The following is a 113,600-nucleotide window of genomic DNA, read 5'->3' as shown; positions in this document are numbered from 1 at the left end:
CAGGCCATACGGAGATGGAACGCGTACTGATGCGAGTGCGTACATGGGGGGACTCCGGGGCTCAGGGGCGCCCAAGGACGCCGACGAGAGGAGAGCGCTCTCGGCGAAGTTAGCCACGCGGCAGGAACACGTCAATGACCCGTGCAAGCGGTCGGACCAATGAGGGGGTGGGGCTTCGCGGCGGGATTCGCGACGGAGTGGGGGCGCCGGGGGCGCGGGCGGGGATGGTGCGGCCTGGGGAGTGTCGGCGCAGAGTGCGGCAACGTCAGTGGTTGGTGCGGCGCTTGGGAGTGTTGGGGCGGGTTGTTCGGGGCCAGGGGCACGTCATCCGATGTCTGCGGCGGGGGGCGCGGGCGGCGGGGAGGTTCTCGCGGACGTCACGGGCGACATCGGCGATCGGGACGCCGTACTCGACGATCACATCCAGGTCCACCGCTGCCTGCCGCTCGCCGACCTCGACCTTCACTCCCCGCCCCACATTGGGACGGGAGCCGGGCACACGGTCGCGGACAGCACCAATCGTGCGGGACAGGCCACCACCCATGTCGTAGACGCCGGGGATCTCGCGTGCAGCCATGCCCGCGATCTTGACGACCACGACATCGGCGATGGCCGTCTTTCCCCTGTTCGCAGCCGGCTCGCTCGCGCCGGCGCTGCCACCGCTGACCGTCGTGGAGCCCTGACCGGGCTTCACGCCACTCTCCACCATCGTGCGTACGGGCGACTCAACCTGCTGTGCAACCATCGCTGCCTCCTTGATCGTGCGTTGTCGTGACGTGCGGTTAATGAGTTGGACCCGGCCGGCGGCGATTCGTCACGCATCCGCGGCGAAGATTTTTTCCGAACTGATCAGCCCGCACGGCGTGACATCCGGAGATCTCGCGTGTCGAAAACAATGAGCGAACGAAAGGAGCCGCCGCGTGTCGGGGTACCGCAAAATCACCAGGCCGGGCAGCGCAAACACCGGCAGCACAGCGCCGCCCGGCGCCTCGGAAGCCGTCGCCGCGCCCGCGGCCACGGTAGAACTGCCGCCGGCGGAAGCACCGGCTGATCTGCCTTTGTCCGAGCCACCGTTGTCCGACCCGCCGGTCGACGAATTGCTGACCGACGAATTGCTGGCCGTACGCGCCGGAGAAGGGGACGAGGACGCCTTCGCCACACTCGTACAGCGTCATGCCGGACCGCTGCTGCAACTCGCCGAGCGGCTGCTGGGCAACCGCGTGGAGGCCGAGGACGCCGTTCAGGACGGCTTCGTCAGCGCCTGGCGCAGACTGCCGGAGTTCCGCGGCGAGGCACGGTTTAAGACCTGGATATACCGTATCGTCACCAACCGCTGTCTGAACGTCCTGCGCTCGCGCCGCCCGCTCGTCCCGCTCGACGGCACCCCCGAGCTCCCGGCGCCGGACCACCAGACCTCACCCGAGCGCGTGACCGAATCCCGAGCGGCCACGCGCGCCCTGGCCGAGGCGATGTCTCTGCTCTCGCCGCAGCAGCGAGCCTGCTGGGTGCTCAGAGAGTTGAACGGACAGACGTACGAGGAGATCGCCGAACTGGTCGGAATCAGCCCTCAGGCGGTTCGCGGCCGCATCTTCCGTGCACGACGCGGCCTGACGGAGGCGATGGGCGCATGGCGATGACCAGCAACCCGGGCGGAGCCGGCCGCCTGCCCGGCCAGACACCGGAGCCACTCCCCGACGACGAGCAACTGCTCTGCGGCCGCATGCTCTCCGAGGTGTGGGAGTCCACCGACAGCGGTGAGAGCGACTCGCACACCCTCCACTGCCCTTATTGCTCGGCCGCGTTGGCCGACCTCGATCTGCTCGGCGGCGCGATCAGGGAGTTGCGCTCCCGCACGCCTCCACCGATGGACACCGCCTCCCTCGCCGAACGCGTCATGGACGTGGTCCGCTCGGAGCTGCGGCCCGGTCGCACACTGCCTCTCGGCGAACCGGAGGAGGACGCGTGGATCACCGAGGCCACGGCGGCCAGGGTTCTCCGCGCAGCAGCCGAGTCGCTGCCGGGAGTACGGGCCGGGTCATGCCGTATCGCGCCCGTGGCGATGGACGAACTGAACGATCCTCTCCTACCGGCTCGCCCCGGGCTGCCCGGCCGGGAGCCGGTCCGGGTGCGCTTGGAGGTGACGTTCCCGTTCGCCCCCGACCTCAATGAACTCGCCGACCAGGTACGCCAGGAGGTCTTCGCAGCCGCCGACCGCCAACTGGGCATGCGCGTGGCGGCGGTCGACGTACGCCTCACCGATCTCCTTGATGAGGCGGCCAGCGAAGGACGGACCCGATGACCCAACCCGCCGCCCGCGAGGTGCTCACCGCCCAGGTCGCCACCGCCGTCCGCGAAGTGCCCGGCATCGCATTCCTCAAGCCCAGTCTCAGCGGACTGCTGAGAGCGTCCATACGCTCCACGACGCAGGGAGCATCGCGCCAATCCACCGAGGGTGTCCGCCTCACCTCCGGTGAGGGCCGGCCGTCGTGGACGGTGAGCGTCCACGTCGTCGCCCGGCGCGGCCATCGCGCGCTCGACGTCGCCCGCGCGATACGGGAAGCGGCCACGGCCGCGCTCGCCGTCACCTCGGTGAATGGCCAGTCACCGCCGCCGGTCACGGTCAGCGGCACCATCAGCGGGATCGTCTGACCCGGTCCCACTCCCGCTCCCGGTCCCGGCCACGCCCGGCCATGCCCGCCCGCACCCGCACCCGCACCCGCACCCGCACCCGGACAGGCCAGCACGGAGCCAGGACAGGACGGCCCAGGTCCAGCAGAGGCGCGGCCAAGAGAGGGTCCGGCGACGGGCTCAGCCCAGCAGCAGCGATGTGGGCTGAGCCGAGAGCGCCTGGTCCAGTACCAGGGACGCCGCTCCCACGGCGGCCACGTTCTCGCCGAGGGTGGTGGTGACGACCGCCGTCGGGTGGGTCGCCTTGACGAAGGGCGAGCGCGCAACCATCGGTTCTATGACAGGAAGGAGATGATCGGCGAGCACCTGCCAGGTCGTACCACCGAAGACGATGGTGTCGACGTCCAGCAGGGTCGCGGCAGCGCAGACACCACGGCCGATACGGACAGCCAGTTGATCGATGATGGCCTTCGCCGCCTCGTCGCCCTCGGCGGTGAGTGAGGCCAGCCGTTCCACACCGCGCGGGGCGTCGGCCGGGTCCAGCACGGTGAACTCCGCACCGAGCACGCCGAGCGAGATGGCCTCGTCGACGAGGGTCCGGATCGAGCAGCCCGCGCCGAGGCCGCCGACCTCGCCCGCGTTGCCGGAGACACCGCGCAGCACGGTGTCCTGCACCACCAGTCCCATGCCCGAGCCAGTACCGAAGTAGAAGAAGAGGAGGTTGCGACTCGCGGTGGCCGCACCGGCCCAGCGTTCGGCGACGACCGCGGCGGTGACGTCCTTGTCGAGGAGTACCGGGTAGCCGGTGGCCTCACTGAGCCGGTCGCGGAGGGGGAAACTGCCCCACCCGTGCAGTTCAGGAGGGTCGAGTACCTGGCCGGCCACGGTGTCGACGGGACCGGGTGCGGCAACGCCGAGGCCCAGTATCCGTTCGGCGTCGACGCCGGACTCGTCGACCAGGGCGGCCACCGAGGCCGCCATACCCGAGACGATCTGGTCGGAGCCGCCACCTCTCGGCGTCCGCTCGCTGTACTGCGCCACCACCGCGCCCAGCAGATCGACCAGGACATAGGTGATGACCGCCGGGTCGAGGTGCACCCCCACAGCGTGCCGGGCCGTGGGGACGACCTCCAGGAGGGTGCGCGGCTTGCCGGGACCCGTGCTCCGCTTCCCGGACTCCCGCGCCACGCCCTGGTCGAGCAGTCGGCGGGTGATGTTCGAGACGGTTTGGGCGGACAGGCCGGTGGCCTGGGCGAGTTCGACCCGGCTCAGCCCGGACGGGTGTCGGCGGATGGCATCGAGGACGACGGACTCGTTGTAGTCGCCCATCCGCGGCAGGTTGGTGCCGCGGCGGATCGGCGGTCTGTCGTTGCCGGCGCTGTCGATGGTCGTCAACCGTGCCTCTCCCAGCCTCGGATGGCGGACGCGGCACCAGGCCACCGCCCCTTCGACGGCGTTGATGGGTGGCATGGTACGCCACCGGATTCTCCGTCCGGACCGGTCCGCCGAGCCGCCGGTCGGGGGTCGCTTCCCGTGCCGGCGGCCGACATCGTTCGCTCCGTTCGCTGGGTGTGGTCGCGGTCAGGCGCGGGGCAGGCGCAGGGTCACCATCTGGAAGGGCCGCAGGGTGAGGACCGCCCCGCCGTCCGCCGTTTCGAGGCCCGCGGTGTCGGTGAGGGGCCGCTCCAACAGGTCGGTCAGCACGGCACGGTCGGCGGCGAAGCCGTCGGCGCGGAGCGTGGCGCGGGCACGGCCGCCGTTCGCCTCGTAGAGGCGGACGACGAGGTCGCCGCTGCGGTCGTCGGCGAGCTTCACCGCGCTCACCACGATCGCGTCGTCGTCCACGGTCACGAGGGGGGCCACGGCGTTCGCGCCGGAGGTGCGGCGCTCGGGAAGGTTGGCCCGGTAGCCCTCACGGACGGCGTCGGCGATGGTGGCGCCCGGCACCAGCGCGTGCCGGAAGCGGTGGATGCCCTGGTCGGTCTCCGGGTCGGGGAAGCGCGGGGCCCGCAGCAGCGAGGCGCGCACCGTGGTCGTCGTACCGGCGTCGGCTCCGGCGCGCACCGCACGGGTGACGTCGTGGCCGTATGTCGCGTCGTTGACGAGCGCGACGCCCCAGCCCGGCTCGTCGAGGTGCACGAACCGGTGGTTGCACGCCTCGAACTTGGCCCACTCCCAGCTCGTGTTCTGGTGGGTGGGCCGGTAGACATGGCCGAACTGGGTCTCGGACGCGTACCGGTCGGCGCGTACGTCCAGCGGGAAGGCGAGCTTGAGGAACCGCTCGGTCTCGTGCCAGTCCACCTCGGTGTCGATGTCGATTCGCTTGGCGTCCGCCGGAAGCGACAGCAGCTGGACGACCCGGGAGTCGCCGAAGGCACGTTCGACGCGGACCGAGGCACCGTCGACACGGAGGTCCGCGACATCCGTGAGGTCGGCGCCGACATTCCGGTAGAAGGCGTCGACGTCCCACGCGTCCCACTGGTTGGGCAGGTCGGGGTGGAGCTGGAGCAGGTTGCCCGCCTGCCCGGGGGCGATGGACTCGCGTCCGGCCGCAATGTCGTAGGCCGACACCACCAGTCCGCGCGCGTCGATCTCGACCCGCAGCAGTCCGTTGTCCAGGATGTAGCCGCCGCCCTCGCGCACGGCCGGGGTCACCGTCTCCGGCGAGCCGGCGACACCCGCGCCACCGGCCGGAACGCCTCCGCGCCCGTGCGGAGCCGAGTTGAAGACCACGTCGCCGACGCCGGCCCGCTCCCCCGAGCTCCCCGCGCCATCTTCGGTCCCGGCGAGCGCGCGCTGCGCCTCGCCGATGATCCCTTCGAGCTCCTCGGCCACGCGCGCATAGGTCCGCCGCGCCTCACTGTGCACCCAGGCGATCGACGAGCCGGGCAGGATGTCGTGGAACTGGTGCAGCAGCACCGTCTTCCAGATCCGGTCCAGCGCCTCGTAGGGGTACGGAGCCCCGGTGCGTACGGCCGCGGTGGTGGCCCACAACTCGGCCTCGTACAGCAGGTGCTCGCTGCGCCGGTTGCCGCGCTTGGTCTGCGCCTGGCTGGTCAGCGTGGCGCGGTGCAGTTCCAGGTAGAGCTCGCCGACCCACACCGGCGGGTCGGGGTACTCCGCCTCGGCCTTGGCGAAGAAGTCCGCGGGCGCCTCCCACTCGACGGTCGCCGACCCTTCGAGGCTGCGCAGCCGAGCGGCCTTGGCGACCATCTCCCGCGTGGTGCCGCCGCCTCCGTCGCCGTATCCGGTCGGGGCGAGGGAGCGGCTGGCGACGCCCTTCTCCTTGAAGTTGCGTGCCGCATGAGCGATCTGACGGCCGGCCATCTCGCAGTTGTAGCTGTCGACGGGCGGGAAGTGGGTGAAGACCCGGGTGCCGTCGATGCCCTCCCACGCGAAGGTGTGGTGCGGGAAGGTGTTGGTGCGGCTCCACGAGATCTTCTGGGTGAGCAGCCACTTGGAGCCGGCGGCCTTGATGATCTGCGGCAGGCCGGCGGCGAAGCCGAAGGTGTCGGGGAGCCACACCTCCTCGTTGTCCACGCCGAACTCTTCGATGAAGAAGCGCTTGCCGTGCACGAACTGGCGGGCCATGGCCTCGGACCCGGGCATGTTGGTGTCGGACTCCACCCACATCCCGCCGGTGGGCACGAACCTGCCGTCCGTGACCGCCTGCTTGACCCGGGCGAACACCTCGGGCCGGTGCTCCTTGATCCACGCGAACTGCTGGGCCTGCGACATCGTGAAGATGAAGTCGGGATCGTCGTCCAGCAGGGCCGTCATGTTGGACGCGGTGCGCGCGACCTTGCGGACCGTCTCCCGCAGCGGCCACAGCCAGGCCGAGTCGATGTGGGCGTGGCCGACCGCGCTGATCCGGTGCGCGGCCGGAACCGCGGGCGCGGCGAGCACTCCCGCCAACTCGTCCCGCGCGGCCTGCGCGGTGGCGTTCACGTGCTGCAGGTCCACGGCGTCCAGCGCGCGGCTGACCGCGCGGAGGATCTCCCAGCGGCGTGCCCCCTCCAGGGGCAGCTCCGCCATCAGCTCGCCGAGCACCTCCAGGTCCAGGACCAGATTCCAGACCGTCTCGTCGAAGACCGCCAGCACCATCTGCCCGAGTACGTACTGCGGCGCGTCGCCGGCGGTCGCGCGGTCGCCGAGCACGGTGGGCTGGAACGGCACCTCGCCGTCGATGTCGGGGTTGGACGCGGCCTCGATGTGCCAGCGGACCGTCTCGCCGCCCGCGACCGGCGAGCCGACGCGTACGGCGGAGTTGCGCGGGTGGAGCCCCTTCACCGGGGTGCCGTCGGGCCGGTAGACGAGGCCCTCGCACTGGAATCCGGGGGTGCGCGGGGTGAATCCGAGGTCGAGCACGGCCTCGACGGTCCGGCCGGCCCACTCGGCGGGCACGGTGCCGCTGACCTTGAACCAGCTCGTCCCCCAGGGCGAACCCCACGGCGTGCCGGCGGAGATGGGCCGCGTCGTCGCCGACAGCCCCTCCGCTACGGGCACGGGCTCGCCGGAGGTGGACCAGATCTCCACGGTCAGCGGCGTCGTCTCCGGGTGGATCGCCGGACGGATGCGCTCCCGCAGGACGCGCTCCAAGCGTGCCTCGACCAGTTTGCGGTCGTCATGCATGAGGACGGTCTCCTGATAGCTGGGCTCGACAGGGCGGGGTGCCGGTCAGAGACCGGTTGCGGCGCCCGGGTCCGGGCGCTCACAGATGGGGTTCGACCTTTGACGTCTACGGGGGAACGGGCAGCGTACGTCCGGCACGTGGTCCACCCTCGGCGACCGGGACATTTTCGTCGTTCCGCATATGACGAACATTCCGGACGGTCGATTCGTGCCCCTTGGGCGACGGGACGAACCCGCCGCGGCTCACCAGGGGATGACGACCGGCCCAGCCGCTGCGGACGACGAGCGCCCGCCGGGTGTCGGTGGTCAACGTGGTTGCACGCTCCCATCGGCGCTGCGCGGCAGGGCGCAGCGGTCGGGTTCTTACGGCGTCGACCACCAGCCGTCCTGGCGCCAGGTCATGGCGATCAGGTCCTCCGCACGGCAGGTGTCGGTGTAGTGCCGTTCGAACCTACGAACCGCCCGCCGAGTTTGTCAATACGTTTTACGAACCCCTCCGTCATTGAACGGGATTCAATGCGGAGCGCCTCGCTCCGGACCCGGGCGAGGTACGGCCAGGCGGCCTCCCGGGCATGCTCTGGTAGACGCCGAAGCCCGGCGCGGGCATCCGGACACCGATGTTCATGGCGCTCGTCGGGCCCTTGCCGGACATGGCGGCCCTCGTCCGCGGAAGTCGGTGAACGTCGCGGAAGTCCCCGGACCGGCGATACGGCCAGCGGTGCCGGCGGTCCGATACGGCCGGCCGGACCGCCGGCGGTACGGCCGAGCGTGGCGCGCTGCGCCGTGGGCGCCCTGCGCGTCGTCGGCGGCGCGCCTCAAAGACTGCGGCGCCGTCAGCGCTACCGGGCGATGTCGAACGTCCGGGCGGCGGAGTCGTAGGAGGAGGTCTTCGCGCCGGGCATCTTCCCACCGGCCGCGAGGCTGATGTCGACCCGCGTCACGTCCTTGCCGAGTCCGGCCGCCGCGGCGACCCGGACGCGGACCCGCGCGCTGGCACCCGCCTTGAGCGACGTGCTCAGCACATGGCCGACCGCGTTGGCGGACCGCGTCACCGCGACCCACCGGTGGCCGTCGTCCTGCTGCATGGTGAAGTCATCGGCCGCATCGGCGCCGGTCGGGTCGCAGCTGACGACGTCGTCCGCGCTGCACGGGGAGATGCTGAGCCCCGCGTCCACCTGCGCGATGTCCCGGGTGGACACGTTGTGGACGGCATACGTCGCCTCGGTCCAGCGCCCGTCGCGGTGCAGCGTGGTGCCTTTCACGTCGAGCGCGGCGACGGTGAGGGCCGCGAGCGGCGCCTTCACGCTGTCGCTCGCCAGGGTGCGGCCGGCCGAGCTGAGCGTCGCGTGCACGGCCACGGCGTCGTCCGCGCCGGACGGCCCGTACTGCGGGTTGAGGTAGAGGCGCCAGATGTCCTCGTCCTTGATGGGTACGGTGTAGCTGCCGGTCAGAGTGTCGAGCCCGGCCTCGGGTCCCGCGGATCTGGCGAGCTTCAGGGTGGGCCAGCCGTCCCAGCCGGTGGACCCCACCGGCTCGTACCGGGTCTTCAGCGACTTGCCGGCCGGAACGTCGAACCGCAGCGCGACCTTCACCTTCGGGGGGTGCGCTCCGTTGGTGTGCATCGAAAGGGCCAGCAGACCGTCGGTGCCCCGCGCGTAGGTGTCGAGCGCTTGCAGCTTGAGGGACACCGGCGGATCGGGGGTCGGCGTCGGATCGTCCTTGCTCCCCCCGCCCCCGCCCCCGCACGCCGCGACCACCGCGGCCACCAGCACGGCGGTGACCGCCACCCGCCAACGCGACAGCCCGACCCGCATCCCGAACCCCCATGGCCTCGCCGATCAAGAAAGAGAGCCCCCTGAGAGGCTTCAACAGCATAGGCAGACTCGGTACTTCGGTACTTCGGTACTTCGGGCCGGAACTTCCGGTGCTCGCAGGCACGAGGCCGGTCGTCGTAGGCGGCGGCAACAGTTGGCGGTCAACGGTCAGCGGTCAGCGCCCAGCAAGGGCGCCGCGGCGGGCAGGCCGGACCGTGGACGTCGCAGCCGGCCCGGCGCGGCCGCGACGTCAGTCCATGTCCACGCCGGCCAGGGCGTCGCCGATCAGGCGGGTGGCGAACTCGGGGTCTTCGGTGAGCTGGTTGATGTGCTCCGCGAGGAGGAAGGCGGTGGCTTCCAGCGGGGTCATCTCGTTCTCGGTCCAGTAGCCGTACTGCTTGCGCCACAGGCCGGGGCCCAGGCCGGTGGCCGCGGCGATCACCAGGCCGGCCATGGTGGGGATCGTCTCCGGGCGGACGCTCTTGGGCATCTTGCGCATCGTGCCCACGAGGTCGGGCACCACGTGTTCGATGACGTCCTTGCCGTGGTCGTCGTAGGCCGCCTGCAGCCACCGCATGAACATGTAGACGAGCGTGCAGGCGCCGTCCAGCACGGCATCGGCTTCCTTGGGGCTCATCGACGCGGTGAACTGGTCGATCAGGAGCTGCTGTTCAGGGTCGACCCCGATCCTGTTGCCATGAACGGCCTTGAGTCGGGAGTCGATCATCATGAGGGCCGTACCCACATCGCCCACGGGGGCGAACTCGGGGCTGCAAGGCGATGACACCAGTTTTCTCCTCAACTCATGTGGAACAGAGGGGTGTTCCCCGACGGCAGCTCCCTCGCAAACCGGCCGGCGGGCGGTTACGGGAAAACGGTAGGTCGACAACTCCCCCCCGAACGGCCCAGATCCGTTGCCGCGTCATACAGGCAGATACAGGGACGCCCAGTGCGAGGACCGAACAAAGCGCTCATTCGACGGGCCCGGCCTTTTCCCAGCCCGACCGGCCCCACCCTCGACCCCGACAGCAGCCCGACCGATCACATTGCCCCTACCGCCCGGCCCGGGCCGGACACCCACCGGCACCGCAGGCACCACCGCACCGCCGTCCCACCGCAGCGGGCAGCGGGCAGCGGGCAGCGGGCAGCGGGCAGCCCATGCTGCGCTCACTCGGTCCCGGTCTCGGTCTCGACGGTCCGCATACGATCCCCACGCGGTCGACCCGTCCAGCGAAGCGGCCCGCGGCCCGCGGCCGCCTCGTCACCGCCGGCCATCGGCACCCCTCGCGGCGGCGGCCCGCCGCCGGGAAAGCCGCAAAAGGGACAAATCTGGAGCCCCCTGTCGGGTTCGAACCGACGACCTACGCTTTACAAGAGCGTCGCTCTGGCCAACTGAGCTAAGGAGGCGCGGGGGCCAGTGTACCGGGCCAGGGGTGTGGGGGTGTGGCGAAAATCTTGCCCCTGGGGCTGGTGACAAGACGGAAATCGGCAGGTAGCGTCACGGTGAGCCCGCTGGTGAGGCGGGCTGTTCGATTTCGCGGAACACCTCCGGAGCTACTCCGGAAGCTTCCTTTACTCGGATCGTCCGGCACGTTCCTGCCGGTGAAGGGACTGTGAACAGTCATGGCAACTGTCACGTTCGACAAGGCGACCCGGATCTACCCGGGCGGCGACAAGCCCGCGGTGGACGGGCTCGAGATCGAGGTCGGGGACGGCGAGTTCCTGGTGCTGGTCGGCCCGTCCGGCTGCGGCAAGTCGACCTCGCTCCGCATGCTCGCGGGGCTGGAGGACGTCAACGCCGGCGCCATCCGCATCGGTGAGCGCGACGTCACGCACCTGCCGCCGAAGGACCGGGACATCGCGATGGTGTTCCAGAACTACGCGCTGTACCCGCACATGACCGTCGCGGACAACATGGGCTTCGCCCTGAAGATCGCGGGCATCAACAAGGCCGACATCCGCAAGCGGGTGGAAGAGGCCGCGAAGATCCTCGACCTCACCGAGTACCTCGCGCGCAAGCCGAAGGCGCTCTCCGGTGGTCAGCGGCAGCGTGTCGCGATGGGCCGCGCGATCGTGCGTGAGCCGCAGGTCTTCCTCATGGACGAGCCGCTGTCGAACCTCGACGCGAAGCTGCGTGTGCAGACCCGTACCCAGATCGCCAGCCTCCAGCGCCGGCTGGGCGTCACCACCGTCTACGTCACCCACGACCAGGTCGAGGCCATGACGATGGGCGACCGCGTGGCGGTGCTCAAGGACGGTCTGCTGCAGCAGGTCGACAGCCCCCGCAACATGTACGACCGCCCGGCCAACCTCTTCGTCGCGGGCTTCATCGGCTCCCCGGCGATGAACCTGGTCGAGGTGCCGATCACCGACGGTGGCGTGAAGTTCGGCAACACCGTGGTGAACGTGGCGCGCGACGCGGTGAAGGCCGCGGCCGACAAGGGTGACAAGACGGTCACCGTCGGCGTCCGCCCCGAGCACTTCGACATCACCTCCGGCGCCGGCGGCCTGTCGAAGGAGGGCCCGGAGGGCCTGGCCGTGACCGTCAACGTCGTCGAGGAACTCGGCGCCGACGGTTACGTGTACGGCTCCGCCGAGGTCGGCGGCGAGCACAAGGACCTGGTGCTCCGCGTCGGCGGCCGCGAGATCCCGGAGAAGGGCGCCGTGCTGCACGTCGTGCCGCGCCCGGGTGAGAGCCACGTGTTCGCCACCTCCACCGGCGAGCGCCTCAGCGACTGAACGACCGAGCGCCTCAGCGACTGACACCAGCGCTGACACGAGCGACACGGCGGCGGGCCGGTACGTCCAGGACGGACGTACCGGCCCGCCGCCGTATGCGCGTGCCCGCTCCACTCGGCACCGTTCACCCGGCCCGCCCCACCACCCGACATAAATCCGCAAATCCGGCCTTTCGGGTGGGTTCGTCAACACGGTGACTGCGCCTGCCCTGTTTCACCTCCCTCGTCAGAGTGACTAAATGTCGCCAAATCATCACCAGTCGCTACGATCCGATGCGTGAACCAGGTAGCTCGCCGTCTCGGCAAGACATTCGCGCTCGTTCTTCCGGTCGTCCTCGTGCTGTCGGGGACGCTCGCCGTCACCCGCGTGCCGTGGGCCGGTTCGTCCTCGGACGGGCAGGTGCTGACCGCGGCGTCGTCGAAGAAGCAAGCGGCCCTCGCGCCCCAGGAGGCGCTGCGCCAGAAGCTGCTGGCCGAACTCCAGGAGAAGGACCCGGGCGCTGCCCTGACCGACCTCCAGGTGGCCATGGCCAAGCAGCCCAGCCTGGCCCGCTACTGCGTCGACATCGCCCGCTCGCTGGGCCGCGCGGCCGTCGCCAAGTACGACGGTGCCGCCCACCGCGCCCAGGCGTGGTCGCGGCCGGTCTGCGACACCTCGTTCGCGACGGGCGTGGCGTCCGTCGGCTGAACGGTCCCCCGCCCTGACGGCACGCGGACAGGCGTACGGCCCGCACCACACGGGCCGTACGCCCCTCGTCGCATAGGGTGCGCTCCATGAAGCGCGCCGACCAACGACCCCGTACCACCGCCTCATCCACCGCCGCCCGGGACACCGGTGGCGGAGCTTCCACCCCGGTCACCCAGGCGGTACTGCTCGCCGGCGGCCAGGGGTCACGGCTGCGGCCGTACACCGACGACCGGCCCAAGCCGATGGTGGAGATCCCCGGCACCGGGACGCCGATCATCGGCCATCAACTGGCCTGGCTGGCCGCGGAAGGCGTCACGGACGCCGTGATCTCCTGCGGCCACCTCGCCGAGGTGCTGCAGGAGTGGCTGGACGGGACCCCACTCCCGCTCAACGTCACCACCGTCATCGAACGCGAGCCGCTGGGCCGCGGCGGCGGGTTGAAGTACGCGGCCGCCTCGCTGCCCCGCCCCGACGAGCCCTGGTACGCCACCAACGGCGACATCTGGACCCGCTTCCCGCTGCACGAGATGGCCGAGTTCCACGAGGAGCGCGGCGCCGTCGCGACACTCGCGCTGGCCCGCCCCCGTATCCCCTGGGGCGCCGTGGAGACCAACGAGTTCGGGCAGGTGCTGGACTTCATCGAGGCACCCCCGTCGCCTTACCTGATCAACGCCGGCGTGTACGTCTTCGCGCCCGAGTTCACCGCGATGCTGCCCGACCTCGGGGACCACGAGCGGACGACCTTCCCCCGGCTCGCCCGCGAACGCCGGCTCGCCGGGTTCCCGATCCCCCACGGCGCGTACTGGCGGGCCATCGACACCGCCAAGGACCTCAACGAGGCCGCCAAGGAGCTGGGTTCGCACCAGGGGTGATGTCCTGGCGCCGTGCCACGGGATCGCCCCAGGGGCCCTTCCCAGAGCCGCGTCAGGACCGCGTCAGGGCCCTCCCACGGCCATCCCGGAGCCCCGCGCCCCGGGAGCCGCCCTCAGGGCCCGTTCCGCGGCCCCGGCCCAGGCCGTCTCTCCCCCCTCGCGGCAGGCAGAACGAACGCGCAGGGGCGCCCCCTTCCAAAGGGGGCGCCCCTGCGCGGTGTCCAGACGGTCAGGCCATGTTCTGCGGAGCTTCCGAGTGGCCCACGGGCCCCGCCGAGAGACCCAGCAGCGGCCCGCTGCCGAGCAGCCCGCCGATCGCGCCCTGCGAGGGCTTCGCCGGCGGTGCGGGCGGCGGCGGAGCCTGCGTCTCGGCGGGCGGCGGCGCGTGCGTCACCGGGGAACTGCCGGAGGAGCCCCCGGACGAGCCGCCGGACCCGGACCCGGTGCCGGTGCCGGACCCCGTGGAGCCGCCTCCCGTACCGATGGTGGTGTGGGTGCTCTGCGGCGTGGTGCTGCCGGCCGACGAGTGCGTGTGGCTCGGCTCCGCGCCGGGCTGCGCCCCCTCGCCGCCGCCCTTCCCGTGCTTGCCGGCGCCGGACGACCGCGTCGGGTCGGCCGAGGCACCGGTCGAACCCCCGTCGCTGTCACCGCCGGAGACCTCGGGCAGCGGCGAACCGGGCAGATTGTTCACGGGAGTCGACGCGGGGCCGGAGTGGCCGTGCTCCGTGCTGCTGGCGCGGACGGCCGCGCCCAGCACCGAACCGACCAGCAGCGTCAGGCCGATGGTGACCGAGGCGAGCACGGTGCCCCTGCGCAGCACGCGGCGGCGCAGGTCCCACAGGGTGACGCGGGGGCCGAGCCGGCGCCAGGCGTCGCTCGCGAGGTGGCCGTCGATCGAGTAGACCGGGGCGCCGGCGATCACCAGCGGGCTCCAGGCGGCCAGGTAGATGAAGTCGGGCGCGTCGTAGACCGGGACGGTCCGCCAACTCACCGTGACCAGCAGGGCGATCGACACGGCGGCACCGAACGCCGCGGCGATCCGCTGCCAGAGGCCGAAGACGGTGAGCACGCCCACCACGACCTGCAGGAAGGCGATGGACAGGCCCGCGCCCACCGGGTGGTTGAGCGCGGCGTCGCGCAGCGGCTCGGCGGCGCCCCAAGGGTGCAGCGAGGAGAGCCACTTGACCATCGAGCCGCGGTGGCCGCCGTCGAAGTAGACCCGGTCGCACAGCTTGCCCATGCCCGCGTAGATCGACACGAAGCCGAGGAAGACCCGCAGCGGCAGCAGCACGATGCCGAGGTTCATCCGCCGGTGCGGGTAGTACGCGTGCCTGACCGCGTCGCTGCGGCGCCCGCGCGCGCGGCCGCGGTCGTCGCCGTCGGGCCCGTCGCGGTCGTCGTAGCCGTCGTCGTCGTAGCCGCGACCGCTCGTGCCGATCAACGGCTCGTCGAAGGGGGCGCGTTGGCCGATCACCGTGGGAACCGCGGCAGGCAGTACGGACGTGTCGTCGATCCGCGGCAGCACCTGCGTCGCGGCTCCGGCGCTCCTCGGACCGGCCGCGGCGCCGGCCTGCCGGCGCACCGCCTGCGTCAACTCGGGCGAGGTGTGGCCGGACCACACAACGGGCTTGCCGCGACGCGCGGACGGCATCCGTACCGTGTCCGTGACGCCGAGGGCGCGGGTCGAGGCGGCGCCGAGCTGCACCCGGAAACTCGCGTGGTTGACGATGACCTGGGCGGGATCGCTCGGCACCCGTGCCATGGTCATCACGCGCTCATCAAACCCGGGCGCCCCTCCCCCCGTGGAGGTGCGGGGTGTTCTGGTGTCCACACTCATCTAACCGAGTGACGGTCGTTTAGGACACTGCCTGACGGTCCCCCGTCAGACCACCCGCGCCGCGGACCCGTCGGGCCGTCAGACCCTGAGGGAGGAACCGGCCGATCCGTTCCACCCGTCAGCGGATCTCACCGAAATCTCATCTCCCTCCCATGGTGTCACCAAGGCGGCACCAAGAAACCGCCAGCAGGATGCGGTGGACAGCCCAAGTCCCGGTCCAGGAGCGGTGCGATGATCCTGCACGACCCCCGAGTGCGCCGGCTCGCCCGGCGGGTCCGCCTCAAGGCCCGGCGGGTGATCACCGCGCCTCCCCCGGTGCTCGGGCCCGAGGCGACCCGCCTGGTGCCCGACCCGGTGTTCGTCATCTCCTCGATCCGCTCAGGCTCCACGCTGCTGCGGGTGCTGCTCAACAGCCATCCCGACGTCCGCGCCCCGCACGAGATGCACCTGCGCACCCTCACCCTGACCTACTCCGAGCCCTACACCGAGAAGGCGATGGGCCTGCTCGACCTGGACCAGCGGGAGTTGGAGCACCTGCTGTGGGACCGGGTGCTCCACCGCGAGCTGGTGCGCAGCGAGAAGAAGGTCATCGTCGACAAGACGCCGGGCAACGCCGACCAGTGGCAGCGGCTGCACGAGGCCTGGCCCCGGGCCCGGTTCATCTTCCTGCTGCGCCACCCCGCCTCGGTGGTCGCCTCCCAGATGGACTCCCGGCCGGACAAGGGCATCGACTGGACGGTCCGGCACATCCGGCGCTACGTCGAGCAGGTCGACGCCGCCCGCGGCGCGCTCGACGGCCTCACCGTCCGCTACGAGGACCTGACCGCCGACCCCGAGGCGGAGTGCCGCCGGCTGTGTACGTTCCTGGGCGTCGACTGGACGCCGAAGATGGTGCGTTACGGGCGCCAGGACCACGGCCCGTTCCAGGTCGCGATGGGCGACTGGAGCGACAAGATCAAGTCGGGGCGGGTCCAGGCACCGCGCCCGCTGCCGAGCCCGGAGGACGTTCCGGAGCCACTGCGCGCGATCACCCGCAAGTGGGAGTACCCCTGCTAGGAACCGGGTGGGCCGCTCCCGGGCTCGCCCGGCCGGTAAGGGCGCCGCACCTGGGCGGCAGCCCTTACACCCCTGACACCCCGCAGCACCCCGCACCTCGCTGGCACCCCGTACACCCCGTACTCCCCTCGCGGCGTCAGCGTGACGCGCGGCGGCGGGACGCCTCGTACAGCACCACGCCGGCCGCGACACCCGCGTTGAGCGACTCGGCGCCGCCCGGCATCGGAATCCGCACCCGCACGTCGCACGTCTCGCCGACCAGCCGGGACAGCCCCTTGCCCTCGCTGCCGGCGACCACGACCACCGGGCCGTCCAGCAGCTCCAGGTCCTGGAGCTCCAACTCCCCGTCGGCGGCCAGCCCGACCACGGTCAGCCCGGCCTTCTGGTACGCCTCAAGGGTGCGGGTGAGGTTGGTGGCACGGGCCACCGGCACCCGGGCGGCGGTGCCCGCGGAGGTCTTCCAGGCGCCCGCGGTCATACCCGCCGCGCGCCGCTCGGGCACCACCACGCCGTGCCCGCCGAACGCGGCGACCGAGCGCACCACGGCGCCGAGGTTGCGCGGGTCGGTGACGCCGTCGAGCGCCACGATCAGCGGGTCCTCGCCGCGGCCGGCGGCGGCCGCCACCAGGTCCTCGGGGTGGGCGTACTCGTAGGGCGGGATCTGGAGCACCAGCCCCTGGTGGTTCAGCCCCGCGGTGATCCGGTCGAGCTCCGGCCGCGGCGCCTCCAGCAGCGGCACCCCGCGGTCAGTGGCGAGCGTCACGGCCTCGCGCACCCGGTCGTCGTTCTCGATGTACTGCTGGACGTAGACGGCCGTCGCGGGGATGTCGGCGCGCAGCGCCTCGACCACCGGGTTGCGCCCGACCACCATCTCCGAGGTCGACTTGGCACCGCGGCCCGACGGCCGGCGGGACTGCGACGACACGGTCCTGCGGGCCTGCGCGTTGGCGACCCGGTTCTTCTTGTGCCCCTTGCGCACCTCGGCCGGCGGCGTGGGGCCCTTGCCCTCGAGGGCCTTGCGGCGCTGCCCGCCACTGCCGACCGTGGCGCCCTTCTTGTTGGACGTACGGCGGTTCCTGCGCTGGCTGTTCCCGGCCATGGGACACTCTCACTTCTTCGGTCGAACGCTGCAAAGCTCCACGGGTCCCGCGAGCCGGTGAACACCGGAGGCCGACCCCGGAGGCCAACCCCTGGAAGACCGGCCCCTGCGGGCCGGTCGCCGAGGTCAGCCCCTGAGCGTCCAGCGCGAGCCGGTCGGGGTGTCCTCGATCTCCAGACCCGCCTGGACGAGCTGGTCGCGGATGGCGTCGGCGGTGCCGTAGTCCTTGCGGGACCGCGCGGACTGCCGCTGCTCCAGGACCAGCTGCACCAGGGAGTCGACGACGCCGTGCAGGTCGTCGCCGCCCTCGGAGCCGCTCCAGTGCGGGTCGAGAGGGTCGAGACCCAGTACTCCGAGCATCGCACGGACCTCGGCCAGACGCGCGACCGCCGTCTCCTTGTCGTCGGCGGTGAGCGCGCTGTTGCCCTGCCGGACCGTGGTGTGCACCACGGCCAGCGCCTGCGGGACGCCCATGTCGTCGTCCATCGCCTCGGCGAAGGCCGGCGGGACCTCGGCGGCCGGCTCGACCACACCCGCCTTCTCCACCACGCGCTGCGCGAAGCCCTCGATCCGGGCGAACGCCGACTCGGCCTCGCGCAGGGCCTCCTCGCTGTACTCGATCATCGAGCGGTAGTGCGGGGTGCCCAGGTAGTAGCGCAGCACGATCGGCCGCCAGCGCCGCACCATCTCGGAGACCAGCACCGAGTTGCCGAGCGACTTGCTCATCTTCTCGCCGCTCATGGTGACCCACGCGTTGTGCACCCAGTACTGGGCGAACTCGTCGCCGTACGCCTTCGCCTGGGCGATCTCGTTCTCGTGGTGCGGGAAGATCAGGTCGATGCCGCCGCCGTGGATGTCGAAGACGCGGCCCAGGTACTTGTGGACCATCGCCGAGCACTCCAGGTGCCAGCCGGGCCGGCCGCGGCCCCACGGGGTCTCCCACGACGGCTCGCCGGGCTTGGCGGCCTTCCACATCGCGAAGTCCCGCTGGTCGCGCTTGCCGGTCTCGCCGTCGCCCTCCGGCTGCCGCAGGTTGTCCAGCTCCTGGTTGGACAGCTCCAGGTAGTCGGGGAACGAGCGCACGTCGAAGTAGACGTTCCCGTCGGCCTCGTAGGCGTGGCCGCGCTCGATCAGGCCGCGCATCATCTCGATCATCTCCGGCACATGGCCGGTGGCCCGCGGCTCGTACGTCGGCGGGAGGCAGCCCAGCGCGTCGTAACCGCTGGTGAAGGCGCGCTCGTTCTCGTACCCGATCGCCCACCAGGGACGGTCCTGCTCGGCCGCCTTCCTGATGATCTTGTCGTCGATGTCCGTCACGTTGCGCACGAAGGTCACTTCGTAGCCGCGGTAGCCGAACCACCGGCGCATGATGTCGAAGTTCAGACCGGACCGGATATGGCCGATGTGCGGGGCCGCCTGCACGGTGGCGCCACACAGGTAGATCGAGACGCGGCCCGGCGTGAGCGGGGCGAAATCACGAACCTGGCGCGCGTTGGTGTCGTACAGGCGAATAGTCACGGAGACAAGGGTAGTGGCTCCACGTGAGCGGCCCGCCCCCTCTACCCGATCCTGACATCTCCTCGACACACCACGCCGGCCGGCCCCGCACAGACGGTCCGGGAGCCGTCAGGACGCGGTCGTGCGCGCGGTCCGTACCACCAGCGCCGTGGCGATCGCGGCGAGCCCTTCACCGCGGCCGGTGAAGCCCAGCCCGTCCGTGGTGGCGGCGCTGACGAAGACCGGCGCCCCCACGGCGGTGGCCAGTACCTGCTGCGCCTCGTCGCGCCGCTTCCCGATCTTGGGCCGCTGCCCGACCACCTGGACGGCCACGTTCCCGATCACGAACCCCGCGTCGCGGACGATCCGGGCGGCCTCGGCGAGGAGCGTCAGCCCCGACGCCCCCGCCCACTCGGGCCGCCCGGTGCCGAAGTGCGCGCCGAGGTCGCCGAGCCCGGCCGCGGAGAACAGCGCGTTGCACGCGGCGTGCGCGACCACGTCGGCGTCGGAGTGCCCGGCGAGGCCGGTCCCCTCGCCCTCCCATTTCAGGCCCGCGCACCACAGTTCGCGGCCCTCCTCGAAGGCGTGGATGTCGGTGCCGATGCCGACCTGCGGCAGCCCCGGCAGCCCGCCGTCGTACGGTCCTGCGCTGTGCTCCTCAGTGACCATGGGCCCTCCTGCGGGCGAGTACGGCCTCGGCGAGCACGAGGTCCAGCGGACGGGTCACCTTGAACGCCTCTTCGTGTCCGGGCACCACCCGGACCGGCACGCCGAGTTGCTCGACCATGCTCGCGTCGTCCGTGACGTCCTGGGTGACGGTGGCGTGCGCCTTGGCGAGTACGGCCCGGTCGAAGCCCTGCGGGGTCTGTACGGCGCGCAGCAGGGCGCGCTGCGGGGTGCCGGTGACCGCGCCGGTCTCCGGCTCGACGCTCTTGACGGTGTCGGCGAGCGGGAGGCCGGGGACGACGGCCGGCGCGCCGGCGCGCACCGCCTCGACCACGCCTTCGACGGTCTCCACCGGCACCAGCGGGCGGGCCGCGTCGTGGACCAGCACCACGTCGACGTCGTCGGGCAGCGCGGCCAGGCCGAGCCGTACCGAGTCCTGCCGGGACTCGCCGCCGGGGACGACGGTGACGGCGGTCGCCTCGGGCAGTTCGTGGGCGTCGAGCAGCGCCCTGACCTCGGCCGCGCCGTCGGGCGGAGCGACCACGACGATGACCTGGACGGCCCGGGCCGCGGCCATCGCGCGGACCGCGTGGACGAGGATCGGCACCCCGCCAAGGGTGCGCAGCGCCTTGGGCGCGCCGGGGCCGAGCCGGACGCCACGTCCGGCGGCGGGAATGACAGCGGCGGTACGCAGGTTTGTGTCCTTGTGTCAGATGGGTATCGCACTCAGAGTGCCTGGCGCGGTGTTCCTCCGGACCCCTTCCGTGACCTCCGGAGGACCTTCGCTCGCCCGGCACGAGGGGCATGCCGTGGCATCAGCATGCCGCGGCACCCGGTCATCCTGCTCAACCGGGTGCCGCGGCAGGTCCCCCGAGGGTGGCCGGGGGTGCGTCTGCGTAAGTCGGTACGTCACATGGGGCGGCGTGTGGTCTCACACCGGCAAGGACGCGACACGAGAACGTCCGAAAAGGGACGGTCTTACGACGCGAGGACCTCGTCGAGCAGCGTCTCGGCCTTGTCCTCGTTGGTGTTCTCGGCCAGTGCGAGTTCGCTGACCAGGATCTGTCGCGCCTTGGCGAGCATGCGCTTCTCACCCGCCGACAGGCCGCGCTCGCGCTCACGCCGCCACAAGTCGCGCACGACCTCCGCGACCTTGATGACGTCGCCGGACGCGAGCTTCTCCAGATTTGCCTTGTAGCGGCGGGACCAGTTGGTGGGTTCCTCGGTGTACGGCGCGCGCAGCACCTCGAAGACCCGGTCCAAACCGTCCTGACCGACCACGTCGCGTACGCCGACGAACTCCGCATTGTCCGCGGGCACGCGTACCGTCAAGTCGCCCTGGGCGACCTTGAGCACCAAGTAGGTCTTGTCCACGCCTTTGATCTGGCGAATTTCGATCGCTTCGATCAGCGCGGCCCCGTGATGGGGATAGACCACGGTGTCGCCAACCTTGAACGTCATGTGACAGGTACCCCTTCCGTGGCTATCCAGGGTAACACGGGAACGGCGTCTTCTGAATGGCGTTTCCGCAGGTCAGGGCATATCTCGGGGCTTGACAACCGCCCCCGGAACGTGCTGGAGGGGGCGCCCGCGACGGGGTATTCGCAGGTCGGAGCCGGTATACGCCGGGCCCGAAACGTACCCGTTACAGCCCCGAACGGCCCCGAACGACGGGCGATACGTCCCGATTCGTCGCTTCCACCGGAGTGCGCCCTCGCTACGCCGTTCGGGCCGGTGGCCGGTTACCGGCCGTCCGAAGATCGAATTTTGCCCGATCATGGAAAAGGCCCCGTGACCGATCTTGGGGCGCGCCGGTAATCAACGCGCCCTAAAGGCGGGGCCGGTGCACGGCTGAGGGCGTGGCGTCGGTAATGTAAGGCCGCTGGAAGATCTTCCGTACCCTGCCCAAGGAGATGCCGCCGCCGTGGTCCGCAGCATCCGTCGCGGCGCTCTCGCCGCCGTACTCGCGCTCTCGCTCGCGCCTCTCGCCGCCGCCTGTTCGGCCGGCAACGACGCGGCGACGCTGGAGGTTCACCCGGACAGCGACTCGGGGTCGACGGGGAACGTGAAGGTGCAGAACGCCTTCGTGCTCACCGACCCGAGCGGACCGGCGACCCTCACCGCCCGCCTGTTCAACAACGGCTCCTCCGCCCAGAGCCTGCAGTCCGTGCAGATCGGCGGGACCACGATGGCCACGCTCAAGGGCGCGCACGGCGGGTCGACGATCAGCGTGCCGGCGCACGGCAGCGTGCTGATCGGCGGCAAGGGCAACCCCGCGGCGGTCCTGCCCGGGCGGAACGAGGCGCTGCGTGACGGCGACGTCCAGAACGCGGTCTTCTCCTTCAGCTCGTCCGGCGCGGTGAAGATGGAAGTCAACGTGACGCCGGCGAGCAGTTACTTCGCGCCGTACGGGCCGGGTTCGCTGCCCACGACGGCGCCGACGACGCCGTCGACGGGTTCCACGCCGACCGGCTCGCCCGGGTCGTCCGACAAGACCTCCGGCAAGTCCTCGGACAAGACGTCCGGCAAGTCGTCCGGCAAGTCCTCGGACAAGACGTCCGGCACCTCGTCGAGCACGCCGACCGGCACGGAGACGCCCAAGGCGTAGCACGCAGACGACGTAAGGGGCTCGACACCAGGTGTCGAGCCCCTTACCGTTCGCGGCGCGCCGGGCCGGTCTACGGCTCGAACTTGTAACCGAGGCCGCGGACCGTCACCAGGTAGCGCGGCGCGCCCGGGTCCGGCTCGATCTTCGCCCGCAGTCGCTTGACGTGGACGTCGAGGGTCTTGGTGTCGCCGACGTAGTCCGCGCCCCAGACCCGGTCGATGAGCTGCATCCGGGTGAGCACGCGCCCGGCGTTGCGCAGCAGCATCTCCAGCAGGTCGAACTCCTTCAGCGGGAGGTCCACCTTGCCGCCGCCGACGGTGACCACGTGCCGGTCCACGTCCATCCGGACCGGACCGGCCTCCAGAGCGGCCGGCGAGATCTCCTCCGGCTCGCCCCGGCGGCGCAGCACCGCACGGATACGGGCGACCAGTTCCCGGGAGGAGAAGGGCTTGGTCACATAGTCGTCGGCACCTATTTCCAGGCCGACCACCTTGTCGATCTCGCTGTCCTTGGCGGTCACCATGATCACCGGGACATTGGACTTGAGCCGAAGCTGGCGGCAGACCTCGGTGCCGGGCAGGCCCGGCAGCATCAGGTCGAGCAGTACCAGGTCGGCGCCGTTGCGCTCGAACTCGTCCAGCGCGTCGGGCCCGGTCGCGGAGATCGCGACCTCGAAGCCCTCCTTGCGGAGCATGTACGACAGCGCGTCGCTGAAGGATTCTTCGTCCTCTACGACGAGTACGCGGGTCACGGGAGGACCTCCGGGGCGGGGATGTGTTCGGGGAGGGTCTGGAAGAGCTTGTCGTCCGTCGGCTCGTCGACGGCGTCGTCGTACTGCTCGTCCGGGTCGGAACGGGCGGATGGGTGGGACCGTTCCGGCTGGTGGGGTAGGTCGGAGCGGTCGGATCGGTCCGATCCGGAGCCTGGTTCCGGGGGACGGCCGCGGGCTGCCTCGGGCAGGCGCAGCGTGAAGGTGGAGCCCTGTCCCTCGGCGCTCCACACCGTGACCTCCCCGCCGTGCGAGGCGGCCACGTGTTTGACGATGGACAGTCCGAGACCGGTGCCGCCGGTGGCCCGCGAGCGCGCCGGGTCGACCCGGTAGAAGCGCTCGAAGACCCGTTCGCGGTCCCGCTCGGAGATGCCGATGCCCTGGTCCGTCACGGAGATCTCGATCAGTCCCCCAGAGCCTGCGGCCTGGGTGGTGCCCCCAACGCCGGCCGCACTGATCCGGCGGGCGGCGATGCCGACCCGGGTACGGGCCGGACTGTAGTTGACGGCGTTCTCGACGAGATTGCCGAGGGCGGCGGCGAGCTGGCCCCGGTTGCCCCAGATGAAGAGATCGGGGGTGGTGCCGGTGGCCATGGTGATCTGCTTGGAGTTGGCGGGCTGCCGGCAGCGGTCGACGGCCTCGGCGACGAGGTCGTCCACGGCGACCGGCTCGGCGTCGACAAGGGCGTCGTCGTCCTGGACCCGGGACAGGTCGATGATCTCCTGCACCAGGCTGGTCAGCCGGGTGGCCTCGATCTGCATGCGGCCGGCGAAGCGGTTGACCGCCTCGGGGTCGTCGGACGCGTCCATCACCGCTTCGGAGAGCAGCGAGAGGGCGCCGACCGGGGTCTTCAGCTCGTGGCTGACATTCGCCACGAAGTCGCGGCGCACCGCCTCGATCCGGCGGGCCTCGGTCAGGTCCTCCACCAGCAGCAGCACCAGCCGGGAGCCCAGCGGGGCGACCCGGGCGGAGACCGCCAGCCCTTCGCCCCGCCCGGCACCGCGGCGTGGCAGGTCCAGCTCGACCTGGCGTATCTCGCCGTCCCTGCGGGTCTCGCGGGCCATCTGGAGCATCTGGTCGACGGCCAGCCGGCCGCCGCGGACCAGCCCGAGGGCGTACGCCGCCGAGCTGGCCTTGACCACGGTGTCGCCTTCGTCGAGGACGACGGCGGAGGAACGGAGCACGGACAGGACGGTGTCCACGCCCGGCGGTAGTACAGCGGTCATGTTGTCGGTCCGTTGCGCTTTGCGGGTGGGCCGGGCCTGTTCCCGCTCGCTCCACCGGAACGCGAGTACGGCGCTGGCGCCGGTCAGGAGACCGGCTATCGCGCTGGCGGCGGCTACTGCCGCGTTCACGTCCACACCTACAGGTTAGGTGGCCTGCTCAATTGCTTTACAACCCCGGGAGCGAGCTCTCGGATGTACGTTGCCAAGAGTTCACCTTGAGGAAGGTCCTGATTCATCTGCGAGGCGCGATCGGTACGCGTACACCCATCAGCGTGTGAGCGTGGAGGAGAAGCCTCTCTTTTGAGCACAGTTTCTGAGCACACGTTTCGGCCACGGCATGTGTGCCCTCGGCCTGTACGGAAGGAAAGCGATGCGGGACGCATACCACGAGGAGCTTGACTCGATCGGTGACGGGCTGGTCGAGATGGCCCGGCTGGTCGGGTCCGCGATCGGCCGTGCCACCACCGCGATGCTGGACGCGGACCTCAAGGTCGCGGAGAGCGTGATCGCCGCGGACGAGAAGGTCGACGACCTCCAGCGCGAGCTGGAGAACCGCGCGATCACGCTGCTCGCCCGGCAGCAGCCGGTCGCCACCGATCTGCGGATCGTCGTGACGAGCCTGCGGATGAGCGCCGACCTGGAGCGCTCCGGCGACCTGGCGCGGCACGTGGCCAAACTCGCCCGGCTGCGCTTCCCGGAGTCGGCCGTGCCGCGCGACCTGCACAGCACCATCCTGGAGATGGGGCAGCTCGCGCAGCGGCTGATGGCGAAGGCCGCCGAGGTGATCATCACCAAGGACGTCGACGACGCGCTCCAGCTCGAAGCGGACGACGACCGCATGGACGAGCTGCACCGCACCCTCTTCCAGCACCTCCTCGACGACCGCTGGAAGCACGGCATCGAGACCGCGGTCGACGTCACACTGGTCGGCCGGTACTACGAGCGCTTCGCCGACCACGCGGTCTCGGTCGCCAAGCGGGTGGTCTACCTGGTGACGGGCGAGCACGCGGACGAGCTGAGCCCGACCCCGACGTCGGTCGAGGGCGCGTAACGGCGGGGGCGCGCGTTCTTACGGTGAGGCGCGTCCTACGGCGGGCCGGTCAGCGGCTCAGGGCCGGCGGCGGCGCACGGCAGGGCCGCCGGTTCCGGTTCCGGGTCCGCGTCACCGGTCGACGGTCGCGGCCCGGGGCCGGCGGCGGGGCGCGCGCCCCGGCCAGGCGGAGGGGGGCGCGCGGGGCGGCGGCGCCTGCCCGGGATGCCCTCGTGCGCCCTTGAACACCGGAACACGCCGGGGTTCACTGGTGGTCAGGCAAGCCTGAGGAGGGTGTCACCGATGCCGCAGTCCCCCACCCCACCGCCCGTCCGCGACCGCGACCGCCCCGCGCCAGAGAACGCGTCCCCCCTGCGCACCCCGCTCCCCCTGGTCGCCGCCTGCGGCTGCGGCTCGGGCTGCGGCTGCGGCTGCCAGTCCGGCGGCCCCTGCCAGTGCAGCGGCTGCTCCCACTAGTTCCTCCCACCAGCACGCGTATCCAGGCTCCGCCCGGTCGACCGGGCGGAGCCCGCGCATGCCGGGGCCGGCCGGCAGCTCAGCCGGCAGCCGCGCCGGCGTATGTCCGCGCGGGGCGTCAGCCAGCCGTCGCGTTGGCGGTGAGCTGTCGCCCGCGAGGGCATGCGGTGGTTCTGGGACCAGTGCACGACCAGCAAGGCGGAGCGCGCCGAGATCACCGTCTCGCCGCTGCGGACACCACCGACCAACAGGCCGGCCTGCCCCCGGCCCTGGTGATCACCGGCGAGACGGACGTGCTGCGCGACGAGGGCGAGGCGTACGCGAACAAGCGGCGCGCCGCGGGCGTACCGGTCACCGCTGTCCGCTACCAGCGGCATCATCCACGACTTCGTGATGGTCGACGCCCTCCGCGAAACCCACGCCGCCCAGGCCGCGATCACCCTCGCCGCCGCCACCCTCCGACGCGCTCCACGCCTGACTCCGCCCGCGCCCAGCTCCGACAGGAGAACTCACAACGGCGGTGGCGGCGCCCAACGCTTCCGCTGCCGCCGTCGCCTGAACTCCCCGACGGGAACCGGAAGTGCCACGAGCAGGGGAATGAAGGCCACTTGCCGCCACGACTCGTCAAAGACCCACCGGTCCACGGCGACACAGAAAGCAGCCCAGGCGCACAACGCAATGATCAGCAGACGCCAACGCCTTTGCTCGCTCATCCCATCCCCCCGCTTCCGACCCCCGCGAGGTCTCTCCCCGAACACAGACCGGCGCAGGCACCTGCCTACTGGCTCCCCTGCCTACGCCACAACCAAGCCTCAGGAAAGGGAGGTTCCCCGAGTCCGCGAGAAGCGCACCGCCACCTGCGCCGCCCCGCGCACTTCGGCCCGGTCCGCAACCGCCCGCAGGGTTCGTTCCAGGCCGCCCGCATCCCGCTGGAAGGGGGCATGGGTGCCGTGAAGAAGTACTTCTGCCCCGATTGTTGGCGGGGATCGCGGCGACCTGGGGTTTCGCTGGTGAGGGCGCCTGCCGTGCATGCCGGAGGGGTCGTCATCGGTCGTCCTTGGGCACCGTCGAGCAGCGCCGGACGGCCCGGGAGACGATCCCCTACGGGCGCGCCCGCTCATCCAGCCTGAGCTTCACCTGATGATTGTGGTCGGCATGCCAGATCACCCGGCCCGTGACCACGGCGCCCATGGGCGGTAGATCCATCTCGCGAGGCATAGCCGTGATCTCGGCCAGGCCCACAGCATTAGGCACACCGTCAATCCGGATGAACACGCCGAATGGTTGGCGACCGATGACGAGGCCGCTGACCGATGCTCCCATCGGCAGGGAGGACACGGTCGCCGGCCAACTTCGGCGGACGTCTTCTTGCGCCGAGGTTCCGAGCCCTGGCGGCCACACGTACTCGGACACGAGGCAGATCGTACCGGCAAGGTGCGGCACCGTTCAGCCCCAACTTGGAAGACCAGTGCAGCGCCCCCGCCGTGACCTTCTACGGGACCTGTCGCTGGGGTGGGTCGGCTGTGGTCTGGGTGGTTGCTGTACTTCGCTGCGGCCCTGGGGGCAACGTTCGGGACACGGCTCCGGAGAGCCCCCGTCCGTGCGAATCACCGCGAGTCCCCGCGACTTCCCCTCCGACGTGGCACGCGCGTGGCACGTCGGCCCGGCTCACTGGCCAGACCCAGGAACCTTCTGCTTCGGTGACGTGGGGCGGCGTACATAGAGAATGATCACCGTCGTGAGCACTATGCCTCCTAGCAAGGCAAGCGCCCCTCCGAGACGGAACGTCTGATGAGATCCGAACAACACCCAGACACCGTCGTACAGCAGGCCCGCAGTCAATAGGCATGGCTCGAACAGCAGACCCGTTTTCGGGATGAAGTGCCTCCAAGTAATCGACTGACGGGGCCTCCGTGGCCAGGTTCGAAGCCAGTTGCCAAACCGCTTACCCGCTGGCATGGGCGGCAGGGGTTCGGCGCGGTGTCTCCCGGACTCGACCATGTCTAGATCATGAACCTCAGTTCGAGAGCAGACAACGACAATCGGCCGGACCACCTCCCTCCACCTGCACCATTCGCCTCAACCGACCCCCTCCTAGCTCCCATCCCGTCTGCCGTCGGCCCGCACTGATGTGGAGCGGGCGTGGTTCGGGGCGTCAAGGTGGAGCGCGCCACTGTACGAACGACCTTGACGCCCTGGGCCGCGACTGCTCGGTTTGCCCGGGTCGATGGCAGACGGGATGGGAACTCCCGCACCCCTCGCACGACGAACCCGCGGCCGCCAACGGGTTGGGGCCATCCCGGAGCCGGAGCGCCCCCGCCGGAGGCATGGCCTTGACCCTGGCTGTGCGGTCTCGCCACCCGCCTGGGCGGACCGCGCCGCGTACTGGCCCGGCGCCGCCGCTACCTCCTCGACGGGCGCCCGGTCGAATTCGCCGCGTCCTACCTCCCGTTGGACCTCGCCCGCGGCACCGCCATCGCCAAGCCCAACCCGGGCCCCGGCGGCATCTACGCCCGCCTCGAAGAACTCGGCCACCGCTTGGACCACTTCGAGGAGGAGATCCGCGCCCGCATGCCCGCCCCGCAAGAGGTCAAGACGCTCCACCTGGCATCCGGAGTGCCCGTCATCCACCTCATCCGCACCGCGTACGACACCGAGGGACGCGCCGTCGAAGTCTGCGACACCGTGATGGCAGCCGACGCGTACGTCCTCGCCTACCAGCTTCCGGCCACGTGAGCACGGCCTATGCAGCCGCAGCGTCGACGATCCGGGCAGGCTCCCCGAACTCGTACACACCAACATCTCAACTCATATAGACGAGTAGCCAGGCCGCGTGATGAGCCGGTGCTCGTTCCGACTCCTCCGGGGACACCGAACGATCAAGATTTTTCAGCCCACAGCCGCTCTGGGGTTGAACCGTCGAGCACGACACGGCCCGCAGACGGCCCCGGACCCGCGCATGCCCCCTTCCCGCGGATGAACCCGCAGGTCGGGGGCATGGTGAGGCTGGAAGGGCTACTTCTTGCCCTGGTTCTTGACCGCTTCGATCGCGGCGGCCGCGGCGTCGGGGTCGAGGTAGGTGCCGCCGGGGATGACCGGGCGGAAGTCGGTGTCGAGGTCGTAGGCGAGGGGGATGCCGGTGGGGATGTTCAGGCCGGCGATGTCGGCGTCGGAGATGCCGTCGAGGTGCTTGACGAGGGCCCGCAGCGAGTTGCCGTGGGCGACGACGAGCACGGTGCGGCCGGTGAGCAGGTCGGGCACGATGCTGTCGTACCAGTACGGGAGCATCCGCTCGACGACGTCCTTGAGGCACTCGGTGCGGGGACGCAGCTCCGGCGGGATGGTGGCGTAGCGCGGGTCGTCGGACTGGGAGTACTCGGCGCCGTCGGCGAGCACCGGCGGCGGGGTGTCGTAAGAACGGCGCCAGAGCATGAACTGCTCCTCGCCGAACTCCGCGAGGGTCTGCGCCTTGTCCTTGCCCTGGAGGGCACCGTAGTGCCGCTCGTTCAGCCGCCAGGAGCGCCGCACCGGGACCCAGAGCCGGTCCGCCGCCTCCAGGGCGAGCTGGGAGGTGCGGATCGCGCGCTTGAGCACGGAGGTGTGCAGCACGTCGGGGAGCAGGCCGGCGTCCTTGAGCAGCTCGCCGCCCCGGACCGCCTCCTTCTCACCCTTGTCGTTGAGGTTGACGTCCACCCAGCCGGTGAAGAGGTTCTTCGCGTTCCACTCACTCTCGCCGTGGCGGAGCAGGATCAGCTTGTACGCAGCAGCAGCCATGCCTCTGAGCGTAATGGAAATCGAGTGGCGCCCCGCGACCGGCCTATGTAATCTGCGCATCGTGAGAGTGACTATTACATCGACGGTGCGGGAGACCATGTCGGGGCTGCCCCGGCAGTTCTGGTGGTTGTGGACAAGCACCCTGGTCAACCGGCTGGGCGGCTTCGTCGCGACCTTCCTCGCGCTGTACCTGACGGCGCAGCGCGGCTACTCCCCTTCGTACGCCGGGCTGGTGGCCGCGCTCTACGGCCTGGGCGGGGCCGGCGGCGCGGTGCTCGGCGGGGTGCTGGCCGACCGGATCGGGCGCCGGATCACCCTGCTCACCGCGCAGGTCGGCGCCGCCGCGGCCACCGCCGTGCTCGGCCTGGTCACCGCGCCGCTCGCCGTCGCCGCGGTCGCCGCGCTCCTCGGCCTCGTCGGCAACGCCTCCCGCCCCGCGCTCTCCGCGATGATCGCCGACCTGGTGCCGCCGGAGGACCGGGTGCGCGCGTTCTCCCTCAACTACTGGGCGATCAACATGGGGTTCGGCGTCTCGGCGGCCGTCGCGGGCTTCGTCGCCGCCGAGGGCTACCTCTGGCTGTTCCTCGGCGACGCGGTCACCACGCTGCTGTGTGCGCTGGTGGTCTTCGCCAAGGTCCGGGAGACGCTGCCGAGCGCCGTGCCGAATGCCGCGCCGAGCACCGTGCCACGTGCCGCGGCGCACGCCACGTCGGGTGCCGCGCCCGGCCGCAGGGCCGCACGCACCGCCGCAGCCGGGAAGGGCGATCCGCGCACCGCCCCCGCCGGCCCCACCCGCCCGATCACCCTCGCCGACGTCGCCCGCGACCGCCGCTTCATGGCCGTGGTCGGCCTGACCTTCCTGGTCGGCGCGGTGATGCAGCAGGGCTCCTCCACCCTCGCGGTCGACATGGGCGCCGACGGCTACTCGGCGCGGCAGTACGGGCTGGTGATCGCGCTGAACGGCCTGGTGATCGTGCTGCTCCAGATCCCGCTCACCCGGGCACTGCGTTCGCGCAGCGCGGCCGGCCTGCTGGCCACGGGGTCGCTGCTGATGGCCTGGGGGTTCGGGGCCACCGCCTTCGCCGGGTCCGTGGCGGTCTACGCGCTGACCGTCGTGATCTGGACGGTCGGCGAGATCGTGCACGCCCCCGCGTCCATGTCGGTGGTCGCCGACCTCGCCCCCGCCTCCGCGCGCGGCCGCTACCAGGGCATGTTCTCGCTGTCCTGGTCCGCCGCCGCCTTCGCCGGGCCGCTCGCGGGCGGCGTCACCCTGGACCACCTCGGGCGGGGCGCCGTCTGGTGGGGATGCGCGGCCGTCGGCACCGTGGCGGGCGCGGGCTACTACGGCCTGCTCCGTACGCGTACGTCGCCGCTTCTCGCGGAGGTGCCCGCTCCGGCGGCGCCGCCCGCCGCACAGACCTCACCCGCCGCACAGACGCCGGCCGCACAAACGCCAACACCCGTCGCTCCGACCGGGAACGACCTCGACCCGGTCTGACCGCACCGCCTCCGCCCGCCCCGCCACGCACCCCCGCCACGCACCCCCGTCACCGCAGCAGTTCACGCTGCGCCCGGTACAGATCCGCGGGGACGTCCGCGGCCGGACCGGGGGCACCGTAGGACTGGAGCCTGGTGTCGAGCGGGCCGGCGAAGTCGGGGGTATCGGTCTGGGCGAACTCGGTGACCTCGGAGACCGCGACCGTCGCGCTGCGCGGGGCGACCTCGTCGATGCGGACGCAGCCCGCCCGGCCGTTGGTGACGGTGATGTTCCAGTGGGTGAACCGCGCGCCGTAGAGCGGCCCGGCGGTCAGGTCGCCACCGTGCCGACCGTCGTTCTCGCAGCTGATGTCGGTACGCACGCAGGCGAACGGCAGCCCGCGGTGGGTGTCGAAGGTCCCCATCTCCATCCGCCCGCCCGCCCAGACGTTGTAGGACGACAGCCCCTCCACGTTGATGCCGTGCAGTTGGGCGTCCGGCGGGGCCGGGGTGGTGCGGCGCTCGACGGCGAAGTCGGTGACGAGGTTGTCGTGCGAGCCCTCGCGGCAGGCGTACGCGTGGTGGCAGCCGCGGCCGGCCACGCGGGTACGCCGGAAGGTGGTGGCCTTCGCCGCGACCATCAGAAAGCCGTTGTCGACGTCGACCGCGTGCACGTCGTCCACCCAGCAGTCCCAAGTGCATTGCGCGGCAAGGCCGTTCCAGCCCCGGTCCCGCAGGTGCGGGCCCTGCTCGCCGGCCGCCGTCGCGATCGTCAGGCCCTCCACCCCGGAGCCGGTCAGCGGCCGCACGCAGGTGGTGAACGTCGGTTGCCACTCCGAGCGGGTGTCCAGCGGCAGCGGCCGGTCGAGGCCGATCTCGTCCCCGTCGACGGACGCGATCCGCACCGGCCACTCGTACGGCAGGTACGACAGCAGCTTCGTCTTGTCCGACCAGTCGTACGCCGCCGCGCCCGGCACGTCGCCGGCCATGTGCCGCAGCAGGCCATGGGACGGGGTGTCGGCGTACTGCAGCAGAACCCGGTCTCCGGCCCGCAGCGACGAGGGGTCGTCCACCCGCACGCTCCAACTGCCCTGCAGTGACTCCGTGGTGACCCGGGCCAGCGGCTCGAAGTCCGTTCGGCGGTTGCCGGTCCAGCCCTCGAACGGCCAGTCCCGCTCGCGGATCGCGCCGGTCAACTCGCGGTAGCGGGCCGCCGGACACATCCAGACCAGGCCGCCCGCCCACGACCAGCTGGACTTGTCGCCGCCGTATCTGCTGCCGTAGCCACCGACGATCTCCTCCAGCGGGCGGGTCGCGTACAGCGTGGTCCGCCCGCTGCCCGCGCCCCGCAGCGTGGTGCCGCTCCAGCCGACCTGCACCACGTCGTCGATCCGGTACGTGCCGGGGCCCAGCAGCACCTCCCCGCCGCCGGACTCCCCCACCTCACGCAGCGCCCGGTTGATCGCGGGCGCCGCGTCCGCCGTGCCGTCCGCCCGCGCACCGAACTCCTCGACGCGCGCCCGGAGTTGGCGCCGGGGGAAGTCGGTGGCGCCGTCCGCGCAGCCGGCCTGCGCCACGTAGGGGATCTGCGGGTGCGCGTAGGGATTCGCCACGAACTCCGCCCACAGCCCGCCGCCCGGGTGCTCCGCCATGGCCCCGCCCTCCACTGAGTTCATGAATCTGAATACGATTCACTCATGCGTCCGCCGGTACGATACGCGGGATGGCTTCCGACGGGAACGGGGAAGACCCGCCTGCCGCGGATTCGTCCAGGAGACGTAGGCGTCTGCGGAGAGGACGGGCGGCGGCCCGCTACTCCTCGGAGGACGGCCTGGTCAGGTGGGTGAACGCATCCAGGTTGCGGGTGGACTCGCCGCGGGCCACCCGCCAGGCGTACTCCTTGCGGATCGCGGACGCGAAGCCGAGTTCGAGCAGCACGTTGAAGGAGCCGTCCGCGTTCTCCAGGACCGCGCCCAGGAGCCGGTCGACCTCCGCCGGGGTGACGGCGGCCAGCGGGAGGCGGCCGGCGAGGTAGACGTCACCGAGCCGGTCGATGGCGTAACCGACGCCGTACGTACGGAGGTTGCGTTCGAGCAGCCAGCGGTGGAAGGCGTCGTGGTTCTCGTCGGGGTGGCGGATCACGAAGGCGTTGAGGGAGAGGGTGTGCTCGCCGACGATGAGCTGGGTGGTGGTGGACAGCTTGCGGGTGCCCGGGAGTTGGGTGACGTACGTGCCCACGCGGGGTGACTCCCACGGGAGTTCGGCCTCGCGCAGCGCCTGCTCCACCGCCGCCCGGGCGCGGGCGGTGGCCGGCGACGGCGCGCGGCCGGTGTCCGCGGGCTCCGGCGGCTCGGGAGACCCCTCCGGCGCGGAGGGCACGGACGACGCGTCGGGCCCGCCCGGCGCGCTCGGCCCGCCCGGCGCGGAGGGCTCCGTGGACTTCGAGGGCTCCGTGGACTCGGGGTGCTCCGGGGAAGCGTCAGCCATGGGCCGATCGTAGGTGACGGCGGTGCTCCTGCTGCGCCGCCGCGTACACCTCGGCCGTGTCCGCCGCCGCGGCGCCCCAGCCGAAGCCGCGGGCGTGCCGGGCCGCGGCCGCGCCGAGGTCGTCCGCGAGGTGCGGGTGGTCGACGAAGCGCCGCAGCGCGTCGGCGTAGTCCCGCGGGTCGTGCCCGGGGACGAGGAAGCCGGTGCGGCCGTCGGCGACCGCGACCGGCAGCCCGCCGACCGCGGCGGCGACCACCGGGGTGCCGCACGCCTGCGCCTCGATCGCGACGAGCCCGAAGGACTCGCTGTAGGACGGCATGACCAGGACCGTCGCCGCGCGGTACCAGTCCGCGAGCCGCGCCTGGTCCACCGGCGGCTGGAACCGGATGACGTCGCACACGCCGAGCCGCGCGGCCAGCTTGTGCAGCGCCTCGGGCTTGGCCAGCCCGCTGCCGCTGGGGCCGCCGACGATCGGCACGACCAGCCGCTCGCGCAGCGCCGGGTCGCGCTCCAGCAGCACCGCCACGGCGCGGACCAGCACATCGGGCGCCTTCAGCGGCTGTATCCGCCCGGCGAAGAGCGGGATCACCGCGTCCTGCGGCAGCCCGAGCCGGGCCCGGGCGGCGGACCGCCCGCCGGCGTCGGGCCGGAAGCGGTCGAGGTTCACACCGGGGTGGACGACGGCGACCTTGCCGGGCGCCGCGTCGTAGTGCCGCGCAAGCTCGGCGGCCTCCTCGTCGGTGTTCGCGATCAGCCGGTCCGCGGCCGCCACCACCTGCGTCTCGCCGATCACCCGGGCGGTCGGCTCGGGGCAGTCGTCGGCGGCGAGCGCGGCGTTCTTCACCTTGGCCATGGTGTGCATGGCGTGCACCAGGGGTACGCCCCAGCGCTCGGCGGCCAGCCAGCCGACGTGGCCGGAGAGCCAGTAGTGGGAGTGCACCAGGTCGTAGTGCCCCGGGCGGTGACCGGCCCACGCCTGCATCACGCCGTGCGTGAACGCGCAGAGCTGGGCCGGCAGGTCCTCCTTGGCGAGCCCTTCGTACGGGCCGGCGTCCACGTGCCGCACCAGCACGCCGGGGGCCAGCTCGACCGCGGGGGGCGCGCCGCCGGTGGTGGCCCGGGTGAAGATCTCCACCTCGATGTCCCGCTCGGCCAGCCGTCTGGCCAGCTCCACGATGTACACGTTCATACCGCCGGCGTCGCCGGTGCCCGGCTGGTGCAGAGGAGAGGTGTGCACGCTCAGCATCGCCACCCGCCGTACCCGGCGCCCGACCGTCCACCGCTTGTGCGGGGTTCCGCGGCGCGCGCCGAGCCGGGACGTGTACGTGGTCACCATGCGATCCTTCCGGCAGCCGTACCCCCGTCGTCAACCTCGCACAACACCGGAATCTGCGATTCCATTTCCGATCTTCCGCACCGATGTCAGGTCGTTACCACGGCGCCCGGGGCCACGACCGGCATGACCCGCGTGACCGGCATGGCCGTACCCGCGCCGGTACGACGACGGCGTGACCGCGCGCTCCCTCGTGCGAAGCCCCGTGCCCGGCGCCCGGTGTATCGCGCGGCCGGGCCCTTCGCGGTGCGCACGCCCCCGGTCCGCCCGTTCACGCTCGTCTACCCTCGTGCCCATGAGCGGCGGGCGCGCGGTGGGCACGGTGACCAGGGGCACCACCAACCCCAACCGCCTGCGCCGGATGGACCGCTGGATCGCCGCCACCCTCGCCCGGGAGCTGCGCAACGCCGCCGACCCGCTCGCCGTCGACCTCGGATACGGCGCCGCGCCCTGGACCGCCGTCGAGCTGCTGACGCGGCTGCGCCGGGTACGGCCGCAGGTCGAGGTGGTCGGCGTCGAGATCGAGCCCGCCCGGGTCACCGCGGCACTCCCCTATACCCGCGACGGCCTGACCTTCCTGCACGGCGGCTTCGAACTCCCGCTGCCCGGCAGCCGCCGCCCCCTGCTGATCCGCGCGGCGAACGTGCTGCGCCAGTACGACGAGGCCGAGGTGGCCGGCGTCTGGGCCGCGCTACGGGCCCGGCTGGCACCCGGCGGCCTGCTGGTCGAGGGCACCTGCGACGAGATCGGGCGCCGGCACGTCTGGGTCGCGCTCGGCCCGGAGGGTCCGCGCAGCATCACCTTCGCGACCCGGCTCGGCTCGCTCCACCGCCCGTCCGACCTCGCGGAGCGCCTCCCCAAGGCGCTCATCCACCACAACGTGCCGGGCGAGCCCGTCCACGCCTTCCTCACGGCGTTCGATCGCGCCTGGGCGTCCGCGGCGCCCCTCTCCTCGCTCGGCGCGCGGCAGCGCTGGATCAGGGCGGTACGCGACCTGCGCGACCAGGGGTGGCCGGTGCTCGACGGTCCCACCCGCTGGCGCCAGGGCGAGATCACGCTGGCGTGGGAATCCGTCGCGCCGTGAGCGGCCGCGCCTTCCGGGTCCGGGGCGCCCTGAGAACGCCACCTGGACCCGGAAGAGGGTCGCGTACGCCACACGGTTGCACCCGTCACGCGTGACCTTGGTCATGGGCGGATGCCCCCATTGGCTCCCAAACCGCCCACCCGTACCGGCATATGGCACGGGGGATTCACTTTCGGCACTCCCGTCCCGTCCGCTTGAACCACTAGGGTCGCCAGACCGAGACCTCAGGGGGAGGGAAGGAGCCGAGTGATGTCCGCTGCCAGGCGCGGCACCGAACGGCCCTCGGACACCCACCGCGGTGCCCAGGGCCGTGAAGGCGTGCCCGCGGACGCCTCGACGCGGCACGACGCTCCCCAGGAGCCCCCGGCGCCGGGACCGGCACCGGCCCGCTCATCCGATCCGGCGCCCGCCGGCGCGACCGCCACCGGCTCCACCGCCACCGGGCAGACGCTGGCGCTGCCCCGGCAGCGCCAGGACACCGTCCCGGACCCGCTCGTGCTGACCCTGCTGGTGATCGGCGACGACCCGGCCGGCGCGTTCACCGCGCCCTACTTCCACGAGTCGGGCGGCCCCCGTATCCGCCTGCTGCGGGCGCGCAACCTGACCGCGGCGGGGCGGCTGCTCACCGACGACGTGCACTGCATCCTGCTCGATCTGCCGGACGTGCTCGGCGGCCTCCAGCAGGTGCTGCGCCTGGCGCCGGGCACCGCGGTCCTCGTCCTCACCGACGGCACGGACGACGGGGAGACCGCCGCCGAGGCGGTCAGGGTCGGCGCGCAGGACCACCTCGTACGGGACAGCGTGGACGGTGGGACCGTCACCCGCGCCGTGCGCTACGCGGTGGAGCGCAAACGCGCCGACCTCGCGCAGCGCCAGCTCACCCAGACCCGGCTGCTCGCCCGGGAGAACCGGCGGTTGGAGCGCGGGCTGCTGCCCACCCCGCTGCTGGAGGGCGCGACCGGGCTGCGGTTCGCCTCGCGCTACCGGCCGGGCCGCAGCCGGGCCCTGCTCGGCGGCGACTTCTACGACACGGTGCGCACCCCCGACGGGACCGTGCACGCGATGATCGGCGACGTGTGCGGGCACGGCCCGGACGCTGCCGCGCTCGGCGTGGAACTGCGGATCGCCTGGCGGGCGCTGACCTTCGCCGGGCTGGGCGGCGAGGAACTGCTGCGCACCATGCAGGACGTGCTGGTGCACGAGCGTGCCGACGAGGAGATCTTCGCCACGTTGTGCGCGGTCGACATCGCGCCGGACGGCCGCTCGGCCGAGCTGCACCTGGCCGGGCATCCGGCCCCGATGCTCGCCGCCCCCGACCGGCCGCCGGCGTTGCTGCCGTTCGAGGCGGGCGGGCCGGCGCTCGGGCTGCTGCCGGACGCCTCCTGGGACCGGATCGGGGTCCGGCTGGACGGCGAGTGGTCGCTGATGCTCTACACCGACGGCCTGATCGAGGGCCGGATCGGCAAGGGCACGCTGCGGCTGGGCCAGGAGGGCATGATCGGGCTCGCCGGGCAGCTGATGGCCGCGGGCCTCGGCGGTGAGGAACTGCTGGACGCGACCATGGCGAAGGTGCGCGAACTCAACGGTGGTGAGCTGACGGACGACGTGGCCGTGGTGCTGCTGGAGCGGCAGCCGTAGGACGCGGTGCGGCACGGTGTCGCGCTGCGGGCGGGGGCTACCCGCCCGGCCGCGAGGACCGGGGCCCCGTCATCCAGGTGGCCCGTCATCCAAGCGACCCGGACCAGGTGCCCCGCCCGGACTCAGACTCTCAGCGGCGGCCGTTGTACGGGCCGTACGGACCGTCGCTGCTGCTGCCCCCGCTGCGGCTGCCGCCACGGCGACCGAAGCGGCCACCGCCGCCACCGGCGCTACGCCCACGGCCGCTGACGGCGCGGACCGCCGGGCGGACGTCGACCATGTACACGATCACGGCGATCAGGCCGATGACCGGCAGGAACGACATGATGCTGAACAGCTTCATCACCGCGGCCGCGATGCCGAGGATGATCAGCCAGAACGCCTTGGTGTTCTTGTCCGCTGCCCGATAGGCGTCCTCACGACGGATCGCCGCGTCGACGAACGCGAAGAGCGCGAAGAGGAAAAGCGCCAACGAGATCAGGCCGACCACCGAAAAGAACGCTGTGATCAGCAAGTCGTCCACCGCCTCTCAGTCACTGTCTGGTCATGGCCACCGTACCGGTCCTACCCGCCTAACGGACCGGGCGCGCATCCGGTGCCCGGTCCATCGGTCGGTCTTCACCTCGTTCGGCCCCGGTCGGCCGCGCCGAGGCGGGCGGGTCACTCCGCCGGCTTCCGCGGGGTGGTACGGCGCTGGGCGGCCGGCTTCTTCGGGGCGGCGGGCTTGGGGGACTCCGTCGCGGCCTTGCCCGACTGCGGCTTCGGCTTGGCGGCGGACGCCGAGGCCGATCCGGATGCCGAGCCGGACTTCGACGTGTGCCCCACGGCGGGAAAGTCCACGACCTCGTCGGCCGGCTCGCCACGCCACTTCGCCACGGCGTCCTTGCCGCGCACGGCCAGCTCGTCGTACGTCTCGCGGGTGCGCACCGCGTACTCCGCGGCGCGGCCGACGCCCTGGAGCGCGAAGCCCTGCACGGACTCGCCGATCTTGCGGAAGTCCGGCCGCAGCTCCTTCAGGTCCAGATCGGAGAAGGTCTCGTTGAGCTTGCTCTGGGCGTCCTTGGCTCCCTCGGTGACGCGCTGCTGCACGTCCTTCGGGTCCGTCGCCCGCAGCTTCTCGAACCGCTCGGGCGCTTGCTCGCGCAGCTTCTCCAGCAGGCCCGGGACCTCCCGCAGCTTCTCCGCGGCCAGGTCCGCGGTGCCCGCGACCGCGTAGAGCGGGGTCGGGTTGCGCAGGCCCTTCACGATGTCATCGGTGATCGTCATTGCTCTCGTCCCTCTTCTTCCTTGCTTCGTCGCTTGCACGTCGCTTGCTCATCGCTTGCTTTGTCACTCGTTCGGCGGTTGCCCGCCGGTCCTGCCGGGTGCTGCCCGGCCCGCCACCACCGAAGCGGCCGCCCCGTCCCGACCCGCTTCCCACGTGGCGCCCGTGCCGTCCGCCCCCTCCGGGGCCGCGGCGTTCTCCTTGCGGAAGGACTCGTAGATCTGGATCAGCACCTGCTTCTGCCGTTCGTTGATCGACGGGTCGGCCAGGATCGCCGCCGGCACCTCCAGCTCGTCCCGCTCCCGCGCGTCGAGCATTCCCGCCTGCACGTAGAGGGTCTCCGCCGATATCCGCAGCGCCTTCGCCAGCTGCTGCAGGATCTCCGCGCTCGGCTTCCGCAGCCCGCGCTCGATCTGACTCAAGTAAGGGTTCGACACCCCCGCGGCATCAGCGAGCTGCCGCAGGCTCAACTGCGCACTGCGCCGCTGCTCCCGCAGGAACTCCCCCAGCTCGCCCACCTTCAACGCACCCATGACCCCAGCGTGCCCCACCCCGCTAACTATTGCAAGCAACCTGCTTGCAACTGTTTCCCTCCACCCGCGGCGGGAGTCGTGACAGGGGTCGGTGGGGGTGGCATCGTGGGGCGGATGGGTACGGATGAGGTGGTGACGGCGGAGGACGGGACGCGGTTGTGGGCGACCCGGGGCGGTGAGGGGGCCCCGGTGGTGTGCTGCCACGGTGGGCCCGGGTTGTGGGACTTCTTGGGGGACCTGGCCGGGCTGCTGGCGGACCGGGCCACCGTGTACCGCTGGGACCAGCGCGGATGCGGGCGGTCGCAGCGGCGCGGGCCGTACTCGGTCGCCCGGTCGGTGGCCGACCTGGATGCCGTACGGCGCCACTTCGGGCTGGAGCGGATGGCGCTCCTGGGGCATTCGTACGGGGCCCAACTGGCCCTGCAGTACGCGCTGGACCACCCCGAGCGGGTCAGCGCACTGGTCTACGTCTCCGGCAGCGGGATCGACGCGCGCGACACCTGGCGGTCGGTCTACCAGCGGAACCTGCGTGCCAACCTCGGGGCGGACCTGGACCGTTGGGAGGATCTCGGCGACCGCGAGCAGCGCACCGAGGCGGAGGAACGGGAGTGGTGCGTACTGCAGTGGTCGGCCGACTACGCCGACCGGGAGAAGGCGTGGGAACAGGCCGAGGAATCGGCCACACCCTGGTTCGGCGTCAACTTCGCCTGCAACGCGACCGTCAACGCCGACGTCCGCCGCACCTCGGGCACACCCGAACTACTCGCGGCCTGCCAGAAGTTGGAAGTGCCCGTGCTGATCGTGCACGGCGCCGAGGACATCCGGCCGGACTGGGCGCTCGACTCGTTGGAGCGAGCCCTCCCCCGGGTCTCCCGGACACTGCTCGACGGCGCCGGCCACCTCCCCTGGGTGGAGCGGCCCCACGCGTTCCGCGCCGCGGTCGGCGACTTCCTGGCACGCGAACTCCCCTTCCATGGAAGGTGAGTTCGCCGGCGGACCGACGTGGTTCCGCCCGTGGACGCACCGGTGGACGCGCCGGTGCTACGGACCTTCGCGGCGCAGAGATCGTAGGGGTGGGGTGGTGAGGGCGGCGAGGCCGGCCAGGCAGGCGAGGGTGGCGCAGAGGGCGATCGCGGGTCTGGGGCCGGAGGCGTGTGCGAGCCAGCCGAGGGCGTTGTTGCCGACCACCAGGGCAAGGCTCTGGACCAGCGCGAGGAGCGACTGGACGCGGGACAGGTGCGTGTCGGGGGCGCCCGCGAGGACCAGGGGGCCCAGGTGGCAGGCGAACATGCCCGAGCCGCTGCCGACGAGGACGGCCGCGGCGACGGCGGCGGCAGGGGCGGACGCCGGAACGGCCGCGAGCGCGGCGGCTCCCAGCGCCGCGGACACCAGCCCCAGGCCCGCGCCCGCGCCGATCCGCCGCAGCGGTCCGCGGCGGGCGGCCACCAGCGCGGCCAGGAGTACGCCGGCGCCCTGACCGGCGGCGACCAGGCCCGCCGTACCCGGCCCCCAGCCGTCGGACCGCGCCAGCAGCGGCGCGAGCAGACCGACCACGGGGAGCACTCCGGCGGCAGCAACGGCCGTCAGGAGCAGCGCGGGACGCAGCACGGGATCGGCCGCGGCCAGCCGCACCCCACCGGCGATCCCCGCGAACAGGCTTTCCGGACGCGGGACTTCCCCGCCCGGGACTTCCCGACGCTGGTCTTCCCGGCCCAGGGCTTCCGTACGCGGGACTTCCCCGCCCGGGACTTCCCGACGCGGCGACCGTCGCGCCTCGGCGGCCGGCCGCACCCACGCCATGACGGCGAGGACCGCCGCGAACGTGGCCGCGTCGACCAGCGCGGTGCCGCTCAGGCCCGCCACCGCGACCAGCACCGCCCCCAGCGGAGCCCCGAGCAGGGCGGCGACCTGACCGCCGGCCTGCCGCACGGCCAGCGCCCGGGGCAGTTGCTCCTTGCCCACCAGGCGGCGCGGCATGGACCCCGTCGCGGGCAGATAGAACGCGTCCACCGTCCCGACGACCGCGGCGAACCCGAGCAGCATCGCCGGCGGCGCGCCCCACACCCGGCCCGCGGCGGCGAGAGCGAGTACGGCCGCGAGCATCACCACGTCCCCGGCGATCATCACCCGGCGCGCCCCGAAGCGGTCCCCGACCGCCCCGCCCAGCAGCAGGAACACGGTCCGGGGCAGCGTGATCGCGGTCAGCACCAGCGCGGCCGTCCGGCCGCCGTGCGCGCTGGCCGCCCACCCCAGCGCGAAGGCGAGAGCCGCGTCGCCGGCCAGCGAGGCCCGGGTCCCCGCGAGCCAGAGCAGGTACGACCGGGGAAGCGCCGTCCGCGCGGGTGGGGGGACGACCGGGTCCGTGGTGCCGAGTGAGGCCATGGCCGCCGACCGTAGGGCCCTCAAGTCGGTCGAGGGCCAGCCCGCACTCCGCACAACGCACCGCGAGGAGTTCGCCCGCGCGGGTACGAGCACGCACCCGCGACGCGGTCCGGGCGGCGCGCACCGCCCGGACCACGCCCCCAACCACGCCCGCTACCTGCTGAGTTCGGCCGGTTCCGCCATCCGCGTCAGCTTCCGCGGGTTCCGCACCACGTAGATCCGGGTGATCCGCCCGTCCGCCACCACGAGGCTCACCGCGGCCGGCTCGCCGTCGAACTCGATCCGGACCGCGGCCGCGCCGTTGAGCCACACCGTCGCCACCGCGAACCCGTCCACCACCTGGTTCGCCCGCGCGAGCAGCGTCGCGACCCGCTCCGCGCCGCGGACCGGCACGAGCGCGGCGGTCACGAACCCGCCCCCGTCGGCGATCATGACCACGTCGGGCGCGATGACCTCCATCAGCTCCCCGAGCCGCCCGGTGCGCAACGCGGCCATGAACCGCTCCACCACGGCCTGTTGCTCCGACCGGCTCACCCGCACCCGCGGCCGCCGGGCCGCCACGTGCTCCCGTGCCCGCCGCGCGATCTGCCGCACCGCGGCCGCCGACTTCCCGATCGCCTCGGCGATCTCGCCGTACGGCACGTCGAAGACCTCGCGGAGCACGAACACCGCCCGCTCGGTCGGCCCGAGCGTCTCCAGCACGGTCAGCATCGCCATCGAGACGCTCTCGGCGAGTTCGACGTCGTCGGCGACGTCGGGGCTGGTCAGCAGGGGTTCGGGCAGCCACTCGCCGACGTACTCCTCACGCCTGCGGGCCAGGGTGCGCAGCCGGTTGAGCGCCTGCCGCGCGACGACCCGGACCAGGTAGGCCCGCGGGTCGCGCACCTGGGCCTGGTCGGCACCGGCCCACCGCAGCCAGGACTCCTGGAGCACGTCCTCCGCGTCGGCCGCCGACCCGAGCATCTCGTACGCCACGGTGAACAGCAGGCTGCGATGGGCGACGAACGGGTCCCCGGTCACCGCGCCGGTACGGCGCCGGACGCCTGCGGGCGTGCGGCCAGCGGGACTTCGCACGCGGCGGAGTAGCCCTGCGACTCGATACCGAGCGCCGTGTTGCTCCGGGTCGCGAGGTTGGCGAAGGCGATGACCACGGTGAGTTCGACCATCGCCGCCGGGCCGAGCCGGTCGAGCAGCCGCGCGGACAGCTCGTCGGTGACGGTCGGCGGCGTGACCGTCATGGCCTCGGCGTACTCCAGCACGTCCCGCTCCAACGGCGTGAAGACGTCGGACTCGCGCCAGCGCGGCACCTGGCTCGCCTTGGCCAGGTCCAAGTCCTGGTTCTGCGCCTGGAAGTAGCCGATGTCGAGGCACCAGCTGCATCCGACCTGCGCCGCGACGGCCATGTGCGCGAACGTCTTCAGGCTCGCGTCCGCCGCGTCCCACCGCCCCGCCATGCGCCCGAACTCCAGGTTGTCCTGGGCGATCCGAGGGCTGTGCCAGGTGACCTCGACGGGTTCGGGCACGGTACCGAGCAGCTCGGTCATCTTCTCCCGGACGTCGGCGGGGAGTTCCGCCTTCGGTACGCGTAGCGCCATGGTGTCCTCCTTGAATGTCTGCCTGTTCGGCATGAAGACACCGCCCGGACCGAGGTTGTGACACCTCACCGGGGTGGTGGGGGTCGTCGGCGCTCGATCGCCGTCAGCGCTTGCGCGGCTGGTTGAAGCGCAGGAGGTTGCCGGCCGGGTCGCGGAAAGCGCAGTCGCGGACGCCGTACGGCTGGTCGACCGGCTCCTGGAGCACCTCGGCGCCCGCCGCGCGGATGCGCTCGAAGGTCGCGTCCACGTCGTCGGTGGCGAAGATCACGCCGCGCAGCATCCCCTTGGCGAGCAGTTCGGCCATCGCGTCCTTGTCGGCGGGCGAGGCGTTCGGGTTCGCGAGCGGCGGTTCGAGCACGATCTCCACGTCCGGCTGCGACGGCGAGCCGACCGTCACCCAGCGCATCCCCTCGAACCCGACGTCGTTGCGCACCTCGAGACCGAGCACATCGCGGTAGAACGCGAGCGCCTTGTCATGGTCGTCGACGGCGATGAAGCACTGCGAAAGCCTGATGTCCATGGGCTTCACGCTATGGGCTGGTGGCGGATTCCGCGCCTCCGCGCCCGGCCGGACCGTTGCGCACCGGCCGGGTGAGGATCTTGGCCACGCACGCCGGGATGGCCGCGCCCGGGTCATGGCTGCGGGCCCGGTACGCGCTCGGGCTCTCGCCGACCAGTTCGGTGAAGCGCGAGCTGAACGACCCCAGCGACGTACAGCCGACCGCGAAGCAGACGTCCGTCACGCTCAGGTCGCCCCGCCGCAGCAGCGCCTTGGCCCGTTCGATCCTGCGGGTCATCAGGTAGCTGTACGGGGTCTCGCCGAAGGCGGCGCGGAAGCTGCGGGAGAAGTGCCCGGGCGACATCAGCGCGACCCGCGCCAGCGCCGGCACGTCGAGGGGCTGTGCGTAGTCGCGGTCCATCGCGTCTCTGGCCTTGCGGAGCCGGACGAGGTCCTCGATCATCACCCGGCCAGTCTACGGCCGGCCCGCGGGCCCCACCGGGTGCGCGCCGCCCGGGCCGGTGAGGAGGGCCTCGGCGTGCTTGCGGAAGGCGGTCACCAGCCGGCTGCGGTCGCCGGCGCGGGTGGCCAGCACCACATGGCTCGGTTCGACGCCTTCGAGCGGGATCAGGGCCAGGTCGGGGCGGGGGCCGATCGTGCCGGAGCCGAGCGGCACGATCGCCACGGCCTGCCCGGCGGCGATCAGCTCGATCTTGTCCTCGACGGAGTCGACCACGGGACCGCCGGGCGCGGAGCTGCCGTCGGGGCGGGGGTCGATCCGCCAGAAGGCGTTCCAGGCGGGGTCGGCGACGCGGGGCATGGGTTCGTCGGCGACGTCGTCGAGGGTGACCGACTCCCGCCCGGCGAGGCGGTGGTCGTAGGGCACCAGCAGGACCCGCGGCTCGTCGTAGAGGACCGTCACATGCAGCCGGCCGGTGGCGAACGGCAGCCGGGTGACCACCGCGTCCACCCGGTGGTCGCGCAGGGCCTCGCCCGCTTCGTGCCAGAGCAGGTGGTGGGTGCGCACGTCGGCGTCCGGGTGCTTGCGGCGCAGCTCGCGCACGGCCGGGGTGATGATGATGTTCGTGATGTAGCCGATGGTGATACGGCTGGGCTCGGCGGCGGCGCGGGCCCGCGCGGAAGCCTGGGCGGCGGAGCGCAGCAGCGCCCGCGCGAGCGGGAGGAAGACCTCGCCGGCCCCGGTGAGCCGGCTGCCCTGCGGAGTGCGGTCCAGCAGGCGGGCGCCGACCTGCTCCTCCAGGCGGTTGATCTGGCGGCTCAGCGAGGACTGGGTGAGGTGGAGGGCCACGGCGGCCCGCCCGAAGTGCCGGTGCTCGGCGACGGCGGCGAAGGAGCGCACGAGCCGCAGGTCGAGGTCCTCGCGGGGCACTGGCGGATCTGTCATGACTTCAGCGTAGCGGCCGCACCTGGCCGCTTCACCGCTTGCATGTGCCGTGACCTGCGGTGTTGCGGATATCGGGATGCGCGTTCCGGAACATTCATTGGACCCGTGGCGCCGCGCGCCCGCAAGGTGGCAGCACGGGCCGGGCGCCACCGTACGGCCGTGCCGGGCACGTCGCGGACGGCCCGGTCCGTGGCATCGCGACCAGCACGAGCGAACAAGCGGAACGAGCGGAACGAGCCGACCATGAACGAGATCTGGATTCTGGGAGCGACCGGCCGGACCGGACGCGCGATCGCCGCGCTGCTGGCGGCGGGTGACGCCCCGCTGGTCCTGGTGGGACGCGATGCCGCGCGGCTGGGCGAGCTGGCCGGGACGATCGGCGGCACCTCGCGGACCGTGGTGATCGGCCCGGCCACCGGAACCGCAGGTGCGGCCGGTCCCCATGGCACAGCCGGTACCCATGGATCGGCTGATGCCCATGGCACAGCAAGAACCCGTGGTTCAGCCCGTACCAATGGCCCAGGCGATGCCCGCCGGGGACGTGCCAACGGTTCCGCCGCCACCGTCGCCGCGATCACCGCGCAGCTCGCGGCGGCCGCGCCCTCCGTGGTCGTCAACACGATCGGCCCGTTCACCGAGACGGCGCTGCCGATCGCCCGCGCGTGCCCGCCCGGCACCCACTACCTCGATCTCGCCAACGAACTCCTCGCGGTCACCGGGTTGCTCGGGTTGCACGACGAGGCCGCCGCCGACGGCCGCTGCCTGGTGACCGGCGCCGGGTTCGGCGTGCTCGCCACCGAGAGCGTCGTGCTGAAGCTGTGCGCGGGCCGGCCGGCACCGGCGCGGGTGCGGGTCGACGCGCTGGCGGCGGTCGAGAACGAGCCCGGCGCGATCGGCGCCGCGCTGGCGGCGAGCATCATCGACGCGCTCTCGGTCGGCGGGCGCCGTTACGAGCGGGGGCGGCTCGTGTCCGCCCGGCTCGGCGGCGACTTCGAGCGGTTCGCCCTGCCCGACGGTTCGGCGGCCCACAGCGCCGGGGGCCCGTCCGGCGAACTGGAGGCGGCCCACCGGGCCAGCGGGGCGCCCTTCGTGGTCGCCGCGTCGGGCGCGATGCCGGCCGGGCGGGCGATCCGCGCGGTGCTGCCGGCGGCGGCCGTCCTGCTGGCGCGCCGCCCGCTCGGCAACGCGGTGAAGCGCCGCTTCGCCCGGGTCCAGGTCGGCCCCGGCGAACGGAACCGGGAGTTCTCCTGGGCGCGCGCCCTGGTCCAGGACGCCGACGGCGGCCACCGCGAAGGGTGGCTGCGGGCGGGCGACGGCATGTCGTTCACGGCCGCGGTGGCCTCGGAGGTCGCGAGCCGCCTCGCGCGGGGCGAGGGGAAGCCCGGCGCCTACACGCCCGGCGCGCTCTTCGGCCCCGAGCTGGCCGAGGCGGCCGGCGGGACCTTCCTCCTCGACGAGGCGACGGTCTGAGCCGGTCCGCGGCGTGCTCGGCCCGCCGGTGGCCGCGGTCAGAAGGGTCAGAAGGGGAGGTCGGGAGCCGCCAACTCGGCGAGCAGCGGCTCCAGTCGGGCGGCCGCGGCCGCGGTCTGCGGGTCCGCGAGGGCGAGTTCGGCGCCCGCGGCGGTGAGGGTGGCGCGCAGCGCGCGGTGGATCTCGGCGGCGTCGAGGGCGCGGACGAGGGTCGCGGCGAGCGGGTCGGTGACCTCGTCGGGCAGGAGGTGGGCGCCCTTGGCGTGGGCCGTGGGCAGCCCGAGGCGCACGCAGGCGAGGGTGAGGAGGTGCTCGCGCATCGCGCCGATCCAGTGCTCGGCCTGCCACAGGCGGCCGCGCGCCAGGCAGATCCGGACGTGCAGGGCGTGATGCCACAGCAGGCCCGTCAGCAGGTCGGGGTCCGGGTCCCGGTAGGGCCGCAGCGGCTGCGAAGTGCCGAACAGCGGGCGCCAGTTGGGTCCGCGCGGGCCGAACTCGGCCTCGGGCGCGAAGGTGACGTCGGCCTCCAGCCAGCCGGGCAGCAGGAACGCCCGGACGGTGCCGGTGCCGACCGGCAGGTCCCAGTGGTGCAGGGCGCCGAGTTCGGCGGTGAGCCACCGCGTCCAGCGCGCCACCGTGTCCGCGACCTCCCCACGTACGGACAGCACCAGGTCGGTGTCCGACCAGCGGTCGCCGGCGCCGACCGCGTACGAGCCCGTGAACGCGGCCCCCACCACGGCGGCATCGGCCTCCGCGCGCGCGACCAGCCACTCCCGCAGGCGGTCCCGCTCCTCGACCGTGAACATCGTGCGGCTCCCTCCGACAGCGGGTGAAGATCCTACGACGGCCCCGGCGCCCGGGCTTGGTAGCGTGCCGAACCATGCCGTTCGAGGACGAGTTGAAGCCGGTGCGGGTCGTGCCGTACCAGAGCACCTGGCGGGCGGACTTCGTGGAGCTGGCGCGGGTGCTGGGTGGGGCGCTCGGCGCGGAGGCGGTCGCGATCGACCATGTGGGCTCGACGTCCGTGCCGGGCCTGGCGGCGAAGGACTGCGTGGACGTGCAGGTGCGGGTGGGCGACGTGGACGAGGCACGGCTGGAGCCGCTGCTCGCCGCGATCGGCTTCCGGTGCCGGCCCGAGCCGTGGAACCGGACGGAGGTGTCGGGCGGGCGGGAGTGCCGCAAGCTCGTCTTCGCGCCGCCGCCCGGGGCGCGCTCCTGCAACGTGCACCTGCGGCGGGCCGACGGCCCCAACTCCCGCTTCGCGCTGCTCTTCCGCGACTATCTGCGCGCGGACGAGGCCGCCCGCGCGGGCTGGGGCGCGTTCAAGCAGCGGCTGGCCGCGAGCGTGCCCGACATCTTCGACTACGGCCAGATCAAGGCGACGGCCACGGAGCTGCTGATGGCCGGTGCCGAACGGTGGGCGGCGGACACGGGCTGGACGGTCGGCGGGGCAGCGGAGAACGCCGCACCCTGATCCGTGCCGGCCGGTGCTCCTCCGCGCGGGCCGGTCCGGACGGCACGACCGCGTACAACCGCGTACGGCCTCGTACAGCCGCGCGACGTCCGATTCCCGCCAGCACCGCCCCGCACCCGTGACAAGACTGACCGCATGACCACGCGAAACGCCCAGAACCACGCCGACGGCCGGACCGACGGCCCCGCCGCCCGCCACACCCGGATCGAGCCCGGCATCCTCTACTTCGGCACCCCCGTGGTGCTGCTCTCCACCGAGAACGAGGACGGCAGCGCGAACCTCGCGCCGATGTCGTCCGCGTTCTGGCTCGGCTGGCGGGCGATGCTCGGGCTCGGCGCGAGGTCGCAGACCACGCTGAACCTGCTCAGGACCGGCGAATGCGTGCTGAACCTGCCGGACGACTCGCTCGCCGCGGCCGTGGACGCGCTCGCCCTGACCACCGGCCGCGACCCCGTGCCCGAGGGCAAGCAGAAGCGCGGATACCGCTTCCACAAGGAGAAGTTCGCCCGCGCCGGGCTCACCCCGGTCGACTCGGACACCGTACGGCCGCCGCGCGCCGCGCAGTGCCCGGTGGCCATGGAGGCGGTGGTCGAGGCCACCCATCCGCTCGCCGACGACGACCCCCAACAGCGCGGCGGCATCGTGGTGTTCGAGGTGCGGGTGCAGCGGGTGCTCGTGCACGACGCGATCCGGATGCCCGGCACGCGCGACCGGATCGACCCCGACCGCTGGCGGCCGCTGCTGATGAGCTTCCAGGAACTGTACGGACTCGGCGACCGGTTGCGGGAGTCCGCGCTGGCGAGCATCCCCGAGGACATGTACCGCGGTCCCGACATCGCCCGTTCGCACGCCGCCGGAGTGGCCGCTGGGCGCTCTTGACACCCGCGGGCCGCCCGCCGACGCTGGGGCGGGGCGCGCCACCGCCGATCGAGCCGCGCCGCCAACTCCGTTGCACAGCACGCACATCAGGCACAGCACGCAACGCACAGCAGGCAACGCACCGCCCCGCACGTGCAGGCACGGCTGTACGACTGGACGGCGGGCGACGGCAGCGAAGGAGCGGTCATGCGCGGGCCAGACGCGTTTCCGACGGTGGCGGGTGTCGCCGCGGCGGCCCGGATGCTCACGCTGCGCCACCCGGACCTGTGCCGGATGCGGTTGGCCGGCGAGTCCCGGTCCGGGCGGCCCCTGTGGCTGCTGTCCGTCGGGCACCCGCGGGACAGCGGCCGGCACATCCTCGTGGTGGCCGGCGCGAACTGCGACGAGCAGGCGGGCGGCGGCACCGTGCTGTGGCTGGCCGAGCAGGCCGTCCACGACCGGCGGCGGCTCAGGGAAGCCGGGCTGACCTGGGACTTCCTGCTCTGCCTCGACCCCGACGGCGCACTCCTCAACGAGACGGGTCCGGCCGGTCCCCGCCCGCCCGCGGTGCACTTCCGGCACGCCTACCGCCCCGCCTCCTCCGAACGCCCCTACACCGCCGCCTCGTTGGCCGCGACGGCCGGTCGGCTCCCCGAGACGCTGGCGCTGTCCGCCCTCGTCGACGAGCTGCGGCCGGTGCTCCGCTGCTCGCTGCACGGCACGGACGTGGGGGGCGCCTGGGTCCGGCTCTCCGCCGAAGTGGCCGGGCTGGCCGAGCCGTTCGGGAAGATCGCCGCCGAACTCGACATCCCCGTGCAGACCGGCACGTACGAAGCGCTGTCCTCGCACGGCGCCGGGCCCGGTGTCTTCGTACGGCCGGCGGGGCCGGGGCGGCGCTACGGGCCGGAACTGCGGGTCGAGGTGCCGATGTGGGCGACCCGGCGGGTGGCGTACGCCGAGCCGCACCCGGACCCGGCGTACGCGCTGGCCGTGCTGGCGGCGCGGCTGCGGAACGAGGGGACCACCGGGGAGGAGGCGTTCGAGCAGGCGCTGGAACTGCTCGGGGACGCCGCGGACGGGCCGGTGCTGCGGGCCGCACGGCAGGCGGTCACCGGGTGGGCGGCGCTCGCGGAGGACTTCGACGCGATCGGGCGGGAGTCGCCGGTGCCGCTGACCATGGCACACGTCGCCGCGTTCGACATCGCCGCGCGGCAGGCGCCGCTGCGGGCGGCGGGGACGCTGCTGCGGCTGCTCGACGAGGCGCGGCTGGACGAGGACCCGGACAGCGCGCCCGCCCGGCTGCGGGCCCGGCTGGAGCGGCGCCTCGACGCGGGTGCGGGGGACCTGATCGCGACGATGGACGCGGTGTGGGTGCCGATCTCCGAGCAGATGGAATTGCAGGCACGGACGGTGCTGGCCGCCGCCGCGGGGCTCGGGTGAGGCGGGTGAGGCGGCACGAGACGCCGTGAGGGTGCCGGTGCGCTTCCGGGCGCGAGGCGGTCTTGACAGGGGGACGAAGGGGTCGGAACCTTGGCGGGGCATCGGGCAAATCGGCGATTACCCCGTCAACTTCATCGTGGGGCCGTTGATTTGGACAGCGAGGAGATCCCGTGGCAACGACGACCGGCGGAGCGTGACTTCGGCGATGGCCGACGCCTATCCGAGTGTCGCGGGGGTGGTGGCGACGGCGGCGGCGTTCGCCGGTTTCCATCCCGGCCTGTGCGAGTTGCGGGCGGTCGGCCGATCGCGGGCGGGGCGCCCGCTGCACGTACTGACCGTGGGGCACGGACGGCGGAACGTCCTGGTGGTGGCAGGGCCGCACTCCGATGAGCGGGTGGGGGCGGCGACCGCGCTGCGGCTGGCCGAACGCGTCGCGCACGACCCGCTGCTGCACGCGGGCGCGGACGCGACCTGGCACCTGCTGCTGTGCCTGGACCCCGACGGCGCGGTGCGCCACGAAGCCGGGCCGCCGATACGCCGCACCCCCGCCGCGCACTTCCGGCACGCGTACCGCCCGCCGCCCGACGAGCAACCGGAGTGGGCCCCGTCGATCCGGCCGCCGGACGACCAACTCCCGGAGTCCCAGGCGCTGCTGGACCTGATCGACGAGCTGCGGCCGATCCTCCAGTGCTCGCTGCACGGCAACGACCTCGGCGGCTGCTGGGTGCAGTTGACCCGCGACGTACCCGGACTCGCCGAGCCGCTGGGCAAGTTGGCGGCCGAGCACGACGTGCCGGTGCAGACCGGCACCTATGACGCGCTGCGGTGGACGGTGTCGGGGCCCGGTGTCTACGTGCTGCCCGAGCCGGGCGCGCGGGCCAGGTCGGACCGGCTGCCGGCGGACGTCGACCGTTCGACCTGGACCCGGCCGCACCGCCACGGCGGGATGACCGCGCTGTTCGAGGTGCCGATGTGGTCGGCCCGTACGGTCGCCGACCCGGCGCCGCATCCGGAGGCGGCCGGCGAACTGGCCCGGCTGGGAAGGCAGTTGCGGACCCACGCGCGCCGGGTCGAGGTGCTGATCGCGGAGGTGCGGGCGGTGCTGCCGGCCACGGCCCCGGACCGCGCCCACCTGCTGCGGGTCGCGACGGAACTGGCCGCGGCCTGCCCGCAGGTCGCCGCGGAGTGGGAACGCATGCCCCCGGACGCGGTCCCGCTGACCGCCGCGCACCTCGCGGCTCTCGACATCGCGGCCCGCAGGATTCCCCTGCGGGCCGCCGGCACGCTGCTACGGCTCCTCGACGGCCGCCCGGCCCCGGCCACCGCCGAGGTCAAGGCCGTATGCGAGCGCCAACTCGCCCGCTGGGCGGATGAGTTGACCCTCGGCCACGACCCGGTCTGGGTGCCGGTCGACGAGCAGGTGCGGGTCCAGTCCGAGGCGGTGCTGGCGGCCTTCCGGCTGGCCGTGGCCCACGGGTGACGGCGACCGTGCACCGCCCCCGACGCCAGACGGTGCCCTGGCAGACCGTGACCGCTCAGACCGAAACCACTCAGACCGTGACCGCTCCGAGCTCCGCGGCCACCAGCTCCGCGAGCTGCACCGCGTTGAGCGCGGCGCCCTTGCGCAGGTTGTCGTTCGAGACGAACAGCGCGAGGCCGTTCTCGACCGTCTCGTCCTGCCGGACGCGGCCCACGTAGGAGGGGTCGGCGCCCGCGGCCTGCAACGGGGTGGGGATCTCCGAGATCTCCACCCCGGGCGCGGCGGCGAGCAGTTCGTACGCCCGCGCAACGCTGATCGGGCGGGCGAAGCGGGCGTTGATCTGCAGCGAGTGGCCGGAGAAGACCGGGACCCGTACGCAGGTGCCGGACACCTTCAGCTCGGGGATCTCCAGGATCTTGCGGGACTCGTGGCGCAGCTTCTGCTCCTCGTCGGTCTCGAAGCTGCCGTCGTCCACCAGGTTCCCGGCGAGCGGCACCACGTTGTAGGCGATGGGCCGCTGGTAGACCGCCGGGGCGGGGAACTCGACGGCCGACCCGTCGAAGGTGAGGCCGTCGGCCTGCTCGGTGACCTTCACCGCCTGGCCGTGCAGTTCGGCCACGCCGGCCAGGCCCGAGCCGGAGACGGCCTGGTAGGTGGCGACGACCAGCGCGACCAGCCCGGCCTCCTCGTGCAGCGGGCGCATCACCGGCATGAAGGCCATCGTGGTGCAGTTCGGGTTGGCGATGATGCCCTTCGGGCGGGTCGCGATCGCGTGCGGATTGACCTCGGAGACCACCAGCGGGACGTCCGGGTCGCGTCGCCACGCGGAGGAGTTGTCGATCACGACGGCGCCCTGTGCGGCGACCTTCTCCGCCAGCGCGCGGGAGGTGCTGCCGCCCGCGGAGAAGATGACGATGTCCAGACCGGAGTAGTCGGCGGTCGCCGCGTCCTCGACGGTGACGGTGGCGCCGTCCGGGCCGCCCTCCCACGGAAGGGTGCGGCCCGCCGAACGGGCCGAGGCGAAGAGGCGGAGCTGCGTGACGGGGAACTTCCGCTCGGCCAGCACCTTGCGGACGACCCCGCCGACCTGTCCGGTCGCTCCGACGATTCCGATCCTCATTGCGGTATCTCTCCGATCATGCCTGTCTGGGGGTGCCCGTCCGTTTCGAGTATCCCCCGGCCCGGGCGTGGGGCGCGGCTCGATTTCACGGGGCGAGACGGCCGGGGCCGGCGGCGGCCGCGACTCCGGCTCCCCGCGGGGCGCCCTCCACCGCCGCGAGGGCCGTGAGCGCCGCGGCCACCGCCGACGGGCTCGCCGGGAGCAGCGGCAGCCGTACGTCCGGCGTCGGGATGCGGCCCCGCGCGTGCAGGACGGCCTTCACCACGGCCGGGTTCGGCTCGCTGAAGACGGCGGCGGCCAGCGCCGACAGCCCGCGCCCGCCGGATGCGTCACCGGCGCCGGGGTCCGCCGCGGCGAGCGCCGCCCACTCCCGGGTCGCCAGGTGCGCCGAGGCCAGGATGGCGCCCTGGGCGCCGAGCGCCAGCAGCGCGGGCGCGAAGACGTCGTCGCCGGCCAGCACCTCGAAGCCCTCGGGCGCCGACGCGAGAAGGGCGACGGTCTCCGCGGTGATCTCGCCCGCCGCGTACTTCACACCCGCCACCCCGGGGATCGCCGCGAGGGCGACGAGGGCGGCGGCGGAGAGCGGCTGCCCGGTGCGGTAGGGGACGTGGTAGATCAGCACCGGCACCGGGCTCGCGGCGGCGACCTCGCGGAAGTGGGCGAGCACCCCGGCCTCGCCCGGCCGGGTGAAGGAGGGGACGGTGACGAGCGCGGCGTCGGGCACCTCGGGAAGCCCGGCGAGGGCGGCCACCTCGCGGGCGGCACGCCGGGTGGAGCCGGCACCGCCCACCCCCACGGTGAAGCGGGCGCCGTGCGCACGGCAGATCCGGCCGACGGCGGCGGTGACCGCGGCCCGCTCGTCCGGTTCGAGCGCGGCGGCCTCCGCAGTGGTGCCGAGGGCGACCAGACCGCCGGCCCCCGCCTCCAGCAGGTCGTGCCCGAGGCGCTCCAGCGCGGCGAGGTCGACCCGGCCGTCCGGCCCGAACGGCGTGATCAGCGGTACGTGGATCATGTCTGCGAGTCTGCGCCGCAGGTCGTCGCAAGGTCCAGTTAAATGTCGTGCACGGAACTCTTAAGCAGCTCTACGCTTCCGGCCATGTATGAGATCTCCGCCGATCCGGCCCGCCTCGACGTCCCCCGCATCCACCAGTGGCTGTCCGTCGACTCGTATTGGGCGAAGGGACGTTCCCTCGACAAGCAGCAGGCCGCGATGTCCGGCTCCCTCAACTTCGGGGCGTACCACGAGACCACCGGAGAGCAGCACGGATACGCCCGCGTCGTCACCGACCTCGCCACGTTCGCCTGGCTCTGCGACGTGTTCGTCGACCCGGCCGCCCGCGGCAACGGCCTCGGCACCGCCCTGGTCGCCGCCGTCCGCGACCACCTCGCGCCGTACGACGTGCGCCGCGTCATGCTGGCGACCGCCGACGCGCACGGCGTCTACGCGAAGCTCGGCTTCGAACCGCTCGCCGACCCGTCGAAGTGGATGTCCCTCGGCCGCCAGTAGCCCACCGGCAGCCGCGCCACGACGCCCGGGCCGCCGGCGCGGTGCCGCCGGCGGGTCGGAAGGTTCCGCGTCAGGCGGTCAGAAGACGTCCGGGCACCAAGGGCGGCGCGGGGTACGGAAGAGGATGTCCGCGGCTCGGGCCGCCTGCGCGCGGTGCTCGGTGATCCGGCCGAGCACGGCCAGCCGGACCGCGGACTCGTCGCCGAGGTACAGGCAGCCGAGGTCGGCGGCCGACAGCGACAGGTCGGCCGGCGCCGTCGAGGGGGTGCAGGAGGCGGCCCCCTTGTCGTCGGTCTCCAGCAGGAAGCGGCCGGCGGCGGGGCCCGCCACGGTCCGGTCGCCGTCGCGCACCTCGTCGTGGACCTGGAGCACCAGGCCGGTGGCGGCGCCCTCGTAGCGGCGGGCGGTGAGCGCGGCCGGGGTGTCCAGCACCCGCAGCCACATGAAGTCGGCGTACGCCTCGGGGCGGGCCGCGCGCGGGTCGCCCAGCAGCAGCGGCATGATGTCGTCGGGCGCGCGGTACCCGGACGTGATCCGGGTGATCCAGTCCATCGAGAGCAGGAACCGCCACAGCGCCTGCTCGGCGGCCGGGGTGGCCGCGATCAGGTCCGAGACCGTGAGCTCCGCCCGCGGCAGCTTCCCCGGCCAGTGATGGTCCTGCACGTCCCAGAGGACGAACCCGTCGACCTCGCCGTCCGGGCCGCGGTAGAGCGCGCAGTACCGCTCCTTCCACTCCGGCAGCCGCACCTCGCCGGTGGTCCGCCGCCACCACAGCGGCGGCCGGTCGATCGCGCCCGGGGTCGTCGCCCTGACCCGGTCGTGCAGCGCGGGACCGACTTCGCCCAACTCCGCCAAGGTGGCCATGTCCACCCGGCCGCCGTCGTCCGGCCCGGCGTAGCGGTGGTCGAGCGCGGCCCGCGCCACATCGACCTCCCAGTTCGTCACCCAGGTCGCCGGGCCGAAGCCGAACCGGCCGTAGATCGGGTACTCGGCGGCGATCAGGATCGACACCACGTCCCCGCGCTCCCTGGCGTCGGCGATGTCCGCGGCCATCATCCGCCCGGCCAGCCCGCGCCGGCGGTGGGTGGCGGTCACCGAGACGTTGGTGACCGCCGACGCGGGCACCGCCGCGCCGCCCGGCACCGTCAGCTCCCGGGGCATGCTGCGGAAGGTCGCCACGCAGCGGCCCCGGTCGAACGCCCCCCGGGACCGGCTCAGGTCGATCAGCGAGCGGCGGGTCGCCACCATCTCCGCGTCGACCGACGGCCCGAGGTGGAAGCCCGCGTACTGCGCCCGCACCCAGTCGGCGACATCGGACTCTTCGAGGGTGCGGATCTCAGCAGTCATGCCCGGCACCATATGCGCGCCGCTCCGCGCCCCGCACACGAATATCCGCCCGGACGGGCCGGCCTGCACCGGCCTGCACCGGCGTGGACCGGCGCACCCCGGCAGGCCCCGGACCGAACCGGCGCGGACCGCCCGGGCGCCGGTACGTCAGCCCTCCGCCAGCAGGTCCTCCACATGCGCCTCGCCCGCCCGATAGCGCCGGGTGATCTCCGCCGAGCAGCCGTCCACGGTCTGCTGGAGCGTGTGGCGGCGGCGCGAGACCTGCTGCTCGTGACCGGCCAACCGGGCCATCGCCGCGTGCAGTTCGGGGTCGGTACGGGCGTCGAGGTCGGACAGTTCCACCTCGGAGAGCATCTCCTCGGCGAGCAGCCGCACCCGCTCGGTCAACGGCGTGCCGAGCGTGACGTGCCGTGCGGAGGAGCGCACCCGCGACGGCCCGTCGGCCAGGATCTCCGAGAGCCGGTCCACCACGGGCCCGCCCGCGCCGGCCGCCCCGCCGGCAACCGCTCTGCCCCCGGCCGACCTGCCCCCGGTTGAGCCGCCACCGCCCGCGGCGCCCTCCACCGCATCCGCGGCAGGCGCCTCCGGGCCGCCGCGCCGGGCCAGTTCGGCACGCAGGATGTCGATCCGCCCGTGCAGCATCCGCCGCAGGTACGACAGGTCCGCCTCCTCCCGCTGCGCCTCACGGCGCAGGGTGCGCAGCGCCGCCAGGTCCATCCCGCCCAGGTCGGGCGCGGGCGGATCGGCGAGCGGACCGCGCGGTGCGGGCGGTCGCAGTGGGCCGGTAGCGTCGGCCTTCAGCATGGGTTGGCCCTTCCTGCTGTGCGATGCGCCGCGGACGCGGCGGCCCTCGATACGGCGAAGCCGGGTGCCACGGACAGCGCCCGTCGCGCGGTGCCGGATGTCTCTCCGGCGCCGGATCTGGTCATACCTGTCGTCCCCTCCGGGCGTGCCGCACGCCCCTCCCGGCTTTGATGCTGCCATCTGCCGCTGGCACCCCGCAGCGACTCTGCACCCGAACGGCCGTCACAACAGTTGTGCGACCCCGCCGACCGGGCGTACGCCGCCGCCTCGTCGCGTGGCTCTCACCCGTGTGGGGTACGGCCGCCGCGACCCGCGACAATGAGGGCATGCGAGCGGTGGCCCAACGGGTGAGCGAAGCGAAGGTCGTCGTCGACGGGGAGACCGTCGGCGCCATCCAGGGACCGGGACTGTGCGTCCTGGTCGGTGTGACGCACGACGACACGAAGGAGAAGGCGGCGGCACTCGCCCGCAAGCTGTGGAGCCTGCGGATTCTGCCCGAGGAGCGGTCCTGCTCCGACGTCGACGGGCCGCTGCTCGTGGTGAGCCAGTTCACGCTTTACGGTGACGCCCGGAAGGGGCGCCGGCCCACGTGGAACGCGGCCGCGCCCGGCGCCGTCGCCGAGCCCCTCGTCGACGAGGTGGTCGCGCAACTGCGCGGGCTCGGCGCGACCGTCGCCACCGGGGTCTTCGGCGCCGACATGAAGCTCTCCCTCACCAACGACGGGCCCTTCACGGTCGTTCTCGACCTCTGACCGTCCGCCCGGAGATCCACGGCCCGCCCCCGGACCTCGCGGTGCGCGGGCGGGCCGTGGACCGCACTGCCGGCGCGGCTACGGCGCGACCACCGTCTCCTGGGCCGCCGCGGTGTTCTCGTCGGCGATCAGCGTCGCGTGCTCCGGGGTGTTCCGCTTGACCAGGGCGAGGGCGATGGGGCCCAGTTCCCAGTGCCGGGCGGAAGAGGTGACGAAGCCGATCGCGCGGCCCTCGGCGGGGTCGGCGCCTTCGACGGCGACGCGCACGGGAGCGCCGTGGGCCGGCAGCCGCACCTCGCTGCCGTCGAGGTGGAGGAAGACGAGGCGGCGCGGCGGCCGCCCCAGGTTGTGCACGCGGGCGACGGTCTCCTGGCCCCGGTAGCACCCCTTCTGCAGGTGCACCGCGCTCTCCAGCCACCCCAGCTCGTGCGGGATCGTACGGTGATCGGTCTCCAGGCCCACCCGCGGCCGGTGCGCCTCGATTCGCAGCGCCTCGTGGGCGAGCACTCCGGCCGCGGGACCCGCCGTGGCCGTGAAGCCCTCCAGCTTGTCGCGCGGCACGAACACGTCGCGGCCGTACGGCGTCTCGCGCACCGCCCACTCGGTGGGCACCTGGGCGATCGAACCGGCCGGCAGGTACACCACCGCGTACTGGTCGGTGGCGTCGGCGACTTCGACCCGGTAGAAGAACTTCATGCTCTCCAGGTAGGCGATCAGCGCCTCCTGGCTGCCGGGTTCGACGTGCATCCATGTGGTGGTGCCGTCGTCGACCAGGTACAGGGCGTGCTCGATGTGGCCGTGCGCGGACAGGATCAGTGCCTCGGTGGCCTGGTGCGGCGGGAGCTGCTCGACGTGCTGGGTGAGCAGCAGGTGCAGCCAGGAGAGCCGGTCCGCCCCGCTGACGGTGACGACTCCGCGGTGCGACAGGTCCACGAAACCGGTGCCGTCCGCGAGCGCGCGCTGCTCGCGGAACAGGTCGCCGTAGTGGGCGGCGACGCCTTCGTCAGGGCCTTCTGCGGGGACGGCGCCGGGCAGCGACAGCAAAGGGCTCTTGTTCATGCGGTCAAGCGTACGGCGCTAGCTTTCCTGCGCGGCCTTGCGGGCGCAGTCCCGGCAGCGGCCGAAGATCGCGAAGTGCTTCATGTCCGTCTCGAAGCCGAACTCCGCGCGCAGCCCGTCCTTGAGCGGGGCCGCGAAGCTCACGTCGGCCTCGGTCACCCGGTCGCAGTCCCGGCAGACCAGGTGCATGTGGTCGTACCGGTCGGCGAGGTGGTAGGTGGGGGCGCCGTGGCCCAGGTGGGCGTGGTTGACCAGGCCCAGTTCCTCCAGCAGCTCCAGGGTCCGGTAGACCGTGGAGATGTTGATCCCGGAGGCGGTCTTGCGCACCTCGCACAGGATGCCCTCGGGCGTCGCGTGGTCGAGGGCGTCGACGGCCTCCAGGACAAGCTCGCGCTGCGGGGTCAGCCGGTACCCGCGCTGCCGCAGATCGCTCTTCCAGTCAGTGCTCGCCACAGGGCCAGTGTAGGTACGCCTACTTGAAGAAGGCGATTCCGTCGTCGGGAAGGTCCTTCACATCGGCGGCCCACTCCTTGGGGTCCACCACCTTCTTCAGGTGCGCGGACATGTACGCGCGCAGCGGCACCTCGGGGGTGGCCTTCTCGCCGACCCACATCAGGTCGCTGTTGACGTACCCGTAGAGCCGCTTGCCGCCGCTGTACGCGGGGGCGACCGGCAGCCGCGCCACCGCGTCCGTGACCAGGTCGATCTGCGGCTTGCCGTCGGCCAGCTCGCCGGTCCAGATCTCGACGACGCCCTCGTCGCGGGTGGTGGTCACGTCCACCTTGCGCTCGGCGTCGATCCGCCAGTAGCCGGTCTCGGACTCCAGCGGCCTGACCTTGCGGCCCTCCTCGTCCAGCACCCAGGTGTGCGAGGTGTACTCCAGGAACGGCCGGCCGTCGTGGGTGAAGGCGACCTCCTGCCCGAAGTTGCACTTCTCGGCGCCGGGGAAGTCGTGCACGCCCGCCCCGGTCCAGCGCCCCAGCAGGAAGGCGAGCGGGACCAGCGTCGGGTGCAGGTCGGAGGGGATCTCGATCATGTCAGCGCTGGCCCTGGTACAGCTTCTTCACCGCGTAGAGCGCGAACGCGGCGACGCCCAGGCAGACCAGGACGAGCAGGGCGTCGAAGTAGTACTGGATTTCCACGGAGGGGCTCCTCGGGCGGCAGACGGTGCAGGTCCGCGCGCGGGTACGGCACGAACCGCGGGCAAGTCTAGTGCGCGGCCCTGCCACGGGCGCGGCCAGGCCGCGCCCGTGGTGGCTCAGCCAAGCAACTGGGCCTGCAGGCGGACCGTCTGGTGGAAGGGCACCGCGGGCAGCGGGCCCTTGCGGGTCTGCACCACCAGGGCGAACGTGTCGCCCGCGTTGAGCATCGCGAAACGGGTCGAGGTGTCCCCGCTCGACTTCAGCTCGGCCTGGGCGGTCACGGCGACCGCCCGCGGGATCGACGGGGACTGCACCTTGAGGTCCTCGACGGTGTCGAGTGCGCCCCTGACCGAGACGCCCGCCATGCCGTCGAAGTAGACGACGCGGTACCCGGTGGTGAGGAACTGCACCAGGTAGACCTCGGTCCTGGTGCCGTCGGGCATGGTCCAGGCGCGGGCGGCGATGTGCCGCACCGCGTCGGCGCGCAGCGCGAGGTCGGCGTCGCGCGCGACGTCCGGGAGGCCGAAGTCGTACCGCTTCTGGTAGGCCGCGGTCGGCAGCCACCCGGTCGTGCCGGGGAAGGAGCGGTCCGGCACGGCCTGTTCGGGCAGCGGCAGCAGGAGCGACCGCTCGTCGGCGTAGTGCGCGCCGGAGGGGTTGGCCGAGACCAGCGGGCGCGGCTTGCCCGAGGGAAGCTTCGGCAGCGCGATCGGCGGATACGCCCAGCGGCCGTCGTCGGGTGTCTTGAGCCCGGGGATCTTCGTCCGCTCCGGCTGCGTCACGGCGTACGTCGCCGCCCCGCCGAGCGCGGCGAAGACCAGCACGGCGGCGGTCCACCGGATCGCGGCCCGCAGCTTCCGCCTGGGCGGCCGCGGCACGAACGGCGGTGCGGCCGGCGGCATGGGCGGCGCGGGCGGTTCGGACGGTTCGGGGGCGGCCGTCACGGGTGCCGGCTCGGCCGGGGCCTCTGCTGCCGTCTCGGCCGGCGTCTCGGCCGGCGTCTCAGGTGTCGTCGTCTCCGTCATCAGACCGTCATCCCCGGGTCCTTGATCCGGTCCAGCTGGTCGCGCAGCAGGTCGACCGCGTCGGACTTCGCCAGCGGCCGCGGGCCGTCGGCGGTCATCGTCACCATCAGGTCGCCCTCGGTCGCCTGGCAGGTCATCTCGTCCAGGGCGTCGCCCGGCTCGGCGGGCGGCAGGACGCAGGTCGCCTTCGGGTAGCCCTTCACCTTCGGGCCGGTACGGAAGACGCCCATGGCCTTGGTGAAGGCGGTGAAGTAGTCGGTCTCCGCCCTCGCCGCCTGCTTGTTCCTCATCTGCACGATGCGTATCTGGACCACCAGCCCGCCGCCGGTCTGGGTGTAGGTCCGCATCCCCGCGCTCTCGATGTGGAGGCTGTCCACCGCTTCGTTCAGCTCCTTGCGCTCCTTCGCGGACATGTCCCGGGAGTCGCCCTTGACCAGTCGCTGTGCCTGCTCGGCGTCGAGCGCGACGTCGTTGCCGTACTCGTCCACGTCGGGGCCGGGCAGGTAGCCGCCGGGGATCGGCAGGAGCAGCAGTCGCGGGCTGCCGTAGTGGCTGCCGCCGGACCGCGTGCCGAACGCCTTGGTGGCGGTCGGGGTCGGCTCGGTCCACGGGGTGGCGGCGGGCTTCGCGTCCGTCCTGCCGTCCTTGCCGTGCAGCACGGCGTACCCGACGCCGCCGCCCGCCACGACCGCGACCAGCACGGCGAGCCCGAGCGCGAGCCCGCGCCTGGACCGTACGGGAGCGGGCCCGGCCGTCTCCGGCGGAAGCGGGGGTGCCGCGGGGAGCATCGGCACGGGCGGCGTGCCAGGGGCGACGTCCGAGGACACGGCCGGAGGCTCGGCCGGGGGTACGGCCGGAGGCAGGTCCGGGGCAGCGGCCGGAAAGTCTTCCGGTCTCCGCGGAGGGGTCTCGTCGCTCACAGCCGCTCCAGTTGCTTCCCGAGAATGGGCTTGATCCGCCCGGACTTCACCGGGTGCAGCGAGTCGATGTAGACCTCGACGTAGATGTTGCCGACCCGCCCGAGGCCGCGAGCGAGGTAGTAGGTCAGGTATCCGGCCTCCTGGTACGGCTTCGCCGAACCCCATGACCTGCCGTCCGTGACGCCCGCGAGGTCCGTCCCGGGGCCGCTGTTCGGCGACCTGTCGGCGTTGTTCCGCTGGTCCTGGAAGAGCGACGGCGTCTCGGCGTAGCCCTCGTCCCGGAACTGCGTGAGGTGCACCTCGTAGTAGTCGCCCTGCTTGTCGGTCCAGTCCGCCTCGACGCTGCGCTGGAAGGACTCGCTCGCGAACGTGCTGAACATGCTCCCGGCGTGGGTGTAGCCGTCGGCGTACTCCAGCAGCGACACCCAGTCCCGGGTCTCCTCCTTGGCGCCCTTGGGCGTCGGCACGAGCAGCTTGAGCAGGTCGCCCCGGTAGACCAGGCCGCCGTCCTGGGCGGCGGGCAGCTTCGGCGCCGCCGGGCCGGCCCCCTTGGGCTGGGCGAGCACCGGTCCGGTGAGCGGCGGCAGCGGCGTCGGCGAGCGCTTCTGCTGGATGTGGTAGCCGAGGCCGCCGCCCGCGAGCACGCCGAGCACCGCGGCCGCCGCGATCAGCAGCGTGGTCCGCCCGCGCCGCCGCGGCTTGTACGTCGGGGGCTCGGGGAAGGGCCCCGGAAAGGGTTCGGCGAGCGGTTCTGCGGCCGGTTCCGCCGCAGACTCTGCGACGGGTTCCGCGGTCGGCTCTGCGACGAGCTCTGCCGCGGACTCGGCAGCCGGCTCGGCGAACGGCTCGGTGACCGGCTCCGTGGCCGGTGCCGCGATCGGCTCCGCGTCCTGTACGGGAACCGGTTCTGGAACCTGTTCCGGAACCGGGACGGGGTCCGGTTCCTGGACAGGGGTGTCCTGGGTCAAGGGGTCACTCCACGGGATGGGGAGAGCGGGTCAGCGACCCGTCCTCAGCCTCTGGTACTGCGCGTCGAGCAGGTGCTGCAGCAGGGCGCGGGAGGGCGCCTTCCCACCGGTCACCGAGATCGTGATGTGCACGTCGCCCTGGTAGGAGATCGCCAGCAGCGTGTCCGAGGACTCGGCCGACCCGGACGCCAGGTCGTACCCGCGGGCGGGGTAACTCCCTTGCAGCGGAAGCGTGGTGGCCTGGTAGCCGGAGGAGGAGTAGTACGCCGCCGCCTGGTTCGGCCCGCGGAAGCGGACCAGCTCGACGGACACCTCGGACCCGCCGTCGGCCGTCAGGTATGTACGGCTCGCGGCGCTGCGGAATCCGTAGGTGGAAAGAGCCCGCGCGGCCTGGCTGCCGTCCGCCGAGCCCGCGGCCACGTCGGCGGCGGAGTCGGCGCTGCCCGCCGGGTCACCGTAGACGTCGGCGCCGTCGGGCGGGGGGACCAGGAAGTACCGCAGGTCGCCGGTGTGGGTGCCGTGCGCCATCTGTCCGGCGGGCTTCTTCGCCGTGGGCGACGCGCTCGGCGCGGGGGACGAGGCGGAGGCGGAACCGGACGGTGCGCCGGCGCCGGTCCTCGAAGCCGTGGCCGAGGGCGTGGCGGCGGCGTCCGCTCCCCCCGGGGACGAGCCGAACGTGATCACCGCGCCGGCCGTCACCGCCGCCAGCGCGACCAGTCCGGTCACGGCGGCGGCAAGCCCCCCACGACGGCCTCTGCCGTCCTTGATTCCCACCCAAGCCCCCCCGGGCACGTATGTGTACGCGCGTACGATCCGCGCGGGTCTGCTTTATATCACCGCTTAGGGTGCTCGTATGACAAATAAAGTCGTGATCAAGGTGACGGCAGGCGCGGACGCGCCCGAGCGGTGCTCGCAGGCGTTCACCGTGGCGGCGGTCGCCGTGGCCAGCGGGGTGGACGTGTCGCTCTGGCTCACCGGCGAGTCCGCGTGGTTCGCCCTGCCCGGGCGGGCCGCGGAGTTCGAACTCCCGCACTCCGCGCCGCTGCCCGACCTGCTCGACGCCGTGCTGGCCGGCGGCCAGGTCACCCTGTGCACGCAGTGCGCGGCCCGCCGTGACATCACCGAGCGCGACGTCATGGATGGTGTACGGATCGCGGGCGCGCAGGTGTTCGTCAGCGAGATCACCAAGGACGGTGTGCAGGCGCTCGTCTACTGAGCCCCCCGGCGCGCGGCTTCCCCGCGCGGTCTCCCCGCGCGGCTCCCGCCTGACCTGGGCGTATGACAACGGGGGGCGCGGCCCGCACGGCCCGCACGGCCGTTGTCCGACCGCTCGGCTAGGTTGCGGGCATGACGGATTTCGTACTTGTGCCAGGCGCCTGGCTCGGTTCGTCGGCGTGGGACGAGGTGGCGGCGCGGCTGCGGGTGGCCGGCCACGGCGCCCACCCGCTCACGCTCACCGGGGTCGCGGAGCGCGGCGGCGAGGAGCCGGCCGGGCAGCAGGCCCACGTGCGGGACATCGTCAGCGCGGTCGAGGACGCCGACCTGCACGACGTGGTCCTGGTCGGGCACAGCTACTCGGGCATCCCGGTCGGCCAGGCCGCGGGGCGGATCGGGGACCGGCTGACCCGCGTGGTGTTCGTGGACGCCAACGTGCCGGTCGAGGGCGGGTCGTTCGTGACGAGCTTCCCGGGTGGCGGCGAGGTGGCCGAGGCGGTCACCGCGGGCGGCGGCTTCTGGGCGCCGCCCGGGCCGGAGGACCTCGACGGCCAGGGACTCACCCCCGAGCAGACCGCCCGGCTGCTGGCCGGCGCCACACCCCACCCGGGTGCGAGCCTCACCGAGCCGGCGGCGCTCCCCCGCCCGCTGGAAGCCCTGCCGGCGACGTACATCAAGTGCCTGCTGGACTGGCCGGAGCCGAGCGGGACCGTCGCGGAGCTGCTCACCGGCGACACCTGGGAGCTGGTCGAGATGGACACCGGGCACTGGCCGATGTTCTCGCAGCCCGACGAGCTGGTCCGCATCCTGCTCGACGCCGCCGCGGGCTGAGCCGCCCGGGGCGCGGCCGACGCGCCGCGCGGGGGGCGCGGCACCTTCCCTGCCCCGGCTGGGCCCCGGCCCGTCGGCCTGTTCGGGCAGGTGCCATTCGGGGGTACGGGTCGTACCGTTGAAGTGTGTACGCGCGTCGTCGTCACTGGTATTTCGCCATGATGGGCACCTGCGTAGTGCTCTTCGTCCTGGCGTGGTCCGTCGTGCGCCTCTGGTCGGTGCAGGCGGCCATCGGCATGTGCCTGTTCGCCATGGTGATCCCGCCCGTCGCGGCGATCGTGGCGAACCGGAAAGGCCCCGAGGACCGGTGGTGGGACGAGAAGGGCCCACGCGGCGGCAAGGAAGCCGACCGGAAAGCCGACGAGGCCGCGCCCGAGCCGGACAAGCGGATGCGCGGCGGATGCGGCGACCCGCAGTCGGACGCGTGGTGGGCGGAGTTGGACGAGGGAAACCGCAACCGCAAGCGCCACCGCGACTGACCCTGCCCCACGGGCTCACGGCCCCACGGCTCCACGGCTCCACGGCTCCACGGCTCCACGGCTCCACCGAACAGAGCATGCGAACGGGCCGCACCCCCTTGCGCGGGGTGCGGCCCGTCCGGGTCTCCGGGGCCGGGTCAGACGGCGATGGCGACCTCTGCCGCGGCGCCCTGCTGGGCCACCACCGTGCGGTCGACCGTGGCGCCCGGGACGAGGGCGCGCAGGGTCCAGGTGCCGGGGGCGGCGAAGAAGCGGAACTGCCCGGTGGCCGAGGTCGGCACCTCCGCCGTGAACTCGCCGCCGCCGTCCAGCAGCCGCACATAGCCGCTGACCGGCTCGCCGTCGCGGGTCACGGACCCCTGGATGATCGTCTCGTTCGCCACGTCAACTCCTGCCAGGTCCGGGCCGCCGGCCTTCGCTCCACACATAAGGTTCAGTCCTCGCCTCGTCTAGGTCCTGCTCGAAGTCAGTTCGAGCCGAGTTCGATCGGCACGCCGACCAGGGACCCGTACTCGGTCCACGAGCCGTCGTAGTTCTTGACGTTGCTCACGCCGAGCAGCTCGTGCAGCACGAACCAGGTGAGCGCGGAGCGCTCGCCGATCCGGCAGTAGGCGATGGTGTCCGTGGCGAGGTCGACCTGCTCCTCGGCGTAGAGCGCCTTCAGCTCGTCGTCCGACTTGAAGGTGCCGTCGTCGTTGGCGTTCTTCGACCACGGGATGTTGCGCGCGCTCGGCACGTGGCCGGGGCGCTGCGACTGCTCCTGCGGCAGGTGCGCGGGGGCGAGCAGCTTCCCGGAGAACTCGTCGGGCGAACGCACGTCGACCAGGTTCTGCGCGCCGATCGCGGCCACCACGTCGTCGCGGTAGGCGCGGATCGAGGTGTCCTGGGCCTTGGCCCGGTACGTCGTCGCGGCGCGCGCGGGCACCTCGTCGACCAGCTCGCGGGCGTCCAGCTCCCACTTCTTGCGGCCGCCGTCGAGCAGCTTCACCGCGTCGTGGCCGTAGAGCTTGAAGTACCAGTACGCGTAGGACGCGAACCAGTTGTTGTTGCCGCCGTACAGCACGACGGTGTCGTCGTTGGCGATGCCCTTGGCCGACAGCAGTGCCTCGAAGCCGGCCTGGTCGACGAAGTCGCGGCGGACCGGGTCCTGGAGGTCGGACTTCCAGTCGATGCGGACCGCGTTCTTGATGTGGTTCTTCTCGTAGGCCGAGGTGTCCTCGTCCACCTCGACGATGACCACCTTCGGGTCGTCGATGTGGGCCTCGACCCAGTCGGCGTCCACGAGGACGTCACTGCGGCTCATGCTGATCTCCTCCGGGGCAGTACGGAATGTGCGGTGGCGCGGTCACTTGCGTCGAAGCGCGCGGGCGCGTCGGGGGTGCCTTGCGGCAGCTGGGAGGGCGGAGCGCCGGCCGCGGAGGGCCATCGGGCCGCGGCGTCGCGGCGGGGCGGGCGCCCTTCAGGAAAGTCGACAGAGCATGGCGGCCACGCGGCACAGGTCCACTGCCCGCCGCTTTGTGAGGTCCGCCTGTCGCTTCATGAGTCCCGATCGTAGGGAAATAAAGCGCGAAGTGTCACCGGTGTATCGCATGACGAGACGAGACTGTCCATATAACAAGACGAGCTGCGGGCGCCGCACGCACGGCACCCCTCGCGCGCGCGTTCGAGCGGTGCACGAGGGGTGCCGGGGCGGCCGGGGCCGCCGTGGTGGACAGGGGCGTCTCAGCCTGCGAGAACCACGCCATGCCCGCCGAACTTGATGGTGATGCCGTCCGGGCCGGTGGTGACCGAGGTCAGGCCCAGCCCCGCGGGCAGGTGGGTCAGCTCGGGGGTGAAGTCGATCTGGTTGCGGAGCTTGGTCTCCAGCCCGAGCGCGGTGAACTCCTTCGGCAGCCCCTCGGCGTGCAACTGGATCGTGTTGGGCGCGGCCCCGGACTTCGGGTCCACGACGCTGAGCTTGCTCAGCACGCTGAGGTGGGTGCCGAGGTAGGAGCCGGTGATCCGCACGGTGTCGGTGGCGCCGCCGCCCGGGTACGAGACGGTGATCCCGTCCGGCGCGGCCTTCGTCAGCTCCTCGTAGCTGATCTTCGCCTCGCCGGTGGCGCGGTCGGCCTTGGCCTCGCTGTAGCCGTTGGAGAGCTTCACGTCGTACAGGTCGGCGTGGAAGTCCTCGACCTGGACACTCCGGCCGCCGCTGGCCGCCGCGACGCCGTCGGCGTTGATCGTCACGTGGTGCAGCTTGCCGGACAGGGCCTGGGTGAGGAACGGGAAGCCCTTGATGCCCACCTTCGGCTTGTCGGTCAGGCCCTCCGAGGTCTGGGCCTGACTGGCGGCCTTGTTCTGGGCCACGTACACGGCGATCCGGTCCAGCCCGACGAAGATCGCGCCCAGGACCAGGACCACGATCAGTGTTATTCGCGCCGCGCGCATGGGTTCTCCCCGGCTGTTGACCGTTCTACCGTTCGACTCGCTCGCAACGCCTGACGGGCGGCGGGGCCCGTACGGTTCCCGTCGGGCCGATCATTTATCTCACGCTCGTGATCAGGTCAGTGCGGCGCCGAGGGCGTAGACGACCGGGGCGGCCGCGGTCAGCGGCAGCGCGACCCCCGCGGTGAAGTGCACGAAACGGGACGGCCAGTCGTAACTGGCCACCCGCAGGCCGATCAGCGCGCAGGCGCCGGCCGCGGCGGCGAGCAGCACCGAGTGCCCCGAGCCGAAGCCGGTGGCCGGGCCGGTGAGCACCCCGGTGGCGGCGGCCACCACGAGCGCGGCGGCCAGCGAGACGGGCTCCCCGCCCGGCAGCCGCACCGCGCGCACCAGCGTGGCGGCGGCCACCGCGACCGCCCCGACCACGACCGGGTCGCTGCCCGCGTGCGAGGTGGCGGTGAGGAGGTAGCCGCCCGCGACCACGGTGAGCAGGGTGGAGGCGGAGGTCGCGGTGAGCGACGAGAGGCGTTCGTCGGCCGAGCCGTGGTGGCGCAGTTGGAGCACCAGGACGAGCAGCAGCCACACCCCGAGGGTGCCGAGCAGCGCGACCGGGCCGTGGCCACCGCTGACCGCGAGCACCGCGATGTCCACGGTGACGCCGGACAGGAAGGCCAGCACGATGCCCTGCCGGGCGGGCCACATGCCGTTCAGCCGGAACCAGCCGGCGGCGGTGACCGCCTGGAGCAGCACCAGTACCACCGCGAGGGCGGGCTTGCCGACCGCCGCCCCGCCGGCCAGGAGCAGGCCGAGCACCGCGGTCAGCCCGGCGGGCTGGATGCCGGGCGGGATGATCGGCGAACCGGTCCGGTGCGGCGGCACGGCTGCTTCCTGTTCAACCACGGGAAGCGCGGCGGTCCGCTCCAGTTCGGGTTCCTGCTCGTCTCCGGCCGGGGCGTACCCGGCGGGAGCGGCCACGGCGGCGGGTACGTCCGGGGCGTGGCGGGGGGCGGGTGCGGGCTGCCTTCCGTAGCCGGACCCGTAGTCGGCGTCCTGGCCGGGCGCGTATCCGGGAGCGCCGCCGGGCGTGGTGCCCCAGGCGGGCGCGGGTGCGGGCGCCGCGGCCCAGGTGTCCGCGGCGGGCGGCGCCGCCTGCGCCTGTCCCGCGGCCGCCTGACCGCTCCACGTGCCGCCGGCCGCGGACCCCCCGAATCCGTTGCCGGGCTCCGCGTCGGAGGGCAGCTGCACGCCGATCGGCTCCGGTACGTAGGTGGTCCCGTCGTCGGGCGCGTGGGAGTGGCCCGGGCCGGCCGCGCCGTAGGGGTCGCCGGGTGCGGCGTACGCACCCGGCCCGCCGCCTGCCCGCGGGTCGCCGGGCTGTACGTAATCGGGCTGTGCGTAGCCGCCCTGTGTGTAGCCGTTTTCCGCGTAGCCGCCGTGGCCGTGACCGGTCTGCTCGTAGCCGGCCTGCTCGTAGCCGGTGCCGTAGCCGGGCCGGGCGTATCCGCCCTGGTCGTACCCGGACGGGTCGTACCCGGCCTGCGGGTGGGCGTCCTGGCCGGGGCCGGGGCCGTACGCCTCCGGGCCGGGGGCGCCGTCGGGGTAGCCGGGGGCACCGTCGCCCCAGCCGCCGGGGGCCGGCGGCGCGTAACCGTAGGAGTGGCCGTAGGGCTGCCCGTGACCGTCGGCCGGCTGCTGGGGGTAGCCCTCGGCCGGGGCCTGCCCGGGGGGCGTCTGCCCGGGGGCGCCGTCGGCGGCAGGTGTGCCGTGCGGCCCGTCGGGGCCGTGGAAGTCGTTCATCTCATCCTCCCGCGAACGGCGGAAGGACCTCCACCGTGCCGCCGTCTGGCAGGGGGACCGCGGAGTGGTCGCGGGTGCCGACGGGCGTGCCGTCGATCAGGAAGGAGCAGCGCAGCAGCACCCGGGCGAACTCCGGTTCGCGGGCGTGCCGTGCGCGGGCCGCGGCCAGGGCGTCGGCGAGGGTCGCCGCGCGGTACGGCTCCTCCGTCGTGCCCGCGGCGGCCTTCGCCGCGGCCCAGTAGCGGATCGTGCCCGCCGCGGGCCCCGCCGTGTCAGGTGCTGCCATCGCTCCGTCCTCAGGTCAGTGCGTCGTGCGGGTCCATCATGGCCCGTCGGCGTCAGCTCGCGGGAAAGCGGGCGGTCAGCCACGTGCCGATCCGGTCCAGCAGTTCCGGCGCCGCCGCGTTCTCCGCGTGCCCGAAGCCGGCTTCGATCCACAGCTCCGCGCCGCCGGGACCGGCCGCCTCGGCGAGCGAGCGCGGGTGGTCCAGCGGGAAGTACGCGTCCCGGTCGCCGTGCACGATCAGCAGCGGCGCCGGCGGGATCAGCGGCACCGCCTGCACCGGGGAGAGCGGCACCGGGTCCCAGTCGCGGGTGTGCACACGGGTGTGCAGCCCGTAGCGCGAGACCAGCCGCCCCACCGGCCGGGTCACCACCCAGTGCAGCCGGCGCATCGGCGGGGTGCCGCGGTAGTACCAGCGGGCCGGTGAGCTGACCGACACCACCGCGTCCACGCCGAACAGCGCGGCGTGCCGCAGCACCACCGAACCGCCCATCGAGAAGCCGACGGTGGCCACGTCCGGGTATCCCAACTGCCGTGCCCAGCGCACCGCCGCGTCCAGGTCGAGCACTTCCCGGTCGCCGACCGTGGAGCGTCCGCCGGAGCCGCCGTGGCCGCGGAAGGAGAAGGCCACCACGCCGCCGTAGGCCGCCAGCCGCCCGGCCGCGCGGCGCAGCGCGGGCCGCTCCAGGGCGCCGGTGAAGCCGTGCGCGACCACGATCGCCAGTCGGCCGGAACCCGCCGGTGCCGGGATGTGCTCCGCCTCGACGGGCACCCGATCGGATGTCAACAACACCGCCCGGCGGCCACTCGAAGTGACCACCGAAACACGCGAAAGGCTGTCGTCGCTCTCGGCAGGGCTGTCCATGTGGGCTATTGTTCCCCGGAAGAGGACCTGGGCAATGTCGCCCCCGGGTCCTTTCGTGCTTTCCGGCATGCGTGTCGCCTCGCGGAAATCGAGGAGGGTTCGGTTTTGAGACAGGTCGTGAGACGTGTCCTGGCACCACCGCCCTCGTCCGCGACGGCGTACCGCGGCCGGACGACGACCTACGGGAGCGCCCGGTGAGTTCACTCCTGCTTCTGACCAACGCCCTTCAACCCTCCACCGAAGTGCTGCCCGCACTCGGTCTGCTGCTGCACAGCGTGCGCGTGGCACCCGCCGAGGGCCCGGCTCTGGTCGACACCCCCGGTGCCGACGTGATCCTGATCGACGGCCGGCGGGACCTGCCGCAGGTGCGCAGCCTGTGCCAGCTGCTGCGCTCCACCGGCCCCGGCTGCCCGCTGATGCTGGTGGTCACCGAAGGCGGCCTGGCCGCCGTCACGGCGGACTGGGGCATCGACGACGTGCTGCTGGACACCGCCGGCCCGGCCGAGGTCGAGGCGCGGCTGCGGCTGGCCATGGGCCGCCAGCAGATCAGCAACGACGACAGCCCGATGGAGATCCGCAACGGCGACCTGTCGGTCGACGAGGCGACGTACAGCGCGAAGCTCAAGGGCCGGGTACTCGACCTGACCTTCAAGGAGTTCGAGCTGCTGAAGTACCTCGCGCAGCACCCCGGCCGGGTCTTCACCCGCGCCCAGTTGCTCCAGGAGGTGTGGGGCTACGACTACTTCGGCGGCACCCGCACCGTGGACGTGCACGTGCGACGGCTGCGGGCCAAGCTCGGCGTGGAGCACGAGTCGCTGATCGGCACCGTGCGCAACGTCGGCTACCGCTTCGTCACGCCGGAGAAGCCCGAGAAGGCCGACCGGACCGAGAAGGCGGACAAGGCGAGCGCGGGCGGCCGGACCGCCGAGGACCCCGACCGCGCCGGAAGCCGCCGGTACCCGGCGGAGGGCTCGGTCGAGCGGTCCGCCGACCAGTATGTGGACAAGCACAGTTCGACCGAGCAGACCGTCTGAACTTTTATATGACGGCAGGTTGGACACGCGTAGACTGCGCGACGTGCCCAAGGTGACGCGTGACGATGTGGCCAGGCTGGCGGGGACCTCGACCGCGGTCGTCAGCTATGTCATCAACAACGGACCCCGGCCGGTAGCCCCGGCCACCCGCGAGCGCGTGCTCGCGGCCATCAAGCAGCTCGGCTACCGCCCGGACCGGGTCGCGCAGGCGATGGCCAGCCGCCGTACCGACCTGATCGGGCTGATCGTCCCGGACGCGCGCCAGCCGTTCTTCGCGGAGATGGCGCACGCGGTCGAACAGGCCGCGTCCGAGCGCGGAAAGATGGTGCTGGTCGGCAACTCCGACTACCTCGACGACCGCGAGGTGCACTACCTGCGGGCCTTCCTCGGCATGCGGGTGTCCGGGCTGATCCTGATCAGCCAGGGTCCCAGCGAGAACGCCGCCATAGAGATCGACGCCTGGGACGCCCGGGTGGTGCTGCTGCACGAGCGTCCCGAGGCGATCGACGACATCGCGGTGGTCACCGACGACATCGGCGGCGCCCAACTGGCCACCCGGCACCTGCTGGAGCACGGCTACGACTACGTCGCCTGCCTCGGCGGCACCGAGGTCACCCCGGAGGTCGGCGACCCCGTCACCGACCACGTGGTCGGCTGGCGGCGGGCCATGGCGGAGGCCGGGAAGTCCACCGAGGGCCGGCTCTTCCAGGCGCCGTACAACCGCTACGACGCCTACCAGGTCGCGCTGGGCCTGCTCGCCGGGCCGGACCGGCCGCCGGCGATCTTCTGCGCGACCGACGACCAGGCGATCGGCGTGCTGCGGGCCGCCCGCGAGCTGCGGATCGACGTGCCCGGCAAGCTGGCGGTGGCCGGCTTCGACGACGTCAAGGAGGCCGCGCTCGCCGACCCGCCGCTGACCACGGTCGCCTCCGACCGGCAGGCGATGGCCCGCGCCGCGGTGGACGCGGTGCTCGACGACTCGCTGCGGGTGCCCGGTTCGCGCCGCGAGCGGGTCCGGCAGTTCCCGTCCCGGCTGGTCGTCCGGGGTTCGTGCGGCTGCGGCTGAGCACGCGGCGCACCGGCCCGCGCGGGCGGTCCGGAACCGGCCGCCGCGAGGGCCGCGGAGCAGCCTCGAAACCGGCCTGAGAACCGGCCCGCGCACCGCGTCCGTACGGGCCGGACAAGGGCCGCGCGCGCCGCCGACCGCTCTTCCTTATATCGGGCATACCTACTTCTGTCGGGCTTCTCAGCGTGCACTCAGGAAGCTCTCATGAACCGGGCACACAGTCATAGACATGACCAGCGAGAGCAGCCGCAACGGCGAACCCCAGTTTCCGTACGACCCGCAGCTTCCGCTCCAGCCCGACCCGCAGGCGCCGTACTCCGAGCCGCCCACCCCCGCGGCTCCGCCCGTGCAGCCGCACCCGCACTCCGGGGGCGGCTACCAGGACCCGTACTACGGCGGCGGCGAGCCCGGGCACACCGTGATCCAGGGGTCGGTGGTTCCCCCGGCCCCCGAGACCGCGACCAGCTCCGGCGGCTACCCGCCGCCGCCCGCCTACCAGGCCGGCTACGCGGCCGTGGGTGCCGTGCCCCTGGGTGCCTCGCCCGTCCCGCACCGGCGCCGCCGGATGAGCCGGCCGTTCGCGCTCGCCGCGGCGGTGGCCCTGGCCGCGGGTGTGATCGGCGGCGGCGCCGGCGCGCTGATCGGGCACGCCACCGACAACTCCGGCAGCAGCGTGGCGTCCGCCGCAGCGGTCAACGCCTCCGCCGTGGACGGCAGCGTGGCCGGCGTGTACAAGGCGGTCAACCCCAGCGTGGTGGAGATCAACGCGACCCTCAGCGACGGCAAGTCGACCGGCGCGGGCGTCATCATCACCTCCAACGGCCAGATCATCACCAACAACCACGTGATCGCGGGCGCCCAGAGCATCTCCGTCACCTACAGCAGCGGCAAGACCGCGTCCGCGTCGGTGGTCGGCACCGACGCGAAGAAGGACCTCGCGCTGATCAAGGTGAACGGCGCGAGCGGACTGCCCGCGGCGGTCCTCGGCAACTCCTCCGGGCTCGCGGTCGGCGACCAGGTCGTGGCGATCGGCTCGCCCGAGGGCCTCAGCGACACCGTGACCAGCGGCATCGTCTCCTCGCTCAACCGCGACGTGACCGTGCCGGTCGAGGAGAGCCAGGGCCAGGACCAGAGCCAGGGCCAGCAGGGCTACGGCGGGGGCAGCGGGGGCGGCAGCGGCGACCAGTGGCCGTTCTCCTTCGGCGGCAACCAGTACAACGGCAGCACCGGCAGCACCACGACCACGTACAAGGCGATCCAGACCGACGCGTCGCTCAACCCGGGCAACTCCGGTGGCGCGCTGATCAACATGAGCGGGCAGATCGTCGGCATCAACTCGGCGATGTACTCCAGCTCCTCCGACAGCAGCTCCTCCTCGTCGAGCGCGGGCAGCGTGGGGCTCGGGTTCGCCATCCCGATCAACACCGTCACGTCCGACCTCGCGCACCTGAGGGCCGGCGGGGACAGCAACTAGGAGGTGCTCGCGGTGGTCGCCGGATACGTCCCCCGGCGGGTGGCCGGTCGTACGGCCGCACGCCGGGGACGAGCCGCGCACGCGCAACGGCGCCATCCGCCGAGGATGACGTGCGACGCTGGGGACAACCACAGACGGGTCATGAGGTAGGGAACGGATGAGCAACGGGGAGAGCGGCGAGGCGCCCGCGCGGGTGCTGATCGTGGACGACGAGCCGGCCGTACGGGAAGCGCTGCGCCGCAGCCTGGCGTTCGAGGGGTACGACACCGCGCTCGCCGCCGACGGACTCGCCGCGCTGGAGCAGGCGGACAGCTACCGCCCCGACGCGATCGTGCTGGACGTGCTGATGCCGCGGATGGACGGCCTGACCACGGCACGCCGGCTGCGGTCGAGCGGAGTGACCACGCCGATCCTGATGCTCACCGCCCGGGACACCGTCGGCGACCGCGTCACGGGCCTGGACGCCGGCGCCGACGACTACCTCGTCAAGCCCTTCGAACTGGACGAGTTGCTCGCCCGGCTGCGCGCGCTGCTGCGCCGCAGCTCGTACGCGACCCCGCCCGGCCGGACCGATGACGACGCGCACGCGCTCACCTTCGCCGACCTGCGGATGGACACGGCCACCCGCGAGGTCACCCGGGCCGGGCAGCAGGTGGAGTTGACCCGCACCGAGTACACCCTGCTGGAGCTGTTCCTGACCCACCCGCGCCAGGTGCTGACCCGGGAGCAGATCCTCAAGTCGGTGTGGGGCTTCGACTTCGAGCCGTCCTCCAACTCGCTCGACGTGTACGTGATGTACCTGCGCCGCAAGACCGAGGCCGGCGGCATGCCGCGGCTGGTGCACACCGTGCGCGGCGTCGGCTACGTGCTGCGCGCCCCCGACGGCGGGCACGCGTGAACCGCCTTCCCCTGCGCTCCCGGCTCACCATCCTCACGGCGGCCGCGGTGCTCATCGCGGTCGCGCTGGCCGCGTTGGCCTGCTGGCTGATCACGCGGAACGAGCTGAACTCGCAGCTGGACAGGTCACTCAGCCAGGGCGTGGAGGACGCGACGCAGCAACTCTCGCGCGCCAGCCGTCTCGGTCCCTTCTCCTGCCAGTCCGCGGCGCCCGACAACGGCCAGTACAACATCAACCCGTCGAGCGTGTCCGCCCAGATCGTGCTGCCCGACGGCAAGACCTGCCTGATCACGGGCACCAAGACGTTCGCGACGACGGCGGCCGACCGCAGCATCGCGACCTCGGGACCGCAGCGGGTCTCCGTGACCCACACCGTGCACAGCGACGGCACCGCGCTGCGCGTGTACACCGTGAACACCAACGTGCGGCTGATCCTGCAGGACCAGACGCAGCCGGTCGCCCTGTCCGTGGCCCGCCCGCTGAGCGTCGTCACCGATCCGCTCACCACCCTCGCCTGGGTGCTGCTCGCCGTCACCGGGATCGGTGCGGTCGGCGCGGCCAGCGCGGGTCTGCTCATCGCGCAGACCGGACTGCGGCCCGTGGACACCCTCACCCAGACCGTGGAGCACATCGCGCGGACCGAGGACCTGAACGTCCGCATCCCGGTCGAGGGGCAGGACGAGATCGCCCGGCTGTCCGCGTCGTTCAACTCGATGACGGCCGCGCTGGCGTCGTCCCGGGACCGCCAGCAGCAGCTCATCGCGGACGCGGGGCACGAGCTGCGGACGCCGCTGACCAGCCTGCGGACGAACATCGAGCTGCTGGAGCGCAGCGAGGCGACCGGGCGGGCGATCCCGCCGGAGGACCGCAAGGCGCTGCTGGCGTCGGTGAAGGCGCAGATGACGGAGCTGGCCTCGCTGATCGGGGACCTCCAGGAGCTGTCCCGGCCGGACGCGGGGCCGACGCTCCAGGTGGTGGCGCTGCACGAGGTGACGGAGACGGCGCTGGCCCGGGCCCGGCTGCGCGGCCCCGACCTGAAGATCGTCGCGGACGTGGCGCCGTGGTTCGTCCGCTCGGAGGCGGCCGCGCTGGAGCGGGCGATCGTGAACCTGATGGACAACGCGGTGAAGTTCTCCCCGCCCGGCGGGGAGATCGAGGTGCGGCTGCGCGGCGGGCTGCTGACGGTGCGGGACCACGGCCCGGGCATTCCCGCGGAGGACCTGCCGCACGTGTTCGAGCGGTTCTGGCGCTCGCCGTCGGCGCGGTCGCTGCCGGGCAGCGGCCTGGGGCTGTCGATCGTGGCCCGCACCGCACAGCAGGCCGGCGGCGAGGTGTCGCTCTCTCCGGCGCCGGGCGGCGGCACGCTGGCGGCGCTACGGCTGCCAGGCGCGCCGACGGCCCCGCCGGACCTCCCGCCCGACACCCAGCCGTCCGACGTCCCGCCCGCCGACTTCCCTCCGCCCAGCGGGAGTTGAGGCACCCCCCGGGTCACGGCGCCGTCGGAATCCGTCTCACCATTCGGAATACTCTGTCTCACCCTTCGGTGAGCCGACATAGTTGGGGGCACCACCTACCGAGGAGGTGCCCCCATGCGTCGCTGGCTGATGCTGGCCCTGGGAACCGCGGCCCAGACGGCCGCCTGCGCGTTCGTCTACGGCATCCCGTACCTCGCCGACACCCTGCGCAAGCAGGAGCACCTGTCGCTGACCGAGGTCGGACTGCTCGTCGCGGCGCCCACCACCGGTCTCGTGCTCGCCCTGTATCTGTGGGGCGCCGCGGCCGACCGCTGGGGCGAGCGGGTGGTGATCGCCTGCGGGCTGGGGCTGGCGGCGGGCGCCCTCGCGCTGGCCGCGTGGGCCGCGCACGGCATGCTCGCCCTCGGACTGCTGCTGGTGCTGGCCGGCGCGGCGGGCGCCTCGGTGTACTCCGCCAGCGGCCGGCTGGTGATGGGCTGGTTCGCCGCGAAGGAACGCGGCCTGGCGATGGGCATCCGGCAGACGTCCACGCCGCTGGGCATGGGCGTGGCCGCGCTGGCGATGCCGCCGCTGTCGGACGCGCACGGCCTGCCCGGCGCGATCGGCTTCCTCGCGGTGACCTGCGGGGTGATCGCCGTGCTGATCGCGCTGTTCGCCGCCGACCCGGCGCGGGCGCGTAAGGCGGCGGCCGCGCCCGCGCCGAACCCGTACCGCGGCTCCAACGTGCTGTGGCGCATCCACGGCTCGGCGGCGCTGCTGGTGATCCCGCAGTTCACCGCGGGGGCGTTCGCGCTGGTGCTGCTGGTCGACGTGCGCGGCTGGTCGTCGGTGCACGCCGGACAGCTCATCGCGCTCGCCCAGGGGTTCGGCGCGGTCTCGCGCATCCTGGTCGGGCGCTGGTCCGACGCGGTCGGCGAGCGGATGCGCCCGATGCGGCAGCTCGCCGCGGTCACCGCCGTCGTGATCGGCGCCACCGCGCTGACCACCGCCTTCCCGTCGCCGCTGACGCCGGTCCTGCTGGTCATCGCCATCGCGATCTCGGCCAGTACCAACGGGCTGTCCTTCACCTCCACCGCCGAGCGGGCCGGTGCGGCCTGGTCCGGCCGGGCGCTGGGCGTGCACAACACCGGACAGAACCTGACCGCCGCCGTGGTGCCCCCGGCGATGGCCGCGCTGATCTCGGCGACCGCCTACTGGCCGGGCTTCGTCCTGGCCGCCGCGACCGCCTGCGTGTCGGCCGCGATCATCCCGGTACGGCCCCAGGTGGCACCGCGGGACGGCACGGAGCCGCGCCGTACGATCACGGCATGAGCGACCGCCGCATCGAGACCCGCACCGATCTGCCCGACGATGCCGCCCGGGCCGTCCTCGACCTGATCGAGGCCGCCGCCGCCGAGGACGGCCAGCCGGCCGTGTCGGAACAGGGCCGGCTGCACATCCGCAAGGCCGGCCGCCCCGGCGTACGGCACCTGCTGCTGTGGACACCGACGCCGCGGCCGGGACCGGACGGCACGACGGCCGAGGAGCTGACCGGCTACGGGCAGATCGACGGCACCGACCCGGTGGAGGCGCCGTCCGCCGAGTTCGTGGTGCACCCCCAGCGCCGCTCGCAGCGCCACGGGCAGGCGCTGGCGGCGGAGCTGCTCGCCGCCACCGACCGGCGGCTGCGGGTGTGGGCGCACGGCGGGCATCCCGCCGCTCGGCACCTCGCCCAGCGGCTCGGCATGAAACTCTTCCGCGAGCTGCGGCAGATGCGCCGCCCGCTCGACGCCGAGCTGACCGGGGTGCCCGAGCCCCGGCTGCCCGACGGCGTCACCGTCCGCACCTTCGTGCCCGGCCAGGACGAGAGCGCCTGGCTCACGGTCAACGCGGCGGCCTTCGCGCACCACCCCGAGCAGGGCGGTATCACCCGCGCCGACCTCGACGACCGCGTCGCCGAGTCCTGGTTCGACCCGGCCGGGTTCTTCCTCGCCTTCCGCGGCTCCGAGCCGGTCGGCTTCCACTGGACCAAGGTGCACGCGGCCGAGGGGCTGGGCGAGGTCTACGTCGTCGGGGTCGCCCCGGGCGAACAGGGCAGCGGTCTCGGCCGCGCGCTCACCGCGATCGGCTTGCGCCACCTCGCCCTGGATCGCGGCCTCGCCACCGCCATGCTCTACGTCGACGCCGACAACGCGCCCGCCGTCGCCGTCTACGAACGCCTCGGCTTCACCACCCACGAAACCGACCTCATGTACCGAACGGAGAATTAGGGCCCCCCGGGTGCCCCTGGATGGTGCACCTCTTCCGCGGTGAGTAGCCACAAACAGGGGCGCGGGGAACTGCGCGCCCAGCAGTCCGCCCACCGAAGATCCGGCAAACCCCCGCAGCAGCAGCCCGAGCGGTCGTCCAGCGCGACAAAGCACCGGGCAGAGCAAGCACACCCGGGCCGCTGAAGGGGGTGAGGGTCTTTTCGCGGAAGAGCCGCGCATACTCAGGGGCGCGTGGGGGTACCTCCCGGCGAAGCCAGGGGGAGAACGGCGCGACAAGTCACCGCGGACCGCAAGGTCCCGTACACCGCGGACAGGGCCACCCCGGAGGGTCAGCGCACCCTTGCTGGAAGCACCCCGCTTGCCTGACGGCAATGCTCTCTTTACCGGTCATTCAACCGCGCTTGCGAACATCGCTGGGTGCAGCACGCTGCCCCGCACCCCACACCCCCGCCCGACCTGCCGAAACCCGCAGGTACACGGGACAATGGAGCGACGGCCGTCGGCCGCCGTACGGGGGCCGCCCATAGGGCGGATGTGCCGGAACCGGAGGAGGGCTCGAAACCCATGGCCCAGACAAACCACCCGAATGTACCCGCGCAGACCGCCCAGGCGGCTCAGACTGCCGGAGGCACGGGCGGGCACGCCGCGAACGGCACCTTCAGCACTCCCGACGGCGCTTTCCGGCCGCGAGTGGTCCCCGCTCTCGACCCGGAGCCGCCCGGGCTGGCCGAGGCCGGCGAGGAATTCGGCGAGGAACTCCCGCAGGGCCGTTTCCTGGACCGCGAGCGCAGCTGGCTGGCGTTCAACGAGCGGGTTCTGGAGCTCGCCGAGGACCCGTCCACCCCGCTCCTGGAACGCGCGAACTTCCTGGCCATATTCGCGAGCAACCTCGACGAGTTCTTCATGGTCCGGGTGGCCGGCCTGAAGCGCAGGATGGCCACCGGTGTCGCCACCCGCTCCGCGTCCGGTCTCCAGCCGCGCGACGTGCTGGACCTGATCCTGACCCGGTCCCGCGAGCTGATGGCCCGGCACGCCGCCTGCTTCCAGAACGACGTCGGCCCGCAGTTGGCCGACGAGGGCATCCACGTCATCCGCTGGGGCGATCTGACCGGCCAGGAGCAGGCCCGGCTGGCCACCCTCTTCCGCAAGCAGATCTTCCCGGTGCTGACCCCGCTCGCGGTCGACCCGGCGCACCCCTTCCCGTACATCTCCGGCCTGTCGCTGAACCTCGCGGTGGTGGTCCGCAACCCGGTCTCCGGGCACGAGCACTTCGCCCGGGTGAAGGTGCCGCCGATCCTGTCCCGGCTGCTGGAGGCGAGCCCGCAGCGGTACGTCCCGCTGGAGGACGTGATCGCCGCCCACCTCGACGAGCTGTTCCCGGGCATGGAGGTCCTCGACCACCACATGTTCCGCGTCACCCGCAACGAGGACCTGGAGGTCGAGGAGGACGACGCGGAGAACCTGCTGCAGGCCCTGGAGAAGGAGCTGATGCGGCGCCGCTTCGGGCCGCCGGTGCGGCTGGAGGTCGAGGAGTCGATCGCGCCGCGGGTGCTCGACCTGCTCGTCCACGAGCTGAAGATGAAGCACACCGAGGTCTATCCGCTGCCCGGCCCGCTCGACCTGACCGGGCTCTTCGCGATCGCCGCCCTGGACCGCGAGGAGCTGAAGTTCCCGCCCTACGTGGCCGGCACCCACCGCGACCTCGCCGAGGTCGAGTCCGCCTCGCCGCCGGACATTTTCGCCGCGATGCGCGAGCGGGACGTCCTGCTGCACCACCCGTACGACTCGTTCTCCACCTCCGTGCAGTCCTTCCTCGACCAGGCCGCCGCCGACCCCGACGTGCTGGCCATCAAGCAGACGCTCTACCGCACCTCCGGTGACTCGCCGATCGTGGACGCGCTGATCGACGCGGCCGAGGCGGGCAAGCAGGTACTGGTGCTGGTGGAGATCAAGGCCCGCTTCGACGAGCAGGCCAACATCAAGTGGGCCCGCAAGCTGGAGGAGGCCGGCTGCCACGTCGTCTACGGCCTGGTCGGCCTCAAGACGCACTGCAAGCTGTCGCTGGTGGTCCGCCAGGAAGGCGACACCCTGCGCCGCTACAGCCACGTCGGCACCGGCAACTACCACCCGAAGACCGCCCGGCTGTACGAGGACCTGGGCCTGCTCACCGCCGACCCCAAGGTCGGCGCGGACCTCTCCCACCTGTTCAACCGGCTGTCCGGCTACTCGCGCCGCGAGACGTACAACCGGCTGCTGGTCGCCCCGCGCAGCCTGCGCGACGGGCTGATCCAGCGCATCCTCGCCGAGATCGGCCACCACCGCGCCGGGCGCCCCGCCTACGTGCGGGTGAAGGTGAACTCGATCGTCGACGAGGTGGTGATCGACGCGCTCTACCGCGCCTCGCAGGCCGGCGTGCCGGTCGACATCTGGGTGCGCGGCATCTGCGCGGTCAGACCAGGCGTGGACGGCCTGTCGGAGAACATCCGGGTACGCAGCGTGCTCGGCCGGTTCCTGGAGCACTCCCGGGTGTTCGTCTTCGGCAACGGCGGCGAGCCCGAGGTGTGGCTGGGCAGCGCCGACATGATGCACCGCAACCTCGACCGCCGGATCGAGGCGCTGGTACGGGTCACCGACCCGGGCCACCGCGCCACGCTCAACGGGTTGCTGGAGACCGGGATGTCGGACGCCACGGCGTCCTGGCACCTGGCGGCCGACGGCGACTGGACCCGGCACAGCACCGACTCCGACGGCCGCCCGCTGCGCAACGTCCAGGAAATGCTCATCGACGCCCGGAGGCGCCGGCGTGGCCCGTCAGCAGCAACATAGCGACCTGCTCGCACAGGAGATCCCCGGTCGACCGGGCGACGGCACGGACACGGGGAGCAGCGCGGTGGGCGTCAGCACGGGGGCCGACGGCAGGAGCGCGGGCGAGGCGCTGTCGTCCTATCTGCGCACGCAGGCGACCGCGTTCCTGCGCGGGCTCGGCGTGCGCGGCGACGACGAGGCCGTGGCGGACTCGCTGCTGCGCGGCAGTTCCCGGCGGATCGCCGGCGTGCTGCACACCTACGGCGAGCTGACCGACCTGGCCTGGGCGGAGCCGATGCGGGCCGAACTGGGCTGGCTGGGCGCCACCCTCGGCCGCGAGCCGCAGTACGCGGTGCGGCTCGGCCGCCTGCTGGACGCGCTGCGCCGGCTGTCCGCCCTCGCCCCGCCCGAGGACCCGCTCCCGCCTCCGCCGCTCCCCCAGGGCGCCCGGCGGGACACCGACCCGGCGACCAGTCCTGGCCCCGTGCCCGGACCGGCGTACGGCCGGCGTACGGGCGCGGACGCGGCGGCCGGAGCCGGTCTCGGCACGGAACCGGCGGGCGGGAGCGGCCGGCCCCCGGGGCCGCGGTCGGGCGGAGCAGGCGGCGTCGCGGCGGTCGCCGCGCGCGGCCCGGTTCCCACGCAGACCGGCGCGCCGCTGGCGGTCGGGGCGGCGCGGGCCGCCGCGCTGCTGGAGCGGCAGCTCACCTTGGCCCGTACCCGGGCGCACTCGGCGACCTTGCAGGCGATGGGCTCGGCCCGCTTCCACGCGCTGGCCGACTCCATCGCGGTGCTCGCCTCCGAGGTGCCGCTGACCGCGCGGGCCGGCCAGCCCGCGGCCGTGGTGCTGCCGCCACTGGCCGAGCAGGCGCACTCCCGGCTCGCCGAGGCGGCCGGCACGCTGCCGCTGCGCCGGGCCGCGCACCCGTACAACGCCGAGGCGGTGCAGGCCGCGCTCGGCGCCGAACTCACCGCGGACCTCCAGGACGCGCCCTGGCACCAGGTGCGCATCCTGCTGCGGCTGAGCCGGTACGCCGCCGAGGTGCCCGGGGCCGGCGGCCATGGCGACCCGCGGCTGGCCGAGGCCGCGCTCGTCCTCCAGCGGCACCACGAGGCCGCCGAGTCGGCCGCCGCGGTGTCCACCGCGGCCCGCACCCCCCGGATCGCCCCGGCCACCGCGTACGCGCTGGGGGTGCTGCACGCCGACCAGCGGCACGAGGTGGAGGCCGCCCGCTTCTCGTTCTCCCGGTTGTGGCAGTCATGAGCACCACGGTCAGGGCGGCCGGCACCGTGCTGTGGCGACGCGCCGCGGACGGCGGCGGGATCGAGGTCGCGCTCATCCACCGGCCGCGGTACGACGACTGGAGCCTGCCCAAGGGCAAGTTGAAGCGGGGCGAGGACCACGCGGCGGCCGCGGTGCGCGAGACCCGGGAGGAGACCGGCGTGGAGTGCGTGCTCGGCACGCCGCTGCCGGCCGCGCACTACTGGACCGCCGGGCGCCCCAAGGAGGTCAGGTACTGGGCCGCCGAGGCACCGTCCGGGCCAGCCGCGCCGCCCTTCTCGCCCAACGACGAGGTCGACCGGGTGGCCTGGCTCGCCCCGGAGGCGGCCCGGCGCCGGCTCACCCACGACCGGGACCGCGAGCTGATCACCGCGCTGCTGGGCACCCTGGCGGACTGACCGGCCGCGCGGGCCCCGTGGCGCGGTATCGCCGTAGCGCCGTGGCGCACCCGTCGCCTTAGCGCCCTCGCACGCCCTGTCGCGCCGTAGCGCCCGCCCCCGTACGGTCGGCGCGCCCCCCGCCGCCCGGTCCCGCCGTGCCCTCCGGCCGGCGCCCGCGGGCCTCCGTGCGCCGGTCCCATGCCCAGGTCACGTGCTCCTCGCGCACCCCACCCGGCTCATCCGAGCAGCCTCCCCGCACCGGGCCACCACACCGACGGATGAGGTTCACCTCGCGTTCACTCTCCCCCGTTGGCCGCTTCATCTGATCTGCCTAATTTCGGCCTTACCGGTGAGCAGCAAGGCGCCGGGTGGATGCAGATCACCAAACCCTCTGCTTCGCCGTCCACCGGCGGGCTTTTGGAAGGAACACACGAAGGTGAAGCTTCAGCGTAAGAGCGGACTGCGGGCCTTGACCGTCGGCGCGGTCGCGATTACCGGCGCGCTGGTCCTGACCGCCTGCGGTTCGGACAACAACGACAGCAGTGACAACAGCTCGTCGGCGCCCAGCGGTTCGGCCAGCTCGTCGACGAACGCGTCGTCGATCTCCTGCGCCAAGGGACAGATCCTGTCCTCCGGCTCCACCGCTCAGCAGAACGCGATGGAAGCCTGGGTGAAGAACTACCAGCAGGCGTGCTCCGGCGCGACGATCAACTACAAGCCGTCGTCGTCCGGCCAGGGCATCATCGACTTCAACCAGGGCACGGACGCCTTCGCCGGTTCCGACTCCCCGCTCGCCCCCGACGAGATCGCCTCCTCCAAGAAGGTGTGCACCGGCGGCGAGGGCATCAGCATCCCGATGGTCGGCGGCCCGATCGCGATCGGCTACAACCTGCCCGGCGTGAACGACCTGGTGCTGGACGCCCCCACCCTGGCGAAGATCTTCAACAGCAAGATCACCAAGTGGAACGACCCGGCGATCAAGAAGCTCAACCCGAGCGCCAGCCTGCCGAGCACCAAGATCCAGAGCTTCCACCGCCAGGACGACTCCGGCACCACCGACAACCTCACCAAGTACCTCGGTGGCGCGGCCAAGGCCGACTGGCCGTACCCGCACGCCAAGGCGTGGGCGGGTCACGGCGGCCAGGCCGTCGCCCAGTCCTCCGGCGTGGCCTCGCAGGTCAAGCAGACCGAGGGCGCGATCGGTTACTTCGAGCTGTCCTACGCGACCGCCGACCAGATCCCGACCGTCAAGATCGCCACCGGCGCCTCGCAGCCGGTCGAGGCCAGCAGCGCCAACGCCTCCGCGGGCATCGCGCAGGCCAAGGTCGTCGGCACCGGCTCCGACCTGGCGCTCGACCTGAGCGCGGCGTACACCACCAAGGCGGACAACGCCTACCCGATCGTCCTGGTGACGTACGAGATCGCCTGCGACAAGGGCAACAAGTCCGACACCCTGCCGCTGACGAAGTCCTTCCTGAACTACATCGCGAGCACCGATGGCCAGGGCCAGCTGTCCAGCGCCGGCTACGCCCCGCTGCCCGACGCGATCGCCACGAAGGTCCGCTCCGCCGTCACCGCTCTCTCCTGACCCACGCGGCGGGCCCCGCGGTCGACACGACCACCGCGGGGCCCGCCGTACATCCGGTGCACCGCCGCCGGGGGAGCAGTCCTCCCCCACCCCAGACCGGAGTTCCCCATGACAACCACCGCACCACCCCCCACCGCCCCGCCGCCGCCCCAGGCGAAGACGGTCACCCGCCCGGGCGACCGGATCTTCGCCGGACTCTCCCGCGGCTCGGGCATCTTCGTCCTCGTGATCATGGGCGCCATCGCGCTCTTCCTGACCGTCCGCGCGGTCAGCGCCATCTCCAAGGACCACGCGAACTTCTTCACCACCTTCGAGTGGAACGCGGCCCTGACCCCGCCGAAGTTCGGCATCGCCGTCCTCGCCTACGGCACCGTGGTCAGCGCCGTGATCGCGATGGCCATCGCCGTGCCCATCGCGGTCGGCATCGCGCTGTTCATCACGCACTACGCGCCGCGCCGGCTCGGCGACGTGATCGCGTACGTCATCGACCTGCTCGCCGCGGTGCCCAGCATCATCTACGGCCTGTGGGGCGCGCTCTTCCTGGTGCCGCACCTGCGCGGCCTGAACCTCTGGCTCAACGACTACCTGGGCTGGACGGTCCTCTTCCACAAGGACGACCCGAACTCCACCCCGCGCTCGCTGTTCACGGTGGGCATCCTGCTGGCGATCATGATCCTGCCGATCATCACCAACGTCAGCCGCGAGGTGATCCGCCAGGTGCCGAAGATGCACGAGGAGGCGGCGCTCGCGCTCGGCGCGACCCGCTGGGAAGTCATCCGCATGTCGGTGCTCCCCTTCGCCCGCTCCGGCATCATCTCCGCCTCGATGCTGGGCCTGGGCCGCGCGCTCGGCGAGACCATGGCGGTGGCCACCGTGCTGTCCGCCTCGCCGACCCTGAACGCGCACCTGCTGGACCCGGCCGGCGGCACCTTCTCGCAGAACATCGTCGCCAAGTTCGGTGAGGCCACCCAGTACGGCCGGGACGCCCTGATCGCGTCCGGCCTGGTGCTCTTCGTCATCACGCTGCTGGTCAACGGAGCCGCCCGGCTGATCATCGCCCGGCGCAAGGAGTACTCGGGGGCCAACGCATGACCGAGACCGCTGTCGACGCGACGCCGTCCCCCGCCCTCCCCACCTCCCCGCGGCTGGCGACCCGGCGGCTGCCGCGCTGGACACCGCCGGCGATCGCGCTCGGCGCGATCGTGGTGGCCGTCGCCATCGGCGCCGGCGCGGGCCTGCACAGCCACATCCAGTGGGGCCTGATCGCGCTGCTGCTCTTCGTCGCCGGGTCGTACGTGATCACCGCCCAGGTCGAGGGCCGTCGCCAGGCCAAGGACCGGGTGGCCACCAGCCTGGTCTGGTCCGCGTTCATCCTGGCCGTCCTGCCGCTGTACTCGCTGATCGAGACCACGATCAAGCAGGGCGCCGGCGTGATCGACGGCACCTTCCTGACCCACTCGATGAAGAACGTGCTCACCATCGAGCCCGGCGGCGGCATCTACCACGCCATCATCGGCACCGTGGAGCAGGTCGCGATCTCCGCCGCCATCGCCACCCCGATCGGCATCCTCACCGCGGTCTACCTGGTCGAGTACGGCCGGGGCTGGCTCGCCAAGGTGGTCACCTTCTTCGTCGACGTGATGACCGGCATCCCCTCGATCGTGGCGGGCCTGTTCATCCTGTCGCTGTGGTTCGTGGCCTTCGACAAGGCGCCGCAGTCCGGCTTCGCCGGCTCGCTGGCACTGGCGATCCTGATGACGCCGATCGTGGTCCGCTCCACCGAGGAGATGCTCAAGCTCGTGCCGAACGAGCTGCGCGAGGCGTCCTTCGCCCTGGGCGTGCCGAAGTGGCGGACCATCACCAAGGTGGTCGTCCCCACCGCCATCGGCGGCATCACCACCGGCGTGATGCTGGCGCTGGCCCGGATCGCCGGCGAGAGCGCCCCGGTCGCCCTGCTGATCTACGGCGCCCAGTACATCAACAACAACCCCTTCAAGGGCCCGCAGGAATCGCTGCCGTTCTACATCTACCAGCAGTACGTGAACGGCAACCCGGCGAGCTACGCCCGTGCTTGGGGCGCGGCCCTGGTCCTGATCGGCTTCGTGATGATCCTGAACCTCGTGGCCCGGCTCATCGCGCGCTGGAAGGCGCCGCAGCACTCAGGTCGCTGACGCGGCCATCAGCAGACCTAGAGAAATGAAGTGATCCCCACCATGGCCAAACGCATCGACGTCAGCGGCCTGTCCGCCTACTACGGCAGCCACAAGGCCATCGACGACATCTCGATGACCGTCGAGCCCGGCTCCGTGACCGCCTTCATCGGCCCGTCCGGCTGCGGCAAGTCCACCTTCCTGCGCACCTTGAACCGCATGCACGAGGTCACCCCCGGCGGCCGCGTCGAGGGCAAGGTGATGCTGGACGACGAGAACCTGTACGCCAGCGGCGTGGACCCGGTGACGGTGCGGCGCACCGTCGGCATGGTCTTCCAGCGCCCGAACCCGTTCCCCACCATGTCGATCTACGACAACGTGGCGGCCGGCCTGCGGCTCAACGGCGTCCGCAAGAAGGGCGAGCTCGACACCATCGTCGAGAAGTCCCTCAAGGGCGCCAACCTCTGGAACGAGGTCAAGGACCGGCTGAACAAGCCCGGCTCCGGGCTCTCCGGCGGCCAGCAGCAGCGGCTGTGCATCGCCCGCGCCATCGCGGTCGAGCCGCAGGTGCTGCTGATGGACGAGCCGTGCTCCGCGCTCGACCCGATCTCCACCCTCGCCATCGAGGACCTGATCGGGGAGCTGAAGGAACGCTTCACGATCGTGATCGTCACGCACAACATGCAGCAGGCCGCGCGGGTGTCGGACCGTACCGCGTTCTTCAACCTGGCCGCCGTCGGGCAGCCCGGCAAGCTGATCGAGATCGACGAGACCCAGCGGATCTTCTCCAACCCGTCGGTCCAGGCGACCGAGGACTACATTTCCGGCCGCTTCGGCTGATCCCAGACCGCCGTGCGGTGCTGCATGGCGGTGCCACCGCAGGGCGCGCGGGCCCCGGTTCCCCTTGAGGGGGCCGGGGCCCTTCGCATGACCGTTCAGCGAGGCCGTTCGCAAGATGACCCTGCCGACGGAGTGGCCGGCCGGGGTCAGCCGAAGACCAGCCGGACCAGGTAGAAGCAGACGGCGGCGACGACCGCCGCGGCCGGCATCGTGATGAACCAGCCGCCGACGATGTTCTTCGCCACGCCCCAGCGGACCGCCTTGACCCGTTTGGTCGCCCCCACGCCCATGATCGCCGAGGTGATGACGTGCGTGGTGGAGACCGGCGCCGCGAAGACGTACGAGGTGGTGTAGAGGATCGCCGCGGAGGTGGTCTCGGCGGCGAAGCCCTGCGGCGGGTCGAGGTCGATGATCCGGCGGCCGAGGGTCCGCATGATCCGCCAGCCGCCCGCGTAGGTGCCCAGCGACATCATCGCCGCACAGATCAGTTTCACCCAGATCGGGATGCCGAATCCGCGGCTCGGGTCGTGGATCACCAGCGCCAGCACCACCACACCCATCGTCTTCTGGGCATCCTGCAGACCGTGGCCGAGTGCCATCGCGGCCGCCGAGACGGTCTGCGCCATCCGGAAGCCGCGCTTGGCCTTGTGCGGGTTGGAACCGCGGAAGAACCACAGGATCGCCATCATCACCAGGTAGCCCACGAGCAGGCCGACCACCGGCGAGAGGAACATCGGCACGATGACCTTGTCGACCACGCCGTCCCAGTGCACCTGGGTGCCGCCGGCGAGCGCCGCGCCGACCAGACCGCCGAACAGCGCGTGGCTTGAACTCGACGGCAGCCCGAAATACCAGGTGACCAGGTTCCATACAATGGCTCCGGCGAGCGCGGCGAACAGGATGGCCATCCCGTTGCGGCCGTGTGGCGTGGCGATCAGGCCCTTGCTCACGGTGGAGGCCACCTTGGAGCCGAGGAAGGCGCCGAGCAGGTTCATCACCGCGGCCATCGCCAGCGCCGCCTTGGGGGTCAGCGCGCGGGTGGAGACCGAGGTGGCGATGGCGTTCGCCGAGTCGTGGAAGCCGTTGGTGTACGTGAAGAAGAGCGCGACCCCGATGGTCACGACCAGAACGAAGGTGTCCACGAAGGTCAGGACTCCTTGACCGCGATGGTCTCCACCGTGTTGGCGACGTGCTCGAACGCGTCGGCCGCCTCTTCCAGCACGTCGACGATCTGCTTGAGCTTCAGCACCTCGATCGCGTCGTACTTGCCGTTGAACAGGTGCGCGAGCAGCTTGCGGTGGATCTGGTCGGCCTGGTTCTCCAGCCGGTTGATCTCGATCCAGTACTCGGTCAGGTTCGACATGGTGCGCAGGTTGGGCATCGCCTCGGCGGTCAGCTCGGCGGCTCTGGCCAGCACCTCGATCTGCTGCTCGACGCCCTTGGGCAGCTCCTCGACGTTGTAGAGGACGACCAGGTCGACGGCCTCCTCCATGAAGTCCATGATGTCGTCCAGCGAACCGGCGAGGGTGTAGATGTCCTCCCGGTCGAACGGCGTGATGAAGGAGGAGTTGAGCTGGTGGAAGATCGCGTGGGTCGCGTCGTCCCCGGCGTGCTCGGCCGCCCTCATGCGTTCTGCGATCTCGGTCCGGGTCGGCGAATCGGCCCCGAGCAGTTCCATCAGAAGCTTCGAACCGGTGACGATGTTGTCCGCGGATGCGGCGAACATGTCATAGAAGCTCGTCTCCCTGGGGGTCAGACGAAAGCGCACGTGAGGTCCTCGGGGTGCATGAGTTTCGGTCTCGTTGATGCTAGGTGCATCATCCGGCCGCGGCTAACCGGCGTCCACCAGTGTCGCCCATCGGACGAAGTCCCCCTGACAGGGGATGCCTCGCACAGGGTATCGATTCGGTAAGCTATACCCATCGGGGGTATAACGGGACAGAAGGGCAGGCAAGCGGATGGCCACGGAAGGCATCGCCGGGGAGATTGTGAAGCCGCACGGGCCGCATGGCTACAGCCATGACAAAGAGTCCCATCTGAAACGGCTGCGCAGGATCGAGGGTCAGCTGCGCGGACTGCAGCGGATGGTCGAGGAGGACGTGTACTGCATCGACATCCTCACCCAGGTCTCGGCGAGCACCAAGGGGCTGCAGTCCTTCGCGCTCCAGCTGCTGGAGGAGCACCTGCGGCACTGCGTGGCCGCGGCCGCGGTCGGCGGCGGCCCGGAGATCGACGAGAAGGTCGCCGAGGCGACGGCGGCGATAGCGCGACTGCTGCGCACGTAGTCGCGGCGCGGGCGGAAGCGGGGTCGCGGTCCGGGCGCGGTGCCGGGTGGAGGCAGGCGCGGCGCGGGCGGGGTTGGGGAGGGCTAGTTCGCCTGGGCCAGCGGGACCCGGGCGACCTCCAGCACCTCGTCGATCCGGTCGAAGCTCAACCGCTCCTCGACGGCGGCGGAAGCGGCGATCATCAGCTCGCCGCACAGATCGATCTCGGCCAGCGCCACTGGATCGTCCTGCACCGATGTCATGGGCGACGGCGCCATACCCGCACCACCTCCTCTACGCATCCCCGTACGCCTGCGAACGGCCGTCATCAAGCGTAGGGACCATACGTGACCCGGCGCATGGCACGGATGGACCATTTCCAGTAGGCCCGTTCCGGCGGTGCCCCGGTCTACGGCTGGGCAGAAACGATCTTGCCGGTCCAGATGTCGGTACCGCCGGGCGTGGTCACCGCGACCGGGGTGCCGAACGCGTCGTAGGTCGTGGTGGAGACAACTGTCACATCCTGGCCGGCGGCCCCGGTGCTTTTCGGGGTGCCGGTGCCCTTGCGGTCGGTGCTCTTGCCGTCGGCCGTGGTGCTCATCGTGAACCGCTCGGTGAGCTTACGCAGCCGCCCCTGCGCGTCCAGCCACGCGTCGAACGGCACCCGGGTCACCGTGAAGCCCGCCGCCGCGGCGCTCAGCGGGCCGCGCACCGCGGGCGAGGCGATCCGGGCGGCCCTCGCGATGTCGGTGGTGCCCCGGAAGTGCCGCACCTGGACGCCTTGCAGTTGCTCGGTGCCGGAGTACGTCACGTCCTCGGCGCCGCGCAGCAGTTCGGCGGCGGCCAGCGGTTCGGTGGCGCCGCCGGTGACCAGGTTCCCGTCGGGGAGGCGGGTGGTGTCCACCCGGACCCACTTGCCGGCGGGGACGCCCGCGCCGCGGTTCTTCATGTAGAGGGCGCCGGGCGTCATCAGTTCGGTGATCGGCTTGTGCTCCTCCTTGCCGACCGCGTCCTTGGGCAGCAGCACCACCACCTCGCCCCGCTGCTCGGCGTAGTCGAAGCCGCCGGTGCCGGTGATGGTGACCCAGGTGCCGCCGCTGGCCATCCGCATCGCGGTGACCACCTTCGAGCTGCCCGCTTTGACCAGGGTGTCGGCGGCGTTGGTGACGGCGCGGGTCTGGGCCGCGTCCGCGGGGGTCGAGCCCGCGGAGGTGCCCGCGGCCGGGCCGCCGCAGCCCGATGCCAGCGCGGCCGCGCACACCAGCGCGGCGGCCGCGGCCGCGGACTTCCGCGGTGTCGCGGGGCCGCGGCGCCCGTGCTGCCCGAACCGCCCGTAAGGCCTGTTCTGCCCGTGGTCCGGGCGGTGGGCGTCCGTCGGCCCGCCGTCTGCTGTCGCACTCGTCGTGCCCGCCTCTGGGGTCACCGTTGCCACCATCGCCCGTCCATCCCTGCACCCGCCCTACCGGCTGGGTCTCACCGGGATAACGACGGTCTTGAGCGGGCCGTCACGCCCGTTACGGTGGAGTCGTGTCCGATGTCGGAACAACGGGGTGTGCCTCCGGCGGTGATGGCCGTCATGACGTGGCCGTCGTCGAACGGGGGGCCTTCGCGGTGGCGCGGTGCTCGTGCGGGTGGAAGGGACCGGCTCGCCGAGCGCGGGACCGTGCTCGCCGCGACGCGGAAGACCACCCCGCCTAAGGGTGCCCCTGTCCGCCCGGGGTGCCTTGTACGGACGGTCCCCGGATCACCCGTCCGTAAGTGGCTGAGCGCGCCGTTCTCCCCCTGGCTTCGCCGGGAGGTACCCCAGCGCCCCTGAGGGGGTTGCTCGCCGTTGCCTGCTTCCCGTACCCGCTACGGGCTGGTGCGCTGGGGAACAGCCGCACATACTCAGGGGGCGCTGGGGGTACTCCCCCTGGCTCCGCCGGGGGCACCCCCACCCAGGCGAAGCTCTGGGGGTGGGGGTACCTCCCGGCGAAGACAGGGGGAGAACTGCGCGGCCAGCCACCCTCCGTGGCGCGCCGGGCCCACCGGCTCGGCCCCCGCGGCGGGTTCGATGGGGCCACCGGCACATGGGGGCTGCCCAGCAAGTGATCGCAACCGGCAGAGGTGATGCGGCGTCTTGGGTTTCTGAAGGTGCGGGTGTGGCGGAACGCACCTGCCTCCAGGCCCGGGTTCGGGCCACACGCGTGGATGCGACGGTGGAACGCATGGGCCGGGGAGAAAACCGGAGCCGGGTTGTCGGCAAAAGCCCCCGCAGGGTAAAGCGGCGAACCGCGCTGAAGGCGGGCGGCGGGGTGCTGGCCGCGACGGCGCTGAGCGGGTGCGGCGACGGCGGCGGGGACGACGCGAAAGCGCCCGCGCCCGCCTCGGGTTCGGGGACGCCCTCGTCCGCGAAGCCGACCGCGTCGGGCACCCCGTCACCGGTGAAGCCGGACTGGCCGACGCTGGCAAGGTCGCTGGACGGGTCGCTGGTGCGCCCGCAGGACAGCGGGTATGACGTGGACCGCCGCCTCTACAACACCCGTTTCGACTCGCTCCGGCCGGCCGCGGTCGCGTATGTCACCGGCGCCGACGACATCCGCACCTGCCTGGAGTTCGCCCGCCGTACCGGGATCACGCCCGTCGTCCGCAGCGGTGGCCACTCGTACGCGGGCTGGTCCAGCGGCACCGGCCGGCTGATCGTGGACGTCTCGAAGCTCGACTCGATCCGGGTGAACGGCACGACCGCCACGATCGGCGCGGGCGCCAAGCTCATCGACGTCTACAACACCCTTGCGCAGTACGGCCGGACGATCCCGGGCGGGTCGTGCCCGTCGGTGGGCGTCTCGGGGCTCACGCTCGGCGGCGGTCATGGCGTGATGAGCCGTTCGATGGGGCTGACCTGCGACAACCTCATCGGCGCGACGTTGATCACCGCGGACGGCCGCAGCCACGCGGTGTCCGCCGACGCCGAGCCGGACGTCTTCTGGGCGCTGCGCGGCGCGGGCAACGGCAACTTCGGCGTGGTGACGTCCCTGACGTTCGCCACCCACCCGGTGCCGGCCGTGGTCACCGGCTATCTGACCTGGCCGTGGAGCCACGCCGCCGACCTGGTCGGCGGCTGGCAGAGCTGGGGTCCCGACCTGCCCGACCACATCTGGTCCGCGCTCGACCTGAACTGCACGGTCGGCCAGAGCCCCACCGTCTCGGTCGCGATGACCTCCACAGGGTCGCGCGACGACCTCGCCGCCGCCGCGGACCGGCTGGCCACCGCGGTCGGCGCCCCCGCCACCTCGGTGTCACTGCGCCCGCACACCTACGTCGATGCGATGTTCTCCTACGCCGGCTGCGAGGGCCGCAGCGCAGCCCAGTGCCATCTCGCCCCGGTCGGCAGCCTGGAGCGGGACACGTACACCGCGCGCTCCGACTTCTACGACGTCAACCTGCCGGCCGGCGGCGTCCAGGCGCTGGTCGGCCGGTTGCAGCAGCTCGCCGGCCAGTCCGGCGGCGGCGCCGGCAGCATCGCCCTCACCGCGCTGGGCGGCGCGGTCAACCGCCCCTCCGCCACGGCCACCGCCTTCTCCCACCGCGGCTCGCGCTTCCTGGCGCAGTACCTCGCCTCCCACGAACTGTCCGCCACCTCATGGCTGGACGACACCCACACGGCCCTGCGCCGCTACGCGTCCGGCGCCGCCTACCAGAACTACACCGACCCGTCGCTGACCGACTGGCGCACCGCGTACTACGGACCGAACGCCGACCGGCTGACCGCCCTGAAGAAGCAGCTCGACCCGAACCGCCTCTTCGACTTCCCGCAGGCGCTGTAGCCGCCGGCCCCGAACGGGCGGCCCGGCGCAGGCACCGCGCGGTCCTTACGCCGCCAGGTCCTTGTCGGTGGCGCTGTGCCGGACCTTGCGTGGGCCCAGCCGGCTGGCCGCGGGTGCGGCGCTCGGTGAGGAGCGGACCAGCACCGCGGCGCGGCCGCGGGCCACCCCGGTGGTGAGCCGGGTGAGCAGCGCGAGGGCGGGCGCGGTCAGCAGCAGCACGGTGGCGGCGCCGAGCGCGAAGCCGCCGATCACATCGGTCGGGTAGTGCGTGCCGACGTAGATGTCGCAGAAGCCCTCGGCGAGCGCGGCCAGCAGCGCGATCACGCCGAACCTGCGGTCGACGGTGAACAGCCCGACCGCGACGGCGGCGATGACTGCGCTGCGCACGCTGACGAAGGAGTAGCCGCCGTCGTGCACCAGCACATGGAGGCCGTCGTGGTCGGCGTAGGGACGGGGCCGCTGGACGAAGGCCCGGATCGGCAGGTCGAGCAGCGTCGCGATCCCGGCCGCGAGTCCCGACCACAGCACGCCGGCGACCGCGGCCGGCGCGTCCTCGGCCCGCCGGGCCACCCGCCACCAGCACCAGACGGCCAGCACCAGGGCCAGGGCGACCAGGCCGTATCCGCCGGCCCACGCCACGGCCCGGTCCACGCCGTGCGAGGCGTGCCCGGACAGGCCGTTGATCCCGCGCAGCAGGCTGACGTCGGGGTTCACGGTGTCGCCTGTGACCTTCGCCATCGGGTCCACCCCTCGTCGGGCAACGCAACTGGAAGGTGCGTTCACGGTCGGCTCGTGCGCAACCCCCGTCGCTTGCGTCTCGCGCCATTCTCCCCCGTACAACGGTCGGCACACTACGTAGCGTTCCGGTCTTCGCCAGATGATCACCATGCTGTTATGCAAGGGTGACCAGGGGGAACGGTCGGGCGGCCGGAAACCCCCCAGCCTTGGGGCCGAGCATCACCCTGCGCACTCGTCACACGGGTGTCCTCCGTCACGGCTCCCGGAGGAGACGCTCCGTCAGGACGCGGACGACGCCGACGACGCGGTGGGCAGCGCCTGCGCCCCGCTCGCGGTGACCCGGGTCGCCCCGATGTAGTCGGGCGAGTCGATCGGGTCGAACCGGATCACCGCGCCGGTGTGCGGCGCGTCGATCATGTAGCCACCGCCCACGTAGATCCCGACGTGGTGGATGGAGCGCGGGTCACTCAGATCGTAGGCGAAGAAGACCAGGTCGCCGGGGAGCAGTTCGGCCCGGCTCGGGTGCGGCCCGGCGTTCCACTGGTCGTTGGCCACCCGCGGCAAGGTCACCCCGACCGCGTGGTACGACGCCTGCGTCAGCCCCGAGCAGTCGAACCGGCCGCCCTGCGCCGCCGTGCCCTCCCCGCCCCACAGGTACTTGGTGCCGAGCTTCGACTGCGCGTAGGTGATCGCGCCCGCGGCCTGCTCGGTCGGCTCCAGCCGCGCGACCGGCGCCGCGAAGCTCTGCGCCAGGGAGCGGATGGTCTTCACGTAGTTCTGCGTCTCGGCGTACGGCGGGACGCCGCCGGCCTTGATCACCGCGTAGGCGCCGGCGTTGTAGGAGGCGAGCATGTTGTCGGTGTTGTCGCCCGGCACGTCCTTCACGTAGGCGGCGAGCTGGCAGTCGTACGTGGCGGCCGAGGGAATCGCGTCCTGCGGGTCCCACACGTCGGCCTTGCCGTCGCCGTTGCCGTCGATGCCGTGGGTGGCCCAGGTGCCCGGGATGAACTGCGCGATGCCCTGCGCGTCCGCCCCGCTCTGCGCGTGGGCGTTCCACCCGCTCTCCTGGTAGAGCTGCGCGGCCAGCAGCGACGGGTTGAGCGACGGGCACAGGTCGCCCCACTTCGCCACGATCGGCTCGTACTCGGCCGGGACCGAACCCTTGGCCAACGTCACCGCCTGCCCGTTCTCGCCGTCCGACAGGCCCGCGGCGGCCGAGAACGTGCCCACCACGAGCAGCGCGAGGAACGAAAAGCACAGGCCCAGAGCGATGATGACGATGAGCCAGATCCGGCGCACGAGGTCCCCACCCTTCCGATCCTTGTACGATCCCGCCCTCTTCGTTGCCCTACGGTGATGCTCGTGATACACACAGTAGTCGTCTGTGTCCCTCGAACACCGGTCCGTCCCCAGTCTGACGGGTGCGGGCCGGATCACACGGACGATCCGCCGAGAAAGTCGCCCAGTCGACATCCAACAGCGGATTCCTCCGTCAAGATAGATGATGGCCCCTTGCGCCCCGGCGAGGGAGTCAACTGATCGAGCGGGGTGGTGAGTTACATGTTTCTGGCAGCGGCGAAGGGCGACATCAACACCATCATCGGTGGCATCGCCCCGGACTGGGGACCCTTCGGTTCCCTCGGCAACGAAGCGCGTGTGATGGTCGAGGTGGTCATGGCGGTGGCGATCCTGCTGTGCCTGGCCCTGGCCATCTGGGGCGCGGCCAAGCAGCGGATCGGCGCGACCGCGCTGCGCGACACCTTCAGCGCGGAGCAGGGCAAGGGGCTGATCATCGCCGGTCTGACCGGCGTGTTCATCATCGGTTCCCTCGGCACGCTGTTCACCATCGTCTACGGGATGGCGATCTAGCCCGGCCCGACCGGAACCGCCGGACCGTCCTCCCGGCACCCCCGGGTGCCACTGTTCCCCTGACGGAGCCCGTCCCAGGCTCCACCGTCCCGACCGAGGCTGCGTGCTGATGCCCACTCAACCAAGCAGCGCTGTCGTCCTCCGCGACACGCTCCGCCGTGACACGCGCCGCCGCGCCGTGCCCGCGGCATCCCGGGGGGCGACCGCACGATGAGCCTCGGCCAGGACGGCCCCCCGACCCGGACCCGGATGCCCGAGGGCCACGGCACGCACGGCCAGGCCGGGCGACGCCCGCAGCCGCGGCGCGCGCTGGCCACGGTGGTCGGCGTCGTCGTCGTGCTCGTCGCGGCGCTGGCGTTCGCCACCCGCGGCGGCGGGTCCTCGTCCTCCACCGACAACGCCGGCCCCGGCTCCGGCTCCGGCGGGAGCAGCGGCGCGGGCTCCTCCGCGAAGAGCTCCACCTCCGCCACCGCGCCCACCGGCGAGAGCCCCGTCACCGGCAGGTCCGGCGGCATCCCCGCCGGGTTCGCCCACACCCAGCAGGGCGCCCAGTCCGCGGCGGCCAACTACGCGGTCGCGCTGGGCGGCGTCGACATGTTCAACACGACCGCCCGGCACCGGATCGTGGCGACCGTGTACGCCCCGTCGGCCACCGGGACCCTGCAGGGCTCGCTCGACCAGGCGTACTCCACGGGCGCGATAAAGGCCCTCGGCCTCAACCCCGACGGCTCCGCGCCGCAGGGACTGACCCTCGTCTCCCGGACGATCCCGGTCGGCACGAAGACCACCGCCGGCACCGCGGACGCGGTCACCGTCGAGGTCTGGTGCACCGCGCTGGCCGGCCTGGCCGGCAAGGACTCCACCAAGCCGGTCACGGCCTCCTGGTTCACCATCACCGAGAAGCTGGTGTGGGACACCTCCGGCACGTCGGGCGGCAGCGGCGGCGGGGACTGGAAGATCGCCTCCTCCAGCCAGCAGGACGGGCCCGCGCCGGTCAGCGGCGACCAGCAGATCGCCACGGCGGACCAGATCGCGGGTGCCGTACAGCAGTACGGAGGGTTCACCTATGCGAGGTAGCGGCCGCGCCAGGCTCCTCCCCCTGTCGGCAGTCGTCGTCACGCTGCAGACGGCGCTGTGGACCCTCGCGACGCGCGCGATGGCGGACCCGTCGGCCACGCCGACGCCGACGACGTCGGCGTCCAACGACACCTGCAGTCTGCTGTCGGGGCCCACGAAGGACTACTGCAACAGCGGCACGACCCCCGTCGCGCCGAAGGGCGACAGCGGCACGAGCAGCCTCGACCCCCTCACCTCCCTCGGCAAGGGCTGCGCCGAAGCCGCCTCCTGGACGATCGACAAGCTCTCCACCGCGGTGACGAAGACGACCGAGGTGGACTTCACGAACACGGAGTTCCTGCGGCAGTACGCCGTGGTGTTCGCCGCCTCCACGATCCTGACCCTGATCCTGTGGCTGCTGGCGGTGGCCAAGCGCGCGGTGCGCGGGGTGCCGATGACCGAGGCGCTCACCGAGGCGGTCGGCTTCCTGTGGCTGACGGTGCTGGCCTCCGCCTTCACCCCGCTGGTGCTCTACACCGTGGTCTCGGCGACCGACGCGGTCACGGATGTGATCTCGTCGGGCACCAAGTCGAACACCGACGTGTTCTTCGGCTCGTTCTCCGGCGCCCTGAAGAAGGGCGACGACATCGGCGGCGGCCCGGTCATGCTGATCGTGGTCTCCCTGGTGTCGGTGCTGGCCGCGGGCGTGCTCTGGCTGGAACTGGTGATCCGCGCCGCGCTGCTGTACGTCGGCGCGCTGCTGGGCACCGCGGTGTACGCGGGCCTGGTGGACAAGAACATGTGGCACCACGTCAGGCGCTGGGCGGGCATCATGATCGCGGTGATCCTGGTGAAACCCGTGGTCGTGATCGTGCTGGGGCTGGCCGGCGCGCTGTCGGGGTCGAAGAACGGCCCGAACTCGTTCTCCGCGGTCGTGTCGGGCCTGGCGATCATCCTGCTGGCGATCTTCGCCAGCGCGATGATCTACCGGTTCGTACCCGGCTTCGGCGACGACGTGGTGAGCCTGCGCAACAACCGCAAGGCCAGCGGCCAGAGTTCCGCGGCCGCGGTGATCTCCTCGCCGGCCGCGCTGGTCCGCCAGGGCATCACCACGCACAGCGCCCGCGGCGGCCCGCAGGAGCAGGCCCAGGGCGGCGGCCAGCCCGCCAACCCGGTGGCCGGCGGCATGGCCGCGCACAGCACCCGCGGCGGCGGTGCGGGCGGCTCGGGCGGTTCCGGCAGCGGCTCAAGCGGCGGCTCCGGCGGCAGCGGCCCGCTCAGCGGCTCCCCGTACCGGTCCGGCTCCGGCCCGGCGTCGGGTTCGAACAAGGGCTCTTCCCAAGGAGGTGAGCGCCGGTGACGACCCAGCCGTTCACCCAGCCGCGCCGCACGTATCTGATCGGAAAGGCGCGGCCGAACGCCATCGTCGGCAAGAACCGGGAGACCGGCGAGATCTCGCTGATCATCGTCGGGGCGGCGCTGGGCATGATGTCCGGCCTGCTGATCCCGGTACTGCTGCTGCGCATCGTCGGCCTGGTCGGCTGGCCGGTGCTGGCGCTGGCCGCGGTGTACATGCCCTACCGGCGGCGTACGTTCTACCGCTGGTTCGAGATCAACCGGGCCTACCGGCGGATGCTGCGGGTCGCGCCGGCGTACCGCTCCTCGGCGCAGGAGGCCGGCACCCAGATGGACGGGCGGGAGATCGAGATCGGGCCGCCGCCGGGGATCGGCCGGATCACCTGGCTGGCCGCGCCGTTCGGGCCGGACGAGATCGCGGTGCTGCTGCACGTGGACCGCCGTACGGTCACCGCGGCGATCGAGATCGAGGGCCCGGGCGTGGGCCTGCGCGACAGCGAGGACCAGGAAGCCCTGGTGGAACGCTTCGGCACCCTGCTGAAGCACGTGGCCAACGGCGACGGCTTCGTGACGCGGCTCCAGATGCTCGCCCGCACGCTGCCCGCCGACCCGGACGCGCACGCCAAGGACGTGGCGCAGCGCGGCGAACCGGACGCGCCACGCTGGCTGCAGGACTCCTACGACCAGCTCCAGTCGATGGTGTCGACCTCCTCCGAGCAGCACCGCGCCTACCTGGTGGCGTGCATGCACTTCACCCGCGAACTGGCCGCCGAGGGCAACGCGATGGCCCGCGCGACCATCGCCCGCGGCACCCGGGTGGACAAGGACGCCGGCCTGGCCGCGGTGATGGCCCGCGAGCTCAACGACATCTGCGCCCGCCTCGCCGAGGCCGACATCCGGGTCCGGCAGCCGCTCGGCCAGGCCCGGCTGTCGTCGCTGGTGCACTCGATGTACGACCCGGACCACCCGATCGACCACATCCAGGCGATGACCCGCCGCAACGCGTGGCCGGCCGAACTGGACGCCACCGAGCCGACGTTCCTCCAGGCGAAGACCCGGGAGTCGAGCACGCGCGCGCCCTGGCACCACGCCACGGCGTGGGTGAAGGAGTGGCCGATGACGCCGGTGGGCGTCAACTTCCTCGCGCCGCTGCTGGTGCACACCCCGGACGTGATCCGCACCGTCGCGGTCTGCATGGACCTGGAGCCCACCGACGTGGCGATCGAGCGGATGCTGACGGAGAAGACCAACGACGACGCCGAGGCGAGCCGGGCCGCGAAGATGAACCGGGTGGTGGACCCGCGGGACGTGGCCCACCACGGCCGGATCGACCAGCGCGGCGAGGACCTGGCCAGTGGCGCGGCCGGGGTGAACCTGGTCGGCTACATCACGGTGTCCGCGCGCTCCCCGGAAGCGCTGGCGCGCGACAAGCGCACCATCCGCGCTTCCGCCGGTAAGTCGTATTTGAAGCTCGAATGGTGCGATCGTGAGCACCACCGGGCATTCGTCAACACGTTGCCGTTCGCTACCGGCATCCGCCGCTAGCCCGCCCGGAGGAGGAGGCCACCGATGCCCATGCTGGACCCTCTGGCTGCGATCACGGACGCGTTCACCAGCTTCCTGTTCGGCCGGGTGGAGACCACCCGGCTGCCCGTCCGCACGTCCACCGGCCAGGCGCAGGCGGTGTACCTGCCGACCGCAGCGCCCGGCCTCGGCGACTCCGGTGTGATCATCGGACGCGAGGTGTACTCCGGGAAGGGGTACATCTACGACCCGTTCCAGCTCTACGGCCAGCAACTGCCGGCCCCGCACTGGCTGGTGCTCGGCGAGTCCGGCAACGGCAAGTCGGCGCTGGAGAAGACCTATGTGATGCGGCAGTTGCGGTTCAAGGACCGGCAGGTCGTGGTCCTCGACGCGCAGGGCGAGGACGGCGTCGGCGAGTGGAACCTGATCGCCCAGTCGCTGGGCCTGACCCCGATCCGGCTGGACCCGATGGCGGCGCTGGACGGCGGGATCAAGCTCAACCCGCTGGACCCGGCGATCACCGTCACCGGGCAGCTCGCGCTGCTGCGCACCATCATCGAGGTGGCGCTGGGGCGCGGCCTGGACGAGCGGTCCGGGTTCGCGCTGAAGGTCGCGCACACCTACGTCGCCGAGTCGGTGACGGACCGCCAGCCGATCCTCACCGACATCGTGGAGCGGCTGCGGCACCCGGTGCCGGAGTCCGCCGAGGCGATGAACGTCGACCTGGACGACGTACGCGCGTGGGGCCTGGACGTGGCGCTGGTGCTGGACCGGCTGGTCGACGGCGACCTGCGCGGGATGTTCGACGGGCCGACGAGCGCGGGCATCGACCTGGACTCGCCGCTGATCGTCTTCGACCTCTCGCACATCGACCGTAACTCGATCGCGATGCCGATCCTGATGGCGATCGTGGGTGTGTGGCTGGAGCACACCTGGATCAGGCCGGACCGGAAGAAACGGATCTTCCTGGTCGAGGAGGCATGGCACATCATCAACTCGCCGTTCGTGGCGCAGCTCTTCCAGCGGCTGCTGAAGTTCGGCCGGCGGCTCGGCCTGTCCTTCGTGGCGGTGGTGCACCACCTGTCCGACGTGGTCGACGGCGCCGCCGCCAAGGAGGCGGCGGCGATCCTCAAGATGGCCTCCACCCGCACCATCTACGCCCAGAAGGCCGACGAGGCGAGAGCCACCGGCCGCGTCCTGGGCCTGCCGCGCTGGGCGGTGGAGATCATCCCGACCCTCACCCCCGGCATCGCGGTCTGGGACGTCAACGGCAACGTGCAAGTGGTCAAGCACCTGATCACCGAGGCGGAGCGGCCCCTGGTCTTCACCGACCGGGCGATGACGGAGTCCTCGCAGGACCACATGGCCGGGATCGAGGCCGAGGCGGAAGCGGAGGCCGAGGCCCGGGCCGAGGCGCACGCGGCGCAGGTCGCCCTCGCCAAGCACATGGCAGACGACGCGGTGGCGTGAGGTCATGGCGGCGCGCACGAAGGAGAGTTCGGGGGGCCTGCCCGACGGCCTGATCGTCGGGATCATCGGCCTCCTGCTCGGCGTGACCCTGCTGGTGTGGACGGCGACCGGGATCTCCGGGGTGCTCGCGCACGGCGGCTGGCCGCAGGGCGTGCACTTCACCCGCACCCCCCGCGCGATGCGGTACCTGGTCACCCAGCCGCACGACATGGCCGCCGCATGGCCGCAGGTGCCCCGCGGGCAGTTGTCGGGCGCCGGGCTGTTCTGGTGGGTGTTCATCGGGGAGATCGTGGCGCTGTTCTCCTTCGCGATGTGGGTGCTCAACGCGGTGGCCCGGCTGCGCGGCAAGCGCCCTCCGCGCACCCGGACTCCCCGCCGCGCCAGGGCCGCACGCGTACCGCGACCCGCCGCGGCCGACGACGCGTACACGTACGACGAAGAGGGCGAGGACGGCGCCGATCCCGCGGACGTCCCCGAGCCGCGCCACCACGCCGCCCCGCAGCCGTACGCCCGCTCCGGCGAGGAGAGCCTGGACGCCTGGTTCCGTACGGTGCCGCGGGCGGTGCCGCCCGGCGCCCCGGCGCCCGAGGACGCGCCCACCACGCAGTTCCCGCCGGTGCACGCCGAGGACCTGGTGCCCGCCGGTGCCTCGCCGGCGGCCGCTCCCCCGCCGCCGGTGACGGCCGCCACCCCGCTGGCCGCGCTCGCCGACGGCGAGGTCACCCGCACCTACGCGCTGTTCGCCGAGCCGCGCGGCGACAAGGCCAAGCGCGTGGTGCAGCCCGCCGTGCTGGCCGCGGCCGGGCCGGTCGTGGTGACCACCGCGGACCCCGACACCTACTACCAGACGGCCGGGAACCGGGCGAAGCTCGGGCCGGTGCACGTCTTCGACCCGGCGCACCTGGTGGACGTGCCCGGGCGGCTGCGGTGGGCGCCGCACGGCGGGTGCGAGCGGCCGGACACCGCCCGGATACGCGCCGCCGCGCTGCTCGCGCCGCTGCGTACCGCCCGCGCCGACGAGGCGATCGTGCACGACGCGGCGGTGACGCTGCTGCGCTGCTGGCTGCACGCGGCCGCCGTGGACGGGCGGCCCTTCCGGCAGGTGCAGCGGTGGGCCGCGGGCGGGGCGAGCGCCGGGGAGGCGGTGCGGGTGCTGCGCAGCGACCGCGACGCCGCGTCCGGCTGGAGCGGCGAGCTGGAGTCGGTGCTGCACGCGCACCCCGAACGCCGGGACGCGGCACAGGCGTTGATCCGGCACACCCTCGAACCGCTCAACTCGGTGCACATCCGCGACGCGTGCACACCCGCCAAGTCCGGTGGCCTCGACCTGGAGTCATTCACCTCCGAACGGGGAACGCTCTATGTGGTGGGCGAACGGATCGAGGACCCGCGTTCCCATCCGGGTGCGATGCCCCTGCTGACCGCACTCGTCTCCAGCGTGGTCGAGCACGGCCGGCGCATGGCCGCAGGGTCACCCACCGGTCGGCTCGACCCACCAATGACGTTCGTCCTCGACGACGTGGGCGCGCTCGCCCCGACCCCCGACCTGCCCGTGCTCCTCGCCGAGGGGCACGCCGCCGGGCTGCCGACCCTCGCGGTGCTGCGCTCGCCCGAACAGGGCACCGCGCGCTGGCAGTCACCGCTGTGGCAGCAGGCGGACATGCGGCTGGCGCTCGGCGACGCGACCGCGGACGCACTGCCGCCGGCCGTGCCGGACGCGGTCCGCATCCGCTGAGCCGGCGCCGGCCGACCGCGCACGCGGATCGGGGCCCGCACCCGGTTCCCCGGTGGCGGGCTCAGTCCCGCGGCCGGGGCGGAGCCACCGACGCGCGCAGCACCGTGTGCGTGCCGAGCAGGTGCCGGCTCTGCGCGAGGGCGCCCGAGCCGCCGCCCTCGCCGCGGACCGCCTTCTCGGCGAGCGCCAGCCGCACCGACTCCCGGCCCAGCTCGTACGCGGGAATGTTGACCGTGGTCAGCGGCGGGTTGAGGTCCTGGGCGAGGTCGTCGTTGTTGTAGCCGACGACGGAGACGTCCTGCGGGGTGCGCAGGCCGTACTCGCGCATCGCCGCCATCGCGCCCGCCGCGAGTTGGTCGTCGCCGGCGAAGACCGCGGTGAACTCCGGGCGGCCGCCGCAGTCGGCGAGGATACGCCGCATCTCCGCGTAGCCGTGCGCGCGGCCCAGGCCCATCCCGTCGATCCGCTCGGCGGCCGGGCCGAGGCCGTGGTCGGCCAGCGCCCTGCGGTAGCCGGCGATCCGCGGCTCGACGGTCGAGTGGCCCGGGATGATGCCGAGGTAGAGGATGTCGCGGTGCCCGGCCGCCAGCAGATGGCTGACCGCCGCGTACGCGCCGGCCTCGTTGTCGTACTCGACCACCAGCACCGGCATGTCGGGGCCGGGCGCGGGCCGCCCGCACAGCACCAGCCGGGAGTCGGCGGCGGCCAGGCCGTGCGCGTACTCGGTCAGCCGGGCCCGGTAGCGGTCGTCCTCGACGGCGCCGCCGACCAGCACCACGAACTCGGCGCGCTGCTCGCGCATCATCTGCACCAGGGCCAGCTCACGAGCCTCGTCCCCGCTGTGGCTGCACACCATGCACAGCCGGCCCCGGGCCGCCGCCTCCTGCTCCACGCCCTGCGCGACGCGGGCGTAGAACGCGCTGTCCACCGAGGAAACGATCACCGCGACGGTCTTCGGCCCGGTGCCGGCCAGCGCCCGGGCCCGGCCGTCGATGACGTAGTCGAGGTCCTTCACGGCCCGCAGCACCTTCGCGCGGGCCGCGGCGGACGTCGGGTAGTTGCCGGCCAGCACCCGGGAGACGGTGGCGACGGACACGCCCGCGCGGTCGGCGACGTCACGGATGGTCCGCCTGCCGCTGCCGCGCCCGGTCGCGCCCTGCCCCGCGCCGGCACCTGTTCCCGCCCTGGCGCCCGACCCGGCGCCCGGCCCTGGTGAACTCTCCGCCATCCCCGCCATCCGAAGTCCCGTCGCAGCCGCCGCGCACCACCGCGCCGCCGCCCAGCGTACTGGTGCCCCACCGGGCGGGGACGCTCCGTGGCCGGCCGGCCCGGCGGTCGGCCACGATCACGGAAAAGGGGCACGTGGTCCTTGAACGCGATGACGTTTCCGGCCATCGCGCCGAGTCGGAAGACCAGGAAACAGACCGGCCCCGGCCCCATCAGCACCAGCAGGACCAGGTCCCGCCGCAACCGTTTACGGCGGGCGCCACGAGCCCCGCGGCGCTCAAGGTGACACGGAATCTAAACCGGTTACTACGACAGGTCAACCCCTCGCACGCCAGCGTCGCAGCGGAGCACAGCCGCCGCGAATGGCTGAACTTCGCGCACTGCACGGCTGAATCGAGTCGCTCGGCGCGCCAGGCGCAGCAACGGGCGTTGACGTCACATGTGGCACCGACCTAGGCTTTGATCGTTGTGAAGTAACCGATTACACGAACCGGCGGGCGAGCGGGTGGCCCGTCGGCGGACATCACCGACCGGCGGACCGGGCGGCCTGACCGACGCGGCGGTTCGGTCGGCAGTACGTCGGGCACGTCGCAACCGGGGGCGCCACACCGGCCCGCGCGCACGACGGGGACGACAGGCACCGGCGGAACCACGAGCACGACCACCACACGCGAGGAGCAGACATGGCGGAGCGGCCGAAGCTGGTGCTGGCGATGAAGCCGGACGTCCTGGACCTGGTCCTGCCCGGCTCGCTGCGCGCCCGGCTCGACTCGCTCGCCGACGTCCACCCCGGCCTGGTCACCGATCCGGCCGACCCCGACGCGGCCGACGCCCTCGCCAACGCCCAGGTGCTGCTGACCGGTTGGGGCTGCCCGGTACTCGACGCCCCGACGCTCGACCGCATGCCGCGGCTGGCCGCCGCCATCCACGCGGCCGGCAGCGTACGCGGCCACGCCACCCCCGAGGTCTGGGCCCGCGGCATCGCGGTCTCCTCGGCGGCCGACGCCAACGCGGCGCCGGTGATCGAGTACACCATGGCCACGATCTGGCTCGCGTCGCACCGCGCGCTCGGCACCGCCGCGGAGTACGTCGCCGGGTGCCAGCCCGCCTTCCGCCGCAGGCAGGGCGCCGACGGCGCGACCGTCGGTGTGATCGGCGCGTCCCGGATCGGCCGGGGCGTCATCGCGCGCCTGCTCACCGCCACCGCGGGCTTCCGGGTGCTGCTCGCCGACCCCTACGTGACCGCGGCCGAGGCCGACGCGCTCGGGGTCACCCTCGTCGACCTCGACGACCTCTGCGGGCAGAGCGACATCGTCACCGTGCACGCGCCCGACCTGCCGGAGACCCACCACCTGCTCAGCGCGCAGCGGCTCGCCCTGCTCCGGGACGGTGCGTCCGTCATCAACAGCGCGCGGGGGCGGATCGTCGACACGGACGCGCTCACACGCGAGTGCGGGACGGGCCGGATCGACGCGTACCTCGACGTCACCGAGCCCGAGCCGCTCCCCGACGACCACCCGCTTCTTCTCATGCGGAACGTGCTGGTCACCCCGCATATCGCGGGGTGCCAGGGCAGCGAGGTGCAGCGGCTCGGCGGCTACGCGGTCGACGAGGTCGAGCGCTGGCTCAAGGGGGAGCCGCTGCTCGGCGGCGTCCAGGTCGCCGATCTGTCGCGGATCGCCTGACGGGACGCCCCGGGCGCCCTGTCCGTCCCGCTCGGCAGCGCGAGCGACGCAGCTTCGCAAATATTGCCGTACTGGCAATCTTGCCGTGACGGCAAGATTATTCTAGGCTGCCCGCATGGCACCCGCAGATGATGAGCCGCCGACGACCGCACACCCCGAACCCGGCCTCCGCGAACGCAAGAAGCGGGAGACCCGGGTCGCCTTGAGCCAGGCGGCGATCCGCCTGTGCGTCATCCACGGCTGGGCCGACGTGACGGTCGACCGGATCGCCGCGGAGGCGAACGTCTCGGTCCGCACGTTCCGCAACTACTTCTCCGGCAAGGCGGAGGCGATCGCCGCCAGCCACCTGGAACGGATGCAGCGGGTCGCCGACGACCTGCTCGCCCGCCCGGCCGGTGAACCGCTGTGGGACGCCCTGTTCCACGCCGTGGTGGGCCGGTTCGTGCCGTCGGACGACTCCGCGCCGCAGAACGAGCGGTGGCGTGAGGGCGTACGGCTGATGCTGGCCGAGCCCGCGCTGGCCGGCGAGATCGTGAAGGCGAACGCGGCGGCCCAGCGGGAGTTGGCCACGGCCGTCGCCCGGCGCACCGGCACCGATCCCGAGCGGGACGTCTACCCGAAGCTGGTCGCCGCCGTGGTCGCGGCCGGCAGCGCGACAGCCGTCGAACACAGCCTGCGCGCGCCCGAACCCGTACGGCTCAGCGCGGTCCTCGCCGAGGTCTTCGAGCAGTTGGCCGCCGGCCTGCCGGTCCCGTAGCCGGAAGCGGCGACCGGCCCGCTCCACTGCGGTGCCGCCCCTTTCCCGTCCGCGCCAAGGAGACATGACCGTGACAGCCGATGTGATCATCGTCGGGGGCGGGCCGAACGGGCTGATGCTCGCCTGCGAACTGGCCCTGGCCGGCATCCGCCCGACCGTACTGGAGCAACTCCCGCAGCCCGGCACCGAACCCAAGGCCAACGGCCTGCTCGGCCAGGTGGTACGCCTGGCCGACCACCGCGGCCTGCACGAACCGCTCAGCGGCAGCCCGGAACCCCCGCGGCCGAACTCCGCGTACTTCATGTTCGCCGCGATGGGCCTCGATCTCGGCCTGCTGGACGCCAGCCCGGTCTTCGGGCTGGCCGCCCCGCAGCACCGCATCGTCCAGGTCCTGGAGGAGCGCGCCCGCGAGCTCGGCGTCGACCTGCGGCGCGGACACCGGGTCGGCGCCGTCGCCCAGGACGACGCGGCCGTCACCCTCGACGTCACCGGCCCCGACGGCGACCAGCAGCTCCGCGCCCGCTACGTGGTCGGCGCGGACGGCGCGCACAGCGTGATCCGCAAGCTGTCCGGGATCGGGTTCCCCGGCGTCAGCTACGACCGCCGCACCAACCGCACCGCCCACGCCACTCTCCCCGCCGAGTGGATCGACCCGGCCAACGGCGCCCTCACCGTCCCCGGCCACCCGCCGGTCCTGCCCTTCCTGCCCCACCGCACCGACCAGGGCGGCTTCTCCTACGCCCCGTTCCCCGGGCAGCCGCCGCTGGTCAGCACCACCGAGTGGGACCAGCCCGCGACGGACGAACCGATGACCCTGGCCGAGATGGAGGCGAGCATCCGGCGGGTGCTCGGCGTCGCCCTGCCGCTCGGCGCGCCGGACGGCACGGGCCCGCACGTGCTGCGGCGGCTGAACGGCGGCAACACCCGCGTCGCCGACCGGTTCCGCGACCGCCGGATCTTCCTCGTCGGCGACGCCGCCCACGTCTACACCTCCGGCGGCGGCCCCGGCCTCAACCTCGGCCTCCAGGACGCCGCGAACCTCGGCTGGAAGCTCGCCGCCGCGCTGCACGGCACCGCCCCCGCCGGCCTGCTCGACAGCTACGACACCGAGCGCCGCCAAGCCGCCCGGCGCATGGTGCTCAACGCCGAGGCCCAGTCCGCACTCACCGCACCGGGCAGCGACACCACCGCCCTGCGCGAACTCTTCACCGAGCTGCTCACCCGCAAGCAGGTCGTCCAGCACCTCGCCGACCTCACCGCCGGCACCGACGTCCGCTACGACATGGGCCTCGCCGACCCCCACCCCGCGGTCGGCTACTTCGCCCCGGAGTTGACACTGATCACCGGGACGGGAAAGGTCCGGCTCGCCGAACTCGCCCGCACCGCATGGCCCTTGCTCCTCGACCTCACCGAGGACCGGTCACTGTCCGCCGCCCTCCCAGCCGGCCTGACAGCCGTCGACCTGGTCACCGCCCGAAGCGCCGACCCGGCAGGCGACCTCACCGGCCTGCTCATCCGCCCCGACGGCTACACCGCCTGGGCCTGTGCCACCCCCACCCCGACCCCTGACGACCTGACCGCCCTGCGCACGTCCCTCGCCCACTGGTTCGCCGCCTGACCGACCCCACCCGCACGACCCGGCCCCGCAAGCGGCGCCGAAAGCGCTGCCGAAAGCCGTGCGACCGGCCACGATCCTGCCGTGGCCGGTCGCACGGTTCAGCCCGTACGGAGAGATCCCCAGGGCCGGTGACGCGTCGGACGCGTCCTAGTCACCACCGCCGCCGGAACCGCCGCCGTCCCCGCCGCCGGAGCCGCCACCGCCGTCGCCGCCGCCAGAACCACCACCGTCACCGCCGCTGCCGGAACCGCCGCCGTATCCGCCGGCCCCTTCGCCACCGCCGTCGCCCCCGCCGTAACCGCCGTCGGAGGAACCGCTGTTGCCGCCGGACGCCGAGGAACCGCCGTCACCGCCGCCATAACCGCCGTCGGAGGAGCCTCCATCGGAGGAACCCCCGTCACCGCCGGACGCCGAGGCGCCAGAGGCACCGGAGTCTCCGGCCGAAGCTCCATCGGCGGAGGAACCGTCGGACGAAGCTCCGTCGGCGGAAGCTCCGTTGTCACCGGCGTCACCGGCATCCCCGGCGGCAGCGGAGGAACCGTCGTCCCCCGCGTCACCGGCGTCAGCCGAAGCAGCGTCGGACGAACCGTCGTCACCGGGTGCGGACGCGGCTGCCGTGTCCCCCGCCGGAGCGGCCGCCGCCGCAGGAGCGGAGTCGGCCGGGGCCGAGGCCGGTGCGGAGTCAGCCGGTGCCGAGTCGGCCGGAGCCGACGCGGGTGCGGAGTCAGCCGGAGCCGAACTCGTCGTCGTGGTCGCCCCCCAGGGCGACCCGAGCATGGCCCCGGGCGTACCGGCTATCGCCCCGCTGTAGGCGCTCGCGGAGACGCTCGTCCCGGGCGGACCCGAGATGCTGGCCGGCGCCGCGCCGGGCGCCTGCGCGGTGGCCGTACCACCGTTGGGCGCCGAAGCGGTCGCTGAGGAGACACCACCGAGCGGGCTGCCGACACCGGTGGAGGTGGCGGAGGTCGGCCCGGAGGTGCTGGTGGCGGAGGCCTGCGCCTGGCTGCCGCCGGCGTCGGTGCCGGCCGCGGACGTACCGGCCGCCGACGTGCTCGCGGACGAGCCGGACACACCGACCCCGGCCTTGCCTGCGCTCCCGAGCGGCCCGGAGGCGGCGCTCGCGGAGGTGTTGCCGCTGGGGCTGGAGGCCGCGGCGGAGGAACCGGCCGGACCGGAATCCGCGTTGGCGCCCGAGAAACCGCCACCCTTGGTGCTCGCGGAGGACGCGTCCCCGTTCTGGCTGGACCCGCTGGTCGCACTGGCGCTCTGCGAACCGCCGGACGCCTCAGCGGACGAAGTCCCCTTGCTGGTCGAGGCGTTGGAGTTGGCCCCCGCCCCGCTGCCGGTGGCCGAGGCGTCGCCGACCGACAACCCTCCGCCCGGCCCGGCCTTGGACGCACCCGCCCCGGCCGAGTTCGTTCCGCTGCCGTACGCCGAGGCGCCGGCCCCGGTCTTCCCGTCGCCGACGCTCATCCCGGCCGATGCCGGAGCGCCGTTGGAACTGTTCCCAAAGGCGCTGCCGAGGCCGATCGCCCCGGACTGGGTGCCGCCGCCGGTCCCGCCCAGCCCGGCCTTCCCGCTGCTGTCACTCCCGTACGAGCCCGCCTGCGCCCCGCCGTTCGCGTCGGACGGGTCGGCGAGCGCGCCTCCGGTCAGGTGCAGGACGCCCACCACGGACGCGACCGTCAGGATCGACGCCCGCCGCAGCGCCCGCCCGCGGACACGCCCGCGCCCGTGCGCGCGAGCCGGGGGCGCGACCGCGTCGGCCGTATCGGCCCGCGACGGACGCTCCTCACCCTCTAACGAACTCTCAGACGACGCATCTGTGGCCATGCGCGGCTTCCCTTCGTTGACGCGTCCGGAACGCGTTACCTCTGGCACCGGTGTCCTCTGTGGCACCGGCCGCACCGCCACCCTCCCGCACCGTCTCCCACGCGGCAATGGCCCCGCGCCCACTCCCGCAAAGCCCGCGGCGGCCCGAAGAACGGCGCCGGCCCGTGCCCGTACACGAACCGGCTGCCCGACCCCCGAACGCGGAAACCGAACGCGAACCCAACGTTGTCCGGAGCCGCTCTTCGGAGTCGGCCTCCGGAGCCGACGTCGGCGTCAATACGGCCGCGGGTCCGCCGACCGCCGCACCGCTCAGCCCGCCAAGCGTGCTCAGCTCACCCGGCTCACGGGCGGTCGAGTGCCAGCTCGTACTCCGTGAAGGACGGGTCCAGCGGCGACCGCATCGTCCTGCCGGTCCGCTCGAAACCCAGCCTCCGATAGAACGCCTCGGCCCTCGGGTTCTTCTCGTGCACCCACAGGTGGACCCGGTCGGCCCGCTGCCAGGCCCACTCCAGGGCGGTCGCGAACAGCCGGTCGGCCACGCCGTGTCCGCGGGTCTCGGGCACCAAGTAGACGGCGTTGACGCTGAGATAGTCGGGACGTTCCACGACCACCACGGCCATCCCCACCCAGCGCTCCGCGGTACGGTCACCGCCGTCGCTCTCCCCGTCGCCGCCTTCAGTGGCCACGGCCACGAACTGCTGTGAGCCGGCCCCCGACGCGCGCTGCCGCCAACGGTCCTCGGTCATCGCCGCCTCTTCGGCGTAGGTCCGGGCGAACGCCACCGGGGCGAGCTCGTCCTGAAGCGCCGCCAACCGCAGCTCACGGCTCTGCCGCCACTCGGCCGGCAGCACCGGCCGTATCTCGTACCCCATGGATCGGACCATACAACGCAAAAAAGCTCGGGTCCCCCGATTAAATCGGGGGACCCGAGCTGAAAAATTGTTCGGCGGTGTCCTACTCTCCCACAGGGTCCCCCCTGCAGTACCATCGGCGCTGAAAGGCTTAGCTTCCGGGTTCGGAATGTAACCGGGCGTTTCCCTAACGCTATGACCACCGAAACACTATGAAACTGTCCCACACACCACACACCAACCCAGCCCTCACAAAGGAGCTAGGGGTGTGTGGTTGCTGGTTGTTTCAGAACTACACAGTGGACGCGAGCACACATGGACAAGCCCTCGGCCTATTAGTACCGGTCAGCTCCACCCCTCACGAGGCTTCCACATCCGGCCTATCAACCCAGTCGTCTACTGGGAGCCTTACCCCATCAAGTGGGTGGGAGCCCTCATCTCGAAGCAGGCTTCCCGCTTAGATGCTTTCAGCGGTTATCCCTCCCGAACGTAGCCAACCAGCCATGCCCTTGGCAGGACAACTGGCACACCAGAGGTTCGTCCGTCCCGGTCCTCTCGTACTAGGGACAGCCCTTCTCAAGACTCCTACGCGCGCAGCGGATAGGGACCGAACTGTCTCACGACGTTCTAAACCCAGCTCGCGTACCGCTTTAATGGGCGAACAGCCCAACCCTTGGGACCGACTCCAGCCCCAGGATGCGACGAGCCGACATCGAGGTGCCAAACCATCCCGTCGATATGGACTCTTGGGGAAGATCAGCCTGTTATCCCCGGGGTACCTTTTATCCGTTGAGCGACGGCGCTTCCACAAGCCACCGCCGGATCACTAGTCCCTACTTTCGTACCTGCTCGACCCGTCAGTCTCACAGTCAAGCTCCCTTGTGCACTTACACTCAACACCTGATTGCCAACCAGGCTGAGGGAACCTTTGGGCGCCTCCGTTACCCTTTAGGAGGCAACCGCCCCAGTTAAACTACCCACCAGACACTGTCCCTGATCCGGATCACGGACCGAGGTTAGACATCCAGCACGACCAGAGTGGTATTTCAACGACGACTCCACCACGGCTGGCGCCGCGATATCAAAGTCTCCCACCTATCCTACACAAGCCGAACCGAACACCAATATCAAGCTATAGTAAAGGTCCCGGGGTCTTTCCGTCCTGCTGCGCGAAACGAGCATCTTTACTCGTAGTGCAATTTCACCGGGCCTATGGTTGAGACAGTCGAGAAGTCGTTACGCCATTCGTGCAGGTCGGAACTTACCCGACAAGGAATTTCGCTACCTTAGGATGGTTATAGTTACCACCGCCGTTTACTGGCGCTTAAGTTCTCAGCTTCGCCACACCGAAGTATGACTAACCGGTCCCCTTAACGTTCCAGCACCGGGCAGGCGTCAGTCCGTATACATCGCCTTACGGCTTCGCACGGACCTGTGTTTTTAGTAAACAGTCGCTTCTCGCTGGTCTCTGCGGCCACCCCCAGCTCAAGAGGTAAACTCCATCACCGGAAGTGGCCCCCCTTCTCCCGAAGTTACGGGGGCATTTTGCCGAGTTCCTTAACCATAGTTCACCCGAACGCCTCGGTATTCTCTACCTGACCACCTGAGTCGGTTTAGGGTACGGGCCGCCATGAAACTCGCTAGAGGCTTTTCTCGACAGCATAGGATCATCCACTTCACCACAATCGGCTCGGCATCAGGTCTCAGACTTAATGTGTGACGGATTTACCTACCACACGCCCTACACCCTTACCCCGGGACAACCACCGCCCGGGCTGGACTACCTTCCTGCGTCACCCCATCGCTTACCTACTACAAGTCCGGTTCAGCGGCTCCACCACTCCCCCTCACTCCGAAGAGATCAGAGGCGGCTTCACGGCCTTAGCATCGCTCGGTTCAGTACTGGGCGTTTCAAAGCGGGTACCGGAATATCAACCGGTTGTCCATCGACTACGCCTGTCGGCCTCGCCTTAGGTCCCGACTTACCCTGGGCAGATCAGCTTGACCCAGGAACCCTTAGTCAATCGGCGCAAGAGTTTCCCACTCTTGTATCGCTACTCATGCCTGCATTCTCACTCGTGAACCATCCACCACTCGCTTACGCGGCGGCTTCACCCGGCACACGACGCTCCCCTACCCATCACAGCGGGCGTTGGCCCTCATGCTGCAATGACACGACTTCGGCGGTACGCTTGAGCCC

General features: G+C 72.3%; 102 protein-coding genes, 1 tRNA gene, 2 rRNA genes and 2 pseudogenes (1 of these 107 running past the window's edge). 50 read left to right on the top strand and 57 right to left on the bottom strand.

Annotated features, from left to right (window positions below):
- Positions 1-265: 265 nt before the first annotated feature.
- Positions 266-709, bottom strand: coding sequence for an Asp23/Gls24 family envelope stress response protein (locus OG370_RS24080; protein WP_328474360.1), 444 nt, complete (start codon positions 707-709; stop codon positions 266-268).
- A 343-nt stretch (positions 710-1,052) separates the two neighbouring features.
- Here OG370_RS24080 and OG370_RS24075 point away from each other — a divergent pair, with 343 nt between their 5' ends.
- The 3 genes from OG370_RS24075 to OG370_RS24065 are packed head-to-tail and all read left to right on the top strand — an operon-like array spanning position 1,053 to position 2,649.
- Complete coding sequence (locus OG370_RS24075) at positions 1,053-1,637, top strand: RNA polymerase sigma factor (protein WP_328474358.1); 585 nt, start codon at positions 1,053-1,055, stop codon at positions 1,635-1,637.
- On the top strand, positions 1,628-2,299 hold the full coding sequence (locus OG370_RS24070; RefSeq protein WP_328467604.1) for an Asp23/Gls24 family envelope stress response protein: 672 nt from the start codon (positions 1,628-1,630) through the stop codon (positions 2,297-2,299). The genes OG370_RS24075 and OG370_RS24070 overlap by 10 nt, the downstream gene beginning before the upstream one ends.
- Positions 2,296-2,649, top strand: a complete 354-nt coding sequence (locus OG370_RS24065) for a hypothetical protein (RefSeq protein WP_328467603.1) — start codon at positions 2,296-2,298, stop codon at positions 2,647-2,649. The genes OG370_RS24070 and OG370_RS24065 overlap by 4 nt, the downstream gene beginning before the upstream one ends.
- Positions 2,650-2,808: 159 nt before the next feature.
- Here the strand turns inward: OG370_RS24065 and OG370_RS24060 are convergent, their stop codons facing one another.
- From OG370_RS24060 to OG370_RS24040, 5 genes are all read right to left on the bottom strand, one after another.
- Complete coding sequence (locus tag OG370_RS24060) at positions 2,809-3,957, bottom strand: ROK family transcriptional regulator (RefSeq protein ID WP_328474356.1); 1,149 nt, start codon at positions 3,955-3,957, stop codon at positions 2,809-2,811.
- 252 nt (positions 3,958-4,209) lie between these two features.
- A complete protein-coding gene (locus OG370_RS24055) occupies positions 4,210-7,260 on the bottom strand; it encodes an alpha-mannosidase (RefSeq protein ID WP_328467602.1) in 3,051 nt (1,016 codons plus the stop codon).
- An 839-nt stretch (positions 7,261-8,099) separates the two neighbouring features.
- Positions 8,100-9,074: a hypothetical protein gene (locus tag OG370_RS24050; protein WP_328467601.1), complete on the bottom strand. Its 975-nt coding sequence runs from the start codon at positions 9,072-9,074 to the stop codon at positions 8,100-8,102.
- Positions 9,075-9,324: 250 nt separating this feature from the next.
- Positions 9,325-9,861: a hypothetical protein gene (locus OG370_RS24045; RefSeq protein WP_328467600.1), complete on the bottom strand. Its 537-nt coding sequence runs from the start codon at positions 9,859-9,861 to the stop codon at positions 9,325-9,327.
- 543 nt (positions 9,862-10,404) lie between these two features.
- A tRNA-Thr gene (locus OG370_RS24040) sits at positions 10,405-10,481 on the bottom strand.
- 216 nt (positions 10,482-10,697) lie between these two features.
- On the opposite strand from OG370_RS24040, the gene OG370_RS24035 reads away from it, so the two are divergent.
- The 3 genes from OG370_RS24035 (at position 10,698) to OG370_RS24025 (ending at position 13,372) form a co-directional block, all read left to right on the top strand.
- The gene (locus tag OG370_RS24035) at positions 10,698-11,813 is read left to right on the top strand and encodes an ABC transporter ATP-binding protein (protein ID WP_328467599.1); all 1,116 of its coding nucleotides are present in this window, start codon (positions 10,698-10,700) and stop codon (positions 11,811-11,813) included.
- A 276-nt stretch (positions 11,814-12,089) separates the two neighbouring features.
- A complete protein-coding gene (locus tag OG370_RS24030) occupies positions 12,090-12,500 on the top strand; it encodes a hypothetical protein (protein ID WP_328467598.1) in 411 nt (136 codons plus the stop codon).
- Positions 12,501-12,586: 86 nt separating this feature from the next.
- Positions 12,587-13,372 carry a nucleotidyltransferase family protein gene (locus tag OG370_RS24025; RefSeq protein WP_328467597.1) on the top strand — a complete coding sequence of 262 codons (786 nt, stop codon included), beginning with the start codon at positions 12,587-12,589 and terminating at the stop codon, positions 13,370-13,372.
- A 229-nt stretch (positions 13,373-13,601) separates the two neighbouring features.
- Here the strand turns inward: OG370_RS24025 and OG370_RS24020 are convergent, their stop codons facing one another.
- Positions 13,602-15,209, bottom strand: a complete 1,608-nt coding sequence (locus tag OG370_RS24020) for a DoxX family protein (RefSeq protein ID WP_328467595.1) — start codon at positions 15,207-15,209, stop codon at positions 13,602-13,604.
- 231 nt (positions 15,210-15,440) lie between these two features.
- Here OG370_RS24020 and OG370_RS24015 point away from each other — a divergent pair, with 231 nt between their 5' ends.
- Positions 15,441-16,265, top strand: coding sequence for a sulfotransferase family protein (locus OG370_RS24015; RefSeq protein ID WP_328467593.1), 825 nt, complete (start codon positions 15,441-15,443; stop codon positions 16,263-16,265).
- A gap of 136 nt (positions 16,266-16,401) precedes the next feature.
- Here OG370_RS24015 and rlmB read toward each other — a convergent pair whose 3' ends face one another.
- The 5 genes from rlmB to OG370_RS23990 form a co-directional block, all read right to left on the bottom strand.
- Positions 16,402-17,364, bottom strand: a complete 963-nt coding sequence (gene rlmB, locus OG370_RS24010) for a 23S rRNA (guanosine(2251)-2'-O)-methyltransferase RlmB (protein WP_328467591.1) — start codon at positions 17,362-17,364, stop codon at positions 16,402-16,404.
- A gap of 126 nt (positions 17,365-17,490) precedes the next feature.
- Positions 17,491-18,882, bottom strand: coding sequence for a cysteine--tRNA ligase (cysS, locus tag OG370_RS24005; RefSeq protein ID WP_328467589.1), 1,392 nt, complete (start codon positions 18,880-18,882; stop codon positions 17,491-17,493).
- Between the two features lie 108 nt (positions 18,883-18,990).
- Positions 18,991-19,530 carry a 2-C-methyl-D-erythritol 2,4-cyclodiphosphate synthase gene (gene ispF / locus OG370_RS24000; protein WP_328467587.1) on the bottom strand — a complete coding sequence of 180 codons (540 nt, stop codon included), beginning with the start codon at positions 19,528-19,530 and terminating at the stop codon, positions 18,991-18,993.
- On the bottom strand, positions 19,520-20,221 hold the full coding sequence (gene ispD, locus OG370_RS23995; RefSeq protein WP_328474354.1) for a 2-C-methyl-D-erythritol 4-phosphate cytidylyltransferase: 702 nt from the start codon (positions 20,219-20,221) through the stop codon (positions 19,520-19,522). Before ispD ends, ispF begins: the two co-directional genes overlap by 11 nt.
- A gap of 284 nt (positions 20,222-20,505) precedes the next feature.
- Positions 20,506-20,988 carry a CarD family transcriptional regulator gene (locus tag OG370_RS23990; RefSeq protein ID WP_103889522.1) on the bottom strand — a complete coding sequence of 161 codons (483 nt, stop codon included), beginning with the start codon at positions 20,986-20,988 and terminating at the stop codon, positions 20,506-20,508.
- 463 nt (positions 20,989-21,451) lie between these two features.
- Between OG370_RS23990 and OG370_RS23985 the strand changes: the two genes are divergently transcribed.
- Complete coding sequence (locus OG370_RS23985) at positions 21,452-22,135, top strand: DUF461 domain-containing protein (RefSeq protein ID WP_328467583.1); 684 nt, start codon at positions 21,452-21,454, stop codon at positions 22,133-22,135.
- A 70-nt stretch (positions 22,136-22,205) separates the two neighbouring features.
- Here OG370_RS23985 and OG370_RS23980 read toward each other — a convergent pair whose 3' ends face one another.
- Both OG370_RS23980 and OG370_RS23975 read right to left on the bottom strand, forming a co-directional pair.
- Positions 22,206-22,886, bottom strand: a complete 681-nt coding sequence (locus tag OG370_RS23980) for a response regulator transcription factor (protein ID WP_031525271.1) — start codon at positions 22,884-22,886, stop codon at positions 22,206-22,208.
- Entirely contained in the window at positions 22,883-24,265 is a 1,383-nt protein-coding gene (locus OG370_RS23975; RefSeq protein WP_328467580.1) for a sensor histidine kinase, read from the bottom strand. The genes OG370_RS23980 and OG370_RS23975 overlap by 4 nt, the downstream gene beginning before the upstream one ends.
- A 235-nt stretch (positions 24,266-24,500) precedes the next feature.
- Between OG370_RS23975 and phoU the strand changes: the two genes are divergently transcribed.
- Both phoU and OG370_RS23965 read left to right on the top strand, forming a co-directional pair.
- Complete coding sequence (gene phoU, locus OG370_RS23970; protein WP_328467578.1) at positions 24,501-25,181, top strand: phosphate signaling complex protein PhoU; 681 nt, start codon at positions 24,501-24,503, stop codon at positions 25,179-25,181.
- A 609-nt stretch (positions 25,182-25,790) separates the two neighbouring features.
- Positions 25,791-26,105: pseudogene (locus OG370_RS23965) on the top strand (alpha/beta hydrolase fold domain-containing protein); the annotation flags it as partial.
- Between the two features lie 633 nt (positions 26,106-26,738).
- Here OG370_RS23965 and OG370_RS23960 read toward each other — a convergent pair.
- Positions 26,739-27,050: a hypothetical protein gene (locus OG370_RS23960; RefSeq protein ID WP_328467576.1), complete on the bottom strand. Its 312-nt coding sequence runs from the start codon at positions 27,048-27,050 to the stop codon at positions 26,739-26,741.
- A gap of 939 nt (positions 27,051-27,989) precedes the next feature.
- On the opposite strand from OG370_RS23960, the pseudogene OG370_RS23955 reads away from it, so the two are divergent.
- Positions 27,990-28,373: pseudogene (locus OG370_RS23955) on the top strand (UTRA domain-containing protein); the annotation flags it as partial.
- Positions 28,374-28,652: 279 nt separating this feature from the next.
- Here the strand turns inward: OG370_RS23955 and OG370_RS23950 are convergent.
- Positions 28,653-29,411 carry a phosphoglyceromutase gene (locus OG370_RS23950; RefSeq protein ID WP_328467574.1) on the bottom strand — a complete coding sequence of 253 codons (759 nt, stop codon included), beginning with the start codon at positions 29,409-29,411 and terminating at the stop codon, positions 28,653-28,655.
- 97 nt (positions 29,412-29,508) lie between these two features.
- On the opposite strand from OG370_RS23950, the gene OG370_RS23945 reads away from it, so the two are divergent.
- Positions 29,509-30,909 carry an MDR family MFS transporter gene (locus OG370_RS23945; RefSeq protein ID WP_328474352.1) on the top strand — a complete coding sequence of 467 codons (1,401 nt, stop codon included), beginning with the start codon at positions 29,509-29,511 and terminating at the stop codon, positions 30,907-30,909.
- 49 nt (positions 30,910-30,958) lie between these two features.
- Here the strand turns inward: OG370_RS23945 and OG370_RS23940 are convergent, their stop codons facing one another.
- The 3 genes from OG370_RS23940 to mshA form a co-directional block, all read right to left on the bottom strand.
- On the bottom strand, positions 30,959-32,539 hold the full coding sequence (locus OG370_RS23940; protein WP_328467572.1) for a glycosyl hydrolase family 28-related protein: 1,581 nt from the start codon (positions 32,537-32,539) through the stop codon (positions 30,959-30,961).
- Between the two features lie 160 nt (positions 32,540-32,699).
- Positions 32,700-33,173 carry a YbjN domain-containing protein gene (locus OG370_RS23935; RefSeq protein ID WP_328474350.1) on the bottom strand — a complete coding sequence of 158 codons (474 nt, stop codon included), beginning with the start codon at positions 33,171-33,173 and terminating at the stop codon, positions 32,700-32,702.
- Positions 33,174-33,366: 193 nt separating this feature from the next.
- Positions 33,367-34,707 carry a D-inositol-3-phosphate glycosyltransferase gene (mshA, locus tag OG370_RS23930; protein ID WP_328474348.1) on the bottom strand — a complete coding sequence of 447 codons (1,341 nt, stop codon included), beginning with the start codon at positions 34,705-34,707 and terminating at the stop codon, positions 33,367-33,369.
- A gap of 295 nt (positions 34,708-35,002) precedes the next feature.
- Here mshA and OG370_RS23925 point away from each other — a divergent pair, with 295 nt between their 5' ends.
- On the top strand, positions 35,003-35,791 hold the full coding sequence (locus tag OG370_RS23925; RefSeq protein ID WP_328467570.1) for a class I SAM-dependent methyltransferase: 789 nt from the start codon (positions 35,003-35,005) through the stop codon (positions 35,789-35,791).
- A gap of 249 nt (positions 35,792-36,040) precedes the next feature.
- Entirely contained in the window at positions 36,041-37,429 is a 1,389-nt protein-coding gene (locus tag OG370_RS23920) for a PP2C family protein-serine/threonine phosphatase (RefSeq protein WP_328467568.1), read from the top strand.
- Positions 37,430-37,559: 130 nt separating this feature from the next.
- Here OG370_RS23920 and OG370_RS23915 read toward each other — a convergent pair whose 3' ends face one another.
- The 3 genes from OG370_RS23915 to OG370_RS23905 form a co-directional block, all read right to left on the bottom strand.
- A complete protein-coding gene (locus OG370_RS23915; protein WP_328467566.1) occupies positions 37,560-37,943 on the bottom strand; it encodes a DUF2516 family protein in 384 nt (127 codons plus the stop codon).
- Between the two features lie 146 nt (positions 37,944-38,089).
- Complete coding sequence (locus tag OG370_RS23910; RefSeq protein WP_328467564.1) at positions 38,090-38,695, bottom strand: hypothetical protein; 606 nt, start codon at positions 38,693-38,695, stop codon at positions 38,090-38,092.
- Positions 38,696-38,758: 63 nt separating this feature from the next.
- On the bottom strand, positions 38,759-39,226 hold the full coding sequence (locus OG370_RS23905; RefSeq protein ID WP_328467562.1) for a helix-turn-helix domain-containing protein: 468 nt from the start codon (positions 39,224-39,226) through the stop codon (positions 38,759-38,761).
- Between the two features lie 114 nt (positions 39,227-39,340).
- On the opposite strand from OG370_RS23905, the gene OG370_RS23900 reads away from it, so the two are divergent.
- On the top strand, positions 39,341-40,210 hold the full coding sequence (locus OG370_RS23900) for an alpha/beta fold hydrolase (protein WP_328467560.1): 870 nt from the start codon (positions 39,341-39,343) through the stop codon (positions 40,208-40,210).
- Positions 40,211-40,267: 57 nt separating this feature from the next.
- Here OG370_RS23900 and OG370_RS23895 read toward each other — a convergent pair whose 3' ends face one another.
- The 6 genes from OG370_RS23895 to OG370_RS23870 form a co-directional block, all read right to left on the bottom strand.
- Positions 40,268-41,608 (bottom strand): MFS transporter, encoded by a 1,341-nt coding sequence (locus OG370_RS23895; RefSeq protein WP_328467558.1) that lies wholly within the window; start codon positions 41,606-41,608, stop codon positions 40,268-40,270.
- Between the two features lie 153 nt (positions 41,609-41,761).
- Positions 41,762-42,628, bottom strand: a complete 867-nt coding sequence (locus OG370_RS23890) for an RNA polymerase sigma-70 factor (protein ID WP_328474346.1) — start codon at positions 42,626-42,628, stop codon at positions 41,762-41,764.
- Positions 42,625-43,203 (bottom strand): carboxymuconolactone decarboxylase family protein, encoded by a 579-nt coding sequence (locus OG370_RS23885; RefSeq protein WP_328467556.1) that lies wholly within the window; start codon positions 43,201-43,203, stop codon positions 42,625-42,627. The genes OG370_RS23890 and OG370_RS23885 overlap by 4 nt, the downstream gene beginning before the upstream one ends.
- A gap of 103 nt (positions 43,204-43,306) precedes the next feature.
- The gene (locus OG370_RS23880) at positions 43,307-43,723 is read right to left on the bottom strand and encodes a VOC family protein (protein WP_328467554.1); all 417 of its coding nucleotides are present in this window, start codon (positions 43,721-43,723) and stop codon (positions 43,307-43,309) included.
- 10 nt (positions 43,724-43,733) lie between these two features.
- Positions 43,734-44,168: a helix-turn-helix transcriptional regulator gene (locus tag OG370_RS23875; RefSeq protein ID WP_328467552.1), complete on the bottom strand. Its 435-nt coding sequence runs from the start codon at positions 44,166-44,168 to the stop codon at positions 43,734-43,736.
- Positions 44,169-44,177: 9 nt separating this feature from the next.
- Positions 44,178-45,107 carry a LysR family transcriptional regulator gene (locus tag OG370_RS23870; RefSeq protein WP_328467550.1) on the bottom strand — a complete coding sequence of 310 codons (930 nt, stop codon included), beginning with the start codon at positions 45,105-45,107 and terminating at the stop codon, positions 44,178-44,180.
- A gap of 243 nt (positions 45,108-45,350) precedes the next feature.
- On the opposite strand from OG370_RS23870, the gene OG370_RS23865 reads away from it, so the two are divergent.
- Entirely contained in the window at positions 45,351-46,577 is a 1,227-nt protein-coding gene (locus OG370_RS23865; RefSeq protein ID WP_328467548.1) for a hypothetical protein, read from the top strand.
- A 47-nt stretch (positions 46,578-46,624) separates the two neighbouring features.
- On the opposite strand, the gene OG370_RS23860 is transcribed toward OG370_RS23865, so the two are convergent.
- Positions 46,625-47,383 carry a hypothetical protein gene (locus tag OG370_RS23860; RefSeq protein WP_328467546.1) on the bottom strand — a complete coding sequence of 253 codons (759 nt, stop codon included), beginning with the start codon at positions 47,381-47,383 and terminating at the stop codon, positions 46,625-46,627.
- Positions 47,384-47,457: 74 nt separating this feature from the next.
- On the opposite strand from OG370_RS23860, the gene OG370_RS23855 reads away from it, so the two are divergent.
- From OG370_RS23855 to OG370_RS23840, 4 genes are all read left to right on the top strand, one after another.
- Positions 47,458-48,051 (top strand): GrpB family protein, encoded by a 594-nt coding sequence (locus tag OG370_RS23855; protein ID WP_328467544.1) that lies wholly within the window; start codon positions 47,458-47,460, stop codon positions 48,049-48,051.
- 135 nt (positions 48,052-48,186) lie between these two features.
- Positions 48,187-48,930, top strand: coding sequence for a flavin reductase family protein (locus OG370_RS23850; protein ID WP_328467542.1), 744 nt, complete (start codon positions 48,187-48,189; stop codon positions 48,928-48,930).
- 186 nt (positions 48,931-49,116) lie between these two features.
- Positions 49,117-50,349 carry a M14 family zinc carboxypeptidase gene (locus OG370_RS23845; protein WP_328467540.1) on the top strand — a complete coding sequence of 411 codons (1,233 nt, stop codon included), beginning with the start codon at positions 49,117-49,119 and terminating at the stop codon, positions 50,347-50,349.
- Between the two features lie 193 nt (positions 50,350-50,542).
- Positions 50,543-51,829, top strand: coding sequence for a M14 family zinc carboxypeptidase (locus OG370_RS23840; RefSeq protein WP_328467538.1), 1,287 nt, complete (start codon positions 50,543-50,545; stop codon positions 51,827-51,829).
- Between the two features lie 70 nt (positions 51,830-51,899).
- On the opposite strand, the gene OG370_RS23835 is transcribed toward OG370_RS23840, so the two are convergent.
- Positions 51,900-52,949, bottom strand: coding sequence for an aspartate-semialdehyde dehydrogenase (locus OG370_RS23835; protein ID WP_328467536.1), 1,050 nt, complete (start codon positions 52,947-52,949; stop codon positions 51,900-51,902).
- A gap of 85 nt (positions 52,950-53,034) precedes the next feature.
- Positions 53,035-53,961, bottom strand: a complete 927-nt coding sequence (locus OG370_RS23830; protein ID WP_328467534.1) for a dihydrodipicolinate synthase family protein — start codon at positions 53,959-53,961, stop codon at positions 53,035-53,037.
- A gap of 84 nt (positions 53,962-54,045) precedes the next feature.
- Between OG370_RS23830 and OG370_RS23825 the strand changes: the two genes are divergently transcribed.
- Positions 54,046-54,456 carry a GNAT family N-acetyltransferase gene (locus OG370_RS23825; protein ID WP_328467532.1) on the top strand — a complete coding sequence of 137 codons (411 nt, stop codon included), beginning with the start codon at positions 54,046-54,048 and terminating at the stop codon, positions 54,454-54,456.
- 78 nt (positions 54,457-54,534) lie between these two features.
- Here the strand turns inward: OG370_RS23825 and OG370_RS23820 are convergent, their stop codons facing one another.
- Complete coding sequence (locus OG370_RS23820) at positions 54,535-55,803, bottom strand: GNAT family N-acetyltransferase (protein WP_328467530.1); 1,269 nt, start codon at positions 55,801-55,803, stop codon at positions 54,535-54,537.
- Between the two features lie 147 nt (positions 55,804-55,950).
- On the bottom strand, positions 55,951-56,607 hold the full coding sequence (locus tag OG370_RS23815; RefSeq protein ID WP_328467528.1) for an RsiG family protein: 657 nt from the start codon (positions 56,605-56,607) through the stop codon (positions 55,951-55,953).
- A gap of 326 nt (positions 56,608-56,933) precedes the next feature.
- Here OG370_RS23815 and dtd point away from each other — a divergent pair, with 326 nt between their 5' ends.
- On the top strand, positions 56,934-57,359 hold the full coding sequence (gene dtd / locus OG370_RS23810) for a D-aminoacyl-tRNA deacylase (protein ID WP_328467526.1): 426 nt from the start codon (positions 56,934-56,936) through the stop codon (positions 57,357-57,359).
- A gap of 78 nt (positions 57,360-57,437) precedes the next feature.
- Here the strand turns inward: dtd and ygfZ are convergent, their stop codons facing one another.
- From ygfZ to OG370_RS23775, 7 genes are all read right to left on the bottom strand, one after another.
- Positions 57,438-58,418: a CAF17-like 4Fe-4S cluster assembly/insertion protein YgfZ gene (gene ygfZ, locus OG370_RS23805; protein ID WP_328467524.1), complete on the bottom strand. Its 981-nt coding sequence runs from the start codon at positions 58,416-58,418 to the stop codon at positions 57,438-57,440.
- A gap of 18 nt (positions 58,419-58,436) precedes the next feature.
- Positions 58,437-58,871, bottom strand: a complete 435-nt coding sequence (locus OG370_RS23800; protein ID WP_328467522.1) for a Fur family transcriptional regulator — start codon at positions 58,869-58,871, stop codon at positions 58,437-58,439.
- A gap of 19 nt (positions 58,872-58,890) precedes the next feature.
- A complete protein-coding gene (locus OG370_RS23795) occupies positions 58,891-59,454 on the bottom strand; it encodes an FABP family protein (protein WP_328467519.1) in 564 nt (187 codons plus the stop codon).
- A 222-nt stretch (positions 59,455-59,676) separates the two neighbouring features.
- On the bottom strand, positions 59,677-60,585 hold the full coding sequence (locus OG370_RS23790) for a hypothetical protein (RefSeq protein WP_328467517.1): 909 nt from the start codon (positions 60,583-60,585) through the stop codon (positions 59,677-59,679).
- Complete coding sequence (locus OG370_RS23785; protein WP_328467515.1) at positions 60,585-61,412, bottom strand: hypothetical protein; 828 nt, start codon at positions 61,410-61,412, stop codon at positions 60,585-60,587. The genes OG370_RS23790 and OG370_RS23785 overlap by 1 nt, the downstream gene beginning before the upstream one ends.
- A gap of 89 nt (positions 61,413-61,501) precedes the next feature.
- Positions 61,502-62,473, bottom strand: a complete 972-nt coding sequence (locus OG370_RS23780) for a hypothetical protein (RefSeq protein WP_328467513.1) — start codon at positions 62,471-62,473, stop codon at positions 61,502-61,504.
- Between the two features lie 30 nt (positions 62,474-62,503).
- Complete coding sequence (locus OG370_RS23775; protein ID WP_328467511.1) at positions 62,504-63,199, bottom strand: hypothetical protein; 696 nt, start codon at positions 63,197-63,199, stop codon at positions 62,504-62,506.
- Between the two features lie 127 nt (positions 63,200-63,326).
- Between OG370_RS23775 and OG370_RS23770 the strand changes: the two genes are divergently transcribed.
- The 3 genes from OG370_RS23770 (at position 63,327) to OG370_RS41540 (ending at position 64,998) form a co-directional block, all read left to right on the top strand.
- Positions 63,327-63,689 carry a DsrE family protein gene (locus OG370_RS23770; protein WP_328467509.1) on the top strand — a complete coding sequence of 121 codons (363 nt, stop codon included), beginning with the start codon at positions 63,327-63,329 and terminating at the stop codon, positions 63,687-63,689.
- A 131-nt stretch (positions 63,690-63,820) separates the two neighbouring features.
- A complete protein-coding gene (locus OG370_RS23765; protein WP_328467507.1) occupies positions 63,821-64,519 on the top strand; it encodes an alpha/beta fold hydrolase in 699 nt (232 codons plus the stop codon).
- 125 nt (positions 64,520-64,644) lie between these two features.
- Positions 64,645-64,998 (top strand): DUF3099 domain-containing protein, encoded by a 354-nt coding sequence (locus OG370_RS41540; protein WP_443060732.1) that lies wholly within the window; start codon positions 64,645-64,647, stop codon positions 64,996-64,998.
- Positions 64,999-65,135: 137 nt separating this feature from the next.
- On the opposite strand, the gene OG370_RS23755 is transcribed toward OG370_RS41540, so the two are convergent.
- The 6 genes from OG370_RS23755 to OG370_RS23730 form a co-directional block, all read right to left on the bottom strand.
- Positions 65,136-65,426, bottom strand: coding sequence for a DUF1416 domain-containing protein (locus OG370_RS23755; RefSeq protein WP_069466740.1), 291 nt, complete (start codon positions 65,424-65,426; stop codon positions 65,136-65,138).
- Between the two features lie 38 nt (positions 65,427-65,464).
- Positions 65,465-66,301 carry a sulfurtransferase gene (locus OG370_RS23750; protein ID WP_328467502.1) on the bottom strand — a complete coding sequence of 279 codons (837 nt, stop codon included), beginning with the start codon at positions 66,299-66,301 and terminating at the stop codon, positions 65,465-65,467.
- A 419-nt stretch (positions 66,302-66,720) separates the two neighbouring features.
- Positions 66,721-67,428, bottom strand: coding sequence for an LmeA family phospholipid-binding protein (locus OG370_RS23745; RefSeq protein ID WP_328467500.1), 708 nt, complete (start codon positions 67,426-67,428; stop codon positions 66,721-66,723).
- Positions 67,429-67,539: 111 nt separating this feature from the next.
- The gene (locus OG370_RS23740; protein ID WP_328467498.1) at positions 67,540-69,222 is read right to left on the bottom strand and encodes a hypothetical protein; all 1,683 of its coding nucleotides are present in this window, start codon (positions 69,220-69,222) and stop codon (positions 67,540-67,542) included.
- Between the two features lies 1 nt (position 69,223).
- On the bottom strand, positions 69,224-69,508 hold the full coding sequence (locus OG370_RS23735; RefSeq protein WP_328467496.1) for a MoaD/ThiS family protein: 285 nt from the start codon (positions 69,506-69,508) through the stop codon (positions 69,224-69,226).
- 52 nt (positions 69,509-69,560) lie between these two features.
- On the bottom strand, positions 69,561-70,370 hold the full coding sequence (locus OG370_RS23730; RefSeq protein WP_328467494.1) for an alpha/beta hydrolase: 810 nt from the start codon (positions 70,368-70,370) through the stop codon (positions 69,561-69,563).
- Positions 70,371-70,564: 194 nt separating this feature from the next.
- Here OG370_RS23730 and OG370_RS23725 point away from each other — a divergent pair, with 194 nt between their 5' ends.
- The 14 genes from OG370_RS23725 (at position 70,565) to pstB (ending at position 87,611) form a co-directional block, all read left to right on the top strand.
- Positions 70,565-71,404: a response regulator transcription factor gene (locus OG370_RS23725; RefSeq protein ID WP_328467492.1), complete on the top strand. Its 840-nt coding sequence runs from the start codon at positions 70,565-70,567 to the stop codon at positions 71,402-71,404.
- A gap of 43 nt (positions 71,405-71,447) precedes the next feature.
- On the top strand, positions 71,448-72,470 hold the full coding sequence (locus tag OG370_RS23720; RefSeq protein WP_328474344.1) for a LacI family DNA-binding transcriptional regulator: 1,023 nt from the start codon (positions 71,448-71,450) through the stop codon (positions 72,468-72,470).
- Between the two features lie 229 nt (positions 72,471-72,699).
- Positions 72,700-73,944 carry a S1C family serine protease gene (locus OG370_RS23715; protein WP_328467490.1) on the top strand — a complete coding sequence of 415 codons (1,245 nt, stop codon included), beginning with the start codon at positions 72,700-72,702 and terminating at the stop codon, positions 73,942-73,944.
- A 157-nt stretch (positions 73,945-74,101) separates the two neighbouring features.
- Positions 74,102-74,842, top strand: a complete 741-nt coding sequence (locus tag OG370_RS23710) for a response regulator transcription factor (RefSeq protein WP_328467488.1) — start codon at positions 74,102-74,104, stop codon at positions 74,840-74,842.
- Positions 74,839-76,317 (top strand): sensor histidine kinase, encoded by a 1,479-nt coding sequence (locus OG370_RS23705; RefSeq protein WP_328467486.1) that lies wholly within the window; start codon positions 74,839-74,841, stop codon positions 76,315-76,317. Before OG370_RS23710 ends, OG370_RS23705 begins: the two co-directional genes overlap by 4 nt.
- Before the next feature lie 114 nt (positions 76,318-76,431).
- Positions 76,432-77,628, top strand: a complete 1,197-nt coding sequence (locus OG370_RS23700) for an MFS transporter (RefSeq protein WP_328467484.1) — start codon at positions 76,432-76,434, stop codon at positions 77,626-77,628.
- A complete protein-coding gene (gene mshD / locus OG370_RS23695; RefSeq protein WP_328467482.1) occupies positions 77,625-78,566 on the top strand; it encodes a mycothiol synthase in 942 nt (313 codons plus the stop codon). Before OG370_RS23700 ends, mshD begins: the two co-directional genes overlap by 4 nt.
- Before the next feature lie 564 nt (positions 78,567-79,130).
- Positions 79,131-81,392 (top strand): RNA degradosome polyphosphate kinase, encoded by a 2,262-nt coding sequence (locus tag OG370_RS23690; protein ID WP_328467480.1) that lies wholly within the window; start codon positions 79,131-79,133, stop codon positions 81,390-81,392.
- Positions 81,370-82,635 (top strand): CHAD domain-containing protein, encoded by a 1,266-nt coding sequence (locus OG370_RS23685; protein ID WP_328467478.1) that lies wholly within the window; start codon positions 81,370-81,372, stop codon positions 82,633-82,635. The genes OG370_RS23690 and OG370_RS23685 overlap by 23 nt, the downstream gene beginning before the upstream one ends.
- Entirely contained in the window at positions 82,632-83,051 is a 420-nt protein-coding gene (locus OG370_RS23680) for an NUDIX hydrolase (RefSeq protein ID WP_328467476.1), read from the top strand. Before OG370_RS23685 ends, OG370_RS23680 begins: the two co-directional genes overlap by 4 nt.
- A 418-nt stretch (positions 83,052-83,469) precedes the next feature.
- On the top strand, positions 83,470-84,621 hold the full coding sequence (gene pstS / locus OG370_RS23675) for a phosphate ABC transporter substrate-binding protein PstS (RefSeq protein WP_328467474.1): 1,152 nt from the start codon (positions 83,470-83,472) through the stop codon (positions 84,619-84,621).
- Between the two features lie 108 nt (positions 84,622-84,729).
- Positions 84,730-85,713: a phosphate ABC transporter permease subunit PstC gene (gene pstC, locus OG370_RS23670; RefSeq protein ID WP_328467472.1), complete on the top strand. Its 984-nt coding sequence runs from the start codon at positions 84,730-84,732 to the stop codon at positions 85,711-85,713.
- Positions 85,710-86,792, top strand: coding sequence for a phosphate ABC transporter permease PstA (gene pstA, locus OG370_RS23665; RefSeq protein ID WP_328467470.1), 1,083 nt, complete (start codon positions 85,710-85,712; stop codon positions 86,790-86,792). The genes pstC and pstA overlap by 4 nt, the downstream gene beginning before the upstream one ends.
- Before the next feature lie 42 nt (positions 86,793-86,834).
- Positions 86,835-87,611, top strand: coding sequence for a phosphate ABC transporter ATP-binding protein PstB (gene pstB, locus OG370_RS23660; protein WP_328467468.1), 777 nt, complete (start codon positions 86,835-86,837; stop codon positions 87,609-87,611).
- 146 nt (positions 87,612-87,757) lie between these two features.
- On the opposite strand, the gene OG370_RS23655 is transcribed toward pstB, so the two are convergent.
- Together OG370_RS23655 and OG370_RS23650 are read right to left on the bottom strand one after the other, a co-directional pair.
- Positions 87,758-88,753 carry an inorganic phosphate transporter gene (locus OG370_RS23655; RefSeq protein ID WP_328467466.1) on the bottom strand — a complete coding sequence of 332 codons (996 nt, stop codon included), beginning with the start codon at positions 88,751-88,753 and terminating at the stop codon, positions 87,758-87,760.
- Positions 88,754-88,758: 5 nt separating this feature from the next.
- Positions 88,759-89,379, bottom strand: a complete 621-nt coding sequence (locus tag OG370_RS23650) for a DUF47 domain-containing protein (protein WP_328467464.1) — start codon at positions 89,377-89,379, stop codon at positions 88,759-88,761.
- A 190-nt stretch (positions 89,380-89,569) separates the two neighbouring features.
- On the opposite strand from OG370_RS23650, the gene OG370_RS23645 reads away from it, so the two are divergent.
- The gene (locus tag OG370_RS23645) at positions 89,570-89,896 is read left to right on the top strand and encodes a metal-sensitive transcriptional regulator (RefSeq protein ID WP_328467462.1); all 327 of its coding nucleotides are present in this window, start codon (positions 89,570-89,572) and stop codon (positions 89,894-89,896) included.
- 83 nt (positions 89,897-89,979) lie between these two features.
- Here the strand turns inward: OG370_RS23645 and OG370_RS23640 are convergent, their stop codons facing one another.
- Together OG370_RS23640 and OG370_RS23635 are read right to left on the bottom strand one after the other, a co-directional pair.
- On the bottom strand, positions 89,980-90,138 hold the full coding sequence (locus OG370_RS23640) for a hypothetical protein (RefSeq protein WP_328474908.1): 159 nt from the start codon (positions 90,136-90,138) through the stop codon (positions 89,980-89,982).
- 146 nt (positions 90,139-90,284) lie between these two features.
- Positions 90,285-91,136: a hypothetical protein gene (locus OG370_RS23635; protein ID WP_443060889.1), complete on the bottom strand. Its 852-nt coding sequence runs from the start codon at positions 91,134-91,136 to the stop codon at positions 90,285-90,287.
- A 946-nt stretch (positions 91,137-92,082) separates the two neighbouring features.
- Between OG370_RS23635 and OG370_RS23630 the strand changes: the two genes are divergently transcribed.
- Positions 92,083-93,681, top strand: a complete 1,599-nt coding sequence (locus OG370_RS23630; RefSeq protein WP_328467458.1) for an FAD-binding oxidoreductase — start codon at positions 92,083-92,085, stop codon at positions 93,679-93,681.
- A 45-nt stretch (positions 93,682-93,726) separates the two neighbouring features.
- On the opposite strand, the gene OG370_RS23625 is transcribed toward OG370_RS23630, so the two are convergent.
- Both OG370_RS23625 and OG370_RS23620 read right to left on the bottom strand, forming a co-directional pair.
- The gene (locus OG370_RS23625) at positions 93,727-94,419 is read right to left on the bottom strand and encodes a phosphatase PAP2 family protein (protein WP_328467456.1); all 693 of its coding nucleotides are present in this window, start codon (positions 94,417-94,419) and stop codon (positions 93,727-93,729) included.
- 279 nt (positions 94,420-94,698) lie between these two features.
- The gene (locus tag OG370_RS23620; RefSeq protein ID WP_328467454.1) at positions 94,699-95,718 is read right to left on the bottom strand and encodes a bifunctional lytic transglycosylase/C40 family peptidase; all 1,020 of its coding nucleotides are present in this window, start codon (positions 95,716-95,718) and stop codon (positions 94,699-94,701) included.
- A 261-nt stretch (positions 95,719-95,979) separates the two neighbouring features.
- On the opposite strand from OG370_RS23620, the gene OG370_RS23615 reads away from it, so the two are divergent.
- From OG370_RS23615 to OG370_RS23590, 6 genes are all read left to right on the top strand, one after another.
- Positions 95,980-96,288, top strand: a complete 309-nt coding sequence (locus OG370_RS23615) for a hypothetical protein (RefSeq protein WP_328467452.1) — start codon at positions 95,980-95,982, stop codon at positions 96,286-96,288.
- A gap of 210 nt (positions 96,289-96,498) precedes the next feature.
- The gene (locus tag OG370_RS23610; RefSeq protein ID WP_328467450.1) at positions 96,499-97,365 is read left to right on the top strand and encodes a hypothetical protein; all 867 of its coding nucleotides are present in this window, start codon (positions 96,499-96,501) and stop codon (positions 97,363-97,365) included.
- Positions 97,355-98,704 carry a hypothetical protein gene (locus OG370_RS23605; RefSeq protein ID WP_328467448.1) on the top strand — a complete coding sequence of 450 codons (1,350 nt, stop codon included), beginning with the start codon at positions 97,355-97,357 and terminating at the stop codon, positions 98,702-98,704. The genes OG370_RS23610 and OG370_RS23605 overlap by 11 nt, the downstream gene beginning before the upstream one ends.
- Positions 98,701-100,245 (top strand): SCO6880 family protein, encoded by a 1,545-nt coding sequence (locus OG370_RS23600; RefSeq protein ID WP_328467446.1) that lies wholly within the window; start codon positions 98,701-98,703, stop codon positions 100,243-100,245. The genes OG370_RS23605 and OG370_RS23600 overlap by 4 nt, the downstream gene beginning before the upstream one ends.
- 30 nt (positions 100,246-100,275) lie before the next feature.
- Positions 100,276-101,694, top strand: coding sequence for an ATP-binding protein (locus OG370_RS23595; protein WP_328467444.1), 1,419 nt, complete (start codon positions 100,276-100,278; stop codon positions 101,692-101,694).
- Between the two features lie 4 nt (positions 101,695-101,698).
- Complete coding sequence (locus tag OG370_RS23590) at positions 101,699-103,429, top strand: type IV secretory system conjugative DNA transfer family protein (RefSeq protein WP_328467439.1); 1,731 nt, start codon at positions 101,699-101,701, stop codon at positions 103,427-103,429.
- A 61-nt stretch (positions 103,430-103,490) separates the two neighbouring features.
- Here the strand turns inward: OG370_RS23590 and OG370_RS23585 are convergent, their stop codons facing one another.
- The gene (locus OG370_RS23585; protein ID WP_328467437.1) at positions 103,491-104,657 is read right to left on the bottom strand and encodes a LacI family DNA-binding transcriptional regulator; all 1,167 of its coding nucleotides are present in this window, start codon (positions 104,655-104,657) and stop codon (positions 103,491-103,493) included.
- Positions 104,658-105,339: 682 nt separating this feature from the next.
- On the opposite strand from OG370_RS23585, the gene OG370_RS23580 reads away from it, so the two are divergent.
- The 3 genes from OG370_RS23580 (at position 105,340) to OG370_RS23570 (ending at position 108,716) form a co-directional block, all read left to right on the top strand.
- Entirely contained in the window at positions 105,340-106,341 is a 1,002-nt protein-coding gene (locus tag OG370_RS23580) for a hydroxyacid dehydrogenase (RefSeq protein ID WP_328467435.1), read from the top strand.
- Positions 106,342-106,456: 115 nt separating this feature from the next.
- Positions 106,457-107,098 carry an acyl-CoA-like ligand-binding transcription factor gene (locus tag OG370_RS23575; protein WP_328467433.1) on the top strand — a complete coding sequence of 214 codons (642 nt, stop codon included), beginning with the start codon at positions 106,457-106,459 and terminating at the stop codon, positions 107,096-107,098.
- Positions 107,099-107,162: 64 nt separating this feature from the next.
- A complete protein-coding gene (locus OG370_RS23570; RefSeq protein ID WP_328467431.1) occupies positions 107,163-108,716 on the top strand; it encodes an FAD-dependent monooxygenase in 1,554 nt (517 codons plus the stop codon).
- A gap of 147 nt (positions 108,717-108,863) precedes the next feature.
- On the opposite strand, the gene OG370_RS23565 is transcribed toward OG370_RS23570, so the two are convergent.
- The 4 genes from OG370_RS23565 to OG370_RS23550 all read right to left on the bottom strand — a co-directional run.
- On the bottom strand, positions 108,864-110,390 hold the full coding sequence (locus OG370_RS23565) for a hypothetical protein (RefSeq protein WP_328467429.1): 1,527 nt from the start codon (positions 110,388-110,390) through the stop codon (positions 108,864-108,866).
- Positions 110,391-110,890: 500 nt separating this feature from the next.
- A complete protein-coding gene (locus OG370_RS23560) occupies positions 110,891-111,421 on the bottom strand; it encodes a GNAT family N-acetyltransferase (protein WP_328467427.1) in 531 nt (176 codons plus the stop codon).
- A gap of 69 nt (positions 111,422-111,490) precedes the next feature.
- Positions 111,491-111,607: ribosomal RNA gene (gene rrf / locus OG370_RS23555) — 5S ribosomal RNA — on the bottom strand.
- A 108-nt stretch (positions 111,608-111,715) separates the two neighbouring features.
- Positions 111,716-113,600: ribosomal RNA gene (locus OG370_RS23550) — 23S ribosomal RNA — on the bottom strand (it continues 1,240 nt past the right edge of the window).

This window comes from Streptomyces sp. NBC_00448 (genome assembly GCF_036014115.1).
GTDB lineage: Bacteria > Actinomycetota > Actinomycetes > Streptomycetales > Streptomycetaceae > Actinacidiphila.
The sequence above is the reverse complement of the archived record's forward strand: the minus strand, read 5'-3'. Positions and strand labels throughout refer to the sequence as shown.

Bases quoted from the DNA above. Each gene is read 5' to 3' on its own strand.
- OG370_RS24080 (WP_328474360.1), bottom strand. From the start codon at position 709: ATGGTGGAGAGTGGCGTGAAGCCCGGTCAGGGCTCCACGACGGTCAGC.
- OG370_RS24070 (WP_328467604.1), top strand. From the start codon at position 1,628: ATGGCGATGACCAGCAACCCGGGCGGAGCCGGCCGCCTGCCCGGCCAG.
- OG370_RS24065 (WP_328467603.1), top strand. From the start codon at position 2,296: ATGACCCAACCCGCCGCCCGCGAGGTGCTCACCGCCCAGGTCGCCACC.
- OG370_RS24060 (WP_328474356.1), bottom strand. From the start codon at position 3,957: ATGGGCGACTACAACGAGTCCGTCGTCCTCGATGCCATCCGCCGACAC.
- OG370_RS24055 (WP_328467602.1), bottom strand. From the start codon at position 7,260: ATGCATGACGACCGCAAACTGGTCGAGGCACGCTTGGAGCGCGTCCTG.
- OG370_RS24050 (WP_328467601.1), bottom strand. From the start codon at position 9,074: ATGCGGGTCGGGCTGTCGCGTTGGCGGGTGGCGGTCACCGCCGTGCTG.
- OG370_RS24035 (WP_328467599.1), top strand. From the start codon at position 10,698: ATGGCAACTGTCACGTTCGACAAGGCGACCCGGATCTACCCGGGCGGC.
- OG370_RS24025 (WP_328467597.1), top strand. From the start codon at position 12,587: ATGAAGCGCGCCGACCAACGACCCCGTACCACCGCCTCATCCACCGCC.
- OG370_RS24020 (WP_328467595.1), bottom strand. From the start codon at position 15,209: ATGAGTGTGGACACCAGAACACCCCGCACCTCCACGGGGGGAGGGGCG.
- OG370_RS24015 (WP_328467593.1), top strand. From the start codon at position 15,441: ATGATCCTGCACGACCCCCGAGTGCGCCGGCTCGCCCGGCGGGTCCGC.
- rlmB (WP_328467591.1), bottom strand. From the start codon at position 17,364: ATGGCCGGGAACAGCCAGCGCAGGAACCGCCGTACGTCCAACAAGAAG.
- ispF (WP_328467587.1), bottom strand. From the start codon at position 19,530: ATGGTCACTGAGGAGCACAGCGCAGGACCGTACGACGGCGGGCTGCCG.
- OG370_RS23990 (WP_103889522.1), bottom strand. From the start codon at position 20,988: ATGACGTTCAAGGTTGGCGACACCGTGGTCTATCCCCATCACGGGGCC.
- phoU (WP_328467578.1), top strand. From the start codon at position 24,501: ATGCGGGACGCATACCACGAGGAGCTTGACTCGATCGGTGACGGGCTG.
- OG370_RS23950 (WP_328467574.1), bottom strand. From the start codon at position 29,411: ATGGCTGCTGCTGCGTACAAGCTGATCCTGCTCCGCCACGGCGAGAGT.
- OG370_RS23945 (WP_328474352.1), top strand. From the start codon at position 29,509: ATGTCGGGGCTGCCCCGGCAGTTCTGGTGGTTGTGGACAAGCACCCTG.
- OG370_RS23940 (WP_328467572.1), bottom strand. From the start codon at position 32,539: ATGGCGGAGCACCCGGGCGGCGGGCTGTGGGCGGAGTTCGTGGCGAAT.
- OG370_RS23925 (WP_328467570.1), top strand. From the start codon at position 35,003: ATGAGCGGCGGGCGCGCGGTGGGCACGGTGACCAGGGGCACCACCAAC.
- OG370_RS23920 (WP_328467568.1), top strand. From the start codon at position 36,041: ATGTCCGCTGCCAGGCGCGGCACCGAACGGCCCTCGGACACCCACCGC.
- OG370_RS23910 (WP_328467564.1), bottom strand. From the start codon at position 38,695: ATGACGATCACCGATGACATCGTGAAGGGCCTGCGCAACCCGACCCCG.
- OG370_RS23905 (WP_328467562.1), bottom strand. From the start codon at position 39,226: ATGGGTGCGTTGAAGGTGGGCGAGCTGGGGGAGTTCCTGCGGGAGCAG.
- OG370_RS23900 (WP_328467560.1), top strand. From the start codon at position 39,341: ATGGGTACGGATGAGGTGGTGACGGCGGAGGACGGGACGCGGTTGTGG.
- OG370_RS23895 (WP_328467558.1), bottom strand. From the start codon at position 41,608: ATGGCCTCACTCGGCACCACGGACCCGGTCGTCCCCCCACCCGCGCGG.
- OG370_RS23885 (WP_328467556.1), bottom strand. From the start codon at position 43,203: ATGGCGCTACGCGTACCGAAGGCGGAACTCCCCGCCGACGTCCGGGAG.
- OG370_RS23880 (WP_328467554.1), bottom strand. From the start codon at position 43,723: ATGGACATCAGGCTTTCGCAGTGCTTCATCGCCGTCGACGACCATGAC.
- OG370_RS23870 (WP_328467550.1), bottom strand. From the start codon at position 45,107: ATGACAGATCCGCCAGTGCCCCGCGAGGACCTCGACCTGCGGCTCGTG.
- OG370_RS23865 (WP_328467548.1), top strand. From the start codon at position 45,351: ATGAACGAGATCTGGATTCTGGGAGCGACCGGCCGGACCGGACGCGCG.
- OG370_RS23860 (WP_328467546.1), bottom strand. From the start codon at position 47,383: ATGTTCACGGTCGAGGAGCGGGACCGCCTGCGGGAGTGGCTGGTCGCG.
- OG370_RS23855 (WP_328467544.1), top strand. From the start codon at position 47,458: ATGCCGTTCGAGGACGAGTTGAAGCCGGTGCGGGTCGTGCCGTACCAG.
- OG370_RS23850 (WP_328467542.1), top strand. From the start codon at position 48,187: ATGACCACGCGAAACGCCCAGAACCACGCCGACGGCCGGACCGACGGC.
- OG370_RS23845 (WP_328467540.1), top strand. From the start codon at position 49,117: ATGCGCGGGCCAGACGCGTTTCCGACGGTGGCGGGTGTCGCCGCGGCG.
- OG370_RS23835 (WP_328467536.1), bottom strand. From the start codon at position 52,949: ATGAGGATCGGAATCGTCGGAGCGACCGGACAGGTCGGCGGGGTCGTC.
- OG370_RS23830 (WP_328467534.1), bottom strand. From the start codon at position 53,961: ATGATCCACGTACCGCTGATCACGCCGTTCGGGCCGGACGGCCGGGTC.
- OG370_RS23825 (WP_328467532.1), top strand. From the start codon at position 54,046: ATGTATGAGATCTCCGCCGATCCGGCCCGCCTCGACGTCCCCCGCATC.
- OG370_RS23820 (WP_328467530.1), bottom strand. From the start codon at position 55,803: ATGACTGCTGAGATCCGCACCCTCGAAGAGTCCGATGTCGCCGACTGG.
- OG370_RS23815 (WP_328467528.1), bottom strand. From the start codon at position 56,607: ATGCTGAAGGCCGACGCTACCGGCCCACTGCGACCGCCCGCACCGCGC.
- dtd (WP_328467526.1), top strand. From the start codon at position 56,934: ATGCGAGCGGTGGCCCAACGGGTGAGCGAAGCGAAGGTCGTCGTCGAC.
- ygfZ (WP_328467524.1), bottom strand. From the start codon at position 58,418: ATGAACAAGAGCCCTTTGCTGTCGCTGCCCGGCGCCGTCCCCGCAGAA.
- OG370_RS23795 (WP_328467519.1), bottom strand. From the start codon at position 59,454: ATGATCGAGATCCCCTCCGACCTGCACCCGACGCTGGTCCCGCTCGCC.
- OG370_RS23790 (WP_328467517.1), bottom strand. From the start codon at position 60,585: ATGACGGAGACGACGACACCTGAGACGCCGGCCGAGACGCCGGCCGAG.
- OG370_RS23770 (WP_328467509.1), top strand. From the start codon at position 63,327: ATGACAAATAAAGTCGTGATCAAGGTGACGGCAGGCGCGGACGCGCCC.
- OG370_RS23765 (WP_328467507.1), top strand. From the start codon at position 63,821: ATGACGGATTTCGTACTTGTGCCAGGCGCCTGGCTCGGTTCGTCGGCG.
- OG370_RS23755 (WP_069466740.1), bottom strand. From the start codon at position 65,426: ATGTGTGGAGCGAAGGCCGGCGGCCCGGACCTGGCAGGAGTTGACGTG.
- OG370_RS23750 (WP_328467502.1), bottom strand. From the start codon at position 66,301: ATGAGCCGCAGTGACGTCCTCGTGGACGCCGACTGGGTCGAGGCCCAC.
- OG370_RS23745 (WP_328467500.1), bottom strand. From the start codon at position 67,428: ATGCGCGCGGCGCGAATAACACTGATCGTGGTCCTGGTCCTGGGCGCG.
- OG370_RS23740 (WP_328467498.1), bottom strand. From the start codon at position 69,222: ATGAACGACTTCCACGGCCCCGACGGGCCGCACGGCACACCTGCCGCC.
- OG370_RS23735 (WP_328467496.1), bottom strand. From the start codon at position 69,508: ATGGCAGCACCTGACACGGCGGGGCCCGCGGCGGGCACGATCCGCTAC.
- OG370_RS23730 (WP_328467494.1), bottom strand. From the start codon at position 70,370: ATGGACAGCCCTGCCGAGAGCGACGACAGCCTTTCGCGTGTTTCGGTG.
- OG370_RS23715 (WP_328467490.1), top strand. From the start codon at position 72,700: ATGACCAGCGAGAGCAGCCGCAACGGCGAACCCCAGTTTCCGTACGAC.
- OG370_RS23710 (WP_328467488.1), top strand. From the start codon at position 74,102: ATGAGCAACGGGGAGAGCGGCGAGGCGCCCGCGCGGGTGCTGATCGTG.
- OG370_RS23700 (WP_328467484.1), top strand. From the start codon at position 76,432: ATGCGTCGCTGGCTGATGCTGGCCCTGGGAACCGCGGCCCAGACGGCC.
- mshD (WP_328467482.1), top strand. From the start codon at position 77,625: ATGAGCGACCGCCGCATCGAGACCCGCACCGATCTGCCCGACGATGCC.
- OG370_RS23690 (WP_328467480.1), top strand. From the start codon at position 79,131: ATGGCCCAGACAAACCACCCGAATGTACCCGCGCAGACCGCCCAGGCG.
- OG370_RS23680 (WP_328467476.1), top strand. From the start codon at position 82,632: ATGAGCACCACGGTCAGGGCGGCCGGCACCGTGCTGTGGCGACGCGCC.
- pstC (WP_328467472.1), top strand. From the start codon at position 84,730: ATGACAACCACCGCACCACCCCCCACCGCCCCGCCGCCGCCCCAGGCG.
- pstA (WP_328467470.1), top strand. From the start codon at position 85,710: ATGACCGAGACCGCTGTCGACGCGACGCCGTCCCCCGCCCTCCCCACC.
- pstB (WP_328467468.1), top strand. From the start codon at position 86,835: ATGGCCAAACGCATCGACGTCAGCGGCCTGTCCGCCTACTACGGCAGC.
- OG370_RS23645 (WP_328467462.1), top strand. From the start codon at position 89,570: ATGGCCACGGAAGGCATCGCCGGGGAGATTGTGAAGCCGCACGGGCCG.
- OG370_RS23640 (WP_328474908.1), bottom strand. From the start codon at position 90,138: ATGACATCGGTGCAGGACGATCCAGTGGCGCTGGCCGAGATCGATCTG.
- OG370_RS23630 (WP_328467458.1), top strand. From the start codon at position 92,083: ATGGGCCGGGGAGAAAACCGGAGCCGGGTTGTCGGCAAAAGCCCCCGC.
- OG370_RS23625 (WP_328467456.1), bottom strand. From the start codon at position 94,419: ATGGCGAAGGTCACAGGCGACACCGTGAACCCCGACGTCAGCCTGCTG.
- OG370_RS23615 (WP_328467452.1), top strand. From the start codon at position 95,980: ATGTTTCTGGCAGCGGCGAAGGGCGACATCAACACCATCATCGGTGGC.
- OG370_RS23610 (WP_328467450.1), top strand. From the start codon at position 96,499: ATGAGCCTCGGCCAGGACGGCCCCCCGACCCGGACCCGGATGCCCGAG.
- OG370_RS23605 (WP_328467448.1), top strand. From the start codon at position 97,355: ATGCGAGGTAGCGGCCGCGCCAGGCTCCTCCCCCTGTCGGCAGTCGTC.
- OG370_RS23595 (WP_328467444.1), top strand. From the start codon at position 100,276: ATGCTGGACCCTCTGGCTGCGATCACGGACGCGTTCACCAGCTTCCTG.
- OG370_RS23590 (WP_328467439.1), top strand. From the start codon at position 101,699: ATGGCGGCGCGCACGAAGGAGAGTTCGGGGGGCCTGCCCGACGGCCTG.
- OG370_RS23585 (WP_328467437.1), bottom strand. From the start codon at position 104,657: ATGGCGGAGAGTTCACCAGGGCCGGGCGCCGGGTCGGGCGCCAGGGCG.
- OG370_RS23580 (WP_328467435.1), top strand. From the start codon at position 105,340: ATGGCGGAGCGGCCGAAGCTGGTGCTGGCGATGAAGCCGGACGTCCTG.
- OG370_RS23575 (WP_328467433.1), top strand. From the start codon at position 106,457: ATGGCACCCGCAGATGATGAGCCGCCGACGACCGCACACCCCGAACCC.
- OG370_RS23570 (WP_328467431.1), top strand. From the start codon at position 107,163: ATGACCGTGACAGCCGATGTGATCATCGTCGGGGGCGGGCCGAACGGG.
- OG370_RS23560 (WP_328467427.1), bottom strand. From the start codon at position 111,421: ATGGGGTACGAGATACGGCCGGTGCTGCCGGCCGAGTGGCGGCAGAGC.